Below are 86670 nucleotides of genomic sequence, written 5' to 3'. Positions count from 1 at the left end.
CCCCCCGCGGCACGTAGTCTTCGCAGCAGCGGGAAGGAGCGAATCGATGGCGATGCGGTTCGAGCACGAGTTCACGGTCCCGGTCCCCATCGAGCAGGCCTGGGCGGTCCTGCTGGATGTCGAGCGAGTGGCCCCCTGCCTGCCGGGCGCGGCTCTCGACACCGTCGAGGATCAGCGGTTCACGGGCAGGATGAAGGTCAAGGTCGGTCCCATCACCGTCACCTACCGAGGCTCGGCCGCGTTCGAGGACGTCGACAAGGACGCGCACACGCTCACCATCCAGGCGTCGGGCAAGGAGGCGCGGGGCTCCGGCACCGCCGCCGCCACGGTCAAGGCGCGGCTGACCCCGGCCGCCGACGAGACGACGTCGGTGGCCGTCGAGACCTCGTTCAACGTGACGGGACGGCCCGCGCAGTTCGGCCGCGGCGTGATGGCCGAGGTCGGCGGAAAGCTCATCGACCGGTTCGCGGCGAACCTCGCCGCGCTGCTCGCCGAGCCCGCCCAGGAGCCGGCCCAGGAGACCGCGCAGGAGACCGCCCAGGAGACCGCGCAGGAGACGCGGCAGGACGAGGCCGCCGGCGAGGAGCCGTCGGAGCGTCACCTGGTCGCCGTGCCGGCTCCCGAGGAGGACGTCCGGCCGGCGGGCACCCTGCGCACCTCCCGCACGGCCGACGAGGAGGCGCTCGACCTGCTCGACATCGCGGGCGCCCCGTTGCTGAAGCGGCTGGCGCCGATTCTGGGCGGGGTCGCGGCGCTGGTGGTCATCCTCTGGGTGATTCGCCGCCTTTTTCGGTGATTTTTGGAGCAAAAACCTAGCAATCCGGACGTACCGCGTGAAGTGCCGGGGAACGCCTACTCCCACGTCATGACACTCGGGGGTTGGCATGCCGGACTGCACGGTTGTCGTGATCACCTACAACGACGCCAGCCGCCTGCCCAGGGCGGTCCATTCGGTGCTGGGCCAGACGCTGCGCGACCTTGAGGTGGTCATCTCCGACGACGCCAGCACGGACGACACCCCCCGGGTCGCGGCCGAGCTGGCGGCGTCCGACCCGCGGGTGCGCTACCTGCGCGCCGAACACAACAGCGGCGGCTGCGGCGCTCCCAGGAACACCGGGCTGGACGCCGCCGCGTCCCCGTACCTGATGTTCCTCGACAGCGATGACGAGCTGCCCCGGCACGCCTGCAAGAGCCTGCTGGCCGAGATCGAGCGGACCGGGGCCGACTTCGTGTCCGGCCAGATCTCCCGGCTGTACGAGTGGAACGGGCGGCTGCGCCCGTACTATCCGGAGCTGTTCCGACGCCGGCGCGTGGTCGAGGGCATCCGGGCCGAGCCGGAGCTGTTCCTGGACTCCTTCAGCACCAACAAGCTGTACGACGTGCGCTTCCTGCGGGAGAGCGGGGTGCGCTTCCCCGAGGACATCCACTACGAGGACCACGTCTTCGCCGCCGAGCTGTACACGCGGGCGCGGCGGTTCGCGGTCGTGCCGTGGGCCGTCTACCACTGGCACCGGACCCGCGGCGACTCCTCCATCTCCCTGTCGATCAAGGACATGGACAACGTCCGTCACCGGGTGGCCGCGGCCCGGCTGAGCGACGACGCGCTGCGCCGCAACGGGTTCGCCGACCTGGTGCCGGCGCGCCAGTACCGCTTCCTGCGCCAGGACCTGTGCGTCTACCTCAACCCGCTGCCCGGCAGGGACCTGGTGTGGGCCAAGGAGTTCGCCGCCGTCGTCCGCCCGTACCTGGAGGGGATCCCCGCCGAGGTGTACGAGCGGGTGGACCCGCTGGTCAAGGTGTGCTGCCGGCTCATCATGGACGACCGCGTCGAGGACCTGCGCGTCGCGGCCGGCTGCCTGACCGGGCCGCGGGCCGCGCCGCGCGCCGCCGTGCAGCTCGGCGGGCGCACCTACTGGGGCACCACGGTCTCGCCCGGCCTGGACATCACCCGGCTGCGCCTGGCCGAGCTGCCGTTCACGGCGTCGCGGCTGCGGCACGAGGTCACCGAGCTGTCCGGGGAGGGCGGCCGGGTGCGGATGACCGTGCGCACCTTCGACCCGTTCGGCGTGCTGCCGGTGGAGTGGAAGGCGTTCCTGGACCTCGGCGGGCGGCGCGTCCCGATCCGGCCGCGCCCGTCCGGCGACGGCGGCTACGTCACCGACGTGGTCTTCACCCCGGCGGGCTCCGGCGAGCCGCGGATCGGCTTCACCCGGATCTCCGACGGGCTCACCACCACCGACCGGCTCATCGTGGACCCGGCGACGACGCCGATCGAGCTGCCCGGCGGCACGCTGGGCCCCGAAGGCCACACCGCCTACCTGCGGATGCGGCGGCGCCGGGTCCTGTGGCGCGCGCTGCTCGGGCGGGTCAGGCGGGTGCTCATCGGGAGACTGGGCACGCCGTCGGCGAAACTGCGCGCCTACAAACTGCTGATCAAGGTGGTGCGGCCGCGGGCGGACCTGGCCCTGTTCGAGTCCGACGTGGGCAAGGGCTGCACCGGCAGCCCCCGGGCCGTGTACGAGGAGCTGCGCCGTCGCGGCCTGCCCGTCGAGGCGGTCTGGTCGGTGGCCGGGGGCGGGCAGGCACCGCCCGGGGCGCGCCGGGTGCGGCGCGGCGGCTGGAAGTACGTCTGGACGCTGGCCAGGGCCGGCTACTGGGTGGACAGCCACGGCTTCCCGCTGGACTACCCCAAGCCGCGCGGCACCCGCTACCTGCAGACCTGGCACGGCCAGGGCATCAAGTCCGTCGGCTTCGACGCCCCCGACCTGCGGGGCGACTTCGACGGGCCGCGCGCCCGGTGGCGTGCCGCGGTCGCCCGCTGGGACGCGCTGATCTCGCCCAGCGCCGAGTTCTCCCGGCGCTTCGTCCCGTCCAACGGCTACACCGGCCCCGTCTACCGGCACGGCACGCCGCGCTGCGACGCGCTGGTCAAGGGCGAGCTCGCGGGTGACCCGCGCAGGCTGCTGGAGCTGCCCGCGGGCAAGAAGGCGCTGCTGTACGCGCCCACGTACCGCGACCGGGCCAAGAACAGCGGCCGCTCGGTCCGGGCGGACCTGGAGCTGATGGCCGAGGAACTGGCCGGCGAGTGGGTGGTGATCCTGCGCACCCACCCGGTGGAGCGCTACCGGCCGCCCGAGCACCTGCGGCACTTCGTGCGGACGGCCGGCACGTACCCGGAGATCAACGACCTGATGCTGGTCTCGGACGCGCTGCTGACGGACTACTCGTCCGTGATGTGCGACTACGCGATCACCGGCAAGCCGATGCTGTTCCTCGTCGACGACTGGGACGAGTACCGGCTCACCGAGCGGGGCGTCTACCACGACCTGCTGTCCATCGCGCCGGGACCGTGCGTGACCACCACGGAGGAGCTCGTCGAACGCCTGCGCGACCTGCCCGCCCAGCACACCGCGCACGCCGCGCGGTACGCGGCCTTCCGCGAGCTGTGGTGCGCCGACGAGCGCGGCGACGCCGCCGCCCGCACCGTCACGGCCTTCTTCGGAGGCGGGTCGTGAACGTCGTGTTCGCCTGCCTGGACTCCGACACGCTCGGCGGCGTCCAGCAGGTCACCCACACCCTCGCGCAGGGCCTGGCCCGGCGCGGCCACGAGGCGCACGTGATCGGCCTGCACCGGGCCGAGGCGCCCTTCCGCTACGTCGAACGCCCGCGCTACCGCAGCCACCTGATCAGCCGCGCCCCGGTGGGCCCCGAGAGCGCGCTCGCCCGCCGCCGGTCCCGGCGCAGGGTGCGGGACCTGCTGGGCGGGATGTCCCCCGGCTACGCGGTGCTCACCTCACCGGCCGTGGTCTCCAGGCTGACCGAGCTGGTGCCGGGGCACCTGCGGGCCATCGGCCAGTATCACGGCTCGTACGAGCACGCGAGCGGCTGCTGGCACCTGGGCTCGATCAGGAAGCACTACCCGGCGCTGGACCAGGCGGTGTTCCTCAGCGAGGACGACGCGTGGCACTTCTCCGAGCAGGCGCTGCTGCCTCACGCCTGGGCGCTGCCGAACCCGCTGGCGAGCTGGCCGGACCGGGTGTCGGAGCTGTCCGCGCCGCGCGTGCTGGCGGTGGGGCGGCTGGAGGGGGTCAAGCGGTTCGACCGGCTGATCAGCGCCTTCGCCCGGTCGGGTGCCCCGCGGCCATGGGAGCTGCACCTGATCGGCGACGGCGCGGAGCTGGACCGGCTGCGGGCGCACGCGGCGCGCGAGGGGGTGGCCGACCGGGTGGTGTTCCGGGGGCGGGTGCCCGCCCGCGACCTGCCGGCCGAGTACCGGGCCGCCTCGCTCGTCGCGCTGAGCAGCGAGCACGAAGGGCTGCCGGTCGTGCTGCTGGAGGCCGCCGCGCACGGGGTGCCGGCGGTGGCGTTCGACGTGTCGGGCGGGGTGCGCTCGGCCCGGCCGGTGCTCGTCCCGCCCGGCGACGTGGACGCGCTGGCGGAGCGGCTGGGGTGGCTCGTCGGGTCGGAGCGCGACCGGCGGCGGCTGGGCGCCGCCGCGCGCGAGCGGGCCGAGGCCTTCCGCCTGGACCGCGTGCTGGACCGCTGGGAGGCCCTGTTCGCGCACCTCGAACGCTGAGCCCCGCGGGCTCGGGCCCGCCGAACGCCGGTGTTCGCGGGTTCGCGGCCCCGGGTTCGCGGCCCGGTGTTCGCGGGTTCGCGCGCCGGGGTTCGCGCGCGGGCAGCGCTGGGCCCCCGTGGCCGGCGCCGCCCGCGCCACACCCGGGCTCAGCCGTGCTCGGCCGGCTCGGGCGACTCGTTGCGCTGCTGCGGGACCCCCGCCAGCACCCGCTGGCCGCTGGTCAGCAGGGCCGCGACGGGGCTCGGCTCCCGCATCCGGTTGAGACGGTCGCGAAAGCCCTTGCGCAGCCGGCTGGTCCGGCGCCTGGCCATCGTCTTCTGGCAGGCCGTCACGTGCTCCTTGGCCGCGCGCGGCGCGCCGGACAGCTCGTAGCCGTTGGCCTCCAGGCGGTCGCCGAAGATCTGCTCGCAGAGCGAGATCTCCCACGAGTCCAGCCGGTTCGCCCAGCTGCCCACCCGGCTGCGGGTGACCTCGCCGTGGGTGTTGCTGTGCCAGACCTTGTGCGCCGGCACGGTCACGCTGGCGGCCTCGCGCGGCGACACCATGGCGGGCGAGAAGTCCTCCTCCAGGAACACGCAGAGCTTCTTCAGCTCGGTCTCCGGGTCGTCGGTGAGGTCCTCGTACCGCAGCTCGAAGTAGGTGTCCTCGGGCAGTGTGCGGCGTAGCCGCTCCCCCGCGTCCATGGCCTCGGCCCAGGTGGCCACCGCGTGGAAGGAGTCGGACGTGTACCAGGGCATCTCCTTCAGCGACGCCACGCAGTCGCGCCCGTCCCTGATCAGGTGGATGAACTGGGCGTCAGGGAAGAGCCTGAGCAGCAGATCGGTGTGCTTGATGTAGCTGGGCCGCTTGTCGCCCCAGCGGGGCTTGTCGAAGCGGTCGGCGTACATGCGGAAGGCGGTGCCGATCACCGAGCCGAGCGAGCCGGGCCCTTCCACGGCCTGGCGGACGAAGTCCGCCTTCTCGATCTTCAGCTCGCGGAACTTGGTGCTGCGGTCGCCGGCGATCCACTCGGCCAGGGAGCGGCGGCGGGAGGCCGCGCGCAGGTCCCCGAACACGCGGCGGCGGTAGTAGGCGGGAAGGACGAACCTCGTCTCAGGCGCCACCGCCAGCCGCGGGTGGGAACTGAGCATGAGCTGGAGCATCGTGGTGCCGGAACGCGGGCACCCGATGACGAACACCGGCCGGTCGGACATTTCGTACTAACCCCCGAAACTTAGACGAGAACGTGCTCTCGGCTTTCCTGGGCCACTCCGTGCCTGCGCGCGAAGAGCCACATCCGGTAGACAAGGAAGACCTCATTGGCGAGGAGCAGGAAGCTGGCCGCCGCCGCCACCGGGATCAGCGCCACCGTCCCGATCAGGGGCGCGATCACGAACACGGCCGCGTGGAACTCGATCCCGCTGATGAGATGCGATCGCACCCGGTGGCGGGCCAGGAAGGCGTTGAGCCGCTGCAGGAAGCCCGAAGGCTCGGGCGGCGCGGCGTCCTCCTCACGCGGCGCCGGCACCAGGTCCGGCGTGGCCTCCTCGGTGTTCCGCTCCCCCCTGATGGCGGCGTGGACCCGCTTCATCTGCGGCGCGTTCACGTACCTGAACAGGTCGAGCACGGCCACCGCGGCGCCCAGCAGGATGTAGGCGACCTCTCCGGTGCGCTCGTACTGCCCGTAGGCGAGACCGGTTGCGCACAGCACCACCCGCACCCGGTCACCGACGTAGTCGAGCCAGAGCCCGAAAGGCGTCCCCGTGCCCTTCAGCCTGGCGATCTTGCCGTCGACACAGTCGATCATGAAGCTCAGGTAGAAGATCAGCGCACCGGCCGCCAGCTCGCCCGCCGCCAGGCACACGGCCGACGCCAGGCCGAGGACCAGCGAGAACACCGTGAGGTTGTTGGGCGTGATCTGGGTGCGGTTGGCGACCACGAGCGCGACCCGGCAGGCGACCGGGTCCACGAAGTACACCGTCCACCAGGAGTCTCTCCGCTTGCGTGTCTCGTAGACGTCATCGAGCGAATAGGTCCTCATGGACAGACAGCATGACGACTCGCCGTGTTTGAATCTTTACTCTCTGCCACTGCTAGGCCATGTCCATGCCCGTTCTTGACCATCTGCAGCCCCGGGGTTCAGCCGTACAGCAGGCGCATGACCTTGCGGGCGGCCCGCCGTGGGCGGGCGAGCCCGCGCGACAGCCGGTAGCCGAGCGTCCTGCGGTAGACGGAGGCGTGGTGCCGGCGCCGCCGCAGCCGTGAACGCGCCCTCCCCAGCGCGCGCTCACGGGAGGCGAGCCGTCGCTCCAGCCGGGAGATCCTCCCCTGCGCGGCGGTGAGCTGCTCGGTCAGCCGGTCCCTCGCGCGCAGCAGGTCGCGGTACGTCGGCGCCGGGTCGCCCGGCTCGGCCGGCGGGTCCAGCTCCGCGTCGAACGCCCGCGCCAGCTCCAGCCCGGCCTGGTCGCACGGCCGGCCGGCCAGGTCGCAGAGGGTGAGCGTGAGCTGATCGCTCTCCAGCGGCCACGGCCACGGGTGGTGGCGCCCGGCGGCCAGCAGCCGCACCGCGAACCGCCACAGCATCCGGCAGAGCACCACGGCCGCAGGCGGCGGCTCCGCCAGGACCGGGCCGAGGTCGAGAGGGTGGAAGGAGTCGCCGTCCCAGACCAGCGTGTCGGCCGCGGCGGTGACGTCGCCGCCGTCCTCCACCCACCGCGCGAGCGCGGCGAGCAGCACCCGCACGGACCGCACGACCTCGCGGGCGCAGGCCTCCACCAGGGCCTCCTCCACGACCCGCCCCACCGGGACCGGCCGCTCCCCGCCGCCGGGCAGCCGCCTGGTCGCGAGCCGGCCGGTGCCGTCGCCGACCAGCTCGCGCACGGACGAGCCCTCCTCGACCAGGCCGAGCGGCAGGTCCGCCGGCTCCGGCTCCCCCCGCGCGGCCACGGTGAGCCAGAGCGGAGCCAGCTCCTCGCCCAGCCGGTGCCGGAACACCAGCCGGGTCAGCCGCATCGGGTCGGCCGCCAGCATCCGCTCCCCCTCGCGCGCGCTCAACGGGAACGTCAGCGCCTCCGGCAGCCCCATGGCGAGCAGCTCGCGGGCGAGCACGGCGCGCGGCGCCCGGCCGTCGGGGTAGGCCGCGTAGCAGCGCTCCACGCGCAGCCCGGCCAACTCCAGCGCGGCGTCCAGGCTGACCGGCCCGCCCGGGTACGTGGGGTCGAAACCGTGCGGCTCCCAGGAGTCGCCGCCGTCGCGGTCCGGCGGGCGCGCGTCCATGAGCCGGTCGACCCCGAGGTCGTTGCGCACCCCGAGCGCCAGCCGCCCGCCGGGGGCGACCAGGCCCGCCAGCGCGGCCAGCGAATCACCCCACGGCACGGCCGCGGCCTCGGCCGAGTGGGCGCGGGCCAGCCCGTCCAGCGCGAGCACCAGATCGTACGGCCCGTCCAGGGCGAGCAGGTCCAGCCGGCCGCAGTGGACGTCCGCGTCCGGATGCCGCTCCCCCAGCGCGCACGCGTCGGGGAACGAGCGCAGCACCGCGGCCACCGCCCCGACCCGCGCCGCCACCCGGTCCACCAGCTCCACCGGGTGCGGGCCGACCAGCAGCACCCGGGCGGTGCCCGGCAACAGCCGGTCGAGGAGCTCCAGCGCGACGGGCCCCCAGCCGGTGACGTCGCCTGTGTCGGACCACAGCAGCATCTCGCCGCCGACCATCCGGACGTTCCCCGGGCCCTCGCAGACCCGCCTCTCCAGTGCCTCGGTCACGCGCCCGGCACCCGCTTCCGGCCGATGACGCGGGCGTGACCGTACCCGTCCTCGCGATCGTGCATGGTGTCCCCTCGTGCGGTTGGCGCGCCCCGTCCGACCTTCGCAGCCGCCCGCCGCCGCCACGCGGCCTTATACGTTTCCCATACCCGCTCGGGGGTCCCGGTTTCCCTTGGCTCGATCGGCCGTAAGGTGTTGCCTGTGCTGATTCATGGCTTCCTCGTGGCGTCGCTGGCGCTGGGCGGCGCCCCCGCCGCCACCACCCAGGCGAAGATCGACTGCACCAAGGTCAAGTGTCTGGCGCTGACCTTCGACGACGGACCCGGCACGAGCACCGCCAAGCTGCTCAAGATCCTCAAGAAGGATCGGGCCAAGGCCACGTTCTTCCTCACGGGCAAGTACGTGGACCAGCGCCCCCGGCTGGCGCGGCGCACCCTCGCCGAGGGCCACGCGATCGGCAACCACACCTACTCCCACTTCTCGCTGACGCCCCGGCTCGACGACGAGATCCTCGACGACATCCAGGCGGGCCAGCAAGCCATCAAGCGGGCCACCGGCCTCACGGCGACCATGTTCCGGCCCCCGTTCGGCCACACCGACGAGCGCGTGCTGCGCGTGGCCGACCAGCTCGACCTCGCCGAGGTGAAGTGGACCGGCACCACCCTCGACTGGTCGCTCAAGGACAAGAAGAAGATCGCGGCCAAGGTGCTCAGCCTGGCCAAGCGCGATGGCGTCATCCTCATGCACGACACGGTCCCGCAGACGGTCCAGGCCATGCCGGGCGTCATCAGGGAGCTGAAGAAGCAGGGCTACCACCTGGTCACCGTCCCGCAGCTCTACGGCGGCAAGCTGAAGCCGGGCGTCAGCTACCCGTAGCCCGGCCCACCGCCTTGACCTCGACCTGGCTTGAGGTAACAGGCTGTCAGTCACGGAACCGACAGACCGAGGCGGAGGAAGTGGCATGCGCATCGTCGAAGTGACGGCGTTCGGCGGCCCCGAGGTGCTGGTGGCGCGGGACGCCCCCGACCCGGTCGCCGGGCCCGGCGAGGTCCTGATCGAGGTGACGGCCGTGGACGTGCTGTTCCTCGACACCCAGCTGAGAGCGGGCTGGGGTGAGGGATTCTTCCCGGTGAAGCCGCCGTACGTGCCGGGCGACGGCGTGGCCGGGACGGTCGTGGCCACCGGGGAGGGCGTGGACCCCGGGTGGGCCGGGCGGCGGGTCGTCGCCCGTACCGGGAAACCCGTCAGCGACGGCAGCCCCATCCTCGCCCCGGTCGGCGGGTACGCCACGAAGGCGGTCGCCCGCACCGGGTCCGTGGTGGAGATCCCGGCCGGGCTCGGCCCGCACGAGGCGCTGGCGCTGCTGCACGACGGCCCGACCGCCCTGGGGTTGGTGGACGCGTCCGGCGTGGGGCCGGGCGACGCCGTGCTCGTCACGGCCGCGGGCGGCAGCCTGGGCGTCGTGATCACCCAGCTCGCGACGGCGACGGGAGCGCGGGTGATCGGGGCGGCGCGCGGCCGGGCCAAGCTGGACCTGGCACGCGAGGCCGGCGCCGAGGACGCCGTGGACTACACCGAGGAAGGCTGGGCCGAACGGGTGCGCGAACTGACCGGCGGCGTGCGGGCGGTGTTCGACGGCGCGGGCGGCGCCCTCGGCCGGCAGGCGCTGGAAGCGGCGGCGGACGGCGCCCGGTTCTTCGCCTACGGCTCCGCCGGTGGCACGTTCGCCGACTTCACCGCCGAGGAGGCCGCCGCCCGCGACGTGCGACTGATCGGGATCGGCGACGGGCCGCCGGGACTCGACCGGGTACGGGAGCTGACCGGGCGGTCACTGGCCGAGGCCGCTGCGGGGCGGCTCAGACCGCACGTCGGGCAGACGTTCCCGCTGGAGCGCGCGGCCGACGCGCACGCGGCCGTCGCCGCCCGCGCGACCCTCGGCAAGACCCTCCTGACGTGCGACTGACGTGGCGGGCCCCGCTGGGTGCGGGGCCCGTCACGGTTCGTCCAGCGGAGGGCGCGCAGCCTGATCGCCGTTGGCCTCACCGCCCTGGAGCATGACGCGCGGTCCGCCGCTTCTCCCTTTAATACAGCCAACCGGCCTCACCGGCCGGAGAGCAGTTTCTCCCACAGTGCTTCGGCCTCGCCGTACGAGGTCGGGCGACTTTCCTTGACGGTCACGGCGGTCGGCGAGCGATCGGTTCGGCGTATCCAGGCGAGCCCGGCCGCAGCGCAGAACTCGTAGATCCGTGCCCGGCACTCGCAGGTGTGCCGTAGAACCCTGACTCGACAGAAGCGCGGCAAAGGATCGCGCCAGTCGACCGACCCGGCATCGAACCCACCGGCGTCGGCGTGAGGCCCGTGGAAGTCAGGAGTCATGCTGGAACCTCTTCCACGCCTTCCAGGTCGCCCATGTTGAGCGCTTCCAGCGTGGACACCTCGGCCCACACCAGGTTCCATCGCTTCGGAACGGTTCGGACACCCCATCTGATCGCAGTCTGTTGCACCAGCCAGAGCCCGCGACCGCCGCATTCCTCGTCGCCGGACCGGCGGGGCAGAGGAACCGTGGCCGCCCCCTCATCGATCACCTCGATCCTGGCCAGCGATTCGGTAACGCCGAAGACCTTCACTCTCACCAGTCCGCCCGGCCGCCCCGACTCGGTGTGCAGCACGGCATTCCCCGACAGTTCGCTCGCGACGAGCCGGGCGCCATCCACCTCGCGATGCCCCGCCACCGTCAGGGCGTCGGCGACCCAGCGGCGAACCAAGCAGACCCAAGCCGCGCTTCCCGGGATCGTCAGGTCCACCAGAGCCCGCTCCCTCACTGCGCCACCTCCCAGACCCGCTCGCACGCACTCTCGTCCCCCGCATCCACCCACCGGTCGCGTCCACGCCCCCACGAGAACACCCACCTCTCATCCCGCAGAGAAGCCCGTACGAGCAGCGGCCCGGACTCCCGCCGCACCGAGAGAGACGGCTCCGCCCGTCGCGGCAACTGGACCGAAACGGCAAGTCCCCGCACCTTCAACGCCCAGGCCAACCGGGCGAGATGGAAGAACTGCACCTGCTCCAGGCTCGGCGGCGCCGGGCCTGTCTCCGTCCCGTCGTCCTGCTTCCGCGTACGTCGCATAGCTGGAACCGCCTTTCGGTGCCGGAACAGCAGACGCGGGGCGTTCAGGGACAGTCACGTGTACGTCCGTGAGGGTCCAGCTCTCACCCCTGCTTCGTTACGTAAGCATGCAGATACACTGAGTGAAGTGTCAATGCACAGTGCACATGAGGCATGACTTTGCGCAATTGCGCTCTACGTCACTCAGTGAACTGTCATAGTTACTTCATGCAATCGAGTCACAGTCCAACCGTGAGACTGCGTCGTCTCGCTCGTGAGCTACGCACCATGCGTGAGGAGAAGGGACTGACTCCAGAAACCGCTGCCGCTCAGCTTGGATGGCATCGCAGCAAGATCAGCCGAATCGAAACGGGGCGCACCAAAGCAAGCCTCTCAGATGTGGCCGCAGTCTGCGATCTGTACGGGACCAGATCGGACGTTCGCGCCATGCTGATGCAGTTGGCGAAGGAGGTTCGCAAGCGGGGTTGGTGGACGGCTTACGCCGACGTGTTCACCGGCTCCTATGTGGGCTTGGAGGACGAAGCGTCGCGGATTTGCCAGTGGCAGGTGCAACTCGTTCCGGGGCTCTTGCAGACCGAGGACTATGCGCGCGTGGTGATCAGTGCCGGAAGACCTGAACCGCATGATCCTGAGGACATCCAGCGCCGCGTGATGGCGCGCATGGCACGGCGGACCCTGCTCAGCCGTCCAGGCGCGCCGGAGCTGCATGCAGTGATCGACGAGAGTGTGCTGCACCGCCCCATCGCCGGTCACGAGATGATGCGAGATCAGCTGGAAGCTATCCTGATCGCTGCTCGCCGGCCCAACATCACCGTCCGCATCCTCCCCTATAGCGTCGGCGCGCACGCGGGGCTGGAAGGGGCGTTCACAGTCCTGTCTTTCACCGAAGCGGTGGACCCGGATGTTGCCTATGTCGAGGGCACGGCCGGTGACATATATGTGGAGAGCTCGGAGCAGGTGGATCGCTATAAAATCGCATTCGGGCGCATATGGGATGTAGCCCTGTCACCAGAGGAATCCCAGAAGCTCATCATCGACGTCAAGGAGCAGCTGACTCATGATTGACCTATCGAACGCCGCGTGGCGTAAGAGCAGCCTGAGCGGAAGCGGGAACGACTGCGTCGAAGTGGCTGACAATCTTCCCGGCATCGTGGCCGTACGCGACAGCAAGAATCCTCACGGTCCTGCGTTGATCTTCAATCCGAGCGAGTGGAAAGCATTCGTTTCCGGAGTCAAGGGCGGCGAGTTCGACCTAGCCTGATTACCCGGTTCACCGCGTTCCCGTACGGCTCGCCGACCTGATCGGCGAGCCGTCTGCTTGGGGAGGAATCACGATCCGGAAGTCTTGCTCCGAGACTGTTGCAGCGCCTCTGCGATGGCCGCGAACTCACTCAAGGCCGCCTCCAAGTCCTCCACGATCTCCTGCGCGATCACCTCGGGTGGCAGCAACGAGTCGGCGTCCTCCAGGGCTGGGTCCTTCAACCAGCTGATGTCGAGGTTGACCTTGTCTCGCGCGATCAACTCGTCATAGCTGAACGGGCGGAATCGCTCAGTCTCGACTCGGGTCGAGCGCGGCTCGCCGGGCCGGTAGCACTTGACGAAGTCGTCCAGGTGCTCACGGCGGAGGGGGTTCTGTTTGAGCGTGAAGTGCTGGCCGATGCGGAAGTCGTACACCCAGAGCGTCTCCGTCCACGGTCGGCCTGGGCGGGCTTCCTTCTTGTCGAAGAACAGGACGTTGGCCTTGACCCCGCCGGCGTAGAAGATGCCGGTCGGCAGCCGCAGCATGGTGTGTACGTCGAACTGCTTGAGCAGGCGGTCCCGTACAGTCTCGCCGGCCCCGCCCTCGAACAGCACGTTGTCGGGGAGGACCACTGCGGCTCTGCCGGGGATCGCGAGCATCGAGGCGATGTGCTGGACGAAGTTGATCTGCTTGTTGGTGGTCGTGGTCCAGAAGTCGTTCCGGGTGTAGGAGATCGCCTCTCGGTCTGCTCGGCCGTTCTCACCGATCACCGTGATAGAGGACTTCTTGCCGAACGGCGGATTGGCCAGCACCACGCTGTAGTGCCGTGCCGGCGCTTCGGCCAGTCCGTCCCGGACATCGATCAGCGAGGCCCCGTTAGGCTTGCCGATCCCGTGGACCAGCATGTTCATCGCCGCAAGCCGGGCTGTCCCGTCCACCAGTTCAGTACCGCTGATCGCACCTGAATTGAGGCGATCGCGCTGCTCAGGTGTCAGCAAGGAGCCGTACCGTTCGACGATGTACTCATGGGCGGCCAGGAGGAAGCCACCGGTGCCACATGCAGGATCGGCAATCGTGTCGTTCGGCCCTGGCTGAATACAGTCCACCATTGCGGAGATCAACGCACGTGGTGTGAAGTACTGCCCAGCGCCAGTCTTGACGTCTTCAGCTCCCTTGGCCAGCAGTTCCTCATAGGCGTCGCCTTTAACGTCAGCCCCCTGGCTTGACCAATTCTCCTTATCGATCAGGTCGACGATCAGCCGCTTCAGCTTGGCCGGGTCCTGGATCCTGTTTTGCGCCTTACGAAAAATGATTCCCAGCGTTCCCGGTGCACGTCCTAGATCCTCCAATGTACGCCGGTACAATTCTTCCAACTTAGCAGCCTCGGCATCGACCAACGCTTGCCAACGGGCAGCGACGCTTGCAAGCGAGTCATCAGCATTGAATCGCCGACTTGCTCGTTCGTGTGCCATCTTCAAGAAAAGCAGATATGTCAACTGTTCCACATAGTCAATTGTGGAGACGCCATCGTCTCGAAGAACATCACAATAATTCCACAGCTGAGCAACAAGCCTCCTCGTTTCCGTTGTGCTCACAGCAGCGCCTCCTGCACAAAAGTGCTATCCGCATTTGTCAAATTGGTGTTGCTTATTACATCTAGTGTCACGTCTGATATTTCTTGCCGTTCTTCGCCCGCGCTGCTCTTAAGCTTCCCTGCCCTGCCGCCTTGACTGGCTGCTCGTTCGACTTTGATCCGCTGCAACAACACAGATGCTGGCTCATCTTCAGCCGTCTGGGATGTCAAGCCACCGGAACACGCCTCAGACAAAAGTGATCGTCGAAGATATCCAGCTTGAAGAAGTGCCTTGCGAACAGCCGTCTCAGCGTCGTCAAGGGTGGACAAGTGGCGCTCGGCTTCAGCCACGAGTTCTCCCTGCAGAGCTGGCGGAGGAATAGGCACCGGAAACAATTTGATTTTTGACAGGCTAATAGACGCCAAATTGACGCTTTGCTTTCCATTACGGTCAAACCAAGACCTCCCAAAACCATTGGCGTGCCAGGCCAGCAGCTTCGGATGGAGTACATCCTCGCGTAGGCGAGCACGGAAGACATGGTTTTGATGGATACAGCCCGGAATTTGGTCTTCCCAAATCCACCCACGACCAAGCTTGTCTCGATCTCCCCCTTCATTCAGAAGAACGTCGCCTCGTCGTAGCAGCAACTGCTTTGCTTTCACATCCGAGACTCGGATGTACGAGATATTAGAAAGATCCAATCGAGCTCTCTGCACATTGGCGACTCTAAGGTAAGGCACCTCCGGAATTTCCGGATCGGACTGCTTCTTGGAGTCTCTCGTCACTCCACCAACAACCTCAGCGATATCCCCGAGTCTTACCCAACGCCAGTCAGCCGGGATACATGGGAGATCCCCATCGAGCACGCCAGCAGGCGCAGGCGGAGTAGCGTAGGTTTCCGAGTTCAATTCGCTCAGCCGACCCAGCGAAGCGGCTTCCATCACTCGATCCCTTAGTCGATCGATCCGTTTCATGACTCCATGAAGAAGAGAAGCTGCGGCCTCACATCGCGAAAGATGATTTTCTAGGATAGAAACGATACGCTTTTGCTCAGCCACTGGTGGGAGCAGTATTGGAATCCTGCGCAACTGCTCTTGCGGCAGATGCTTGATCGTGCTGCCGGTAGCGAAACGGGCCAATTTTCCACTTACACCGATATGCTCAATTAGATATCTGAGGTAACGCGGATCAATACCACCAAGGGGACGCACGCGATGTAGCGCCTTCTGAAAAGCCATATACTCCGAGCTACCATGCCAGACGGCGCAGCGACCGATTTCACCCCCCTCGCATATCAAGAGATCTCCCGAGCGGAGCTCATAAAGCGGCTGCTGCTCAGGGGGGATTTCCATCGTCAGCACATCATCAAGGTCAATGCGGCCCCATTGAACGTTGATGTTACGAAGATAAGGCACTGCATGCTCACCGGTGTGTTTCTTCCGATCGAGCATCTTCCCCAGCATGGTTTCGGCGATCTCGCCCAGAGTGGTGGTGGCCCAGCCAGGAGGCAGATCAGTCATGCGGTGAGGTCTCGATTCAGGTCGGTGAGGATGGTTTCCGCTTGGTCGTCACCAAACACTCGGAGGAAGCCGTCGGTGCCGCCGCGTTCGGTGAACGGTACTTCGTCCAGGTCATTGTGGTCGAAGGTCGCGCTCGTCGCGACCACATCGCGAATTCGCTCCAGCCACCACACCTGCTCCCCGGTGAACCGCACCCCGGCCTGCTCCTGCCGGGCGATCCAGGCGGCGAAGCGCTCTTCGACGACGCTGCGGTGCGGTCTCGGCTCTCCTTCGGCCAGGCCGAGTTCGTACCGGATGAGCTGGATGAGGTCGGCAGCCCCATACCGTACCCCCGGCCTGGCGGCCGTCTTGCCGAGGACCTCGTACGCCTCCCACAGCCGGTCAGGCGTCCACTGGTACGGCGGCCGAGCGAGCCGTGAGGAAAGCTCCTTGAGCTGCCGGTACACCTCGCGCCCGCTCTGCCCCGTGCGGTAGGCGACTTCCAGTGCCGTCAACTCGTCCCGGTGCTCCTTGACGTAGGCGGCCCACGAGGTGACGACGCGTTCGGCGATCTTGCTGCGCTCCACTCCCCCGGCTTCGAGCAGCGAGTCGGCGTTGACCTCGTCGTACACGATGTCGTGCGCCCGCCGGATGTCCAGCAGCCGCTGCCGGAACTCGGGGTCGGCCAGCGGTCGGGCTGCCTCCTCGATGAGCCGGTGTTCCCAGCCCGGCCCGGACCGCCGGGCCTCCTCGATCACGTCGGGGTCGTTGCAGCGTGACAGGCTCCGCACTACCTCGGTCAGCGGCCGTCCTGCGAGTTGCTCCAACTCGGCGCGCTCCTCGGGCGTGATCTGCTTGTTCAGGCGGGAGATCCGGGAGGCGAGCGTCGACGCCTCGTCCAGGGAAAGGCCGAGCGTGCCGGCCTTCTTGAGCAGCTTGGCGAGGCTGATCTGCTTCTCGGTCTGCTTCTCCAGTGGTGAGGCGTCCACCCGCTCGGAGTCCGTGACACCGACCGCATCCACCAGGACGAACCGGTCCTTGGCCGCGACGTCGGGCGTGACCGAGCGCAGTTCGTCAGGGTCGATGCTGCGTGCCCCGCGGCCCTTCATCTGCTCGAACATGGCCCAGCTCTTCACCTCGTTGAGGAAGAAGACGCATTCGAGAGGCTTGATGTCGGTCCCGGTGGCGATCATGTTGACGGTGACGGCGATGCGCAGCTCGGGGCTGTTGCGGAAGGCGGCGATCAGCTTGTCGGGGTTCTTCACCGTGTAGGTGATCTTCTGGCAGAACTCGTTGCTCTGGTTGAACACCTTGCGGACGGTGTCGACGATCTCCTCAGCGTGGTTCTCGTCCACGGCGAAGATGAGCGTCTTGGGCACGTACCTCCGCTCGGGCTGGCCGGGCTGGCGCGCGAAGATCTCGGTGAACAGCCGGTCCCGGAATGTCTCCAGCACCAGCTTGAGCTGGCCCCTGCTGATGACTTTGCGAGCGAGCTGACGGCTGGTGTACGCGTACTCGTCGTCAAGTTGCTCGTACCGCTGCTCGCGCGTCTTGCGGTCGAGTTTGGGCACCACGATGCCCGGCGGGATGGTCGCGCCGTTCTCGCCGATCTCCGTGCGGATCCGGTAGACGTTGAAGTCGACGTTGACCCCGTCGGCGACGGCCTCGGTGTAGGTGTACTCGCTGACCAGGTTCTGGTGGAAGAAGCCGAAGGTCTGGGCGACGGGCGTGGCCGTGAGGCCCACGATGAACGCGTCGAAGTACTCCAGCACCGCCCGCCAGAGCCCGTAGATCGAGCGGTGGCACTCGTCCACGATGATCAGGTCGAACGTCTCCGGTGGCACGTCCGGGTTGTACTCAACACCGACGACCTCATCTACGTCGTACGAGTCGTACTCCTCGTACTCCGCGTCCGGTGACGGCACGTCCCTGCCCTTGAGCATCGCGTACAGGCGTTGGACCGTGGAGATCACGACCTTGGAGGAGCCGAGCATGTCAGAGCCCGCCAGCCGCTGCACGTTGAACAGCTCGCTGAACTTCCGGCCATCGTCGGGCGTGAGGTAGTTGGTGAACTCGGTCAGAGCCTGCTTGCCCAGGTTGTTCCGATCCACCAGGAACAGCACGCGGAACGCTCCAGCGTGCTTGAGCAGGCGGTAGGAGGAGGTGACGGCGGTGTAGGTCTTGCCGGCTCCCGTCGCCATCTGGATCAGGGAGCGTGGCTCGTTCCGTCGCAGCGACTGCTCCAGCCCTTGGACGGCTCGCTCCTGTGCCGGCCGGAGTCCTTTGGTGAGCAACTCGGGCAGGCCGCGGTGCAGCTTGGCGCGGAGCGTCGGGGCCGCCGGGTCCTCATCGGCCGCGCGCATCCAGCGGGCCAGTGTCTCGGGCCGGTGGAAGGAGAAGACCTCCCGGGCGCGAGGGTTAGGGTCGAGAGTGTTGGTGAAGTGCGTCTCGGTCGCGGTCGTCTCATAGCGGAACGGGAGCGGGATGCGCCAAGCCTGCATCTGCTGGGACGCCGTCAGGCCACTGGCGTAGCGCGCCGACTGCCCCTCGACCGCTCGCAGCGCCGTGCCCTCACGCTTGGCCTCGACCACCCCGACCAGCTTGCGCTCCACGTAGAGGAGATAGTCAGCGGGGCCGCGCGCGGTGTGCGCCTCCCGGACGGCCACACCGTCGCCTGCGTACAGGTTTTCCCGGCCGGCGTCCTGGATGAGCCAGCCGGCGGCGACGAGCATCCGGTCGACCTCTTCACGGACCTCCCGTTCCGTACGAGGCTGCCGGGCGACTCGCACAGCACGCGCGATGAGATTGTCGCGCTCAGCCGGAGTCGGCTTCTTGATCTTCTTGAGGTTCTCATCGAACGCGCGCCTCATGTCCGTCATGCGGTCATCCATCTGCTTCAGAAGCAGATTCAGGCGATCGCGCTCCGCGTTCGCTCGTTCCAGGGCCTCCTGGGCTTGTGCGCGAGCGCGCGCCTCGGCCTCCAGTAACGTCGCCTTCTCGTCCCGGGTGAGCAGAACCTCTGCCAGGCGCTCGCGGTGAGTTTCGAGCTCGACGCGAAGCTGGTCGAGCTGTGTCTGTTCAGCGGCGTTCTCGGCCTTCGTCGTGGCGGGTTCGGGCGGTGGGACAAACGCGAAAGTACGCTCATCATCCGGACAAAGCGCCCGATGGAACCAAACCCCCAGCTCGAAGCAAATTTTGACGCAATTAAGGGCTACCCGGACATCCCCGTAATGGGTGTGGACAGCCTGGTTTCCGGAGTCGCGGACCTGATGAAATGCCTGGCTGATTGACGGAACCAGAACTCCGGCCCGGGTCAAGGCGAGGATGCGAGCATTCTGGTTGTTCTGTTGGACCGTAGTGTTGGTGAGCCTGACCAGCAGCTTGGCCAGGATCTCGGCGAAGCGCCTGGCCTTGTACAGCGCCACGTCGGGGTCGGTGTAGACGTGGGATTCGGCGGAGGCGCCATCCAGAACGAGCATGGGCTCGTGAGGCAGGAGAAATCCGAAGTTGGACGAGTGTTCCGACAACTCCTCGATGTGCGTGCTCGCCATGAGCGCCCCACCCGTTCATCATGATCACTGATCAAACAGAGCCTTGCAGGCTACCTCACATATCGCTCATGTCGCTATCGAAATAGCTCAATCTGACCGTTCGGCAAGGCCTCAATCCTTATGACGCGTCCAGGCGACGAAACGATCGAAGGAGTTGGTGTCCCTTGCCGGTGCCGGCGCCGTCCGCCTCCCAGCAGGGATACCCCGCACATTGAGATCCCCAGGCCGGCCCTCAGCGGAGCACGGTCAGGGAGGGCACGGCGTCGATCTCGCGTGAGGTCGGCGTCACCACCAGCGTTCCCTGATGCTCGAACACCTGGCTGGACTTGATCGATGACCACGCGGGCGTCAGCGCGCCCTCCTTGACGACCGAGGTCTCACCCGTCTTGTGGTCGGTCACCACCAGGTGGCCCTCTCCGCCCCCGATCTGCAGCGCCCACACGCCACGGTCGTCGACCCGGATGATCTTCGTTTCGCCCTGGTTGCCCTTCTCGGCCCACCTTTCCTTCCCGGTGGTCAGGTCGAACGCGACCATGGCCCACGGATCGGCCGCCTTGTTCACCGCGTAGAGCGTGTCGCCGTGTACGACCATCGAAGGCTGGTCGATGGCGGCCGACGAGGTGAGCGAGGTGGTGCCGAGCACCTGGAGGTCCCGCCCGGCCGCTTCCGCCGGTATCTCGGCGGTCTTCTCGCCCGCGGCGTCGAGTGCGACCACGACCGGAATCGGCGCTCCGGCGCCGGGGCCCGTGACGACCACGACAGGATCATGGGAGACGACGTTCAGCACGACCGTCCGGTCGCCCAGGAACGTCTCGGTCAACTCCTTGCCGGTCGCCGGGTCGAACGTGACCAGGAAGGTCCCCCTCTTCGAGATGCAGCGTCGGTCGGAGACGAGCCGCTTGTCCCCCATCGCCCATACGTCCCCCCGGCAGTCGCCGTCAGTCTGGCGCCACCGCTGGCGGCCGTCGGAGATCCCGAAGGCGGTCATGGCGCCCTCGTCGTCGACCACCGCCACATCGCCCGCGACGACGAGGCGTGTCACCTCCGGCTGTTGCCCGGCGTTCTTCGGCGTCGGCACCTTCATGGTGCGGGCGAGCTTTCCGGCCTTGAGGTCGATCACTCCCAGCCGGTCGCAGCGTCCGCCGCCGTAGGCGATCACTCCCCTGTCCCCGGACGCGGTGGTGGCGGCCGTGCACATCCGCGCGCCGTCCGGCACCGGGACGGTCCACGCCGGCGTGCCGTCCGCCACCCGGTACGCCGCGACGCCGTCGGTCGAGGCCCGGATGACGAACTCTCCCGTCAGCCAGGTGGCGTACGTCGCGACCGGCTCAGAACCGCCGCCCAGCCGCTCCTCCTTGGACTCCTTGGTCCAGGCGATCTCCATCTCGTCGTCACCGCCGGCGACCGAGAGTTCGACGTCGCCACTCCCGACGGCCATCCAGACGAGGCCGGCCCCCACGGCGACGACCAGGATCACGCTGACCACGGCGACCACCGCGATCAGGGGCCCGCGTCCTCCGGAGCGTCCCTTGCGGCCGGTCGGCATGGGCCCAGGCGCTCCTGGCCCGTACGGGAAGTGAGGCGGTCCCGGAACCTGAGGCGGCATCGGCGGACCGCCGGGGTGACCGGGCGCACCCGCCCCCGGATAGGCCGGTGGATGGCCGGGCGTCCCGGCGTACCCAGGCGGAACCTGCCCCGGATACGGTGCGGCCTGCGGGTAACCGGCCTGCGGGTAACCGGCCTGCGGATGACCAGCCGGCGGGTAACCAGCCTGCGGGTGACCCGCCTGTGGGTAACCGGCCGGCGGCTGACTCGCCTGCGGATGACCGGCCTGCGGAGTCGCGCCCCACGGAGAATGGCCTCCCTGTTGCCCGGGAGGAGGACCCCAAGGCCCGCCGTCCGGCGGCGGCCCCGGCGCTCTCCGTTGCTCAGGCGGCTGTCCGGCGTGCCCGTAGGGATCGTACTGCGGCATGAGGCCCCCTCCTCCTTGCCCGACCTTTCATGCCGTCCTGATCCAGAGGCGCTCGGTGCGCGGAGACCACCGGGATCCAGAAAGCGGCATTTCGAACAATAAAGGATCTTATAGTCATACCAGCCGCAGCCCCGCCACCAAGGATCTGTCACCGAACCGGGCGACGAGCCGCCCGGTGACCTCGTTGTTCCTGGCCACCTGACGAGGTGAGGTCAAGCCGTGGCAGCCGCCGGCGTGACATCCGCATGGACGCGGCGGAGGTATTCCACGGCATGCTCAGCGGCCGGATCGTGGTTCAGCCTGTCGCGATAGAAGTGGAGGCGATCCTCGCAGTCGTCGATGATCTCACTCCAGGTCCGCGCCCAGATCCGGACGCCGTTCTTCCACTCGGCGATGCAACCGGGTGGAAGATGCGGTGCGCTCGCGTCCTCTCTGACCACGTCGTCCATCTCCGTGGAGACGATCCAGAAGTCCCAGGACACTCGCGCGTCATGGAACTGTGGGTCGCCGACGACGGCCTTGGCATAGCTCTTGATCTGTGCGACCTCCACCTGACCGATCTTGACCCTGGGCGCCTTGAGCTCGACCACCAGGTGCTCGCGGCCGAAGGTCCCCCGATGCGCCCGGCCCAGCATGAGGTCAACAATGCCTGTTCTGCCGTCTTCGCGGCGCACTGGATGGAGCTGACTGTTCCCAGGCTCACGGCCCAGTGCCATGAGATGCCGCTTGAGCACGGTGTCCAGGCTCTGATCGCTCACCATCAGCGTGTAGGCGTCACCGAAGATCCAGGTCTCGCGCTCCAGGATCTTGTGGAGTTCGCTCCGTTCCTTGAGCGTTCTGCTGACCTCCGGCTCGAAGACGAGCTTCTTGAGCGCGGCGAGGAAGTCGAGCCGGTCGGTGACCTGGCTCGTGGCCTTGATCACTTCAGCGAGGCTGGTCCTCTGGAGAATGCGCTTGAGCTCTTCCTGCTCTGGCTGGGGCAGCCGGAACAGCTCATCCAGCACGGGGTACAGCCCGCTCGGATCATGAGAGATGATCTCCCGGAGAAGCCGCAGGGTGGTCCTCTTGCTTTGTGTCACGCCGGGTAGTCGGCGGGCGATCCTGGTCGCCACCTCGTCGAACAGCTCACGCTCGACTGCCTGCGCGGGCTCGACCGGTCCGGCTGAGTACGGGTAGACACCCTCGGTCTTCCACTCCTGGACCAACCTGGCCCGGCGTTCCTGCTCGCGTTTCTTGAAGTGGGCGCGGAGAGTGTCTCTGGCGATTGCGAGAAGCGGGGCGATCTCGTCAAGCTCCGCCAAGGACAGGTCGTCCCGGCGTTCCACGAACCCGTCCCAAAGCAGGTAAGCCGTGAAGTGATAGCCAGGCGCCTGAATGCCCGGTGAGACGTCGTCAAGGACGACACCATTGGTGTCACAAAGAGCGAGCACACGGCCGACGTCCTTCGGCCATTCGATGACGCGCACCACCGGCGCCGCGTACCCATCCGAGTCCGGCCAGGGCAGCGGATACTCGGCCACATCGGTCCAGACCGTGGCCGGATCGAGAGGCGTGCCCTGGTAGACGATCCGCACGTCGGGGTTGGCGGCCAGGAAGGGCGCGAACGTCGAAGCGAGTTGCTGGGCTGTGTCGTCCTGAGTGAGGCGGCCCACGAAGTCCGCCGGCACAGACGCCTCGACGCGCGTCCCGCACGGAAGCTGAACGGGCTCCGGCTGGGAGATGTCGAAGTCCGCAGGACTGTCGACAGAGCCACTGATGACCGTACGCTCGATCCGCCCGTCAACCGCCTCCGCGACCGTGGCCCACCGGACCTGTCCCCCCAGTGCGAACACGCGAAGTCTGCCCTGCCCGCTCCGCCCGTGCAGACCACGCTTGAGATGGGGCGACACCTTGGCCGCCGTCTTCCACGACCCGCCCAGGCCGCCGAAGTAGCTTCTGCACGAAGCGTTCGGCATCCCGTGGCCGTCGTCGCTGATGCTGACCGACTCGACACCGCCCAGTTCGTTGATCTCCAGATCGACGGTGACGAGGCTCGCCTCCGCGTCCAGGGCGTTCCAGATCATCTCCACAACGGCGCCCACCGGATCTTTTTGGCGGGCGAGGCGCAGCAGATGATCAGGCTTGGCCTCGATGTGAACGGTACCCACCCGCTCACTATCCCAGACGACCTGCGGTATCACGCGAAGGATCAGGAGAATGGAGGGATCCCTGTCTCCGCTCATCCGCCGGAGCTTGGCCGCGGAGGCGGCAGGTCATCCGCGGACGACTTGCCGCCAGTGCGACCCTCGCCTATGCGAGCTCGACCGCCGTCCCCGTGACCGCGATCCCGCTCGCCGTGTCCGCGGGGATCGACACCGTGATGGTGCTGGGGCGGCCCATGTCGTGGCCCTGGTGGAGCGTCACCGTCGCGGGCAACGCGAGGAGTCCGAGATCGCGCAGGTAGCCGCCGAACGCCGCCGCGGCGGCCCCCGTCGCCGGGTCCTCCACCACGCCTCCTGGCGGGAAGGGGTTCCTGGCGTGGAACACGTCGGTCCGTTCCCGCCAGACGAGGTCGATCGTCGTCCAGCCGGCCTGGACCATCAGCTCCGCCAAGGCCGGGAAGTCGTAGCTGAGGTCCGCGAGACGTTCGCGGGTGGCGGCGGCGATGATCGGATGGGAGGCGCCGGCGTTGGCCACTCTGGGCGGCAGCGCGGGATCGAGGTCGGACGACGACCACCCCAGGATCGACAGGAGGTTCTCCAGGAGCGCGTCGCTCATCTCCTCCACGCGCGGCGGGACGCTGACCAGGGTGGCGACGGTGTGGCCGTCGGCGTTCACCGAGGTCGTCACCTTGATGGGCCCGGCCTGGGTGTTCATGAGCAGGTCTCCGGGCCCGTGCGCGTCCGCGAAGGCCACCGCCGTCGCGATGGTGGCATGGCCGCAGAAGGGCACTTCCACCTTCGGGCTGAAATAGCGGACCGAGAGCGTCCGGTCGGTCCGTTCTGTCACGAAGGCGGTCTCCGAGTAGCCGACCTCCGCGGCGATCTCCAGCATTCTGTCGGGGCCGAGATCACTGGCGTCGAGGACGACTCCGGCGGGGTTCCCTCCGTCGACGCGATCGCTGAAGGCCACATATCGCAGTAATTCCATGATCCGACATTAGGGCCCGATCTCCGGCGGGTGGGGCGTCGGGGGTCCCCGCAAGAACGGGAGCCCCCGCGCCCGGCCGGGTCAGGAGGGCGCGTAGATCTGGTGGACGAACTCCGCGAGCTTGTCGTCGGGCAGTTCCTTGGCCAGATCGGCCTCGCTGACCATGCCCACGAGCCGCTTGTCGTCGATCACGGGCAGCCGTTTGACCTGGTGCCGGCCCATTTTCTCCAGCGCTTCCTCGACGCCGCTGTCGGCCTTGACCCACACCAGGCCGTGGGCGAGTTCGCCGGCCGTGGTGCTGTCGAGGTCCTTGTCCGCGGCGCAGCACTTGATCACGATGTCGCGGTCGGTGATGATGCCCTTCAGCCGGTCGTCGTCCCCGCAGATCGGCAGCGCGCCGACCGACAGGTCACGCATCATCCGCGTGGCCTTGCGCAGGCTGTCGTGCTCGCCGATGCACTCGACCCCGTAGTGCATCACGTCCTGGACCCTCTTGTTGTTTCCCGGTGTGCTCATGTGTGCCTCCCCCGAGAAGGTCGCTGCTGCTTCCATCTGACCCCCTACCCCGGGATGGCGAATCGTTGCAGGTAGCGGCGGGTTTTCGGCTCGGCCTTCGTTCCCGGCGGCGGTCCGTCCCAGGCACGCGCCCGGCCCGTGTTCGACCACGTCATCGGGGGCAGGGGGAGGTCGTGGCTGTCACGCTCGCGCTGGCGGGTGACACGATGCTCGGTCGGGGCGTCGCGGACCGGCTGGCAGATTCCCACGACCCGGACACGTTCTTCTCGGACGGCGTCCGGGAGTACCTGTCCGAGGCCGACGCCATCCTGCTCAACCTGGAGTGCTGCGTCTCCGCTCGCGGCAGCTCGCGGTTCGCGCCGGGCGCGGTGTTCCATTTCCGCGCCCCGCCGCAGGCCGCCGATCTGCTCGCCGAGCTCGGCGTCAGCTGCGTCACGCTGGCCAACAACCACGCGCTGGACTACGGCCACGACGCGCTGCTCGACACCCGCGCCCTTCTCGAACGCGTGGAGATCCGTACGGCGGGCGCGGGCGCGGCTCTCGACCAGGCGCGCGAGCCGGTCGTCCTCGCCGTGCGGGGGCTGCGGATCGCCGTCATCTCCGTGACCGACCACCCGGAGGACTACGCGGCCGCCCCCGACCGGCCCGGCGTCGCCTACGCCGACCTGTCCTGCGGCGTTCCCGGCTGGCTGACGGACACGGTGGCGAGGATGCGTACGGAAGCCGATGCCGTGCTGGTCAGCCCTCACTGGGGGCCCAACATGACGGCCGGGCCGCTCCCGTACGTCCGCGTCGCGGCCACGGCCCTGGCCGACGCCGGGGCGACGCTGATCGCGGGTCACTCCGCGCACGTCGCGCACGGGGTGGCGCCGCCGGTCCTGTACGACATGGGCGACTTCCTCGACGACTACGCGGTGGACCCGGAGCTGCGCAACGACCTGTCGCTGCTGTTCCTGGTGACCATGGACGAGCTGGGTCCCATACGGCTGCGCGCGGTGCCGCTCAAACTCGACTACTGCCGCACCGTCCTGGCCGAAGGCGAGGAGCGCTCCTGGCTCGGCCGGCGGTTCATCGGCGCGTGCGAGGCGCTCGGCACGGCGGCCTTCTGGGAGAACGACCTGCTCGTCGTGGACCTGCGCGGCAGGCAGGGAGGATGACCTGGTCAGGTGGCCGGTGCGGGTCACTCCCACTCGATGGTGCCCGGGGGCTTGCTGGTGATGTCGAGCACCACCCGGTTCACCTCACGCACCTCGTTGGTGATCCGCGTGGAGATCCGCGACAGCACGTCGTAGGGCACCCGCGACCAGTCGGCCGTCATCGCGTCCTCGGACGTCACCGGCCGCAGCACCACCGGATGCCCGTACGTACGACCGTCGCCCTGCACCCCGACCGAGCGCACGTCGGCGAGCAGCACCACCGGGCACTGCCAGATGTCCCGGTCGAGCCCCGCCCGCGACAGCTCCTCACGCGCGATCGCGTCGGCTTCGCGCAGCAGGTCGAGCCGCTCGCGCGTCACCTCGCCCACGATCCGGATCCCCAGACCCGGGCCGGGGAACGGCTGGCGCCACACCATCGCCGGCGGCAGCCCCAGCTCCTCGCCTGCCCGCCGGACCTCGTCCTTGAAGAGCGTGCGCAGCGGCTCCACCAGCTTGAACTGCAGGTCCTCCGGCAGCCCGCCGACGTTGTGGTGGGACTTGATGTTGGCGGTGCCGGTGCCGCCGCCGGACTCGACCACGTCCGGATAGAGCGTCCCCTGCACCAGGAAGTCCACCGGGCCGTCGGCCATGATGGCGCGCTGCTCGTCCTCGAAGACGCGGATGAACTCCCGGCCGATGATCTTGCGCTTCTCCTCGGGGTCGGAGACCCCGTCGAGAGCCTTCAGGAACCGGTCGGAGGCGTCGACCACCCGCAGTCGGACGCCGGTGGCGGCCACGAAGTCGCGCTCGACCTGCTCGGCCTCGCCCTTGCGCAGCAGCCCGTGGTCGACGAAGACGCAGGTGAGCCGGTCGCCGATGGCGCGCTGGACGATGGCGGCGGCCACCGCGGAGTCGACGCCGCCGGACAGGGCGCAGATGGCGCGGCCGTCGCCGACCTGGCGGCGGACCGTCTCGACCGAATCCTCGACGATGTTGAGCATGGTCCAGGTGGGGCGGCAGCCGGCCGCCTCCAGGAAGTGTCTGAGCACCTGCTGGCCGTGCTCGCTGTGCAGGACCTCGGGGTGGAACTGCACGCCGTAGAGGCCGCGGCCGGGGTGCTCGAAGGCGGCGACCGGGGTCTCGCTCGTGGAGGCGGTCACCAGGAAGCCCTCCGGGGCGGCGGCGACGCTGTCGCCGTGGGACATCCAGACCTTCTGGGCCGCGGGGAGGCCCGCGAAGATCACGCCTTCGTTCAGCACCTCCAGGGCGGTGCCGCCGTACTCGGCGACGCCCGTGCGGGCCACCTCGCCGCCCAGCGCCTGCGCCATCGCCTGGAAGCCGTAGCAGATGCCGAACGTCGGCACCCCGGTCTCGAACAGGCCGTGGGGCACGGCGGGGGCGTTGTCGGCGTAGACGGACGAGGGGCCGCCGGACAGGATGATCGCCTTGGGGTTCTTCGCCATCATCTCGTCGACCGTCATGGTCGACGGGACGATCTCGGAGTAGACGTGGCACTCGCGCACCCGCCTGGCGATGAGCTGCGCGTACTGCGCGCCGAAGTCGACCACCAGGACCGTGTCGAACTCAGACACCGAGAGAACCCCCCAAAGGCGAATGCGGTGAGCTCAGTCTATCGACAGCAGGCCCAGCGGCGGCGACCCGAGGTCGAGCAGGTGCCGGTGGAACCGCTGGAGGGTGAATCCGGCGCCCCACGCCTGCCGGGCCTGCTCGCGCAGGTCCATGATGACCAGTTTGCCCCAGGTGTAGCGGCCGTACGTGGGATCGAACGTGGCCCGTCTGGCCTCGGACATCGCGGCCGGGCCGGCCAGGTGGGTGTGGGCGGTGAAGCGGGCGGCCGCGTCGTCCACCGTCATCGCGCCGGTGTGCACGCCGATCGCGCAGGCCAGCCGGGTGACGCGGATCAGCGCCTCCACCCAGACGCCGATCTCGAAGCGCGGGTCGCCGGACTCGAAGCCCTCTTCGACGCAGAGCTCCTCGGCGTAGTGCGCCCAGCCCTCGGCGAACGAGAACGACTGCAGCAGCCGCCGCACGTCCGACCGGGCCCGGCGCAGGGCCAGGCCGTGGGAGAAATGACCGGGCGCGACCTCGTGCACGTTGATGGCGGGCAGCGTGGTGTCGCTGAAGACCTCCAGCCACTCCTCGACGTCCTGCGCCGGCCAGGACGGGTCGGGCGGGGTGACGTAGTACCAGGACGGGCCTTCGGGCTCGCCGGGGGCGTTCCACGACATCATGGCCATCGCCCAGCGGCGTGACTCGGGGGCGAGGCCGACCAGGCAGGTGCCGTCGTGGTAGGGCGCCAGGTCCTTCTCACGGGTGAAGGCGATGGCCTTCTCGGTGCCGATCCTGGCCGCCTCGATCACGCCGTCGATGTCGGGGTGCTGCTTGACCAGCTCGCGGACCACGTCGAGCGGCGGCCTGCCGCCCTGGCCGAGCCGGTCGCAGGCGTCGGTGAGGCGGGCCGTCAGGCGCTCGCGTTCGGCGTCGGCGCGCTCGGCCAGCCTGCCGAGGTCGACCTCCAGCCCTTCGGTGGAGCCCATGAGCCGGGCCAGCGCGTCCGCGCCGAGCGCGGCGTCCGGGTCGCCGTGCTCGGCGGCCCGTTCGACGTGCGCGACCAGGCGGCCGTGCGCCTCCAGGGCGGCCTGGTCGGTGATGCCCGCGGCCAGGCCCTTGACCGCGCCGAGGAGGGAGGCCGCCACGGGGGCGCTGACCTGGTCGAGCGCGGCGAGCGCGTGCCGTACCGCTTCGGGCCAGCGCGCGAGGTGGGCGGCCCTGGCGGCGGCGCGGCGCTCCTCGGGGGCGTAGTCGCGGTCGTAGCAGGCGAGCTCCAGGTTGGACAGGTGGAACAGCGGGTTCCTGCGGTGCAGTTCGAGCTCGCCGAGCTGGACCCGCAGGGCCTGCTCGAAGACCTGGAGGTGGCGGGCGTCGTGGGGGTCTTCCGGAAGGTCGCCGTCGCCGAGCCGGGCCAGGCCGGCGCGCACGCCCTCGGGAGACAGGTCCTGGGCGGCGCCGTCGTACTCGTGCCGTCCGCCTGACTCGCGCGCTTCCGGGACCATCAGGTCGATGATGGCCCGCAATCTGGGCTGGAGTTCCGTCATGCCGGAAACGCTAACGCCTGATCGTCAGCGGGTGGCTGACCCAGACGTTGGGTTCGACGTAGACGGCGTGGTCGTGCTCGGGCTGGACGTGGACGGGGTTGAGCGCGCCCGGCACCTCGACAGGGCCTGGCCGGTCGAAGGGCAGGCCGGTCCAGGCGCGCCACTCGGCGAGCGTGCCGGCGATCGTCATGGAGCGCGGCGCCACCTTGACGATCTTCCCGCCGGCGCGTACGTGCACCCGCAGCCACGGGTCGTGCGGCAGCCCGTCGGCGCGGGTGCGGAAGGCGTACTGCGCCATGGGGGTGTGCGGTTCCCGGTGCTTGTGGTTAGGCCGTACGGGGGCGACGAGTTCGTCGAAGCCGAGGCGGGCGGCGTTGTCGCGCATGGCGGCCACCATGAGCGGCGAGACGCCCTTGCCGAGCAGGTCGCGGCGGACGGTGATCTCCAGCGCGGAGATCCGGCCGGGCCGCTCGCCGCGCTCGCGGGCCAGCCAGGCGCGCCGGATGACGCCGTCCCAGCCGTCGTCGGGCAGCTCGCCGCCGGGGAGCGTGAACGGCATCGTGCAGCCCCGCGCGACCAGCCGGCCGGGCTCGGCGTCGTCGTCGGCGACCAGGACGTACGCGGGATAGACCGTGTCGGCGACGGCGTAGAAGAAGTCGGCGATGGGGTCCTTCATCATGAACTCCGGCCAGGCGTTGTCCATGTCCCACAGGGTCGCGGCGAACTCGGGGCGCTCCGCGAGCGTGGTGATCCGAAGGGCCATGGCCGGATATTTTCACATATCGGAGGGCCGCTGGACGGGCTGATGCTGGCTCTTGAAGATGAGCGTGGTCTGCAGGTGCACGATCTCGGGCCGTACCAGGAACTTCTCCAGGCACAGCCGGTGCAGGTGCTCGGCGTCGGCGACCGCGACGTGGACCAGGAAGTCCTCGGCCCCGGCCACGTGGAAGAGCGTGATCGTCTCGGGGAGCGACAGCACGAACGCGCTCAGCGGGTCGACGAGCTGGCTGGTGTGCGGCCGTACCCGGAGGGCGAGCAGCGCCTGCAACGGGCGGCCCAGTCTGGCGATGTCGACCGAGGCGCGGAAGCCGGTGATCACCCCGCGCCGGCGCAGCGCCCGCACCCGTTCGAGCGCCGTGGAGGGGGCGACGCCGAGCCGCTCCGCGAGATCCTTGTTGGGCAGCCGGGCGTCCCGCTGCAGCTCGGCCAGAATGGCCAGGTCGATCGAATCAAGTTCGGCGTTATGCACCAGTATCGCCCTCCGATTCGGCAAGACTAGCCGTACGCCGACGATAACCTCACTATTCCGGGATATGTGGAACTTTGAGGAGTTCGCCGAGTCGGCCGGTGTCACGGTCGAGGAACTGACCGCCTACGTGGCGGACAGCCAGCGGGGCGAGGCCCCCGTGGTCCGGCGCAGGCCGCCGGGCGAGCTCGCGGACCGGCTGCGGCTGCGTGAGCTGATCGCCAAGGGCGGCATGACCCCGGAGTCGTACCGCGACTTCCTGCGCGCCTACCTGGCCGAGGGCACCCGGCTGCACCACCCGGCGTACCTGGCCCACCAGACCGCCTCCCCCGATTTCCCTGCCGCGCTGGCCGACTTCGTGCACGGCGCGATCAACAACCCGATGAACATCTACGAGATGGGCGCGTCCGCGGCCACGGTCGAGTTCGAGGTCCTGCGCTGGATGCTGGACAAGGTGGGCTTCCCGGCCGGCGGCGGGGTGCTGACGCACGGCGGCTCACTGGCCAACCTGACCGCGATGCTGGCCGCGCGGGCGCGGGTGGCGCCGGAGGCGTGGGAGCGGGGCGTGCCGGACGACCTGGTGATCCTGGCCCCGCCGTCGGCGCACTACTCGATCTCGCGCGCGGTCTCGATCCTCGGGCTCGGGCAGCGTGCGATCGTGCCGCTGGAGACGGACGAACTGGGCCGGATCGACCCGGCCAGGCTGCCGGACATCTCCGGCAGACGGGTGATGGCGCTGGTGGCTGCGGCCTGCGCCACCGGCACCGGACTGCACGACGACCTGCTGGCGATCGGCGCGTGGTGCCGCGAGCGCGGCGTGTGGTTCCACGTGGACGGCGCGCACGGCGCCTCGGCCCTGCTGTCGGACCGGCACGCCCACCTGCTCGACGGCATCGAGCTGGCCGACTCGGTGATCTGGGACGCGCACAAGATGCTGCGCGCCTCCGCCCTGACGGCTGCGGTGCTCGTGCGCAGGGAGAGCGACCTGGACGCGGCGTTCCGGCAGGAGGCCAGCTACCTGTTCTACGGCGAGCAGGGCTTCGACCAGATCCGCCGCACGGTCGAGTGCACCAAGGCCGAACTCGGCCTGAAGATCTTCCTCAACCTGGCCTGGCGGGGCGAGCAGGGCCTCGGCGACTACGTGGCCTCCCGGTACGACACCGCCCACCGGTTCTGGGAGCTGGCCGGGGAACGGCCCGGGTTCACGCTGCCGTACGAGCCGGAGAGCAACATCGTGTGCTTCCGCTACGGCGACGGCGACCAGGCGGTGATCCGCGAACGGCTGATGAGCGACGGCACCTTCCACCTCACCTCGACCGAGCTGGCCGGGGTCCGCCACCTGCGGGTCACGGTGATGGCCCCGGCCACGGACGACGCCACCCTGACCGCGCTCCTGGACGAGATCGAGGCGGTCAGCGGCTGATCAGCCGCAGCGCGGCGGGGGCCGTGGCCGGCACCGCCGGGGAGCGCGGCGCGACCGGGGCCAGGGGCCGGTAGGCCGAGCCGAGAGGCGGCCGCGGGTCGGGCTCACCCGCGTTCGGCCAGAACGCCATCGCCCGCTCGGCCAGCGCCGTGATGGTCAGCGAGGGGTTGACGCCCAGGTTGGCGGCCACGGCCGACCCGTCCACGACGTGCAGCCCCTCGTACCCGTAGAGCCGGTGGTAGGGGTCGATCACGCCCTCGTCCGGCGAGGCGCCGATCGCGCAGCCGCCCAGGAAGTGCGCGGTCGCGGGGATGTCGAACAGGTCCAGCCACGACCCGCGCGGCTCCCCGCCGACCTCCTCGGCCCCGATCCGCACGGCCTCGTGCCCCGCCGGGATCCAGGTGGGGTTCGGCTCGCCGTGCCCCCGGGCCGAGCGCAGCCCGAACCGGCCGGACCGTACCGTGATCGAGTTGTCCTTGGCCTGCATGACCAGCGCGATCAGCGACCGCTCCGACCAGCCGCGCAGGTCGAGCAGGCGCAGCGCGTGCAGCGGCCGGCGCGCGGCCTCGCGGGCGAACGCCTTCCACCGGTTGCGGCCGCCGTCGATCAGCAGCGTGCGCAGCAGGCCCATCGCGTTGGAGCCGTCGCCGTAGCGGACCGGCTCGATGTGCGTCTCGGCGTCCGGGTGGATCGAGGAGGTGATCGCCACCCCGGTGTTGAACTTCTCGCCGCCGCGCGACAACCGCTCGAAGCCGAGCAGGGCCTCGGAGTTGGTACGGGTGAGCGTGCCCAGCCGGGGCGAGATCCGGGGCAGCGTGCCGTCGTCGCGCAGCCGGTGCAGCAGCCGCTGGGTGCCCCAGGTCCCGGTCGCGAAGATCACCTGCCGGGCGGTGAAGAGCCGGCGCTGCCGGGCCGAGCCGGTCCGCCGGGCGAGGACCTCGTACCCGCCGGACGGCAGCGGGCGGACCGAGGTGACCGTGCACTCGGCGTAGACCCGGGCACCCGCCCGCTCGGCCAGGTGGAGGTAGTTCTCGGTGAGCGAGTTCTTGGCGCCGTGGCGGCAGCCGGTCATGCACTGGCCGCACTCGACGCAGCCGCGCCTCTCGGGACCGGCGCCGCCGAAGTACGGGTCGACGCCGTCCGGCCCGAAGTAGACGCCCACCGGGGCCAGGCGGAAGGTCGCGCCCGCGCCCATCCGCTCGGCGATCTTCAGCATCACCTCGTCGGCCGGGGTGCGGGTGGGGTTGACCGTCACCCCGAGCATCCGCCTGGCCTGGTCGTAGTAGGGCGCCAGCTCACCCTTCCAGTCGGTGATCGAGGCCCACTGCGGGTCACGGTAGAACGGGTCGAGCGGTTCGTAGAGCGTGTTGGCGTACACCAGCGACCCGCCGCCCACCCCGGCACCGGCGAGCACCAGCACGCCGGTGCCCTTCTCCCCCCGGAGCAGGTGGATCCGCTGGATGCCCTTCAGCCCCAGCCACGGCGCCCACAGGAAGTCGCGCAGCCGCCAGGAGGTGGCGGGCAGCGTGGACCGGTCGAAGCGCCGCCCCGCCTCCAGCACCGCGACCCGGTGGCCCTTCTCCGCCAGCCGGAGCGCCGAGACGCTGCCGCCGAACCCGGAGCCGATGACGACGACGTCGAACCCGGTCACTTCACCCTCAGCCACTTCATCACCTTGAGCGTGGTGGCCAGCAGGTCCGCCCACGCCTCCTGAGACAGGTCGAACGGCGGCTCCAGGCGCAGCCAGGACGCCTGGGAAGCCACGGTCTGCGACTCGGTGTAGCGCAGCAGGCCCTCCGCGCCGTGCCTGCGGCCCAGGCCGGACGCCTTCATGCCGCCCATCGGGGCGTCGTAGGAGGCGTACGCGGCGCCGTACCCCTCGTTGATGTTGACCGTGCCCGCCTTGATCCGGGCGGCGAGCGCGCGGCCACGGGAGGCGTCGGAGGTCCAGACGGCGGCGTTCAGGCCGTAGGCCGTGTCGTTGGCCAGCTCGACCGCCTCGTCGTCGGTGGCGAACGGGTAGAGCGACACCACGGGACCGAACGTCTCGTCGCGGCACAGCTCCATGTCCTCGGTCACGCCGGTGAGCACGGTCGGCTCGAAGAACAGCGGGCCGAGGTCGGGCCTGGCCCTGCCCCCGGCGAGCACGGTCGCGCCTCGGGCGACGGCGCCCTCGACGTGCCGGATGACGGTTTCGAGCTGGTGGCGGTGGGTGAGCGAGCCCATCTGGACCGACCAGTCGCGCCCGGCCCCGAGCTTCAGGTTGCGCACCTGACGGGCGAAGCGGTCGGCGAACGCCTCGAACAGCGACGTGTGCACGTACAGCCGCTCGATCGACAGGCACAGCTGTCCGGCGTTGGCGAAGCAGGCGCGGATCGCCCCCTGCACGGCCAGGTCCAGGTCGGCGTCGTCGAGCACGATCATCGGGTTCTTGCCGCCGAGCTCCAGCGAGCAGCCGATGAGCCGCTTGGCCGCCTCCTCGGCGATCTTCCTGCCGCTGCGGGTGGAGCCGGTGAACGCCACGTAGTCGGCCCCGTCGAGCAGCGCCTCGCCGATCTCTTCCGGGTCGCCGGGCGTGATCTGCCAGAGGTCGCGCGGCATGCCCAGCTCCACCAGCAGGTCCACGGCCCAGCGGGTGGACAGCGTGGTCTGGGTGTCGGGCTTGTGCACGACCGCGTTGCCCGCCAGCAGCGCGGGCACCGCGTCGGTGACGCCCAGCGACAGCGGGTAGTTCCACGGCGAGATGAGCGCGACCACGCCCTTGGGCCGGCGCAGCTCGCTGACCCGGGTGGCGATCGGGAAGACGCCCTTGCGCCCCTGCGGGGCCAGCAGGCCGGGCGCCCGGCGGGCGTAATAGAGCACGCAGCCGGCGACGTCGAGGACCTCCTCGAAGGCGTGCGAGCGGGCCTTGCCGGTCTCGTCCTGGAGCAGGTCGAGGATCTCCTCGCGCCGGTCCAGGATCACGTCGTGCAGCCGCAGGAACGGCTTCACCCGCTCCGCCGCGGGCCGCGCCGCCCACTCGGCCTGCGCCGCCCGCGCCTTCCGGTACGCCCCACGGACGTCGTCCGCGCCGGCCAGGGGCAGCTCGGCGAGGGGTTCGCCGGTGAACGGGGCGATGATCTGCCGGGTCCTGCCGGCGGTCACGTGCATGCCAGAAGGATATTCGGGTTGGCTACCGACGGGTAGTTATGGAGAACCAGACGTGGGGGCGGGTTTGGTATGACCACCATCCCTCGACCCGGGCAGCTCGGGGGACCTCATGGGTGCCTCGTAGGCGACGGGTTCATCCAGCCTTCCCGTCCAGGATCTGCCCAAAGGCGTCGGCGGCGGTCGCAGTCAGCATCCACGCGGTTTCATGGACGGTCCGCTTCGCACGGTCGGTACGACGGACGAAGCCCAGACCGGCAGCGGCGCACAGCTCATACATCGTCTTGCCGCATTCGCATGTATGCGAGATCACCCGGATACGCGACGCCCTGGAGAAGGGTTCGTGCCAGGTCAGCTTGGTACGGCCAGGCCAAGGTGGTCCGACGTGCGGGCCGTGGAAATCAGCGAGTTCGTCGGCCGCCATGCCACCAATTCCTTCCCTGGGGAGCCGCCTCGACGGCTGGCTGCTGCTACCGCCATCATATCTAGCTTCCTCATAGTTCACCATGGTGAAGTATAGTTACTCCTGGGTATCTCGGGTTCTTCAAGGTGATCTATCGTTCGCTCGTGATCGAGTGGCGTCTGAACCAGCCCAAGTGGGTCCAGGTGGCGAACATCATCAAGGAGCGGATCGCCGCCGGCGACTACGAGGTTGACACGCCGGTCCCCAGCGAGCATCAGATCGTGCAGGAATTCGGCATCGCTCGAGGGACGGCCCGCAAGGTTCTGCAGCGACTCCAGGAGGAAGGGACCATTTACTCGGTCCGCGGCCTCGGCTCCTTTGTCTCGCCACCCAAAGAGATTGATCAGTAAGACTCGGGCGAGCCAGTTACGCGAAACGCCCTGGTCCAAGCGGCGACGTCCGCGCGGACGGCCAGAATACCACGCTGTCCCTAGTTCGACGACCTTGTATTCCGCGACTTACGTACGCATGGTTCCGCCTCTGATAGCTTTACCTGCCGCTGCTGCGCCCTGGGCACCGACACCACTCGCGACCCCCACGCCGCAGACCTCACAAGCGGCCCCGCTGCTGTGCCCTTGGCCACTGCTGCCAGCGCTACCTGTCCCCGCTGACCATCCAGTACGTTCACGCCCTGCTTCGCACAGCCCTGGAGCGCGCTGCTCGCGAAGACGACCTCGCGCCTAACGTCGCCCGCAACGTCCAAGTCCCCGCTGCCGTCAACAACGCACCGAACCGGCCGAAGCCCGCATCTTCCTCGATGCCGCCCAAGGCTTCCGTCTGCATACCCTGTTCGATCTCGCGCTGCGCACCGGCATGCGGCGCGGCAAACTCCTCAGCCGGCGCTGGAGCGACTTGCCGGACTCCGCAAGAGCCGCTTTCACGACCTGAGGCATTCGTGCGCCTTACTCCTGCTTGATCAAGGAATTGCTCGGTCACGCCCACATCGCGTTCACCGCCGACGTCTACGCCTACGTCCGACTCCGCCTCCAACGCGATCATGGAACGCATGTCCGGCGCACTCGACGAGCAGCCCGAACCGTAGCCGTCAGAAAACGATCACGCCAGCGTAGCCGTCAACGAAGCTGTCAAACGTCGTTCGGCGCCTCATACGAGACTCCTGCAAGTGCGCCGAAATTTGTTTATAGGTCCGCGAAATACTGCGCCACGTCGTAATTACCGATCAGTCTCGCCAACCCGAGTGGAGACCGACCATGGTTATTCTCCTTGAATGGATCAGCTCCGAATTCACGCAGGATGGAAATCAACTCCCCTCTTCCTCGGGAGTTGAAAACCGCAACAAACAGCGGAGTATTTCCGTAACGATTCACCGAATCAACAGAAGCGCCATGATCCAGCAATGCTCTCGCAGCATTCGCGTTCCATTCCTGGGCTGCAAGATGGAGCGGAGTAAAGCCATCACGGTCGGGGAGATCCACATTTAGCCCTTCTTCTGCCAGAAGAGCAACCCGATCGGCATCGCCTACAAAGGCGGCCTGATGCAGCTCAGACCGCCCGTCTCGGTCGATCATCGCTAACAGTGACTCTCGTATTGATGGCTCATATTGTTGTACGGATCCTCGATCTGGTAGTGGTCTGGGTTGTTTTGACTGGCAATGAACTCCTCTCGGGACAAGCCTTTCTCTCGCGCCAGATCACGAGCTCGCCAGTATTCATGGCCGGGCTTGTGTCCATAGTGGAAGGGACCCCCCTTCGGAATGATCTGACCCGTGTTGGGGTCAATAAAGTCACCATTTGCATCCGTCGGTGCAGCACCCTGGATGGCCCGCTTGGTCTTCTCCCAGAGCGAGACTCGATCGTATCGAGAATCAGGATCAAGAGGGTTCGAATTAGGCAGGAATCGACCGTCCGGCCCCCGCTCCCGTCCGCCAGGACCACTGTTGTGGACAAGGATAGCTTGGTCCCCGGCCACGACATAGTAGGTGTGGAAGTCGTCGATGGTCAGGTTGTGGACGCGCTGGGTGGCGGTGCGGTGCTGGATGGCGCTGATCTGGACGTACGTGCCGGCCGAGGTACGCAGCCACGCGCCGGCCTCAAGTTGTCCGGCAGGGACCCATTCCTTCAGGGCGGGCAGCCAGAACGGGTGCTCGGCGGTGGCCTCGACGACGTCGGCCGCGGTGCCGCGGTCGCCGTCGAGGTCCACGGTGATGCGGACCAGGTGCTTGCGACCGTGACTGCTGATCAGCGCAGTAACGGGCTGAGCCTCCATGCGGCCGGTGCCTGGGTCGGCGGCGAGCACATGGTCGCCTACCTTGACGTCTTCGATGACTTTGCGGCTACCGTCCGCCATGAGAACCGGGGTGCCGGGGACAAAGCTGTTGGGCAAGCAACTGTCCAGCCCTTCATCCGGCAGCGGGTCGGACGGCAGGTCAGGGGCCACATCGTCGATGATGTCCTCGACGATCGACTCGGTCGTGGTCTCGGTCGCCTCTTCGACGATCTCGCGATACGCCGGGCTATAGCCTTCATCATGACCTGTGCCGACGTTGTAGTAGCCTGCCTCCGGACCATCGCGGTCGCTACCGGTGCAGGGGCCGGTGCGACATCCCTTGTCCTTCTGCCCCTGCCGCCCCGCCCGTTCATCCCTGGGCGTTGGCTTACGGTCTTTCGGAGACTTGATCGTGGGTTTCTTTTTGTCTTTACCTTTCGATCCCACCGGATTTTTCTTAGGTTTTTCTTCGGGCTTCTTCCCCGTGGTAGGCTTGGTTTTGGGCTTTTTAGGCACTTTGACTGCCGTCTTGGGTCCCCTCTTTCCATCGCTTTGCTTCTTGGACTTGGGCTTCTTCTTTGGCGCGTACAGGTAGCGCTTGTTCCCCTTCTCGCGCTGTAGACGGTTGGCGTTGTCCCTGTCCAGGGCCTTCTTGCCGCCCTGGGAGGCGCTTTTCTTGCCTCCGCCCTTGAATACCTTCTTGAATCCCGCCTTGATCGCTCGCTTGGCGGCGCCCTTGGCCCATCCAGCCGGCCCGGCCAAGTCACTCGCCGCGTCGATGGCTTCCACCGCCCGCCAGACGGGCTTCCAGTTCTTGGCGTTGTAGCTGCCGATACCACCGCCACCGCCACCGGCGCCGCAACAGTCCGGGGCGTGTCCGGACGGGTCGCCGTTGCCCAGAGGCGCTCCGTCGGCATACGAGTAACGGTTGGCCCGGGTAGACGGCTCCGGCTCCAGCGTCCAGTCATCACGCGAGGCAAACCCGCCCGTACCAGGCTGGTACCAGCGTGCGTGCATGTTCACCTTGCCGGTGTCAGGGTCGGTGTACTCGCTCTGGTAGCCGAGTGAACGCCGGCTTCCGGTGCGGGCTATGGGCTCCCCGAACGGGTTGTACGCAACCGAGTCCGCGAGGCTCGTTCCCGTGTAGGTCGCCACGACATCAGCGTGATAGTCCGTCATAACGCCAAGCGCCGGCGATGCCCCTTCCTTCATGCTGAGCACGCGACCATTCGGATCACGCCCGTACCTAGCTGTTACGGTCCCGCTGCCGTCCGCCACCGTGACTATGTCATTCTCGAGTCCGGAGTAGGCGAAAGTGGTTTCTTCCGCCCCTTTCCTGCGAGAGACGAGACGGTCTAGCGCGTCGTAGGTGTATATGACGTCACCCTCGGCCACCAGGCGATCGAAGGCGTCGAAGGTCATGTTGGTGGTGACACCACCAGTGGATGTGGTGGCCAGGGTGCCACGCGCGGTGTAGCTGTAGTCGGTGCCATCGCCGGAGACGAGCCGGTTCCGCTGATCATAGGCGTAGCTCTTGTCTCCAGCTCCAGTTCGGTTGCCCGCCGCGTCCCAGGTGTAGGCGGTGACTGTGCCGTCGGGCGCGGTCCAGGACGTCAACCGGCCGACGTGGTCATACCCGTACGTATTAGCTCCGGCCCCGGCGGTGCCGGTGGTGCTCTTGGAGGTGAGGTTGTCGTCCTTGTCCCATCCGTAAGCGATCTTCGCCAGTTGAGCGCCGCTGCTGCTCTTCAGCGTGTGCGTCTCCAAGCGGTCGAGCGCGTCGTAGGTGAAGGTCTGGCTGTTGGCCGGGTTGCTGGAGTTCAGGGATGTGAGCCGGTCGTCACTGTCGTAGCCATAGGAGAAGGCCCGCCCGGTCACCGGGTCCGTCGCCGTTTTCAGCCGTTCGTTGTCGTCCCAGGTGAAGCTCGTGTTGCCCGAAGTGTCGGAACGGGTCATCGGGTTGCCCAGGGCGTCGTAGGTGAAGGCCGCCATCTGCGCCGAGTTGCGGGTGACTCTGGTGAGCAGGTCCCGGTCGTTGTATTCGAGGCCGTAGTCGCCGATGACGATCTGCCTGCCTGCCGCGTCGTAGCGGTAGGTCCGCTCCGGCGTGGCGACCGAGGCGCCGTGCCCCGTCTCCTTGGAGAGGCGTCCCAACTCGTCGAACTGACGGTCGATGCGGACGCCGCCGGGCTCCGCGAGGGATGTCAGGTTGCCTTCCGCGTCGTAGGTGTGCAGCCAGGTACGGTCCGCGAGGTCCGGGTGCGCGGCCGTGGACGGTTCGATGAGCGATTCCACCAGGCGGAGGCTGTTGTAGGTGGTCCATACTGTGTTGCCGCGACCATCCGTCGTCCGGGTGCGGTCACCGACCGCGTCATAGCCGAACGATGTGGTGATCGACTCGTTCGCCGATACAGGCTCCTTGAGTTCGACGAGTCGGCCGGTCTCGTCGAATGACCGCTCCGTGACCCGGCCTTCGCCGGACGTCGTGCTGGTCAGGTTGGAAGCGGCGTCGTAGCCGTAGGCGGTGCTCCGGATCACCCTGCCGTCGGTGCCGAGATCCTTGAGCGCAGTCAACTGGCCTGCCAGGTCGTACTCCGCAAGGCTCGCGTACCCCAGAGGAGTCGTCGTCTTCGTGACGCGGCCCGCCAGGTCGTAGGTGGTGACGGTCTTGTTACCCATCGGATCCGTGAGCTGCGTGACCTCGCCGGCCGCGTTGCGGGTGAACAAGGTGGGTTGGCCGACCGGCGGCGCCAGCTTCTCCAGGAATCCGGCGTCGGTGTAGGTGAGCTTCGTGGTGTACGCCGCCGCAGACGGATGCCGCTCTATCTCGGTCCGTGTGATCATCCGGCCCAGGTCGTCGTACGTTGCCTCGGACCTTGCGCCGTTGGGGTCGACCTCGGCCAGAGGCTCGCCGACCCGGTTGAACTCGCTGGTCCACTGTCCGGGTAGCGCCCCGTTCACGGCCGGGTCGGTGACGCGCACCTGGTTGCCCAGGGCGTCGTATTCCATGGTCGACAGCTGGCCGCTGCGGTCCGTGACTCTCATGAGACGGCCGGCCGCGTCGTAGCCGTAGGTCTCCTTGGGGATGATCTGGGTACCGCCGGGCGGCGTGTAGGCGGGATCGATGACGGCGGTGACCCGACCGGCCCTGTCGAACGTGGTCGTGCTCAGCCGCCCTTCGGCATCCATGACGTGCGACCGCTGCCCTGCGCTGTCATGACCGTAGCGGGTGGTGGGTCGCAGTCTGTCGGTGCCGGTGGTTCCGGCGCGCTCGACCTGGATCTCCGGCAGCTTCCTCTCCACGAGGCGACCGGCAGCGTCATGACGATCCGAGGTGGTGAATCGCTCGGGGTCGCCGCCTGCGACGTTCCCCCGCGGCTCCGTCGTCGCCGTCACCAGGCCCCGGTCATTGACCGCCCACGTGGTGGTGAGGTCATCGTCGCCATTCTCGACCGTGCGGCGGACGAGCTGGTTTTCCTTGTTGTACGAGTACTCGACACTCTCCGCGCGGGAGGTGCCCGCCGCCGTGAGCGTCTGCTTCGTGACGTTACCGTTGGCGTCGTAGACATTGGCGATCTTGCGCGCAAGCCTGGCCGTGTCGAAGGTGCTGGACGTGAGCCGGTTGGCCGCGTCATACACGTATGCAGTCTGTGCGCCCGGGGTGGTCAGGGTGGCAGGGTTGCCCGCAGCATCGTAAGTGAGCTCCTCCAGCACCACGTCCCTCGTGGTGGAGGAGCCGTTCAGCTTGACGCCAGTGCCGATGACCTGGTGCGGCAGGTCGTCGTTGTAGTACGTGAAGGAGGTCTTGCGCTCCATCGCGTCCACCCGGCTCGCGAGGCGGCCGACGGGATCGTAGCTGTACGACGCCAGCACGATCTCCCGGGCCGGCTGCGGATTCACTGGGCTACCGGTCCAGTTCTTCAAAGTGCGGCTGGCCAATTCACCGCGTTTGGTGTAGGTGTAGCCGAACACCGAGCCCAGTTCGTCGGTAACCTCGACCTTGGCACCCACCTGGTCCCAGGTGTAGCGGATGACGCCGCCTTCCGGTCCTGTGACCGTTTCCGTGCGTCCCCGGGTGTCGTAGGTGTACGTGATAGTCCGCTCAGGGTCACCGCCCGTGAGGTCGACTACAGTGTCGGTGAGTTTGTTGCCGTCAGGGTCGTAGGTGTAGCGGGTCTGGCTGGTGTGCGTCTTGCCGGTGATCTCGTTCTGGACGGGGGCACCGGTGTGGGTGCGCAACCGTCCCAGGCCGTCGTAGGTAAAGGTCGATCTGACCCCATCCGGGAAGGCATCCGAGTACTCGACGCGTGCGGTGGGTCTACCGATCGAGTCGTACTCGTAGACCGTGCGCATGCCCTCGGGTTCGATCTGCTCCGCGAGATCCCCGGCGGTCGTGTACTTCTGCGTCCACACATTGCCGCGGGCATCCGTCCTGGTCTTCACCAGGCCGGCGGGCGTGAACCCACCGCCGACGGCCGGCTCCGTCCCGTCGGTGTACGCGGTCGACACGGACCAGCCGGCGGGGAAGTCGGGAGTGAGAGGTGCGGTCTGCTTGGTCTCCTCGCCGTAGGAGCTGTACTCCCAACTGGTCGCCCTCGCCTTGTCGGTGCTCGTCGTGCGCGGGTCCCAGCTGGCGAGCAGCAGGTCGTTGCGAGCGTCGAAGGGGTCGGCCGCGTTTAGGTGATAGGAGTAACGGCTCCACTGGCAAGAGCTGGAGGTGCGGCAGGTCCGCCGTTGGATGACGTTGCCGCGTGCGTCATTGTGGGTCTCGACGACGTTGTTGTTGGCGTCGACGGTGCTGAAGAGGAAGCCGCCCGTGTCATAGGAGTAGGTGGTCTTCTTGCCCAGCTGATCAGTCCGGGACATGAGCCGGTACCCGCGCCAGGCGTCGTGCACGTACTTGAGCGTGCCCTGGTGGGGGTCGGTGACGGTAACGGTGCTCATGCCGGTCGTGCGGTTGTACGCGGGCTCGCCTATTTGCCAGGTACCGCCGTGCTCATCGGTGTGCGTCTTGACCCGGTCAGTGACGGCGTCGTAGACGTTGGCGGCCCAGACGCGGCCCGAAGGCAAGGTGATCTGGGCGAGCTTGTACGGTGACTCCGCGCGGGCCGCGTAGTGGCCCGCGACCTCACCGGCGGACAGCGGGCGGTCGTAGACAGCCATCTCGTCCAGGAAGGCCGCGATGCCGCCGGCCTTGAGTTCGGGCCACTCCATCGGGTCACCGACTGTCCCGTTGAGGGTGCCGACCTGCTGTCCGTCCACGTACAGCGTCTGCACATCCTTGGCAACGGTCAGAACCACATGGTGCCAGGCGTTGTCGTTGACCGGAGATCCAGTGGTGATGGGTGTGGAGGTCGGCTGGAACGCGGCCGAGAGGCGGCCGTTCGCGAGCACGCGCAGCACCGGGTGCTGCTGAGTTCCCCACTCGTTCTCAGCATTGAGCACGGCGCCGGTGCCCGTGGTTTTCACCCAGGTCTCCACGGTCGCCCACGTGCCCGCTCTCGGAAGGAGCGCGTAGGGCAGGTGCAGCTGCGACGCGGAGCTGATCTGGACGGAGGTGTCGGGGGTCCCGCTCAGCGCTCCCGGTTTACCGAAACCGACACCCGAGTAATACAGGGTCTCGCCGTTCCATCCCAGGTCCTTGCCTTCGGAACCCCCGGTCTCACCAAGCCGCCAGTAGCTCATTGGGTCGGAGTCCAGTACTGCGGTCCTGTACAGGGAGCCGGACGCATGTCCATAGAGGACGCATTGCTCAGCCGGGTCGCAGACCCTCGCTAGGACGTCACCGTTGTAGTGGTAGGTCCAGGAGAGCGGCACACCACCGACAGCCGCCGTGGAGACCGCAGTGACGTGCTGCCCGGTCCAGGTGAAGCTCAGCGTACGGCCCCCGGCGCCGTCGCCTCAGCCAGCTTCCCGTCGGTGCCGTAGGCCAGCGTCTGGGAACGTCCGCGGCTGTCGGTGATTTTGGTCAGCCGTCCATCGGCGTCGAACAGATACGTGGTGGACGACTTGTCCATTAGAGCCCAGCCGGTGCAGGTGGCGCCGGACGGGCAGGTGGGCGACCGGCTCGCGTCCGCGAGTGTGGCGTGCAGGCCTGGCGGCGGCTGGTAGGTGCCGTCGCCTTTTGCCGCGAAGCGGATCTGGCGCCCATCCGGATAGGTGACGAGCAACGCCTCCCGGCCTCGGATGTTCTCCGGCAGGACCTTCATGTCCCATCGGGTCGACCAGCCGGCACCGAACGCCCCGCTGCGCCTGGGGTCCATGCTGTTGTAGGACCTCACCACCGACAGCGGTGGACCTACGCCGGCGACCTCGGCGTCGGTGAACGTGGTGGTGTAGTTGCCCGCGAGTTGGTGGAAATCCTGGCCGTTGGCCCCCCGTGTGGAGAGCCGTGAGGTGATCATGGGCTGGCGGACCCCGACAACGAACGTCCGGATCGGCGACAAGGCGCTTTCCCCGCCGATGACGGACGCGTCCATGACTTCCAACTGCCACCAGTACTGGCGCCCCCAGGTGAGCAGCCCATCTTCCGGCGTCCACTGCCCGGTCTCACCGCAGCAGTCCTCTCCCTGGGGCAGGCAGTTCTCCATGTCGGGGGTAGTGCAGATTTCCCAGCGGTAGCCGACCGAGCTCCCGGGCCACGTAGTGGCCGCAGCGGAGAACGTCGGTTGCGTGGTCATCAGCTGAATGCCGTTCTCCGGAGCGAGCGAGATGATCTCCGGAGCAGGAGGCGGAGGACAGAAGCCGATGAGCATCCATCCGGTGGGACTCTCCTCCGGAGGATGGGAATTGAGGCTGCCGGAGATGTTCTGCGTGGCCTCCCAGACGCGTCCGTCAGAGGCCACGCGGGTGCCATAGGCGACGTAGGTATAAGCGCGCCAAGGGGAGTAGGTGCCGCACGGTGGATCATCCAAGGCCTTCACCGTCGATGGCGTCGCGTCCCTTTTCGGGGATTCCTGTTTCGTCCGGGTGACGGTGTCGCGGTCTTCCTCCGGAAGAGCATTCTTCGACGGTTCAAATCCGGCCACGACCGTGTGCATAGCGTCGGTCGGCGCGGTCACGGCAGTGGTGACGAGTGATGGGGTTCCGCGGCCCGATCCCCATTGCTGCTTCGGTGTTTCGAGTTCAATGATGCGAGCGCCATCTGCCCAGGTCGGTTCGGCCTCAAGCAGAAGAAGGCCAGGTAATGTCAGTGTCAATGTGGCGAATGCAATAACGCCTACAAGACGGCATGTACGGACCCACGACAGAAAAGCACGCATGCGTCGTCACACTCCGAACCATCATAAGAGAATCAGACGGAAGGCGTACGATACGCCGCCTCGCATACCATTTGACAAGTGGGCTCGAAGCGGTTGGTCACTGGATACGAAGAGCGCATAACTTGCGCCTTCAGGACCAACAAGATCTAATTTTTGCCACAGATGGTTGCTTTGTGTAACCTGGCAACAGCGTCTGAAGAAGTGTTATTGGCACAACTACGGGCAGAGATATGAGACCGCATTACGTGCCAGCACATTTCCCCATCACGTTCCAAACCACAAGGGGCATGACGCGGTGGCCGTCGGAAATCGGTTCATATCCGAAAGACTTAGATCTGACTCATATAGTTCTGGAGTCTGACCAACAGAAAATAACATTGAACGATCAAGGGGACAAGATTCATTTTTTGTACCACATCGGTACGGAATGTGACTTACCCAAGAAGTGGTGAACGTCGTACGTGCGGGGGAGTCCCTCTGGTGAGAGCGCTCACTGCACCCATCGGCCTCGATGGGGCTTCGTGACAGGGCGGTGCCAGGCCGGTGGGATCGCCGGCTGAACCGGTCACCCCCGCGATCCGTTGTGGGGGCATGAAGACGCTCACCGTGGCCGCCGTCCTCGTGACGGCTCTCGCCGCCTGCACCTCGGCGCCCCCCGCCGCCACGCCCAGCACCCCGCTCGGGCAGGTCCGCCTGGTCTCCTACAGCGGCTGCGACGAGTTGCTGGCCGGGCTGCGCGAGAAGGCGGCCGCGAACGTGGGCCCGTGGGGCTTCGCCGGCGCGCCGATCATGTACATGGAGGACGCCTCGGCGGCCAGGGACAGCGCGGTCAAGCAGACCCCCGACCACTCGACCACGAACGTGCACGAGGCCGGCGTGGACGAGCCCGACCTGGTCAAGACCGACGGCGACCGCGTCTTCACGGTCGGCGGCGGCGTGCTGCGGGTCATCGACGCCGCCACCCGGAAGGTCACCGCCTCCCTCGACCTGGGCACCGGCGACCGCGGCTACGCCCCCGCCGACCTGCTGGTCTCCGGGGACCGGGCGCTGGTGCTGCTCCAGGGCGGCGGCATGGTGACCAGCCGGGTCGCGGACGGCTTCGCGCCGCCGGGCGAGACCCGGTACGTGCTCGTCGACCTCGCCGGCGAGCCGAAGGTGATCGGCTCGATCAAGCCCGAGGGCGTCCACGTGGACGCCCGCATGGTCGGCTCCACGGTCCGGCTCGTCACCCGGGGCCAGCCGGACATCGCCTTCCCCGAGGCCAAGGAGAACGTGAGCGAGGCCGAGCGCAAGGCCGTGAACCAGGCCGTGGTGCGCGGCGCTCCGCTGACCGCCTGGCTGCCCGAGATCGAGGTCACCGACGCGTCGGGGGCGGTCAGGAAGACCTCGGTGCCGTGCGAGCGGGTCAGCCACCCGGCCGACTACACCGGCACGTCCCTGCTCACCCTGCACACGCTCGACCTGGCCCAGGGCGTCACCGCCGCCGGGTCGGACCCGATCGCGCTGGCCGCCGACGGCGACATCGTCTACGGCACCGGCGGAAGCCTGTACGTGGCGAGCAACCCGCGCTGGTGGTGGCCGATCGAGCGGGGGGCCGCCGAGCAGGCCCCGGCGACCGAGCCCGCACCGGACGAGCCGACCCCCAGCGTGCCGCCCGAGGAGACCGAGGTGCACCGGTTCGACGTGTCCGGGCCTGGCGCGCCCTCGTACGCGGCCTCCGGCAAGGTGCCGGGACGGCTGCTCAACCAGTACTCGCTGTCGGAGCACGACGGCCACCTGCGCGTCGCCACCACGCTCGGCTCGGCCGACGGCGGGACCAGTTCCAGCAGCGTGCACGTGCTCGACGCGGCCACGATGAAGACCACCGGCCAGGTCGGCGGGCTGGGCAAGGGCGAGCGGATCTACTCGGTCCGGTTCATCGGCCCGGTCGGGTACGTGGTGACGTTCCGGCAGGTGGACCCGCTCTACACGCTCGACCTGCGCGACCCGGCGGCCCCGAAGGTCACCGGCGAGCTCAAGATCACCGGCTACTCGGCGTACCTGCACCCGGCGGGAGACGGGCGGCTGATCGGCGTCGGGCAGGAGGCCAGCGGCGAGGGCAGGACGCTCGGCACGCAGGTCTCACTGTTCGACGTCAGCGACCCGGCGAGCCCGCGCAGGCTGTCGCAGCTGTTCCAGAAGGACTCGGGCTCGGAGGCCGAATGGGACCCGCACGCGTTCCTCTACTGGCCGAAGACCGGCACCGCGGTCATCCCGCTCAGCAGCCACGCCGGCGGGAAGTTCGAGACCGGCGCCACCGTACTGAAGATCACCGACTCGGAGGTGACGCGGACCGGCACGATCGAGCACCCGAGCCGCACCGAGCAGGACTACACCTACCAGCCCGGCATCCAGCGCTCGATGGTGATCGGCGAGTCGATCTGGACGTTCTCGTACGAGGGCGCGCAGGTCAACGACCTGGCCACGCTCGCCAAGCAGGCGTGGATCCCGCTCGGCTCATGACGACGGCTCCGGCATCGCCACCGGGACGATCTCGGGGGCGCCGAGCCTGATCGCGTCGGCGTCCTGGTCGGTGTCCTGTTCCTGCGACAGGCGCTCGGCCTCGATGCGCTTGGTGTAGTACTCGACCTCGCGCTTGACCTGCTCGTCGTCCCAGCCCAGCGGGCCGGCGAGCAGTTCGGCCGCCTCCTGGGCGACGGCGAGGCCGCGGTGGAAGGTCTCGATGGAGATGTGGGTGCGCCTGCTCAGCACGTCGTTGAGGTGGCGGGCGCCCTCGTGGGTGGCGGCGTAGACGATCTCGGCCCGCAGGTAGTCGTCGGCCCCGTGCAGCGGGGCGCCCAGCGCCGGGTCGGCCTCGATCAGCGCCAGCACCTCCTCGATGAGCGAGCCGTAGCGCTGCAGCAGGTGCTCGATCCTGGCGACGTGCAGGCCGGAGTCGTGCGCGATGCGGTGGCGGGAGTTCCACAGCGCCTGGTAGCCCTCGGCGCCGGCCAGCGGGATGCGGTCCGTGCACGACGGCGGCACCCGCTGGTCGAGTCCGTGGGCGACGGCGTCGACGGCGTCCTTGGCCATCACCCGGTAGGTGGTGTACTTGCCGCCGGCGATCATCACCAGGCCCGGCACCGGGTGCGCGACCACGTGCTCGCGCGACAGCTTGGACGTCTCGTCCGACTCGCCGGACAGCAGCGGCCGCAGGCCCGCGTACACGCCTTCGACGTCGTCCCTGGTCAGCGGCACCGACAGCACCGCGTTGACGTGGTCGAGCAGGTAGTCGATGTCGGCCCGGGACGCGGCGGGGTGCGCCTTGTCCAGGGTCCACTCGGTGTCGGTGGTGCCGATGATCCAGTGGCGGCCCCACGGGATCACGAACAGCACGGACTTCTCCGTACGGAGGATGAGCCCGGTGAGCGAGTGGATCCGGTCGCGCGGCACCAGCAGGTGGATGCCCTTGGAGGCGCGCACGTGGATCTGGCCGCGCCCGCCGACGAGTTCCTGGATGTCGTCGGTCCACACGCCGGTGGCGTTGACCACCTGTCGCGCGCGCACGTCGAGTTCGTCGCCGGACTCCAGGTCGCGCACCCGCACGCCGGTGACCCGCTCCCCTTCGCGCAGGAACCCGACCGCCTGGGCGCGGGGCGCCACGTGGGCGCCGTAGGTGGCGGCTGTGCGCAGGGCCGTCATCACGTAGCGGGCGTCGTCGACCTGGGCGTCCCAGTACTGCACCGCGCCGGTGAAGGCGGACTTCCGCAGAGCGGGGGCCAGGCGCAGGGCCCGTTTCCTGGACAGGTGGCGGTGGCCGGGCACGCCTCTGGTCAGCCCGGTGGCGAAGCCGAGCGTGTCGTAGAGCATGACGCCTGCCCCCACGTACGGGCGTTCCCACCCGAAGTGGGTCATCGGGAACAGGAAGGGCACCGGCCGGACCAGGTGCGGGGCGATGCGCTGCAGCAGGAGCGCCCGTTCCTGAAGGGCCTCGCGGACCAGGTCGAAGTTGAGCTGTTCGAGGTAGCGCAGGCCGCCGTGGATCAGTTTGGACGAGCGTGAGGAGGTGCCGGAGGCGAAGTCGCGGGCCTCGACGAGCCCGACCTCAAGCCCGCGCGTGGCTGCGTCCAGCGCGGTGCCCGCGCCGACCACTCCGCCGCCGATCACGACCACGTCCAGCTCGCGCGCCGCCATCGCCTCCAGCGCCGCGCTCCGCTCGACGGGGCCCAGCCGGGCCACGCCCATCACCGTCATCCGCACCTCCCAGCATTCTGCGACTTGTGTCCATACTTACCCGCTTATGCCGTTATCACCTTCACTCCCGCCTCGGTGAAGCGGGCGGCCTCCGCCTCGGGCAGCCGCTCGTCGGTGACGAGGGTGTCGATCTCCCCGATGGGGCAAATACGGGAAAATGCCCGCTTTCCCAGCTTCGAGGAGTCCGCCACGACCACGACGTGCGCGGCCCTGCCGATGAGCAGGTGGTTGACGTCGGCCTCCCCCTCGTGGTGCGCCGAGGCGCCCAGCTCCACGTCCAGCCCGTCCACGCCGAGGAAGGCGACGTCGAGCGTGACCCGCTCCAGCACGCCCGAGGCGAGCGGCCCGATCAGCTCGTACGACTGCGGCCTGGCCACCCCGCCGGTCACCACGATCTTCACGTGCTGCCGGACCACCAGCTCGGCGGCGATGTTGAGCGCGTTGGTGACGATCGTGAACCCCGACTCCAGCGTCGCCTGGGTGGCCAGCACGCGGGCCAGCTCGGAGGTGGTGGTGCCGCCGTTGAGCCCGACCACGGCGCCGGGCCGTACCAGCTCGGCGGCGGCGGCCGCGATGCGGTGCTTCTCGTCGGCGTGCCTGGCCGTCTTGTAGCGCAGCGGCAGGTCGTAGCTGACGCTCTGCGCGACCGCGCCGCCGCGGGTGCGCATGAGCATCTGCTGCTGGGCGAGCTGGTCGAAGTCGCGGCGGATGGTGGCGGTGGAGACGTCGAGCGCGCGGGCCGCGTCTTCGACGGAGAGCCGGCCTTCTCGCGCGAGCAGCTCGAGGATCGCGTTCCACCGGTCGTATCGGGACACGATCACCCTCCCTTCGGAGCTCCGTCAAGGGGGCAAGCGTGGCACACCCGCGCACCCGGAGCCACAGGTGCCCAAATTTGCGTATTCATGCTATAAAAAATGCAGAAACGAGCATTACGGAGGTAGCGGTGTCCACCCATACCGAAGCCGAGATCGCCTCCCAGCCCGAGTGCTGGCGCCGGGCCGTCGCGGACGTCCCCGCCCACGCGCTCCCCCGCCCCGGCGAGCGGGTCGCCGTCATCGGCTGCGGCACCTCATGGTTCGTCGCCATGGCGTACGCGACGCTCCGCGAGCGCGCCGGGCAGGGCGAGACCGACGCGTTCGCCGCCTCCGAAGCCCCCTCCGGGCGCCGCTACGACCGGGTGCTCGCGCTGACCCGTTCCGGCACCACCACCGAGGTGCTCGACCTGCTGTCCAGGTGGGACACCCCCTCCACGGCCATCACCGCCGACCCCGAGACGCCGATCATGCGCGCCGCCGACCAGGTGATCGTGCTCGACTACGCCGACGAGCGCTCGGTCGTGCAGACCCGGTTCGCCACCACGCAGCTGGCCATGCTCCGCGCCGGCCTCGGCGAGGACCTCGGGCCGGTCGTCGCCGACGCCGAGCGGGCCCTGGCCGAGCCGCTGCCGGACGAGCTGATCAGCGCCGAGCAGGTCACCTTCCTCGGCACCGGCTGGGCCGTCGGGCTGGCGCAGGAGGCCGCGCTGAAGATGCGCGAGGCGTCCCGGTCCTGGACCGAGGCCTACCCGGCGATGGAATACCGCCACGGCCCGATCAGCATCGCCGGCCCCGGCCGCGTCACCTGGATGCTCGGCGCCGCCCCCGAGGGCCTGCGGGCCCAGGTGGAGGCGACCGGCGGCACGTTCGTCGAGAGCGGCCTGGACCCGATGGCCGAGCTGGTCCGCGCCCAGCGGGTGGCGGTGGCCAGGGCGTTCGCCCGAGGACTGAACCCCGACGAGCCCCTCCACCTGACCCGATCTGTGATCCTTTCTCCATGAGCCTCACTCTCGCCGACGCCCGCATCGTGACCCCCGACGGAGTGCACGAGGGGTGGCTGACCATCGAAGACGGCCGCATCACCCACGTCGGTCACGGAGCCGCCCCCCGGCCCGGCCACAGCCTGGGCGGCCGGCACGTCGTGCCCGGCTTCGTCGACCTGCACAACCACGGCGGAGCGGGCGGCTCCTTCCCCAGCGGCGAGCAGGAGGGGGCACGCGACGCGGTGGCGCTGCACCAGCGCCACGGCACCACCACGATGATGGCCAGCCTGGTCACCGACACCCCCGAACGGCTGGCCAGGGCCGTCGCGTCACTGGCCGAGCTGTGCGACGACGGCCTGCTGGCCGGCATCCACCTCGAAGGCCCGTACCTGGCCAGGGCGCGCTGCGGCGCGCACGACCCCGAGCTGCTCCGCGAGCCGTCGCCCGCCGAGTTCGCCGGGCTGGTCGAGGCGGGGCGCGGGCACCTGCGGATGCTCACCATCGCGGCGGAGCTGCCGGGCGCGCTCGACGTGATCCGGGCCGCGGCCGCCGCGGGCGTGATCGCGGCGCTCGGCCACAGCGAGGCCGGCTACGAGCGGACGCTGGCCGGCATCGAGGCGGGCGCCACCGTCGCCACCCACCTCTACAACGCGATGCCGCAGCTCGGCCACCGCGCCCCCGGCCCGATCGCGGCGCTGCTGCAGGACGAGCGGGTGACGGTCGAGCTGATCAACGACGGCGTGCACGTGCACCCGGCCATGCTCCGGCTGGCCTGCGCGGTGGCCGGGGCCGGGCGGGTGGCGATGGTCACCGACTCGATCTCGGCGACCGGGCTGAGCGACGGCGAGTACCTCCTCGGGCCGATGCGGGTGCGGGTGCTGGACGGGGTGGCGCGGCTGGCCGAGGGCGGCTCCATCGCGGGCTCCACCCTCACCATGGACGTCGCCTTCCGCCGGGCCGTGCAGGAGCTGGGCCTGTCGCTGCCGGAGGCGTCCGCCACGACCTCGCTGACGCCCGCCCGCGCGCTCGGCCTGGCCGACCGCGTGGGCTCGATCGCCGTCGGCAAGCACGCCGACCTGGTGGTGCTCTCCGGCGACCTGGAGGTGGCGGGCGTGATGAGACGCGGCGACTGGGTCACGGAGCCCTGATGATCGTCACCGTGACGCTCAACACGGCGCTCGACGTCACCTACGAGACCCCGCCGGTCTCCTGGGACGGGGTCAACCGCGTCGCCGCCGTCCACCGGCGCGCGGGCGGCAAGGGCGTCAACGTGGCCCGGGTGCTGGCCGCGCTCGGCGAGGAGGTGCTGGTCACCGGCCTGGCCGGCGGCGCCACCGGCCGGGCCGTGGAGCAGGACCTGCGGGCCGCCGGCCTGACGCACGCGCTGGTGCCGGTCGCCGGCGAGTCCCGCACCACGCTGGTCGTCGCCGAGCCCGGCGGGCACACGCTCTTCAACGAGCCGGGGCCGCGGGTGGGCGCGGACGAGTTCGCCGACTTCCTGCGCACGTACGAGGCGCTGCTGCGCGAGGCGCGGGCCGTCGTGCTGTCCGGCAGCCTGCCGCAGGGGCTGCCCGCGACGACGTACGCCACCCTGGCCGCCTTCGCCCGCGAGCGGGGCGTGCCCGCGATCGTGGACGCCGACGGCGAGCCGCTCCGCCACGCGCCCGGCGGCCGCCCCGCCGTCGTCAAGCCCAACGCCGAGGAGCTGGCCAGGGCCGTCCGGCTGGATGAACCCGAGGAGGGCGCCGAGGCGCTGCGCGAGCAGGGCGCCGGAGCCGTGGTCGTGTCGCTGGGCGCGGCCGGGGTGCTGGCCGTCACGGGCGAGGGCACGTACCGCGCCCGCATGCCGTACGCCGTCGAGGGCAACCCCACCGGGGCCGGCGACGCGCTGGTGGCCGGGCTGGCGCTCGGCCTGGTGTCCCCCTGCGCCTGGCCCGAGCTGCTGCGGCGGGCGGCCGCGCTGGGCGCCGCCGCGGTGGCCGCGCCGGTCGCCGGCGCCTTCGACGCGGGCGTGTACGAGGCCGTCCACCCCCTGATCGAGATCGTCTGAAGGAGTCCCCCTCATGCCGCTCACCGCCATCGGCGACGTCATCCGCCAGTCCCCCGCCGGGGTGGGCGCGTTCAACGTGATCCAGCTGGAGCACGCCACCGCCATCGTGGCCGGGGCCGAGGCCGCGGGCGTGCCCGTGGTGCTGCAGATCAGCGAGAACTGCGTGCGCTACCACGGCGCGCTGGAACCGGTGGCGCTCGCCTCGCTGGCCGTCGCCCGCGCCGCCGCGGTGCCGGTCGCGGTGCACCTGGACCACGCCACCGACCGCGCGCTGGTCGAGGAGGCGGTGACGCTCGGGATCGGCTCGGTGATGTTCGACGCCTCCGCGCTGCCCGACGAGGCGAACGTGGCCGCCACCGCCGAGGTGACCGCCTGGTGCCACGCGCGCGGCGTCTGGGTGGAGGCCGAGCTGGGCGAGGTGGGCGGCAAGGACGGCGTACACGCCCCCGGCGCCCGCACCAAGCCGCACGAGGCGGCCGATTACGTGGCCGCGACGGGCGTGGACGCGCTGGCCGTCGCGGTGGGCACCTCGCACGCCATGACCACCAAGGAGGCGGTGCTCGACCTGGCGCTCATCGCCGAACTGCGGGCCGCGCTGCCGGTCCCGCTGGTCCTGCACGGCTCCTCGGGGGTGCCCGACGACACCCTGCGCGCGGCCGTACGGCACGGCATGAAGAAGATCAACATCGCCACCCACCTGAACCAGGCGTTCACCGGAGCCGTCCGCGACCACCTGGCCCGCGACGCCCGGGTGGTCGACCCCCGCAAGTACGTCAGGTCCGGCAGGGACGCCGTCGCCCGCGAGGTCGCCCACCTGCTCGGCGTGCTCAGCCTGGCCTGACCGTCAGGCGTACTCCGGCGCCATGGCCGCCGCCATCCGCAGGTGCGGGGCCGCCTCGTCGGCGTGGCCCTGGCGCTGGAGGGTGCGCCCGAGCAGGTGGCGCGCGTACGCGTCGTCCGGCGCCGCCGCGACCAGCCGCTCCAGCGTCTCGCGGGCCCGGCCGAGCTGGGCGGACAGGTAGTAGGCGCGCCCGGTGAGCAGGAGCACGTTGCGGTCGTCGCCGTGCTCGCCGAGCAGCGGCTTGAGCATCACCAGTGCGCCGAGCGGGTCGCGCTGGTCGAGCAGTGACTCCGCGTGCCGGTAGCGCTCCACCTCGGCGGGCAGCGGCCGCGCGGGCGTCGCCGCGAGCACGAACTCCCTGATCACCTCGGGCGGCTGGGCCCCGGCCAGCGCCTGCGATCCGGCGACGATGGTCGGCGACGTCGTCACGCCGATGGCCTTGCCCTTGAGCAGCAGCTCCCGTACGAGCTCGTCGCCCTCCCCGGCGTCGAGCAGCGCGCCCGCTGCGGCGAAGCCCGACTCGGCGGCGAGGCGGTGGAGGGTCGCGCGGTCGCTGATGTCGAGTTTGTCGAGGAAGTGGGCCTTCATCACCCGTTCGGCCACCGCGTCCTGGAGGGCGGGGCCGCCGTGCTCCAGGGCGAGGGCGATCAGGCGGTGGGCGTCGTGGCTGTCCGCCCGCCAGGCGGGGCCCCAGGTCCAGCCGAAGCCCTCCTCGGCGGCGACGAGTGACATCCGCACGCGGTTCTCGCCGGGGGTGAGACCGGGCGCGCACCGGCGCAGGGCGTCGTCGGCCATCGGGTCGGCCATCGCCTCCTCGTGGGGGACCGCCTGCGCGGGCGCCATCGGGTCGATCCGGAACGGCCGCCACACGACCTCGACGTCCAGCCCTTCGACGGCCTTCTCCACCCGCCGCTTGCCGATGTAGGCCCAGCCGCACACCACGTCGGCCCAGATCTCGATACGCATGCCGTCGAATGTATGCGACAACTGTTGATTAAGCAACAAATGTCGTATAGTTACGGCCGTGAACCCCGACGATCCGCGCGCCCAGCGCACCCGGGCGAGCCTGCGCGCCGCCGTCCTCGACCTGGCCGTCGAGCGCGACCTGAGCGCCCTCACCGTCTCCGCCGTCGCCGGCCGGGCCGGGGTCAACCGCGCCACGTTCTACCTGCACTATCCCGACGTCGACGCGCTGGCCGCCGACGCCATGGAGGAGGCGGTCGCCGAGGTGGCCGGGGCCGCCGCCCTCTGCCCGCTGGACGCGCCGCGCGACCACGCCCCCGAGCCGCTGACCACGCTCTTCGCGCACGTCTCCGAGAACGCCGAGCTGTACGCGTGCATGCTCGGCGGCCAGGGCAGCCCGCGCTTCTGCGCCCGGCTCAGGGAGCGCCTCACCGGCGAGCTGGAGGCCCGCTTCGCCGCCGGCTCACGGCCGGGCGGTCACACCGACGTGCCGCCCGGCGTGCACGCCGCCTATCTCGCCGGAGCCCTGACCGGCGTGATCGCCCACTGGGTGACCGGCCCGCGCGACACCCCTCCTGCTGAGGTCGCGCTGGCTTTCTGGCGGCTCTTCCGCATGCCCTGACAACCGTCTGACGTCAGGTCCGGGACCGGTGAGATGATCTACCGGTGCGTACTCGCCCGAGCCGCTGTTCCCCTGCATGACCGGGTGGGAGACGCCCGTCCTGCCGGCCTCACCCCGCAAGCCCCCAAGGAGCGCGACCATGCCCGCAGTCACCTCACCCGACGGCACCCTGATCAGCTACGAGCGCTCCGGCAGCGGCCCCGCGCTCGTCCTCGTCGACGGCGCCATGTGCTACCGCGCGGCGGGCCCGATGCGCCCGCTCGCCGCCCTGCTCGGCTCGTCGTTCACCGTCCACGCCTACGACCGGCGCGGGCGCGGGGAGAGCGGCGACACCCCGCCGTACGCGCCCGACCGCGAGGTCGAGGACCTCAAGGCGGTGATCGACGAGGCGGACGGCGAGGCGTACGTGTACGGCATCTCGTCCGGCGCCGCCCTCGCGATGAGGGCCGCGGCCACCGGCTCCGGCATCACCAGGCTCGCCCTGTACGAGCCGCCGTTCATCGAGGGCCCCGGCAACGCCGGGTACACGGCCGACCTGCGTGAGGCGCTCGCCGCCGGGCGCCGGGGCGACGCCGTGGCGCTGTTCATGGCCCATGTCGGCATGCCGCCCCAGGCCGTCGACGGCATGCGCGGCCAGCCCATGTGGCCGGCGCTGGAGGCCATCGCGCCGACGCTCGCGTACGACGACGAACTGCTCTGCGGCGGCCAGGTCCCGCGCGACCTGGCGTCGGCGATCACGGTCCCGGCCCTGGTGCTCTCCGGCGCGGCCAGCCCCGACGCGCTCCAGCGGGCTGCCAGGGACACGGCCGACGCCATCCCCACGGCGGAGCACCGGTCGCTGGACGGGCAGACCCACGACGTCCAGGCTGACGCGCTCGCCCCGGCGCTGACCGCCTTCTTCACCGGCTGACGACGGGCGCGCGGCGGCTATCGGGTCGGGGCGACCACGACCTCCACCCGCTGGAACTCCTTGATGTCGGAGTAGCCCGTGGAGGCCATCGTCCGCTTGAGCGCACCCATGAGGTTCATCGACCCGTCGGCCACGCTCGACGGGCCGTGCAGGATCTGCTCCAGCGTGCCGACCGAGCCGAACTCGACCCGCCGGCCGCGCGGCAGGTCGGGGTGGTGGGCCTCGGAGCCCCAGTGGAACCCGCGTCCCGGCGCCTCGACGGCCCTGGCCAGCGGCGAGCCGACCATGACCGCGTCGGCCCCGCAGGCGATGGCCTTGGCGATGTCGCCGGAGGTGCCCATGCCGCCGTCGGCGATGACGTGCACGTAGCGGCCGCCGGACTCGTCCATGTAGTCGCGGCGGGCCGCCGCCACGTCGGAGATCGCGGTCGCCATCGGCACCGCGACGCCCAGCACGTTGCGGGTGGTGTGGGAGGCGCCGCCGCCGAAGCCGACCAGCACGCCCGCGGCGCCGGTGCGCATCAGGTGGAGGGCCGCGGTGTGGGTGGCGCAGCCGCCGACGATGACCGGCACGTCGAGCTCGTAGATGAACTGCTTGAGGTTCAGCGGCTCGGCGCGGCCGGAGACGTGCTCGGCGGAGACCGTGGTGCCGCGGATGACGAAGATGTCGACGCCGGCGTCGATGACCGTCTTGTGGTACTGGACGGTCCGCTGCGGCGACAGCCGGACGGCGGTGGTCACGCCCGCGTCCCTGATCTCCTCGATGCGCCGCCCGATCAGCTCCTCCTTGATCGGGGCCGCGTAGATCTCCTGGAGCCGCCGGGTGGCCGCCTCCGCGCTGAGGGAGGCGCACTCCTCCAGCAGCGAGGTCGGGTCCTCGTAGCGGGTCCAGAGGCCTTCGAGATCGAGCGGGGCGAGACCGCCGAGCCGGCCGATCGCGATCGCGGTGGCGGGCGAGACGACACTGTCCATCGGGGCGACGACGACGGGCAGCTCGAACCGGTACGCGTCGATCTGCCAGGCGATCGAGACCTCTTCCGGATCGCGGGTGCGCCGCGAGGGCACGAGGCCGATCTCGTCGAGCGAGTACGCCCGGCGGCCCGACTTGCCCCGGCCGATCTCCACCTGCTGAGTCATTGATTACCTTCTGTGATAGTTAGGAGCTTCCACGGTCATCTGGATGTCGTGGGGATGGCTCTCCTTGAGACCGGCCGCGGTGATCGGCATCAGCTCGCAGCGGGTGTGCATCTGCTCGATGGTGCGGCAGCCCGCGTACCACATGCCCTGGCGCAGCCCGCCGACGAGCTGGTGGGCGACGGCGGCGACCGGCCCGCGGTAGGGCACCTGACCCTCGATGCCCTCGGGGATGTACTTGTCCTCGCCGCCGACCTCGGCCTGCGCGTAGCGGTCCTTGCTGAACGAGGTGCCGCCGCGCTCGCGGTTGCGCACCGCGCCCAGCGAGCCCATGCCGCGGTAGGACTTGAACTGCTTGCCGTTGATGAAGATCAGCTCGCCGGGCGACTCCTCGCAGCCGGCCAGCAGCGAGCCGAGCATGACCGAGTCGGCGCCGGCGGCGATGGCCTTGGCGATGTCGCCGGAGTATTGCAGCCCGCCGTCGCCGATGACCGGCACGCCCGCCGGGGCGCAGGCGAGCGACGCCTGGTGGATGGCGGTGATCTGGGGCGCGCCCACGCCGGCGACCACGCGGGTGGTGCAGATGGAGCCGGGGCCCACGCCCACCTTGACCGCGTCGGCGCCCGCGTCGACCAGCATCTGGGCGCCGGCCCTGGTCGCGATGTTGCCGCCGATCACGTCGACCTTGGCGTTGGCCTTGATCATGCCGATCATGTCGGCCAGGCCCTTGGAGTGACCGTGGGCCACGTCCACCACGACGACGTCGACCCCGGCCTCGATCAGCGCCCTGGCGCGGCTCTCGGCGTCGCCGCCGACGCCCACGGCGGCCCCGACGACGAGCCGGCCGTCGGCGTCCTTGGTGGCCAGGGGGTACTGCTCGCTCTTGGTGAAGTCCTTGACCGTGATGAGGCCGCGCAGCCTGCCGCCGGAGTCGACGAGGGGCAGCTTCTCGATCTTGTTACGGCGCAGGAGGGAGAACGCGTCGTCACGCGACACCCCGACCGGGGCGGTGACCAGCGGCATCTTCGTCATGACCTCGCGTACGGGACGCGTGTGGTCGGTCTCGAAGCGCATGTCGCGGTTGGTCACGATGCCGACGAGGATGCCCGACGCGTCGGTGACCGGCACGCCGGAGATGCGGTAGGTCGCGCACAGCCGCTCGACGTCGGCCAGCGTGTCGTCCGGGTTGCACGTCACCGGGTTGGTGACCATGCCGGCCTCGGACCGTTTGACCAGGTCGGCCTGCTGGGCCTGCTCCTCGATCGACAGGTTGCGGTGCAGGATGCCGATCCCGCCCTGGCGAGCCATGGCCACCGCCATGCGGGCCTCGGTCACGGTGTCCATGGCGGCGGAGACCAGCGGGATGTTGAGCGTGATGCGGCGCGACAGGCGGGTCCTGGTCTCGGCCTCGCCCGGCTGGAGATCGGAATATGCCGGCACCAGCAGCACGTCGTCGAATGTCAGACCCGTCTCCGTGAACTTGGACATGCCGCGGCCCCTCCCCTGCCTCGTCTGATGACGTCAAGTCTAGAGGGTGAACCCAAACCGCAAGGATGCCGGGAGTCGCCGGTCTCACACGGAGTGATGGCTCGGTCAATGACCGCCGAAGCCGCCGCCTCGGTCATATGGTGGGAAGGTGCCGGAAGACGTCCCCCGCGACCCGTTCGCGGATGACCCCGACGACCCGTCCTCCGCGATGGGCCGGCTCGACGACGCCGAGCCGCTGACCGCTGCCGAGCGCGACGAGGCGATCACCGACCTGGCCGACGTGGAGGTCTTCCGCTCCCTGCTGGAGCCGCAGGGGGTGCTGGGGCTCGTGCTCGACTGCCCGGAGTGCGGCGAGCAGCACTTCTTCGACTGGGATCTGCTGCGCGGCAACCTGCGCCAGATGATCGAGCAGGGCCGGCCGCAGGTGCACGAGCCCGCGTTCCATCCGGACCCGGCCGACTACGTCACCTGGGAGTACGCCAGAGGCTACGTCGACGGTGTCATCGACACCGAGGAGCGCCGCTGATCGAGGACCTCGCCGACCAGGACGGCGAGCACCCGGGCGGCCGGGTCGGCGCTGTCGGGCAGCTCTCCGGCGGCGAGCGCGTCGAGCAGCGCGTCGCTCTCTTCCTCTGGCGTCAAGCGGACTCCAGCTCGGCCATCTGCCTCAGCCTGGCGAGCGCCCGGTGCTGGGCGACGCGTACGGCGCCTGGTGACATGCCGAGTACATTACCCGTCTCCTCGGCCGACAGCCCCGACACCACCCGCAACAGCAGCAGCTCACGCTGGTTGCGCGGCAGCCGCGCGAGCAGGCGGCGGGCGTGCTCCACCTCGATGTAGCGGACGACGGTCTCCTCCGGCCCCGGCCCGTCGTCGGGGCCGTCGGGCAGGTCCTGTGTCGGCACGGCCGAGCGCACGGAGCTGCGCAGCGCGTCGGCCACCTTGTGCGAGGCGATCCCGAACACGAACGACGCGAACGGCCGTCCCATGTCGCGGTACCGCGGCAGCGCGGACAGGACCGCGATGCACACTTCCTGGGCCACGTCGTCGGCGATGTGATATTGCCCTGACACCCTGCCCAGCCTGGCGCGGCAATAGCGCACCACCATCGGACGCAACTCGCCGAGCAAGGATTCGATCGCGGTGCGATCGCCTTGCACGGCGAGGCTCGTCAGTTCCCTTAGGTCGGAGTCATCCGTCCGTGCCGGAAGTCTCGACGCGAGCCTTACCCCAATTTTGGCGTCGGCGACGCTTCCCTCGCTCACGATAGGCATGATGCCCGCGTTGATCCGGCCTGTCGTCATGACGAGAGGCTACGGATTGGTCACATTGACGCGACGATAACTACGCGTAATCGACGGACTACACTAAGGCTGTGATGGGGCCGGATATTTCAGCAAATAACCAGGTACGCATGACATTTGTCAGAGCGAGACGCTTGACTCCCACCGACGGTTTACCAATTAGTCCGACATTCTCCCTCAAGATTCGCCGCCCGCTACATGACATAGCACTAACCCGTTCGAAAGAATATCCGAAGAGAAAGCGTCGGAGCCGAGGCCCGAAAACGGCGACGGCCCGCACCGGAGCCGGTGCGGGCCGTGAGGAGCCTGAGGGTCAGTGGCCGTGGCCGTGACCGTGGCCCTGGCCGGCGGCCGGAGCCTCCTCCTCGGGCTTGTCGACGACCAGCGCCTCGGTCGTCAGCAGCATGCCCGCGATCGAGGCGGCGTTCTGCACCGCCGAACGGGTCACCTTGACCGGGTCGATGACGCCCTGGCCGATCAGGTCACCGTACTCGCCGGTGGCGGCGTTGAGGCCGTGACCGGCGGACAGCTCCGTCACCTTGTGCGTGACGACGTAGCCCTCCAGGCCGGCGTTCTCGGCGATCCAGCGGGTCGGCTCGACGAGGGCGCGGCGCACGATGTTCACGCCGGTCGCCTCGTCGCCCGACAGACCGAGGTCGTCGAGCTCCTTGGAGACGTGGATCAGCGCCGAGCCGCCGCCGGAGACGATGCCCTCCTCGATGGCGGCGCGGGTCGCGGAGATCGCGTCCTCCAGGCGGTGCTTCTTCTCCTTGAGCTCCACCTCGGTGGCCGCGCCGACGCGCAGCACGCACACACCGCCGGCCAGCTTGGCCAGGCGCTCCTGGAGCTTCTCGCGGTCCCAGTCGGAGTCCGACTGCTCGATGGCGAGCTTGATCTCCTTGACGCGGTCCTCGATGGCGGCGGGGTCGCCGGCGCCGTCGACGATCGTGGTGCTGTCCTTGTCGATCACCACGCGACGGGCGGTGCCGAGCACCTCCAGGCCGACGTTCTCCAGCTTGAGGCCGATCTCCTCGCTGACGACCTGGCCGCCGGTGAGGATGGCCATGTCCTGCAGCATCGCCTTGCGGCGGTCGCCGAAGCCCGGAGCCTTGACGGCGACGGAGGTGAAGGTGCCGCGGATCTTGTTGGTGACCAGGACGGCCAGGGCCTCGCCCTCGACGTCCTCGGCGACCACGAGCAGCGGCTTCTTGGTCTGGGCGATCTGCTCCAGCAGCGGCAGGAAGTCGGCGATGGAGGAGATCTTGCCCTGGGTGAGCAGGATGTAGGCGTCCTCCAGGACGGCCTCCATGCGCTCGGTGTCGGTGACCATGTAGGCCGACAGGTAGCCCTTGTCGAACTGGAGCCCCTCGGTGAACTCCAGGTCCATGCCCATGGCGTTGGACTCTTCGACGGTCAGCACGCCGTCCTTGCCGACCTTGTCGAACGCCTCGGCGATGAGCTCGCCGATCTTGGCGTCCTGGGCGGAGATCGTCGCGACGTTGGCGATCTCCTTCTTGTCCTCGACCTGACGGGCGGAGGCGAGCAGCTTGTCGCTGACCTCCTTGGCGGCCCGGTCGATGCCGCGCTTGAGCGACAGCGGCGAGGCGCCGGCCGCGACGTTGCGCAGGCCCTCGCGGACCATGGCCTGGGCCAGGACCGTCGCGGTGGTGGTGCCGTCACCCGCGATGTCGTTGGTCTTGGTGGCCACTTCCTTGGCGAGCTGGGCGCCGAGGTTCTCGTAGCGCTCCTCCAGCTCGATCTCCCGAGCGATGGTCACGCCGTCGTTCGTGATCGTCGGTGCACCGAACTTCTTGTCGATGACGACGTTGCGGCCACGGGGGCCGAGCGTTACCTTCACGGCGTCCGCGAGGGCGTTGACGCCGCGCTCGAGCGCGCGACGGGCATCCTCGTCGAATTCCAGGATCTTCGCCATTTTGCTGAAAGTCCTCTCCTGGCGTCGAAGGCCCCGGGTGCCTCAAGAGCGCCCGGGGCCCGACACATCCGGCTTACTTCTCGATGATCGCGAGAACGTCGCGGGCGGAGAGCACGAGGTACTCCTCACCGCCGTACTTGACCTCGGTGCCGCCGTACTTGCTGTAGAGGACGATGTCGCCCTCGCTCACGTCGAGCGGAATCCGCTTCTCGCCGTCCTCGTCCCAGTTGCCCGGGCCCACCGCGAGGACCTTGCCCTCCTGCGGCTTCTCCTTGGCGGTGTCGGGAATGACCAGGCCGGAAGCGGTCGTCTGCTCTGCCTCAAGCGGCTGCACCACGATGCGGTCGCCGAGCGGCTTAACGGGAACCTTGGTGGCGGTCGTCACGATCGGACCTCCCCTTCAGATGTGACTGATTAGAAGAGGCGACCAGCGGGGCCTGCCGTCGCGGGTGCCAGACCTGCCTCGTCGCACGTTGGCACTCTCAAGGGGAGAGTGCCAACAGGAAACATATGCAAGAGGGGCTTGACAGTCAACACGAACGCGTCTGCTGAGAGCGATCGCGGCCAGACCTTTGACGTGGGCCGCCCAAGATCCGGGGCGGCCGGAGTCCCAGCTTACGGCCGCCCGGCCCCCGGCGGGCCGGCGGGCGGTACGGTCGTGTGCCGTGGATCTCGACGCCTTCACCGCCCTGCTCACCCCGCGTGGCCGCGCGGCGCTCGCCGAGGCGGAGGAGCTGTCCGGCGCCGACCCCGTCGCCGCCGCCACGCGGCTGCGCAGGAGCCACGACGCCGCCCTCACCTCGGCCGCGCTCACCCAGGCCCGGCTGCGCGAGCGGGCCGTGGCCAAGTTCGGCGCCGACGCCGCCCGGATGTTCTTCACCCCCCACGGCCTGGAGCAGGCGACCAGGGCCGAGGTCGCCGCCCACCGGGCGCGCCGGCTGGGCGCGGCCCCCGGGCTGCGCGTGGCCGACGCCTGCTGCGGCATCGGAGGCGACCTGCTCGCCCTGGCCAGGGCCGGGTGCGTGGTGGACGCGGTGGACACCGACCCGCTGTCCGTCGCCGTGGCCGGCGCCAACGCCGAGGTTCTCGGGGTGTCCGACCGGGTGAGCGTACGGGTGGGCGACGCGGCCGAGGTGCGACCGGAGGCGTACGACGTGCTGTTCGCCGACCCCGCCCGGCGCACCTCCCGGGGCCGCACGTTCGACCCGATGGCCTACTCGCCGCCCTGGCCGGTGGTGCTCGACCTGCTGGGGCGGGCGCCGGTGGGCTGTGTGAAGGTCGCGCCCGGCATCCCGTACGAGTTCATCCCCGAGGGCGCGGAGGCCGAGTGGGTCTCGTACAAGGGCGAGGTGAAGGAGGCGACGCTGTGGACCGGCCGCGCGCCGGAGGCGGCGCGGCGCGCCACGCTGCTGCCGGGAGGGCACACGCTCACCGCCACCGGCGTGCGGGCCGCCACCGGGCCGGTCGGGCGGTACGTCTACGAGCCGGACGGGGCGGCCGTCAGGGCGCACCTGGTCGGCGAGGTGGCCGAGATGGTGCGCGGGTGGCTGCCCGACCCGATGATCGCCTACATCTCGGGCGACGAGCCGGTCGACACCCCGTGGGCCGCCCGCTACGAGGTGCGGCAGGTGATGCCGTTCTCGCTGAAACGGCTCAGGGCCGCGCTGAGGGAACGCGGCGTGGGCAACGCGGTCATCAAGAAACGCGGCTCCGCGGTGGACATAGAACGCCTGCGGGGAGACCTGAGATTGTCCGGCGACAGGACCGCCGTGGTCATTCTGACGCGGGTATCCGATAAGCCCACCGTCCTGATCTGCGACCCCGGCTCACCTGCGTGAATGACAAATCAGGGCGATTCACCGGCAAGCGCGATGTTTTTCCTCGCCCCTGACGGACCTTGATCCAGAGGCTAAGGTGAACGGACGGGAGTTCTCCCCCTATTGCGGTGAGCCGCGTTCTCCTTCTTATCTGCAAATCGGACCATCCCACCGCTACGCGGCAGACCGTCGACAGCGAAGGAGCCTTTCGGTGGACCATTCCAACCACACCACCCTGCTGCAGCCGGGTGGCCAGACGGCCATCTCGGAGCGGATGCGGGAGCTGCTGGCGCGGGCCGCGCAGGATCACGTGTACGAGCAGCGCACGCAGGGGGCCGTGCTCGACGAGATCCGTCAGCGGCTGGAGGGCATGGAATGGCTCCTGCGCGAGGTGCGCGAGCGCGAGCTGGGCGGGCTGAGCGGCACCCTGGCGACCGTCAGCGGCCGGCTGGACGACATCGCCGCCAAGCCGCCCATGTGGGCCGAAGGGCTGGCTCAGCACGTCGAGGCGGTGCGCGACCACGTCGACGCGGTGGGCGAGCAGGTCGGCGAGGTCGACTCCGCGGTGGAGTCGGTCGGCAAGCGCGTCCACCCGGTGATGGAGCTGCCGAAGCTGCGCGCCGACGTGACCGCCGTGTGCGAGGGGATGGAGGAGACGCTGGGCCGGCTGCAGACGGTCCTCGACTTCACCGGCGACCTGGCCGGGCGGATGGGCGACGTCACGGCCAAGCTGGCGCAGGTGAGCACGAGCATGGAGGCTGCGGCCGGCCGGTTCACCCGGCTCGACAAGTCGCTGGCCGAGCTCAACGCGCGCACCGACCGCGTCGAGGGCGTGGTGCTCGACCTGTCCGCCACCTTCGACGAGCGGATCGCGAACGCCACCCAGGAGGTGGGGGCCCGCGTCGAGGAGCTCGGCCAGAGCATGTCCGGGCGCTTCGACGGCGTCGACGGCCGGGTCGACCGGGTGGAGAGCCGGCTCATGGCCCTCGACGCCCGGTTCGAGACGGCCGAGGAGAGCCTGGCCGACGTCGACGCCCGCCTGCGCGGCATGGACGGCCGGGTGACCACCCACACCAACCGCCTCGACGCGCTCCACAAACACCTGACCGCCCACACCGGCCGGTTCGACACCATCGACGCCCGTCTGGCCGCCCACGCGGGCCGCTTCGACGTGCTGGACGAAGAGCTGACCGCCCACACGGGCTGGTTCGACGCGATCGACACACGCCTCACCGGACGGTTCGACGCGGTGGACGAGCGCCTGACCGCCCACGGCGGCCGGTTCGACACCATCGACGCCCGCCTGGCCGCCCACGCGGGCCGCTTCGACGCGGTCGACGAGCGCCTGACCGCGCAGGACCAGCGGCTGGAGGCGGCCGAGGGCCGCCAGGAGGAGCGCTTCACCGGCCTCGACGGGCGGCTGGGCCAGGCCGAGGAGCGCCTGACCCACCGGGTCGACGGTCTCGACGCCCACCTGACGGGCCTCAACACCCGAGCCGAGCAGGCCGGCGAGGCGCTGGAGGCGGTCGGCCGGCGCATCGACGGCCTGCCCGCGGCCCTGGGCATCGGCAAGCTGCTCGACACCCACGGCGAACGGCTGACCGAGGCGGCGGCCTCGCTCGCCGAGACCGTCCGCTCCCGCCCCGACCGCGACACGCTCGCCGAGACCGTCTCCGACATCGTCGAGCCCGCCACCACCGACCTCACCAAACGCCTCGGCGCCCTGGAAGAGACCATGCTGGCGCTGGCCGAGGCGCTGCTGCGGCCCAGCCGGAGCAAGGACTGACGCCGGCTCCCGCCCCTACTTCGCGCTCACCGGGCGGCGCCGTCAGACGTGCACGGTCGTGATGGGCAGCGACGAGTCGGCCGGGATGTCCAGCGCCGAGGGCGCGACCCCGGCCGCCACCAGGTCCGAGCCCAGCGCCGCCACCATCGCGCCGTTGTCGGTGCACAGCCCCGGCCGGGGCACCCGCAGCCGCACGCCGGCCGCGTCACACCGCTCCTGCGCCAGCGCGCGCAGCCGCGAGTTGGCCGCCACCCCGCCGCCGATGAGCAGGTCGTGCACGTCGTACTGGCGGCACGCCTGCAGCGCCTTGCGGGTCAGCACGTCGACCACCGCCTCCTGGAACGAGGCCGCCACGTCGGGCACGTGGATGCGCTCGCCGCCGGCCTCCCGCGCCTCCACCCACCGGGCCACGGCGGTCTTGAGGCCGGAGAAGGAGAAGTCGAGAGTGCCGTCGTCGATCTTGCCGCGCGGGAAGGCGACCGCCGTGCCGGAGCCGTCGCGGGCCGCCTTGTCGATGTACGGGCCGCCGGGGAACGGCAGCCCGAGCACCCGCGCCACCTTGTCGAACGCCTCCCCCGCCGCGTCGTCGACGGTCGACCCGAGCGAGATCACGTCCTCGGCCACGTCGGGCACCAGCAGCAGCGAGGAGTGTCCGCCGGACACCAGCAGGGCGATGCAGGGCTTGGGCAGCGGCCCGTGTTCGAGCTGGTCGACGGCGACGTGCGCGGCCAGGTGGTTGACGCCGTAGAGAGGCACGCCCAGGCCGAGCGCGTAGGACTTGGCGGCGGCCACGCCGACCAGCAGCGCCCCGGCCAGCCCCGGACCGGCGGTGACGGCCACCGCGTCGACGTCGGACAGCTTCACCCCGGCGGCGGCCAGCGCCGCGTCCACCGTGGGCGTCATGGCCTCCAGATGGGCGCGCGAGGCGACCTCCGGCACCACCCCGCCGAAACGGGCGTGCTCGTCCATGCTGGAGGCGATGGTATTGGCCAGCAGCGTGTGGCCCCTGACCAGGCCGATCCCTGTCTCGTCACAGGACGTCTCGATGCCCAGGACCAGCGGTGCGTCAGCCATCCAGCTTCCTCCTCATCGTGATCGCGTCGGTGCCGTCGTCGTAGTAGCGACGGCGGACGCCGATGCGCTCGAACCCGAACCGCTCGTACAGGCGGCGCGCCACGGGATTGTCCTCCCGCACCTCCAGGAAGATCTCCCGGGCTCCGCGCCGGCGCGCCTCGGCCAGCAGCTCGTCGAGCATCGCGGCGCCGACGCCCGCGGCGCGGTGGGCCTCCAGCACCGCGATCGTCTGCACGTCGGCCTGGTCGGAGGCGACCGCGACCCCGGCGTAGCCGACGATCACGTCGTCGGCCACGGCCACCACGTAGTGCCGGGTGCGCGGCTGGTCGGCCAGCTCGCCGCGCATCATGCCCTCGCTCCACGCGTCGAGCGGGAACGTGGCCCGCTCGATCGCCATGACCTCCGGCAGGTCGCCCTCGGTCATCCGGCGCAGTCTCACGCCGTCACCTTCTTGGGCGCGCCCGGCACGACCGCGTCGGGGCGGCGCAGGTAGATCGGGCGGGCCTCGTCGAGCGGCGTTCCCGCCGCGATGCGCTCGGCCGCCAGGGCGGCCAGGAACCCGGCGTACGGGTAGGCCGGGTCGGCGGCGGCGCCCAGGGCGTCGGGGTAGAGGCCCGCCCCGGCGCCGACCACCGGCAGGCCCTCGACGGGCACGTCTGCGGGCCTGTCGACGGACGGGCCGTCGAGGCGGGTGCGCAGGTCGGCGTAGCGGGCCCAGAACACCTCCTTGCGCCGCGCGTCGGTCGCCACCAGGAACGGCTCGTCGAGGCCGCTGCCGTACGCGAGGACGTCGAGCGTGCAGATGCCGTGGGCGGGCACGCCGAGCGTGGCCGCCAGCGCCTGCGCGGTCATCAGACCGACGCGCAGGCCGGTGTAGGGGCCGGGGCCGCGGCCGGCCACGACCGCGGTCACGTCGCGCAGCCGCACGCCCGCCTCGGACAGGACGCGCTCGACGGTCGGCGCGAGCAGCTCGCCGTGACGGCGGGCGTCGATCGTCGTGGATTCGGCGAGCACCCGTTCGCCGTCGTGGAGAGCGGCGGTGACGGCGGGCGTCGCGGTGTCAAAGGCCAGGACCAGCACGACTGTTTAGCCTACCCGCGGCCCGCCCCCGCCCGCGCCCGTACCGAACGCACCGGTCCGGGCACGATCCGCGCCACCGCCCGCCATCCCCGACCTGTACGCGACCCGTGGCCTGTACGCGACCCCTGGCCTGTACGTGGTCACGGGCCGGGTCGTGGGCCTGTTCAGGCCCAGCCGGTGCGATGCCGGAGCCACTCCAGGGCCACGACGCCCTGCGCGTGCTGGAACCCGCGCACGGTCGGCAGCCCCGGCGGGCTCGGCTGACGGCTCTGCCGCACGAAGTAGCCGGCCAGCCCGGCCAGGACCGCGGTGACCGCCGGGTCCGGGTCGGGCAGCAGTTCGTGCGGCGGCGGCCCGCCCTGCATCGCCACCGACGGCAGCATCGCCATCAGGTCGAACCAGGAGACGCCCCGGCACGCCCACGGCCAGTCCACGACGTACACCCGCTCACCGGACACCAGCAGGTTGTCGGCCCGCAGGTCCGAATGGAGCAACGTGTCACCGGCGGCGGCCTCGCCCCAGCCGGACTCCAGCGCGGCCAGCGCGTCGAGATGGCGCAGCGCCCACGGGTCGAGCCCGGTGGTGTCCTCGCCCAGCAGCTTGCGCCAGCCACTGAACGAGTCGCCGAGCCGTTCCTGGATCGCCGGCACGTCGATCGGCGCGGGCGTCAACTCGGCGCTCATCCGCCGGACGGCCGCCAGCACCAGGTCGAGCTCGTCACGGCGCCACGGGATCTCCGGGTGGCGGCCCTCGACCTCCTCGAACACGAGCGCCACCCAGCCGTCGACCTCGAACGTCGTGAGCAGCCGTGGCGCGGGCACGGAGGCGGGCAGCGCGGCGGCGATCGCGGCCTCGGTCCGGTAGATGCCGGGAGAGTCCGGGTTCGGCCCCGGGCCCACGGCCTTGACGAAGGCCCGCCGGCCGCCGTCGGCGCGCACCCGCACGGCCGCGCCCGGGGAGAAACCGCCGTCCTGGGTGACCGCGTCGACCACACGGCCGCCCAGGAAGTCCCCGACCGCGGCGCGCACGCGCGGATGCACGTCCAGCCAGGGCACGCGCGTGCCGGTCGCGGGCGGGTTCGTCGGTACGCTCATGCCTCCATGGTCGCGTGACGGGCAACCGCTTTTCAGGCAGGCGAGGCGTACACGATGACGTTGTCGAGATACTCGCCCTTGGCCCGGTCGAACCTGCCGCCGCAGGTCACGAGCTTGAGCCCGTCCTCGACGTACACCTTGCGGAACGGGAACCGGTCCTTGTGGACCTGCTCGACGCCGTCGACCTTGTACGTGACGACCTTGCCGTCGCTCCGCTCGACCCGCACCGTCGAGCCCTTGCGCACGTGACGGAGCTTGTAGAACACGGCCGGCTCGGTCTTGGTGTCGACGTGGCCGATGATCACCGAGGCGCCCTTCTCGCCCGGCACCACGCTGCCGGTGTACCAGCCCGCCATCCCGGGCTTCTCGTAAGGCGGCAGCTCGACCTCGCCGTCCTTGACCCCGAGCTTCATCAGCGGCGCCTCGACGTCGATCGACGGGATGCCGATCTTCTCGGGGACCACGGCGGCCGCCGCCTGCTCGGGCTGCCCCAGACCTTGACCGAAGGCGACCAGCACCAGGCCCGTCACGGCGCCCGCGAGCACCACCCGTCCCGAACCCGCCATGGCTAGGACCGGCGGCGCTTGACCGCCACGCCGACGCCGACGACCAGCGCGAGCCCGAGGGCCGCGCCCACGCCGCCCAGCGGGATCGACGTGCCCTCGTCGGCCTCCTGGCCGAACGTGCCGCCGCCGCCCGCCCTGGGCGCCCTGGTGGGCACGTCGCTGGGCAGCGGTTCGGGCCGCGCCACGCGCAGGGTCGCGCGACCGGCGTGGTTGGTGCCGTCACACTTGACGTCCACGCGGTACGAGCCGCGCCGGACGGTGCCGGAGACCTGGGCCTGGCCGCGCACCCAGTCGCCCCCGGCGCTGCCGGTCGGGCTCGGCGTGCCGCCGGCAGGGGCCGGGTTGAGCGTGACGCCGCTGACGAACGCCCGGGAGGTGGCGGTGCCGGTGTGGGCGGGCCCGCCCTGCGGCGCCGGGCAGTTGGCCAGGATCCACACGGTGGAACTCTCGCCCGCGGTGACGCGGTCGGGGTTGAGCTGGACCGAGATGGAGGAGACCGTGGGCGTGGCCGTCGCCGTGGTCGTCGCGGTCGTGGTGGCGGTGGTCGTGGCGGTCGCGGTGGGCGCGACCGAGCCTGCCGGACTGCCGGTGTCGGCGGGTGTCGGGCTGCCCGTGGGCGTCTGCGCCTCGGCGGCGCAGCCCATGACACCGATCATGAGGATGGCCCCCGCGTACGCGACTCGCTTGACCCTGAGCACCGCCGCACCCCACTCCGCCGCTCTTGACGAGTATCCACCGGTTTCGTGGACACCGCATTCCTGAATACCCAGATTTTCGGGACCAACCCTTACCAATGATCATGTTTTCCGTCATGGCGAAGGTACGTCAAGGGTGACAGGATGACCGGCCGTCGGCGCGCCCTTTACTCTCCTGCGGCGTCAGACGGCGTGTCGGCCCAGCGCGGGCCCACCCCCCGCAGCGTGACGACGCGGGCGTCGTCGCCCGCCTCGCGGTCGATGTGGATCTCCAGGCGTTCGTTCGACAGCCCCTCGACCAGGCCCTCGCCCCACTCGACGACGGTCACCGACTCCTCCAGCGAGGCGTCCAGGTCGAGGTCGTCGACCTCCAGGTCACCGCCGAGTCGGTAGGCGTCGGCGTGGACCAGCGCCGGGCCGCCGCACAGCGACGGGTGCACGCGGGCGATGACGAACGTGGGCGAGGTGATCGGCCCGCGCACCTTGAGCCCCTCGGCGATGCCCTGCACGAGCGTGGTCTTGCCGGCGCCGAGCGGGCCCGACAGGACCAGCAGGTCGCCGGGCCGCAGCAGGTCGGCCAGGCGCGAGCCGTACGCCCGGGTCTCTTCGGCGGTGCTCAGCCTCACGGGACCACCCTCTTGATCAGGTCGCGCAGCGCGTCGGTGACCGCGCCGGGGCGTTCGAGCTGGAGCAGGTGAGAGGTGTCGGGCACCTCGGTCAACTGGGCCTTGGGCAGGGCCTCGGCCATGGCGCGGCTGTGGTCGGGCGGCGTCAGCCAGTCCTTGTCGCCGACCATGATGGCGGTGGGAACCGGGTCGAGGACGTGCAGCGCGGACAGCTTGTCGTGGTTCATCAGCGCGGGATAGAAGTCGGCGACCACCTCGGTCGGAGTCGCCCTGATCATGGTCTCGGCGAAGTCGACGAGGGTCGGGCTGATGTTCCTGGAGTCACCGAAGGCCATGTAACGGGTCAGCAGGAAGGCGATGTCGCTGCCCGCGTGGCGGGTGCGGTCGACGAGCGAGCCCTTGCGGCCGAGCATCGACACCGTGCCCGGGGCGACCTTGTGCACGGCCTTGGACACCAAGGCGGGCAGTCCGAGCGTGACCTCGGCCAGCTTGCCCGCCGAGGTGGCGATGAGGGCCACGCCGCGGACCTTGTCGCCGAACAGCTCGGGGTGGCGGTCGGCGAGCGCCATGATCGTCATGCCGCCCATGGAGTGGCCGACGAGGACGCACGGCCCCGGCACGAACGTCGCCAGCACCTCGGCCAGGTCGTCGCCGAGCCGGTCGATCGAGGTGTCGCCGGAGACGGCGCGCTGCGAGCGGCCGTGGGAGCGCTGGTCCCACAGCACGAGGCGGTGGTTCTCGCGCAGGTCCCTGCGCTGGTAGTGCCACGATTCGAGGCTGAGGCAGTAGCCATGGCACAGCACGATGGTGAGCGGCGCGCCGCCGTCGGCCGCGTGCCGCTCCTGGGGCCGCTCCTGGGGCTCGTCGACCTCGACGTGCAGCGCCACGCCGTCGGACGTGATGAGGGTGTGGTCGGTGCCGCGCAGCTCGCCGAAGGGCTCCCCGGCCTCCAGGTCGGGGCGCAGACGGATGCGGCCGACCGCGTAGCGCTTGGCCATCGCGGCCGCCGCGATGCCCGCCGACGCGGCGCCGACGAGCGCGCCCGCGATCCCGACCCTGCGGCGTGTGGTCGTCGTCATGTCACCTGTCCTTCGTACACTCTCGGTACGCGTGACCCGATCCTCGTCACGATCTCATGTGTGATCGTGCCGAGCGTATCCGCCCATTCCTGAGCGGTCGGCTCCCCCTGTCCGCCCGGCCCGAACAGGATCACCTCGTCACCTGCCCGCAAAGGGTCGTCCCCCACGTCGATCATGAATTGATCCATGCAGACGCGGCCGGTCACCCGGCGGCGACGGCCGCCGGCCAGCACCTCGGCGCGGTCGGTCGCGTGACGCAGGACGCCGTCGGCGTAGCCGAGCGGGACCAGCGCGAGCGTGGTCTCCCGGCCGGTCACGTAGAGGTGACCGTAGGACACCCCCGACCCTTCAGGCACCCGCTTGACCATGGCAAGGCGAGCCACGAGCGTCATGGCGGGACGCAGCCCGAAGTCGCCCAGCTCGGGGACAGGGCTCAGCCCGTAGACGGCGATGCCGGCGCGCACCATGTCGAAGTGGGCCCTGGGCAGCGTCATCACGGCGGCCGAGTTGGCCAGGTGCCTGATCACGTGGGAGCCGGCCACCCCGGTCTGCTCGGCCACCTTGAGCGCGGCCTCGAAGGCGTCGAGCTGGGCCTCGACGGACGGATGGCCGGGCATGTCGGAGCAGGCGAAGTGCGACCACAGGCCGACGACCTCGACGACGCCCTCCGCGCGCAGCTCCAGCGCCTTGCGCAGCAGGCCGGGCCAGGCGGCGGGCGGCGAGCCGCCCCTGCTCATGCCGGTGTCGGCCTCCAGGTGGACGCGGGCGGTGACCCCGGTGGCCCGGGCGGCCTCGGCGATCTCGCCGAGCAGCCGCTCGTCGGACGCCGACACCTCGACGCCGGCCCGCAGCGCCTCGCCGACGGGCTCGCCGGGCGTGATGAGCCAGGCCAGGATCGGCGCGGTGACACCCGCGGCCCGCAGGTCGAGCGCCTCCTGGATGAACGCGGTGCCGAGCCGGCCGGCGCCCGCCTCCAGCATGGCCAGGGACGCGGGCACCAGCCCGTGCCCGTAGGCGTCGGCCTTGACGGCGGCCATCAGCTCGGCGCCGCCGGCGCGTTCGCGCAGCAGCGCCACGTTGTGCCTGATCGCGGCCAGGTCGACCCGCGCCTCGGCGGGCGTCGCCATCGGGGAGCTCATCCTTCTAGTTTGGCAGCTCCCGGGCGTGGTCGAGCGCGAATTTCCCCCGCTCAGCACCCCTGACGACGCCCCGCACCCGCCCCCTTCCGCGCCGGCTCCGCGACGCGGCCGGATCCTCGTTCAACACCACGCGCCGTCAGCGCCGGGATACGGCCGGGTCCTCGTCCAGCACCCCTCGCCGTCAGCGCTGGGACGCGGCCGGAATCTCGTTCAGCTCCCTGATGGCGGCGGGGAGCGCCTCGGCCACGCCCGCGGCCGTGAGGGGCGCACCGGCGGCGGCGATCCGTCCGGCGAGCCCGTGCAGGTACGCGCCGCACGCGCCCGCCTCGCGCGCGCCGAGCCCCTGGGCGAGCAGCGACCCGGCGACGCCGGACAGGACGTCGCCGGTGCCGCCGGTGGCCAGCCACGGGGTTCCCGTGCCGTTCACCCATGTCGGCGTCCCCTCCTCCGCGACGACCGTGGTGGACCCCTTGAGCAGCACGGTCACGCCCAGCTCGGCCGCCGCCGCGCGCGCGTGCGCGAGCGGCGCGGCCTCGATGGCCCCGCGCGCGGTCCCCGTCAGCCGCGCCAGCTCCCCCGCGTGCGGGGTGATCAGGACGGGCGCGGTACGGCGCAGCAGGGAGACGTCCCGGGCCACGAGGTTCAGCCCGTCGGCGTCGACCAGCACCGGCACGTCGGTGGCGAGCACCCGGCGGAGCAGCTCGCGGGCCCACTCCCCGGTGCCGAGTCCGGGGCCGACGACCCAGGCCTGCACCCGGCCGACGGCGTCCACGTCCGGCGCGTCCAGCTCGGTGACGACGGCCTCGGGCCAGCGGGCCCGCACCTGTCCGGCGGGCCTGGCGGGACCGGCGTAGCGGACCATGCCCGCGCCCGCGTTGAGCGCGCCGCCGACGGCGAGCACGGCGGCGCCGGTGTAGTGGTCGCTGCCGGCGGCGACGCCGACCACGCCCCTGCGGTACTTGTCGGACTCGGCGGCCGGGCGCGGCAGCAGGCCGCGCGCCGACGCGCGGGTGAGCGCCGTGACGTCCGGGTCGGGCAGGTACGGGCCGAGCCCGATGTCGACCAGCTCGATCCGGCCCGCGAGGGTGGCCCCGGGGTCGACGAGCAGGCCGGTCTTGCGCGCCCCCATCGTCACGGTCACCGCGGCCCGGATCGCGGCTCCCTCGACCCGGCCGGTGGAGGAGTCGACCCCGCTGGGCACGTCCACGGCGACGACCGGGGCTGCGGCGCGGCCGGCGGCCTCGGCCAGCCCGGCGTACGGCTCGCGGAGCGCCCCCGACGCGCCGATCCCGACCAGGCCGTCCACGATCAGGTCGGCGCGCTCGACGGCCCGGCGCGCCTCGTCCGCGTCCCCGCCGCCCCCCCACACCGCCGTCTCGTGCGTGACGAGCGCGTCCCCGTGCCTGGGCGCGGCGGCCCCGCCCGGGCTGAAGGCGGCCGCGGAGTGGCCGGTGGCGCGTCCGCCGGCGGCCAGCAGGGCCGCCAGCCCCGCCTCATGGGCGCGGGAACCGGCCAGGACGGCCGTCACCGCGGCGCCGCGGCCGGTGAGCGTGGCGCCGGCGTAGAGGGCGTCGCCGCCGTTGTCGCCGCTGCCCACCAGGAGGACGACGCGGCTCCCGTACACCCGGGGCAGCAGGGCGGCGCAGACGGCGGCCAGCCCGGTCGCGGCGCGGCGCATGAGCGTGCCCTCCGGCAGCGTGGCCATCAGCGCGCGCTCGGCGGTCCTGATCTGGTCGGCGGTGTAGGCGGTGAACACCCTGACCAACCTAGCCTTCGGCGATCACGTAGGCCATCGCGACGCCCCCGTCGTGGCTCAGCGAGACGTGCCAGCGTTTGACCCCCAGCTCGCGGGCGACCTCGGCGGCCTCGCCGGTGACGCGCAGCTCGGGCCTGCCGTTCTTGTCCCGGTGCACCTCCGCCTCCAGGTGGCTCAGGCCGCGCGGCGCGCCGAGGGCCTTGGCCACGGCCTCCTTGGCGGCGAACCGGCCGGCCAGCGACTGGATCGCGAGACCGCGCTCGGCCGCGGTGAACAGCCTCTCGCGCAGCGCGGGGGTGCGTTCGAGAGCGTCGCGGAAGCGTGCGATGTCGACCACGTCGACCCCGATGCCGAGGATCATCGTCCCAGGCTACTCGCGGCCGATCCGGTCCCCTGACCGTCGGCGCGCGGCGCGCGGTCAGAAGGCGCCGCGCTGCCAGGGGCCCCAGATGGCGATGGAGCGTCCCCGTACGGTCTGCACGTTCACGTAGAGGGTCCGGCCGCCGGGCCCGAACGTGGAGCCGGCGAACTCGGCGCCCGAGTCGCCGCGGACCGGCTCCAGGCGGCAGAAGTCGAAGATCTCCCCGTCGCGGGTCAGCCCGCGCAGGTAGTTGTCGCCCCCGCCGTCCTCGCAGAGCACGAGCGTGCCGCGGTTGCTCACTGTCACGTTGTCCGGCAGGTCGAGCGCGGCGGCGCGGGGAGACTGGTAGACGAGCCTGAGCGTGCCGTTCCACGTCTCGTACGCCCAGACCTGGCCGCGCCCGTCGCCGAAGCCGTCCGGCGGGTCGTCGCCGGGGTCCGGGTCGCCGCCCTGGGTGGAGACGAAGTAGACGGTGCCCTGGTGGTGCACGGCGCCTTCGAGGCGGGAGAAGACGGCGGCGCCGGCCTCCCTGCCCTGGTCGCCGACGGCCCGCTCGGCGGCGGCCCGGGACGTCCCGCGGGGTAAGGAGGGATCGGGGTCGTCGACGTCCACCCAGGTGGCGGCGAACGTCGTGCCGGCGCGGTGGCCTCGGGCCAGGTCGGCGCCGGGCTCGCCGTCGACCGCGAGCATCTGGAGCTTGCCGCCGTCGAGCAGCCGCCCGGCCCGCATGGGGTCCTGTGGCGGGACGTACCGGTAGAAACCGGAGGGGGCGTGGACGTTGTCCTCGGTGAGGTACAGCGTGCCGGTGGAGGGGTCGAAGGCGGCAGCCTCGTGCGCGAAGCGCCCCGCCGCCCTGATCGGCCGGGCGTCGGCGTCGCCCCGCAGCGGGACCTCGAAGACGTAGCCGTGCTTCTCGGCCAGGCGGTTGTTGCCGGGGGCGTCCACGTCGGGGCCGTCGACGGTCTCCTCGCAGCTGATCCAGGCGCCCCACGGCATGGGGCCGCCAGAGCAGTTCCGCATCGTGCCGGTGAGCGACGGGAAGCTCTTGAGCACCTCGCCGTGGCGGGTCACGTGCAGGGTGACGGTGCCGCCGCCGGCCATCCGGTCGTAGGCGCGCTCCGGGTCGCCGAACGCGCCGACCGGGCCGTCGACCTCGTGGTTGCGGATCAGGATCGCGGTGTCGCGCGGGCCGCGGAAGGCGGCCATGCCGTCGTGCCTGCCGGGGACCGTGAAGCCGCCGGGTAAGCGCTCACCGGCCGCGCCGAACGAGCGGTAGCGAAAGCCCTCGGGCAGGTGCAGCCGGACCTCTCCGTCGGCCAGGTCGCGCACCGGCCTCAACCGCCCGTAGCCTCCGCGCGGCCCCTGGCTCCCGATCGGACGGGCTCCGCCGCGCTGCCCGGCGCACGCGACTCCGGCGAACGGCCCCGCCGCCAGCACGGCCGCCCCGGCCAGGAAGCTGCGACGATCCACAGGACCTCCAGAGGGCCTCTCCAGCGGGGGACATCTCGAACAGTAGACCTGGACATCCCCGTCATTCCGGCGAATTCGCCATCCTTCCCCGAACTGATTATCGGTAATCCCCCGATTCGTCCACAGGCTGTGGATACCCCGGCCGTGAACCGACCCGGGCCGCGTCGTTACGCTGCCAGAGTGAACAACGGCTACGTGGAACTGAGCAGGGAGCAGTGGAGCGATCTTCGCAAGAACACGCCCTTGACTCTCACCGCGGACGAGCTCGAAGAGCTGCGCGGCGTCGACGACCCCATCGACCTCACCGAAGTCACGGACATCTATCTCCCGCTGACCCGGCTGCTCAACCTGCACTTCACCGGGTCGAAACAGCGCAGCAGCGTGCTGAGCGCCTTCCTCGGGCATCCCGAGCGGCGCGTGCCGTACATCCTGGGCATCGCCGGCAGCGTCGCGGTCGGCAAGTCGACGACCGCGCGGCTGCTCCACACGCTGCTGGCCAGGTGGCCCGAGCACCCGCACGTCGAGCTGGTCACGACTGACAGCTTCCTCTATCCCAACGCGGTGCTCGAATCCAAGGGCATCATGCACCGCAAGGGCTTCCCGGAGAGCTATGACCGCCGGGCGCTGGTGCGGTTCGTGGCGGAGGTGAAGGCGGGGGCGGCCGAGGTGCGGGCGCCGGTCTACAGCCATCTGGAGTACGACATCGTCCCGGACGCCTACCAGGTCGTGAAAAATCCAGACATCCTCATCATGGAAGGGCTCAACGTCCTCCAGCCCGCCCCGCCCACCTCCCTCGCCGTCAACGACTACTTCGACTTCTCCATCTACGTCGACGCCAAGGTCGAGAACGTCCGCACCTGGTACGTGGACCGCTTCCACAAACTCCGCCGCACCGCCTTCGAAGACCCCAAGTCGTACTTCAAGTTCATCGCCGACATGCCGTACGACCAGGCGACGGACTTCGCCGTCAACGTCTGGCGCGACATCAACGAGCGCAACCTGCTGGAGAACATCGCCCCCACCCGCGGCCGCGCCGACCTGGTCATGCACAAGGGCCGCGACCACTCCGTCCGCAGGGTGGTCCTGCGCCGGACGTAAGCCCCTGAGACGACCCCGGCCGGGACCCGGATGCCGGACTCAGGGATGACACCTATTCATCCCCTGGGACGACGATTCCGAACGACCCCGGCCGGTAGGGTCCGGGGCATGCACATCCTCGCCATCGAGGGGCTGACCAAACGCTTCCCCACCGTCACGGCGCTCGACCGGCTCACGGTCACCGCCGGTCCCGGCGTCACCGGCCTCGTCGGGGCGAACGGCGCGGGCAAGTCGACGCTCATCAAGATCCTGCTCGGCCTGCTGCCCGTCTCCGAGGGCCGCGCCACCGTGCTCGGTCTCGACGCGTTCACCCAGGGCGCCGAGATCCGCAGGCTCGTCGGCTACATGCCGGAGCACGAATGCCTGCCGCCCGACGTGTCCGCCACCGAGCTGGTCGTCCACCTGGCGCGGATGTCCGGGCTGCCCCGCACCGCCGCCCGTGAGCGCGCCGCCGACGTGCTGCGCCACGTCGGCCTCGCAGAGGAGCGCTACCGCCCGATCGGCGGCTACTCCACCGGCATGAAGCAGCGGGTCAAGCTGGCCCAGGCGCTCGTCCACGACCCCAAGCTCATCTTCCTCGACGAGCCGACCAACGGGCTCGACCCGCGTGGCCGCGACGAGATGCTGACCCTGATCAGGCGCATCGGCACCGAGTTCGGCATCAGCGTGCTCGTCACCTCCCACCTGCTCGGCGAGCTGGAGCGGGTCTGCGACCACGTCATCGTCATCGACGCCGGCCGCCTGCTGCGCTCGTCCGCGCTCACCGAGTTCACCCAGGCGACCGAGTCCATCACGGTCGAGGTCGAGGAGGGCGCCGACGCGCTGGCCGGGCGGCTGGCCGAGCTCGGCCAGACCGTCAGCCCGCTCGGCCGCACGCTCCTGGTCGAGGTGCGCGGCCCCGAGACCTACGACGCCGTCCGTGACGCCGCCGCCGACCTCGACCTGTGCCTGATCCGCCTGGAGCAGGGCCGCCAGCGCATCGAGGACGTCTTCAGGGAGGAGGCCGCCCGTGTCTGAGATCTACGACATCGGCTACCGCCACTACGACGGCCCCCGCCTCGGCCGCGCCCACACCACGCTCGCGCTGGGCGTCCACAGCCTGCGCGGCGTCTTCGGGCTGGGCAGGCCCGCCCGATCCAAGATCATGCCGTTCTCGCTGGCGGCCGTCATGATGTTCCCCGTCGTGGTGTCCATCGCCATGATGGCCCTGGTCCAGCAGCGGCTCGGCGACTACAGCGGCTACGCCGTCGTCATGCAGGCCGTGATCGCCATCTTCCTGGCCTCCCAGTCGCCCACCGTGGTCGCCCCCGACCTGCGCCACCGCGTGCTCCCGCTCTACCTCTCCCGCCCGGTCACGATCGCCGAGTACGTCGGAGCCAAGGTCGCGGCCATGACCGTGGCGATGTTCCTGCTGGTGGCGGTGCCGCTGACGGTGATGTTCATCGGCGACCTGCTCGTCGACCTGCCCGGCCCGCCGCCCACGGGCGAGTATCTCGGCGCCGTCGCCATGGCCGCGGTGCTGTCCGTCCTGTTGTCCACCATCGGGCTGGCCCTGGCCGCGCTGACACCCCGGCGCGGGCTCGGCGTCGCCTCGGTGATCACCGTCTACCTGCTGTCCACCGGCGCGGCGCCGATGATCTTCGCCGCCCTCTACTCCACCGGCCACGACGCGGCCGCCGCCTGGGCCTGGCTGATCAACCCCTTCTGGCTGGTCGACGCCGTGCAGGCAGGGTTGTTCGGCACCACCCAGCACATCCCAGAAGGCTCCTACCCCGGCGGCCCGGTGCCCGCCCTCATCGTGCTGGCGCTCATCGCCGCCGCGGTGGCGGTCCTGGCCGCGCGCTACCGGAAGGCGGCCGCACAGTGAAGATCGAGCTCTCCCAGGTCTCCCGCTGGTACGGCAACGTCGTGGCGGTCAACGACGTCACCATGACGATCGGGCCCGGCGTCACCGGCCTGCTCGGCCCCAACGGCGCCGGCAAGTCGACGCTCCTCCACCTGATGGCCGGGTTCCTCGCCCCCTCCGGCGGCACCGTCACCCTCGACGGCACCCAGGTGTGGAAGAACCACCGGATCTACCGCGACATCGGCCTGGTGCCCGAGCGTGAGGGCGTCTACGGCTTCCTGACCGGCTGGCAGTTCGTGCTGTCGGCGGCCAAGCTCCACAGCCTGCCCGACCCGGAGGAGGCCGCCCGCAAGGCCCTGGCCACGGTCGAGATGGAAGAGCCGAAGGACCGCCGGGTCGAGACCTACTCCAAGGGCATGCGCCAGCGGGTCAAGGTCGCCGCCGCGCTCGTCCACGACCCCGGCGTGCTCCTGCTCGACGAGCCCTTCAACGGCATGGACCCGCGCCAGCGGCTCCACCTGATGGACCTCATCCGGGCGATGGGCACCTCGGGCAAGACGATCCTGTTCAGCTCCCACATCCTGGAGGAGGTCGAGCGGGTCGCCCAGCACATCGAGGTGCTGGTGGCGGGCCGCCACGCCGCCTCGGGCAACTTCCGCGACATCCGCCGGCTCATGACCGACCGGCCCCACCTGTTCCGGATCCGCTCCAGCGACGACCGCAAGCTCGCCGCCGCCCTCATCCGCGACGACTCCGCCGGCGGCGTCACTCTCGGCCGCGACGGCCTGGAGGTGCAGGCCACCGAGCTCCGCAGGTTCGCCCGGCTGCTCCCCCAGGTGGCCCGCGCCGAGGGCGTCCGCCTGCACGAGGTGTCACCCGCCGACGAGGACCTGGAGAGCGTCTTCTCCTACCTGATCAACAGGAGCAGCTGACATGAACACCGTCGTGGCAGGCATCACCTACCGGGCGCTGCTGGGCCGGCGCAGGGTCGTCCTGCTGCTCCTGCTCCCCCTCGCGCTGATCGCCCTGGCCCTCATGTTCAGCTTCTTCGGCGGCGAGGACCAGCGCACGACCGTGGACCTGATGCGCGGCTTCGCCCTCAGCACCCTCCTGCCGCTGCTCGGCCTCATCGCCGGCACCGGCGTGATCGCGCCCGAGATCGACGACGGCACCATCATCCACCTGATGTCCAAGCCGATCTCCCGGCCGGTCATCGCGCGGACGAAGTTCGTGGTGGCCGCCTCGCTGGTGGCGGTCTTCGCGGCCGTCCCGACCTACCTGGCCGCCTGGATCCTCGTCGGCTCCGAAGACGGCATCGCCTCCGGCTTCGCCGTCGGCACGCTCGTCGCGGGCATCGCCTACGCGGCCGTCTTCCTGCTGCTCGGCGTCGTCACCCGCCACGCCGTCACGATCGGCATCATCTACGCCCTCGTCTGGGAGGCACTGGTCGGCAGCCTGGTGCCAGGGGCGAGGCGCTTCTCCATCCAGCAGTGGGGCCAGACGGTCGCCGACCAGATCACCACCTCCCCGTTCTTCGAGGCGGAGGTCAGCCTGGGCTTCGCCGTCCCGGCCCTGATCATCGTCACCCTCGCCGCCGTCTTCCTCACCGGCCGACGCCTGCGCTCCTACTCCCTGACGGGCGACGAATGATCGCCGGGTGAACGATCGGCCCACGTGTAACGTTGTGCCATGTCCGCGCGCCTGCTCCAGCTACGCCTGACGAGCTTCAAGACCTTCCGCGACGCTCTTCTGCCGTTGGGTGACATGACTCTGCTCATCGGCCGCAACAGCAGCGGGAAGTCCAACGCTCTCGACGGGCTGGAGGTGCTTTCTCGACTGGCCGAGGGCGGCGACATCGTCGATTCTCTCGACAGCAGACGGGTGGACGAAGGCCCCTTGCGGGGTGGCATCGCGGGCTGCCCACCCCATGGCGCGGACATCTTCCAGCTGGGCTGCCAGGTGCTGAATCCTGAGCGGGTGGGAAATGCCTATTTCCTTATCGAGTTCGATGTCGAGATCCGGGTCCGACCCGAGCCACAGATCATCAGTGAGTCGCTCCGCGCTTTCTCCGGCAAGCTCCGCAACACACGTGACCCGTCAGGGCGCGCCCTCCATACGCTTCTGCACGCCGAGAGATCGTCCGGTAGCAGTGGAAGCATCGAGGCCACCTGGTACAACGGGCGGCGCGGACGCGACCCGAAAGCCGCCTTCCGCTCGTCCCGCCTGCTGACGGCTCAACTCCCCCTCAGGCTGGAGCTCACCACCGAGACTGAGCGCCATGTGGCGACTGCGGCTCAGGATGTTCTTCACACACTGCGCGGTGTCTTCCATCTGGATCCGGTGCCCCATCTGATGCGCCAGTATGTCCCCAGCAGGGACATCCGCCTGCGTAGGACCGCGGAGAACATCTCCGCGGTCGTCGAGCACCTCAAGCAAGTGGACCCGACGGCTTATGAACGCCTTCTGCGGCACGCTCAGGCTCTCGTCGACCACGACATCTCCGGCATCGAACTGATCCGCTCCGAACTCGACGACCTGATGCTCGCGCTCCGAGAGGATGGCGCCACGACCCCTGCCCGCGAGATGAGCGACGGCCTCCTGCGCTTCATAGCCATCGCCACGGCACTTCTCCGCCAGGGCATGGACCTGGATCTCAGCCGGCGAGACCCTGCCGACGGCGGCGCGACGCCCTTGCTCGTCATCGAGGAGTTGGAGAACGGCCTACATCCCTCCCAGGCCTCGCAACTCCTCAGGCTGGTGAAGAGCGCAACCGAAGAGCGCACCGCCCAAATCGTGTTCACCACCCACAGCCCGGCCCTGCTGTCGGCTCTTTCACAAGAAGACCACCGGAGCGTCGTGGTGACCACCCGCGATCGGGCGACGGGGCTTTCCCATCTCACCAAGCTTCCGGATCTTCCCGGCTACCCGAGCCTGATGGCACAAGGCGACCTGGGCGCCATCATCACCTCAGGGCTGCTGGAACAGGGCCCGCCCGAGAACGACCACACCGAGTTCGATCGCCTGATGGGGCTCGGGTGAAAAGCCGCCGGGTCGAATTCGTCGACACCTCAGTCCTGTGCAACCTTCTCAACATTCCGGGCAAGAACCAGGACCGTGAGATGGTCGCCACCCAGCTTGCCGACAAGCGCGCCCACTGCCGGCTCATCCTCCCCGTGACAGCGGTGATCGAGACGGCAATCACATCGCCCAACTGGCCGACGGCCGGCTGCGCCGCCAGTACGCCGACAAGCTCTCCCAGCTCCTGCAGTTGGTCATCGAGGGCAAGGCACCGTGGGTGCTTCATTCTGTGGAGTGGGGGCCGGAGTTCCTGCGAGCGCTCATCGCCGGGGCAGGAACCGGCGTTCCGCTGACCGACCACGTCATGAGCAAGCTCGGCTTGGGAGATCTGTGCATCCTCGCCGAACGTGAGCTCTACCAGAGACGGGTGAGCGGGGTCGAGGCAGGCATCTGGACTCTCGACGACCAGCTCAGGTCTCACGCCTGACCTCCGGGTACGGCGATCCCGTACCCGAAGGCTCAGTCAGGCGCAGACGGTGCGGACCACGTCCGCGAGGCGTTCGGCGACCTTGGTGGCCTGCTCCTCGGAGGAGGCCTCCACCATGACGCGGATCATCGGCTCGGTCCCGCTGGGCCGGATCAGCACGCGGCCCGTCTCTCCCAGTTCGGACTCCGCCTCGGTCACCGCGGCCTTGAGCTCCGGCGCGGCGGCCTTGCCCCGGTCGACGCCCTTGACGTTGATCAGGATCTGCGGCAGCGCCGTCATCACCGAAGCCAGCTCGCGCAGCGACCGGCCGGATCGGGCCACCACCGCCAGCAGGTGGAGCGAGGTGAGCAGGCCGTCCCCCGTGGTGGCGTGGTCGAGCATGATCACATGCCCTGACTGCTCGCCGCCCAGGTTGTAGCCTTCGGCCTTCATCCGCTCCAGCACGTACCTGTCGCCCACCGCCGTCTCGATCACGGTGAGGCCCGCTTCGCGCATGGCCAGCTTGAAGCCCAGGTTGGACATGACGGTGGCGACCACGGTGTCCTTGGCCAGCGAGCCCTGCTCGTGCATGTCCATGGCGAGGATGGCCATGATCTGGTCGCCGTCGACGATCGCCCCGGTGTGGTCGACGGCCAGGCAGCGGTCGGCGTCGCCGTCGTACGCGATGCCGAGATCGGCGCCGCGCGAGACGACGATCTGCCGCAGCCTGTCGAGGTGGGTGGAGCCGTAGCCGTCGTTGATGTTGAGGCCGTCGGGCCTGGCGCCGATGGCCTCGACCTGCGCGCCGGCGCGCAGCAGCGCCTCCGGGGCCACCATGTGGGCGGCGCCGTGGGCGCAGTCGACCACGACGTCGAGCCCGTCGAGCCTGCCCTTGACGGTGTCGAGCACGTGGGTGATGTAACGGTCGGCCTCGCCGTACGCGTCACGCACACGCCCGACGGACGAGCCGACGGGGAAGCTCCACTCCTCGCCGAGCCGCCGCTCGATCTCGTCCTCGACCGCGTCGGACAGCTTGAAGCCGCCCCGGGCCAGGAACTTGATCCCGTTGTCGGGCGCCGGGTTGTGGGAGGCCGACAGCATGACGCCGAGGTCGGCGCCGAGCGCGGCCGTGAGGTGGGCGACGGCCGGGGTGGGCAGCACGCCGAGGCGCAGCACGTCCACTCCGGACGACGCGAGGCCGGCGACCACGGCGGCCTCGAGGAACTCCCCCGAGGCACGCGGGTCCCGGCCTACGACCGCCACCGGCCGCCTGAGGCTGGAGCCGGTGGCGAACACGCCTGCATCGCCGAGGACGTGAGCCGCCGCGACCGAGAGGTCCATGGCGAGCTCGGCCGTGAGGTCGCGTCCGGCGACCCCACGCACCCCGTCGGTGCCGAACAGCCGCGCCAACTTAGCGCTTGCTGTACTGCGGAGCCTTGCGGGCCTTCTTGAGGCCGTACTTCTTCCGCTCCGTGGCGCGGGCGTCACGGGTGAGGAAGCCGGCCTTCTTCAGCGGCGGGCGGTTGACCTCGACGTCCAGGATCGCCAGCGCGCGGGACAGGCCCATGCGCAGCGCACCGGCCTGGCCGGTCACGCCGCCGCCGTCGATGCGCGCGATGACGTCGAACGCCTCCTCGGCGCCGAGCACCACGAAGGGCTCGTTGACGATCTGCTGGTGCACCTTGTTCGGGAAGTAGGCGTCGAGCGAACGACCGTTGATCGTCCACTTGCCGGTGCCGGGGACGATGCGCACGCGGGCGATCGCCTCCTTCCGGCGGCCGGTGCCGTACGAGTTGCCCGTGGTCACGGGCTTGCGCACGGGGGCGTCAGCGCTGGCGGCGGATTCGGTGGTGTACTCGGACGGGAACTCCTCGCTGGAGAAGTCCTCCTGCTCGGCCTCGACGACCGTCTCGACACCGGTGGGCTCAGCCACGGTTCTCCTCTGAAATCTTTCGCTTGCCCCGCCAGGGACAAGGCGTGGGGTCTCCCCCACGACATCAAACTAGGTCCACTCCCCCCGCGTTTCCGGGGGGCATGCGGGGGGCGCCCCCCGCAGGGGGTCTTCTACTGGGCGATCTGGGTGATCTCGAACGGCACGGGCTGCTGGGCCTGGTGCGGGTGCTCGGGACCCGCGTAGACCTTCAGCTTCTTGATCATCTTCCGGCCGAGGGAGTTCTTCGGCAGCATGCCCTTGACGGCCTTCTCGACGGCCTTGTCGGGCCGCTTCTCCATGAGCTCGCCGTAGGTGACGGAACGCAGACCGCCGGGGTAACCCGAGTGGCGGTACGCCTTCTTCTGCTCGAGCTTGTTGCCACTGAGCGCGATCTTGTCAGCGTTGATGACGATGACGAAGTCACCGGTGTCGACGTGGTTGGCGAAGATCGGCTTGTGCTTGCCGCGGAGCAGGGTCGCGACGTGGCTGGCCAGCCTGCCCAGGACGACATCGGTCGCGTCGATGACGTACCACTGACGCTGGACGTCGGCGGGCTTCGGTGAGTACGTGCGCACGGTCGTAGCCTTCTTTATGCTCGCGTCTTCGGCGCGCCGCCGGGAAACAGCGGCGCTTGGGGTCGGTCGGTGCGGGCACACGACGGCCCGGACCTTCCGTCTCCCGGCCCGATGGCCATGATGATGGGAGATGACGCCGGACGCGCCGCGCATCGGTCACGCGGACCTATGCACACAACGAACGAGAGGTTACCCGCCCTCAGGAGGGCAGTCAAAAGACCGGTAACCAGTGGCGATTCTACCTGACCACAGAACGAATCGATTTCGGTTCCTGCAATCCCTTCTTTCCCAGGACCCGACATCCCTATCGTTGGTGGCGGTATGTGGCAGAGTTCTCACACCCGGCACACCCAGCGGACCGTCCGGCGCCGGACGAACCTGGGTGCCGTGGGCCTGCTCGCGGCGGCTCTGTTCACGGGTGTCCTGCTCGGCCGCATGTCCGGCGACTCGATTCCCGACGACCACATCTTCCTGAACGAGACCACGCCGCCCACCACCGCCCAGGCCACCCCGCGCCCCACCCCGCCGAAGGCGCAGCCCCAGGCCGAGCGGGTCCCCCGGCAGGCGACCACCACGATGCCGCGCGCCCAGGCCGAGACCGACGTCCGGCCGACGAAGAGCCCCACCGGAGAGATCCCCGGCTTCACCGACGACGACCCGGTCCGGGTGCTGGGCGACGACCAGTCGATCAGGAGCATGCCCGGCATGGCCGCCGACGTCGTCCGCCTCACCAACGCCGCCAGGGCCAGGAAGGGCTGCCGCCCGCTCACGTCCGATCCCAGACTCACCAGGGCGGCCCGTACGCACTCCATGGAGATGGCCCGGTCCGGGCAGTTCACCCACGAGTCGCCGGACGGCTCCTCGCCCTGGGACCGGATGGAACGGGCCGGATACCGCAACGGCACCGCCGAGAACATCGGCGTCGGCTACTCCTCCGCCGAGGAGGCGGTCCGGGGCTGGCTCGCCAG

Annotated in this window: 74 protein-coding genes; 28 read left to right on the top strand and 46 right to left on the bottom strand. The window is 70.0% G+C overall.

What is annotated here, in order from left to right:
* Positions 1 to 46: 46 nt before the first annotated feature.
* From OUY22_RS03890 to OUY22_RS03880, 3 genes are all read left to right on the top strand, one after another.
* Complete coding sequence (locus OUY22_RS03890; RefSeq protein WP_270153316.1) at positions 47 to 796, top strand: SRPBCC family protein; 750 nt, start codon at positions 47 to 49, stop codon at positions 794 to 796.
* 88 nt (positions 797 to 884) lie between these two features.
* Positions 885 to 3515 carry a bifunctional glycosyltransferase/CDP-glycerol:glycerophosphate glycerophosphotransferase gene (locus OUY22_RS03885; RefSeq protein ID WP_270153315.1) on the top strand — a complete coding sequence of 877 codons (2631 nt, stop codon included), beginning with the start codon at positions 885 to 887 and terminating at the stop codon, positions 3513 to 3515.
* Complete coding sequence (locus OUY22_RS03880; RefSeq protein ID WP_270153314.1) at positions 3512 to 4576, top strand: glycosyltransferase; 1065 nt, start codon at positions 3512 to 3514, stop codon at positions 4574 to 4576. The genes OUY22_RS03885 and OUY22_RS03880 overlap by 4 nt, the downstream gene beginning before the upstream one ends.
* Positions 4577 to 4725: 149 nt before the next feature.
* Here OUY22_RS03880 and OUY22_RS03875 read toward each other — a convergent pair whose 3' ends face one another.
* From OUY22_RS03875 to OUY22_RS03865, 3 genes are all read right to left on the bottom strand, one after another.
* Complete coding sequence (locus OUY22_RS03875; RefSeq protein WP_270153313.1) at positions 4726 to 5772, bottom strand: sulfotransferase family protein; 1047 nt, start codon at positions 5770 to 5772, stop codon at positions 4726 to 4728.
* A 20-nt stretch (positions 5773 to 5792) separates the two neighbouring features.
* The gene (locus tag OUY22_RS03870) at positions 5793 to 6599 is read right to left on the bottom strand and encodes a CDP-alcohol phosphatidyltransferase family protein (RefSeq protein ID WP_270153312.1); all 807 of its coding nucleotides are present in this window, start codon (positions 6597 to 6599) and stop codon (positions 5793 to 5795) included.
* Positions 6600 to 6697: 98 nt separating this feature from the next.
* Positions 6698 to 8320: a hypothetical protein gene (locus OUY22_RS03865; RefSeq protein WP_270153311.1), complete on the bottom strand. Its 1623-nt coding sequence runs from the start codon at positions 8318 to 8320 to the stop codon at positions 6698 to 6700.
* Positions 8321 to 8521: 201 nt separating this feature from the next.
* Here OUY22_RS03865 and OUY22_RS03860 point away from each other — a divergent pair, with 201 nt between their 5' ends.
* Both OUY22_RS03860 and OUY22_RS03855 read left to right on the top strand, forming a co-directional pair.
* Complete coding sequence (locus OUY22_RS03860; protein ID WP_270153310.1) at positions 8522 to 9196, top strand: polysaccharide deacetylase family protein; 675 nt, start codon at positions 8522 to 8524, stop codon at positions 9194 to 9196.
* Between the two features lie 85 nt (positions 9197 to 9281).
* Positions 9282 to 10283, top strand: a complete 1002-nt coding sequence (locus OUY22_RS03855; RefSeq protein WP_270153309.1) for a zinc-binding dehydrogenase — start codon at positions 9282 to 9284, stop codon at positions 10281 to 10283.
* 137 nt (positions 10284 to 10420) lie between these two features.
* Here the strand turns inward: OUY22_RS03855 and OUY22_RS03850 are convergent, their stop codons facing one another.
* Entirely contained in the window at positions 10421 to 10696 is a 276-nt protein-coding gene (locus tag OUY22_RS03850) for a hypothetical protein (protein WP_270153308.1), read from the bottom strand.
* Positions 10693 to 11124 carry an ATP-binding protein gene (locus OUY22_RS03845; protein WP_270153307.1) on the bottom strand — a complete coding sequence of 144 codons (432 nt, stop codon included), beginning with the start codon at positions 11122 to 11124 and terminating at the stop codon, positions 10693 to 10695. The genes OUY22_RS03850 and OUY22_RS03845 overlap by 4 nt, the downstream gene beginning before the upstream one ends.
* Before the next feature lie 530 nt (positions 11125 to 11654).
* Between OUY22_RS03845 and OUY22_RS03840 the strand changes: the two genes are divergently transcribed.
* Together OUY22_RS03840 and OUY22_RS03835 are read left to right on the top strand one after the other, a co-directional pair.
* The gene (locus tag OUY22_RS03840) at positions 11655 to 12512 is read left to right on the top strand and encodes a helix-turn-helix domain-containing protein (RefSeq protein ID WP_270153306.1); all 858 of its coding nucleotides are present in this window, start codon (positions 11655 to 11657) and stop codon (positions 12510 to 12512) included.
* Positions 12505 to 12708: a DUF397 domain-containing protein gene (locus tag OUY22_RS03835; protein WP_408638105.1), complete on the top strand. Its 204-nt coding sequence runs from the start codon at positions 12505 to 12507 to the stop codon at positions 12706 to 12708. The genes OUY22_RS03840 and OUY22_RS03835 overlap by 8 nt, the downstream gene beginning before the upstream one ends.
* Positions 12709 to 12776: 68 nt before the next feature.
* Here the strand turns inward: OUY22_RS03835 and OUY22_RS03830 are convergent, their stop codons facing one another.
* From OUY22_RS03830 to OUY22_RS03800, 7 genes are all read right to left on the bottom strand, one after another.
* Positions 12777 to 14282 carry a class I SAM-dependent DNA methyltransferase gene (locus tag OUY22_RS03830; RefSeq protein WP_270153305.1) on the bottom strand — a complete coding sequence of 502 codons (1506 nt, stop codon included), beginning with the start codon at positions 14280 to 14282 and terminating at the stop codon, positions 12777 to 12779.
* The gene (locus tag OUY22_RS03825; RefSeq protein WP_270153304.1) at positions 14279 to 15781 is read right to left on the bottom strand and encodes a restriction endonuclease subunit S; all 1503 of its coding nucleotides are present in this window, start codon (positions 15779 to 15781) and stop codon (positions 14279 to 14281) included. The genes OUY22_RS03830 and OUY22_RS03825 overlap by 4 nt, the downstream gene beginning before the upstream one ends.
* Positions 15778 to 19311 (bottom strand): type I restriction endonuclease subunit R, encoded by a 3534-nt coding sequence (locus tag OUY22_RS03820; protein WP_270153303.1) that lies wholly within the window; start codon positions 19309 to 19311, stop codon positions 15778 to 15780. The genes OUY22_RS03825 and OUY22_RS03820 overlap by 4 nt, the downstream gene beginning before the upstream one ends.
* A gap of 232 nt (positions 19312 to 19543) precedes the next feature.
* Entirely contained in the window at positions 19544 to 20857 is a 1314-nt protein-coding gene (locus tag OUY22_RS03815; protein WP_270153302.1) for an outer membrane protein assembly factor BamB family protein, read from the bottom strand.
* 638 nt (positions 20858 to 21495) lie between these two features.
* The gene (locus tag OUY22_RS03810; RefSeq protein ID WP_270153301.1) at positions 21496 to 23505 is read right to left on the bottom strand and encodes an ATP-binding protein; all 2010 of its coding nucleotides are present in this window, start codon (positions 23503 to 23505) and stop codon (positions 21496 to 21498) included.
* A gap of 67 nt (positions 23506 to 23572) precedes the next feature.
* Positions 23573 to 24412: a PhzF family phenazine biosynthesis protein gene (locus tag OUY22_RS03805; protein WP_270153300.1), complete on the bottom strand. Its 840-nt coding sequence runs from the start codon at positions 24410 to 24412 to the stop codon at positions 23573 to 23575.
* 81 nt (positions 24413 to 24493) lie between these two features.
* Positions 24494 to 24928 carry a CBS domain-containing protein gene (locus tag OUY22_RS03800; protein WP_270153299.1) on the bottom strand — a complete coding sequence of 145 codons (435 nt, stop codon included), beginning with the start codon at positions 24926 to 24928 and terminating at the stop codon, positions 24494 to 24496.
* A 173-nt stretch (positions 24929 to 25101) separates the two neighbouring features.
* Between OUY22_RS03800 and OUY22_RS03795 the strand changes: the two genes are divergently transcribed.
* Positions 25102 to 26085 carry a CapA family protein gene (locus OUY22_RS03795; protein ID WP_270153298.1) on the top strand — a complete coding sequence of 328 codons (984 nt, stop codon included), beginning with the start codon at positions 25102 to 25104 and terminating at the stop codon, positions 26083 to 26085.
* Between the two features lie 23 nt (positions 26086 to 26108).
* On the opposite strand, the gene guaA is transcribed toward OUY22_RS03795, so the two are convergent.
* Genes guaA through OUY22_RS03775 form a run of 4 tightly spaced genes read right to left on the bottom strand, consistent with a single transcriptional unit; the run spans position 26109 to position 30429 of the window.
* Entirely contained in the window at positions 26109 to 27656 is a 1548-nt protein-coding gene (guaA, locus tag OUY22_RS03790; protein ID WP_270153297.1) for a glutamine-hydrolyzing GMP synthase, read from the bottom strand.
* Between the two features lie 33 nt (positions 27657 to 27689).
* Positions 27690 to 29180 (bottom strand): DUF885 family protein, encoded by a 1491-nt coding sequence (locus OUY22_RS03785; RefSeq protein WP_270153296.1) that lies wholly within the window; start codon positions 29178 to 29180, stop codon positions 27690 to 27692.
* Positions 29181 to 29190: 10 nt separating this feature from the next.
* The gene (locus OUY22_RS03780; RefSeq protein WP_270153295.1) at positions 29191 to 29943 is read right to left on the bottom strand and encodes an N-acetyltransferase; all 753 of its coding nucleotides are present in this window, start codon (positions 29941 to 29943) and stop codon (positions 29191 to 29193) included.
* Positions 29944 to 29955: 12 nt separating this feature from the next.
* Positions 29956 to 30429, bottom strand: a complete 474-nt coding sequence (locus OUY22_RS03775; RefSeq protein WP_270153294.1) for an Lrp/AsnC family transcriptional regulator — start codon at positions 30427 to 30429, stop codon at positions 29956 to 29958.
* Positions 30430 to 30493: 64 nt separating this feature from the next.
* Here OUY22_RS03775 and OUY22_RS03770 point away from each other — a divergent pair, with 64 nt between their 5' ends.
* On the top strand, positions 30494 to 31849 hold the full coding sequence (locus OUY22_RS03770) for a pyridoxal phosphate-dependent decarboxylase family protein (RefSeq protein ID WP_270153293.1): 1356 nt from the start codon (positions 30494 to 30496) through the stop codon (positions 31847 to 31849).
* Here the strand turns inward: OUY22_RS03770 and OUY22_RS03765 are convergent.
* The 3 genes from OUY22_RS03765 to OUY22_RS03755 all read right to left on the bottom strand — a co-directional run bounded on the left by OUY22_RS03765 (position 31839) and on the right by OUY22_RS03755 (position 35420).
* Positions 31839 to 33515 carry an FAD-dependent oxidoreductase gene (locus OUY22_RS03765; RefSeq protein ID WP_270153292.1) on the bottom strand — a complete coding sequence of 559 codons (1677 nt, stop codon included), beginning with the start codon at positions 33513 to 33515 and terminating at the stop codon, positions 31839 to 31841. The genes OUY22_RS03770 and OUY22_RS03765 overlap by 11 nt on opposite strands.
* Positions 33497 to 34999, bottom strand: a complete 1503-nt coding sequence (locus tag OUY22_RS03760) for a succinic semialdehyde dehydrogenase (protein WP_270153290.1) — start codon at positions 34997 to 34999, stop codon at positions 33497 to 33499. The genes OUY22_RS03765 and OUY22_RS03760 overlap by 19 nt, the downstream gene beginning before the upstream one ends.
* 133 nt (positions 35000 to 35132) lie before the next feature.
* Complete coding sequence (locus tag OUY22_RS03755; protein WP_270153288.1) at positions 35133 to 35420, bottom strand: hypothetical protein; 288 nt, start codon at positions 35418 to 35420, stop codon at positions 35133 to 35135.
* A gap of 143 nt (positions 35421 to 35563) precedes the next feature.
* On the opposite strand from OUY22_RS03755, the gene OUY22_RS03750 reads away from it, so the two are divergent.
* On the top strand, positions 35564 to 35809 hold the full coding sequence (locus OUY22_RS03750) for a GntR family transcriptional regulator (RefSeq protein WP_270153287.1): 246 nt from the start codon (positions 35564 to 35566) through the stop codon (positions 35807 to 35809).
* A gap of 789 nt (positions 35810 to 36598) precedes the next feature.
* Here the strand turns inward: OUY22_RS03750 and OUY22_RS03745 are convergent.
* The 3 genes from OUY22_RS03745 to OUY22_RS03735 all read right to left on the bottom strand — a co-directional run bounded on the left by OUY22_RS03745 (position 36599) and on the right by OUY22_RS03735 (position 44885).
* Complete coding sequence (locus OUY22_RS03745) at positions 36599 to 36988, bottom strand: ankyrin repeat domain-containing protein (RefSeq protein ID WP_270153286.1); 390 nt, start codon at positions 36986 to 36988, stop codon at positions 36599 to 36601.
* Positions 36989 to 36990: 2 nt separating this feature from the next.
* On the bottom strand, positions 36991 to 43371 hold the full coding sequence (locus OUY22_RS03740) for a GH-E family nuclease (protein ID WP_270153285.1): 6381 nt from the start codon (positions 43369 to 43371) through the stop codon (positions 36991 to 36993).
* Between the two features lie 188 nt (positions 43372 to 43559).
* Positions 43560 to 44885 carry an RHS repeat domain-containing protein gene (locus OUY22_RS03735; RefSeq protein WP_270153284.1) on the bottom strand — a complete coding sequence of 442 codons (1326 nt, stop codon included), beginning with the start codon at positions 44883 to 44885 and terminating at the stop codon, positions 43560 to 43562.
* Between the two features lie 654 nt (positions 44886 to 45539).
* Here OUY22_RS03735 and OUY22_RS03730 point away from each other — a divergent pair.
* Entirely contained in the window at positions 45540 to 47450 is a 1911-nt protein-coding gene (locus OUY22_RS03730; RefSeq protein ID WP_270153283.1) for a beta-propeller domain-containing protein, read from the top strand.
* Here the strand turns inward: OUY22_RS03730 and OUY22_RS03725 are convergent.
* Positions 47445 to 49172: a glycerol-3-phosphate dehydrogenase/oxidase gene (locus tag OUY22_RS03725; RefSeq protein ID WP_270153321.1), complete on the bottom strand. Its 1728-nt coding sequence runs from the start codon at positions 49170 to 49172 to the stop codon at positions 47445 to 47447. The two genes, OUY22_RS03730 and OUY22_RS03725, sit on opposite strands and share 6 nt — an antisense overlap.
* A gap of 53 nt (positions 49173 to 49225) precedes the next feature.
* On the bottom strand, positions 49226 to 49996 hold the full coding sequence (locus OUY22_RS03720; RefSeq protein WP_270153282.1) for a DeoR/GlpR family DNA-binding transcription regulator: 771 nt from the start codon (positions 49994 to 49996) through the stop codon (positions 49226 to 49228).
* 128 nt (positions 49997 to 50124) lie between these two features.
* On the opposite strand from OUY22_RS03720, the gene OUY22_RS03715 reads away from it, so the two are divergent.
* The 4 genes from OUY22_RS03715 to OUY22_RS03700 are packed head-to-tail and all read left to right on the top strand — an operon-like array spanning position 50125 to position 53870.
* Positions 50125 to 50997, top strand: coding sequence for an SIS domain-containing protein (locus tag OUY22_RS03715; protein WP_270153281.1), 873 nt, complete (start codon positions 50125 to 50127; stop codon positions 50995 to 50997).
* A complete protein-coding gene (nagA, locus tag OUY22_RS03710) occupies positions 50994 to 52127 on the top strand; it encodes an N-acetylglucosamine-6-phosphate deacetylase (RefSeq protein ID WP_270153280.1) in 1134 nt (377 codons plus the stop codon). Before OUY22_RS03715 ends, nagA begins: the two co-directional genes overlap by 4 nt.
* Complete coding sequence (locus OUY22_RS03705; protein WP_270153279.1) at positions 52127 to 53029, top strand: 1-phosphofructokinase family hexose kinase; 903 nt, start codon at positions 52127 to 52129, stop codon at positions 53027 to 53029. The genes nagA and OUY22_RS03705 overlap by 1 nt, the downstream gene beginning before the upstream one ends.
* Before the next feature lie 13 nt (positions 53030 to 53042).
* Positions 53043 to 53870 carry a class II fructose-bisphosphate aldolase gene (locus OUY22_RS03700; protein WP_270153278.1) on the top strand — a complete coding sequence of 276 codons (828 nt, stop codon included), beginning with the start codon at positions 53043 to 53045 and terminating at the stop codon, positions 53868 to 53870.
* Between the two features lie 3 nt (positions 53871 to 53873).
* Here OUY22_RS03700 and OUY22_RS03695 read toward each other — a convergent pair whose 3' ends face one another.
* Positions 53874 to 54836 (bottom strand): DsbA family protein, encoded by a 963-nt coding sequence (locus tag OUY22_RS03695; protein WP_270153277.1) that lies wholly within the window; start codon positions 54834 to 54836, stop codon positions 53874 to 53876.
* Between the two features lie 58 nt (positions 54837 to 54894).
* Here OUY22_RS03695 and OUY22_RS03690 point away from each other — a divergent pair, with 58 nt between their 5' ends.
* Together OUY22_RS03690 and OUY22_RS03685 are read left to right on the top strand one after the other, a co-directional pair.
* Entirely contained in the window at positions 54895 to 55455 is a 561-nt protein-coding gene (locus tag OUY22_RS03690) for a TetR/AcrR family transcriptional regulator (protein WP_270153276.1), read from the top strand.
* 139 nt (positions 55456 to 55594) lie between these two features.
* Positions 55595 to 56365, top strand: coding sequence for an alpha/beta fold hydrolase (locus OUY22_RS03685; protein WP_270153275.1), 771 nt, complete (start codon positions 55595 to 55597; stop codon positions 56363 to 56365).
* Positions 56366 to 56382: 17 nt separating this feature from the next.
* Here OUY22_RS03685 and OUY22_RS03680 read toward each other — a convergent pair whose 3' ends face one another.
* The gene (locus OUY22_RS03680; protein ID WP_270153274.1) at positions 56383 to 57501 is read right to left on the bottom strand and encodes a GuaB3 family IMP dehydrogenase-related protein; all 1119 of its coding nucleotides are present in this window, start codon (positions 57499 to 57501) and stop codon (positions 56383 to 56385) included.
* Positions 57502 to 57504: 3 nt separating this feature from the next.
* Positions 57505 to 58986, bottom strand: coding sequence for an IMP dehydrogenase (gene guaB / locus OUY22_RS03675; protein WP_270153273.1), 1482 nt, complete (start codon positions 58984 to 58986; stop codon positions 57505 to 57507).
* Positions 58987 to 59134: 148 nt separating this feature from the next.
* Between guaB and OUY22_RS03670 the strand changes: the two genes are divergently transcribed.
* On the top strand, positions 59135 to 59512 hold the full coding sequence (locus OUY22_RS03670; RefSeq protein WP_270153272.1) for a DUF5319 family protein: 378 nt from the start codon (positions 59135 to 59137) through the stop codon (positions 59510 to 59512).
* Here the strand turns inward: OUY22_RS03670 and OUY22_RS03665 are convergent.
* The 4 genes from OUY22_RS03665 to groES all read right to left on the bottom strand — a co-directional run bounded on the left by OUY22_RS03665 (position 59473) and on the right by groES (position 62608).
* Positions 59473 to 59628 (bottom strand): hypothetical protein, encoded by a 156-nt coding sequence (locus OUY22_RS03665; protein ID WP_270153271.1) that lies wholly within the window; start codon positions 59626 to 59628, stop codon positions 59473 to 59475. The two genes, OUY22_RS03670 and OUY22_RS03665, sit on opposite strands and share 40 nt — an antisense overlap.
* Positions 59625 to 60260, bottom strand: a complete 636-nt coding sequence (locus OUY22_RS03660) for a sigma-70 family RNA polymerase sigma factor (protein WP_270153320.1) — start codon at positions 60258 to 60260, stop codon at positions 59625 to 59627. Before OUY22_RS03660 ends, OUY22_RS03665 begins: the two co-directional genes overlap by 4 nt.
* Positions 60261 to 60603: 343 nt before the next feature.
* Positions 60604 to 62223 carry a chaperonin GroEL gene (gene groL, locus OUY22_RS03655; protein ID WP_270153270.1) on the bottom strand — a complete coding sequence of 540 codons (1620 nt, stop codon included), beginning with the start codon at positions 62221 to 62223 and terminating at the stop codon, positions 60604 to 60606.
* A 73-nt stretch (positions 62224 to 62296) separates the two neighbouring features.
* A complete protein-coding gene (groES, locus tag OUY22_RS03650; RefSeq protein WP_148036826.1) occupies positions 62297 to 62608 on the bottom strand; it encodes a co-chaperone GroES in 312 nt (103 codons plus the stop codon).
* A gap of 280 nt (positions 62609 to 62888) precedes the next feature.
* On the opposite strand from groES, the gene OUY22_RS03645 reads away from it, so the two are divergent.
* A complete protein-coding gene (locus tag OUY22_RS03645) occupies positions 62889 to 64061 on the top strand; it encodes a class I SAM-dependent methyltransferase (RefSeq protein WP_270153269.1) in 1173 nt (390 codons plus the stop codon).
* A 190-nt stretch (positions 64062 to 64251) separates the two neighbouring features.
* Positions 64252 to 65826, top strand: a complete 1575-nt coding sequence (locus OUY22_RS03640) for a coiled-coil domain-containing protein (protein WP_270153268.1) — start codon at positions 64252 to 64254, stop codon at positions 65824 to 65826.
* 42 nt (positions 65827 to 65868) lie between these two features.
* Here OUY22_RS03640 and tsaD read toward each other — a convergent pair whose 3' ends face one another.
* The 12 genes from tsaD to OUY22_RS03580 form a co-directional block, all read right to left on the bottom strand.
* Entirely contained in the window at positions 65869 to 66900 is a 1032-nt protein-coding gene (tsaD, locus tag OUY22_RS03635; protein WP_270153267.1) for a tRNA (adenosine(37)-N6)-threonylcarbamoyltransferase complex transferase subunit TsaD, read from the bottom strand.
* Positions 66893 to 67324, bottom strand: coding sequence for a ribosomal protein S18-alanine N-acetyltransferase (rimI, locus tag OUY22_RS03630; protein ID WP_270153319.1), 432 nt, complete (start codon positions 67322 to 67324; stop codon positions 66893 to 66895). The genes tsaD and rimI overlap by 8 nt, the downstream gene beginning before the upstream one ends.
* A gap of 11 nt (positions 67325 to 67335) precedes the next feature.
* Complete coding sequence (gene tsaB, locus OUY22_RS03625) at positions 67336 to 67980, bottom strand: tRNA (adenosine(37)-N6)-threonylcarbamoyltransferase complex dimerization subunit type 1 TsaB (RefSeq protein ID WP_270153266.1); 645 nt, start codon at positions 67978 to 67980, stop codon at positions 67336 to 67338.
* A 164-nt stretch (positions 67981 to 68144) separates the two neighbouring features.
* Entirely contained in the window at positions 68145 to 69074 is a 930-nt protein-coding gene (locus tag OUY22_RS03620) for a phosphotransferase family protein (RefSeq protein WP_270153265.1), read from the bottom strand.
* Positions 69075 to 69106: 32 nt separating this feature from the next.
* Entirely contained in the window at positions 69107 to 69640 is a 534-nt protein-coding gene (locus OUY22_RS03615) for a class F sortase (protein ID WP_270153264.1), read from the bottom strand.
* A 2-nt stretch (positions 69641 to 69642) separates the two neighbouring features.
* Entirely contained in the window at positions 69643 to 70338 is a 696-nt protein-coding gene (locus tag OUY22_RS03610) for a hypothetical protein (RefSeq protein WP_270153263.1), read from the bottom strand.
* 164 nt (positions 70339 to 70502) lie between these two features.
* The gene (tsaE, locus tag OUY22_RS03605) at positions 70503 to 70961 is read right to left on the bottom strand and encodes a tRNA (adenosine(37)-N6)-threonylcarbamoyltransferase complex ATPase subunit type 1 TsaE (protein ID WP_270153262.1); all 459 of its coding nucleotides are present in this window, start codon (positions 70959 to 70961) and stop codon (positions 70503 to 70505) included.
* Positions 70958 to 72040: an alpha/beta fold hydrolase gene (locus OUY22_RS03600; protein ID WP_270153261.1), complete on the bottom strand. Its 1083-nt coding sequence runs from the start codon at positions 72038 to 72040 to the stop codon at positions 70958 to 70960. The genes tsaE and OUY22_RS03600 overlap by 4 nt, the downstream gene beginning before the upstream one ends.
* Positions 72037 to 73167, bottom strand: coding sequence for an alanine racemase (gene alr, locus OUY22_RS03595; protein ID WP_270153318.1), 1131 nt, complete (start codon positions 73165 to 73167; stop codon positions 72037 to 72039). The genes OUY22_RS03600 and alr overlap by 4 nt, the downstream gene beginning before the upstream one ends.
* A gap of 193 nt (positions 73168 to 73360) precedes the next feature.
* Positions 73361 to 74935, bottom strand: coding sequence for an NAD(P)H-hydrate dehydratase (locus tag OUY22_RS03590; protein WP_270153260.1), 1575 nt, complete (start codon positions 74933 to 74935; stop codon positions 73361 to 73363).
* 10 nt (positions 74936 to 74945) lie between these two features.
* Positions 74946 to 75296 carry a holo-ACP synthase gene (locus tag OUY22_RS03585; protein WP_270153259.1) on the bottom strand — a complete coding sequence of 117 codons (351 nt, stop codon included), beginning with the start codon at positions 75294 to 75296 and terminating at the stop codon, positions 74946 to 74948.
* A gap of 57 nt (positions 75297 to 75353) precedes the next feature.
* Entirely contained in the window at positions 75354 to 76766 is a 1413-nt protein-coding gene (locus tag OUY22_RS03580) for an alkaline phosphatase PhoX (protein ID WP_270153258.1), read from the bottom strand.
* A gap of 195 nt (positions 76767 to 76961) precedes the next feature.
* On the opposite strand from OUY22_RS03580, the gene coaA reads away from it, so the two are divergent.
* From coaA to OUY22_RS03545, 7 genes are all read left to right on the top strand, one after another.
* Positions 76962 to 77864: a type I pantothenate kinase gene (gene coaA / locus OUY22_RS03575; RefSeq protein WP_270153317.1), complete on the top strand. Its 903-nt coding sequence runs from the start codon at positions 76962 to 76964 to the stop codon at positions 77862 to 77864.
* Between the two features lie 108 nt (positions 77865 to 77972).
* Entirely contained in the window at positions 77973 to 78881 is a 909-nt protein-coding gene (locus OUY22_RS03570) for an ABC transporter ATP-binding protein (protein ID WP_270153257.1), read from the top strand.
* Positions 78874 to 79731, top strand: a complete 858-nt coding sequence (locus OUY22_RS03565; protein WP_270153256.1) for an ABC transporter permease — start codon at positions 78874 to 78876, stop codon at positions 79729 to 79731. Before OUY22_RS03570 ends, OUY22_RS03565 begins: the two co-directional genes overlap by 8 nt.
* Entirely contained in the window at positions 79728 to 80642 is a 915-nt protein-coding gene (locus OUY22_RS03560) for an ABC transporter ATP-binding protein (RefSeq protein ID WP_270153255.1), read from the top strand. The genes OUY22_RS03565 and OUY22_RS03560 overlap by 4 nt, the downstream gene beginning before the upstream one ends.
* A 1-nt stretch (position 80643) precedes the next feature.
* Entirely contained in the window at positions 80644 to 81360 is a 717-nt protein-coding gene (locus OUY22_RS03555) for an ABC transporter permease subunit (RefSeq protein WP_270153254.1), read from the top strand.
* Between the two features lie 39 nt (positions 81361 to 81399).
* Entirely contained in the window at positions 81400 to 82749 is a 1350-nt protein-coding gene (locus OUY22_RS03550; protein ID WP_270153253.1) for an AAA family ATPase, read from the top strand.
* A 256-nt stretch (positions 82750 to 83005) separates the two neighbouring features.
* On the top strand, positions 83006 to 83215 hold the full coding sequence (locus tag OUY22_RS03545; protein ID WP_270153252.1) for a hypothetical protein: 210 nt from the start codon (positions 83006 to 83008) through the stop codon (positions 83213 to 83215).
* 36 nt (positions 83216 to 83251) lie between these two features.
* Here the strand turns inward: OUY22_RS03545 and glmM are convergent, their stop codons facing one another.
* The 3 genes from glmM to rplM form a co-directional block, all read right to left on the bottom strand.
* The gene (glmM, locus tag OUY22_RS03540) at positions 83252 to 84604 is read right to left on the bottom strand and encodes a phosphoglucosamine mutase (protein ID WP_270153251.1); all 1353 of its coding nucleotides are present in this window, start codon (positions 84602 to 84604) and stop codon (positions 83252 to 83254) included.
* A 1-nt stretch (position 84605) separates the two neighbouring features.
* Positions 84606 to 85127: a 30S ribosomal protein S9 gene (gene rpsI, locus OUY22_RS03535; protein WP_270153250.1), complete on the bottom strand. Its 522-nt coding sequence runs from the start codon at positions 85125 to 85127 to the stop codon at positions 84606 to 84608.
* Positions 85128 to 85258: 131 nt separating this feature from the next.
* On the bottom strand, positions 85259 to 85702 hold the full coding sequence (rplM, locus tag OUY22_RS03530) for a 50S ribosomal protein L13 (RefSeq protein ID WP_270153249.1): 444 nt from the start codon (positions 85700 to 85702) through the stop codon (positions 85259 to 85261).
* Between the two features lie 321 nt (positions 85703 to 86023).
* Between rplM and OUY22_RS03525 the strand changes: the two genes are divergently transcribed.
* A partial coding sequence (locus tag OUY22_RS03525) for a CAP domain-containing protein (protein WP_270153248.1) occupies positions 86024 to 86670 on the top strand: 647 nt, incomplete at its 3' end.

This window comes from Nonomuraea corallina (assembly GCF_027620315.1).
GTDB classification, from domain to species: domain Bacteria; phylum Actinomycetota; class Actinomycetes; order Streptosporangiales; family Streptosporangiaceae; genus Nonomuraea; species Nonomuraea corallina.
This window is presented reverse-complemented; position numbering and strand designations above follow the sequence as displayed.

Excerpts from the sequence above, each read along its gene's own strand:
- OUY22_RS03890 (WP_270153316.1), top strand. The coding sequence starts at position 47 with ATGGCGATGCGGTTCGAGCACGAGTTCACGGTCCCGGTCCCCATCGAG.
- OUY22_RS03885 (WP_270153315.1), top strand. The coding sequence starts at position 885 with ATGCCGGACTGCACGGTTGTCGTGATCACCTACAACGACGCCAGCCGC.
- OUY22_RS03875 (WP_270153313.1), bottom strand. The coding sequence starts at position 5,772 with ATGTCCGACCGGCCGGTGTTCGTCATCGGGTGCCCGCGTTCCGGCACC.
- OUY22_RS03870 (WP_270153312.1), bottom strand. The coding sequence starts at position 6,599 with ATGAGGACCTATTCGCTCGATGACGTCTACGAGACACGCAAGCGGAGA.
- OUY22_RS03855 (WP_270153309.1), top strand. The coding sequence starts at position 9,282 with ATGCGCATCGTCGAAGTGACGGCGTTCGGCGGCCCCGAGGTGCTGGTG.
- OUY22_RS03850 (WP_270153308.1), bottom strand. The coding sequence starts at position 10,696 with ATGACTCCTGACTTCCACGGGCCTCACGCCGACGCCGGTGGGTTCGAT.
- OUY22_RS03840 (WP_270153306.1), top strand. The coding sequence starts at position 11,655 with ATGCAATCGAGTCACAGTCCAACCGTGAGACTGCGTCGTCTCGCTCGT.
- OUY22_RS03835 (WP_408638105.1), top strand. The coding sequence starts at position 12,505 with ATGATTGACCTATCGAACGCCGCGTGGCGTAAGAGCAGCCTGAGCGGA.
- OUY22_RS03825 (WP_270153304.1), bottom strand. The coding sequence starts at position 15,781 with ATGACTGATCTGCCTCCTGGCTGGGCCACCACCACTCTGGGCGAGATC.
- OUY22_RS03820 (WP_270153303.1), bottom strand. The coding sequence starts at position 19,311 with ATGGCGAGCACGCACATCGAGGAGTTGTCGGAACACTCGTCCAACTTC.
- OUY22_RS03815 (WP_270153302.1), bottom strand. The coding sequence starts at position 20,857 with ATGCCGACCGGCCGCAAGGGACGCTCCGGAGGACGCGGGCCCCTGATC.
- OUY22_RS03810 (WP_270153301.1), bottom strand. The coding sequence starts at position 23,505 with ATGAGCGGAGACAGGGATCCCTCCATTCTCCTGATCCTTCGCGTGATA.
- OUY22_RS03805 (WP_270153300.1), bottom strand. The coding sequence starts at position 24,412 with ATGGAATTACTGCGATATGTGGCCTTCAGCGATCGCGTCGACGGAGGG.
- OUY22_RS03800 (WP_270153299.1), bottom strand. The coding sequence starts at position 24,928 with ATGAGCACACCGGGAAACAACAAGAGGGTCCAGGACGTGATGCACTAC.
- OUY22_RS03785 (WP_270153296.1), bottom strand. The coding sequence starts at position 29,180 with ATGACGGAACTCCAGCCCAGATTGCGGGCCATCATCGACCTGATGGTC.
- OUY22_RS03780 (WP_270153295.1), bottom strand. The coding sequence starts at position 29,943 with ATGGCCCTTCGGATCACCACGCTCGCGGAGCGCCCCGAGTTCGCCGCG.
- OUY22_RS03770 (WP_270153293.1), top strand. The coding sequence starts at position 30,494 with ATGTGGAACTTTGAGGAGTTCGCCGAGTCGGCCGGTGTCACGGTCGAG.
- OUY22_RS03760 (WP_270153290.1), bottom strand. The coding sequence starts at position 34,999 with ATGCACGTGACCGCCGGCAGGACCCGGCAGATCATCGCCCCGTTCACC.
- OUY22_RS03755 (WP_270153288.1), bottom strand. The coding sequence starts at position 35,420 with ATGGCGGCCGACGAACTCGCTGATTTCCACGGCCCGCACGTCGGACCA.
- OUY22_RS03745 (WP_270153286.1), bottom strand. The coding sequence starts at position 36,988 with ATGATCGACCGAGACGGGCGGTCTGAGCTGCATCAGGCCGCCTTTGTA.
- OUY22_RS03740 (WP_270153285.1), bottom strand. The coding sequence starts at position 43,371 with ATGAGCTACTGGCGGCTTGGTGAGACCGGGGGTTCCGAAGGCAAGGAC.
- OUY22_RS03730 (WP_270153283.1), top strand. The coding sequence starts at position 45,540 with ATGAAGACGCTCACCGTGGCCGCCGTCCTCGTGACGGCTCTCGCCGCC.
- OUY22_RS03725 (WP_270153321.1), bottom strand. The coding sequence starts at position 49,172 with ATGGGCGTGGCCCGGCTGGGCCCCGTCGAGCGGAGCGCGGCGCTGGAG.
- nagA (WP_270153280.1), top strand. The coding sequence starts at position 50,994 with ATGAGCCTCACTCTCGCCGACGCCCGCATCGTGACCCCCGACGGAGTG.
- OUY22_RS03705 (WP_270153279.1), top strand. The coding sequence starts at position 52,127 with ATGATCGTCACCGTGACGCTCAACACGGCGCTCGACGTCACCTACGAG.
- OUY22_RS03700 (WP_270153278.1), top strand. The coding sequence starts at position 53,043 with ATGCCGCTCACCGCCATCGGCGACGTCATCCGCCAGTCCCCCGCCGGG.
- OUY22_RS03695 (WP_270153277.1), bottom strand. The coding sequence starts at position 54,836 with ATGCGTATCGAGATCTGGGCCGACGTGGTGTGCGGCTGGGCCTACATC.
- OUY22_RS03685 (WP_270153275.1), top strand. The coding sequence starts at position 55,595 with ATGCCCGCAGTCACCTCACCCGACGGCACCCTGATCAGCTACGAGCGC.
- OUY22_RS03680 (WP_270153274.1), bottom strand. The coding sequence starts at position 57,501 with ATGACTCAGCAGGTGGAGATCGGCCGGGGCAAGTCGGGCCGCCGGGCG.
- guaB (WP_270153273.1), bottom strand. The coding sequence starts at position 58,986 with ATGTCCAAGTTCACGGAGACGGGTCTGACATTCGACGACGTGCTGCTG.
- OUY22_RS03660 (WP_270153320.1), bottom strand. The coding sequence starts at position 60,260 with ATGCCTATCGTGAGCGAGGGAAGCGTCGCCGACGCCAAAATTGGGGTA.
- groL (WP_270153270.1), bottom strand. The coding sequence starts at position 62,223 with ATGGCGAAGATCCTGGAATTCGACGAGGATGCCCGTCGCGCGCTCGAG.
- tsaD (WP_270153267.1), bottom strand. The coding sequence starts at position 66,900 with ATGGCTGACGCACCGCTGGTCCTGGGCATCGAGACGTCCTGTGACGAG.
- rimI (WP_270153319.1), bottom strand. The coding sequence starts at position 67,324 with ATGACCGAGGGCGACCTGCCGGAGGTCATGGCGATCGAGCGGGCCACG.
- OUY22_RS03620 (WP_270153265.1), bottom strand. The coding sequence starts at position 69,074 with ATGAGCGTACCGACGAACCCGCCCGCGACCGGCACGCGCGTGCCCTGG.
- OUY22_RS03615 (WP_270153264.1), bottom strand. The coding sequence starts at position 69,640 with ATGGCGGGTTCGGGACGGGTGGTGCTCGCGGGCGCCGTGACGGGCCTG.
- OUY22_RS03600 (WP_270153261.1), bottom strand. The coding sequence starts at position 72,040 with ATGACGACGACCACACGCCGCAGGGTCGGGATCGCGGGCGCGCTCGTC.
- alr (WP_270153318.1), bottom strand. The coding sequence starts at position 73,167 with ATGGCGACGCCCGCCGAGGCGCGGGTCGACCTGGCCGCGATCAGGCAC.
- OUY22_RS03585 (WP_270153259.1), bottom strand. The coding sequence starts at position 75,296 with ATGATCCTCGGCATCGGGGTCGACGTGGTCGACATCGCACGCTTCCGC.
- OUY22_RS03570 (WP_270153257.1), top strand. The coding sequence starts at position 77,973 with ATGCACATCCTCGCCATCGAGGGGCTGACCAAACGCTTCCCCACCGTC.
- OUY22_RS03555 (WP_270153254.1), top strand. The coding sequence starts at position 80,644 with ATGAACACCGTCGTGGCAGGCATCACCTACCGGGCGCTGCTGGGCCGG.
- OUY22_RS03550 (WP_270153253.1), top strand. The coding sequence starts at position 81,400 with ATGTCCGCGCGCCTGCTCCAGCTACGCCTGACGAGCTTCAAGACCTTC.